At 67.7% G+C, this 113,482-nt stretch carries 108 protein-coding genes, 2 tRNA genes and 1 riboswitch (2 of these 111 running past the window's edge); of the genes, 65 read left to right on the top strand and 45 right to left on the bottom strand.

The features are described from left to right. Together QSK34_RS22995 and QSK34_RS23000 are read right to left on the bottom strand one after the other, a co-directional pair. A protein-coding gene (locus tag QSK34_RS22995; RefSeq protein WP_285586429.1) for a hypothetical protein crosses the window boundary here: on the bottom strand, positions 1–106 show its start. It extends 353 nt beyond the left edge of the window; the window shows 106 of its 459 coding nt (coding positions 1–106); its start codon is at positions 104–106; the stop codon falls past the left edge of the window. A gap of 72 nt (positions 107–178) precedes the next feature. Then, entirely contained in the window at positions 179–2,503 is a 2,325-nt protein-coding gene (locus QSK34_RS23000; protein ID WP_285586431.1) for a ThuA domain-containing protein, read from the bottom strand. A 244-nt stretch (positions 2,504–2,747) separates the two neighbouring features. On the opposite strand from QSK34_RS23000, the gene QSK34_RS23005 reads away from it, so the two are divergent. Next, positions 2,748–3,245: a C40 family peptidase gene (locus tag QSK34_RS23005; protein ID WP_285586434.1), complete on the top strand. Its 498-nt coding sequence runs from the start codon at positions 2,748–2,750 to the stop codon at positions 3,243–3,245. A gap of 19 nt (positions 3,246–3,264) precedes the next feature. On the opposite strand, the gene QSK34_RS23010 is transcribed toward QSK34_RS23005, so the two are convergent. Together QSK34_RS23010 and QSK34_RS23015 are read right to left on the bottom strand one after the other, a co-directional pair. After that, the gene (locus QSK34_RS23010) at positions 3,265–3,588 is read right to left on the bottom strand and encodes a rhodanese-like domain-containing protein (protein WP_030455212.1); all 324 of its coding nucleotides are present in this window, start codon (positions 3,586–3,588) and stop codon (positions 3,265–3,267) included. A 27-nt stretch (positions 3,589–3,615) separates the two neighbouring features. Further along, positions 3,616–4,494 (bottom strand): Fpg/Nei family DNA glycosylase, encoded by an 879-nt coding sequence (locus QSK34_RS23015; RefSeq protein WP_161479489.1) that lies wholly within the window; start codon positions 4,492–4,494, stop codon positions 3,616–3,618. 26 nt (positions 4,495–4,520) lie between these two features. Between QSK34_RS23015 and QSK34_RS23020 the strand changes: the two genes are divergently transcribed. Further along, a complete protein-coding gene (locus QSK34_RS23020; RefSeq protein ID WP_285586438.1) occupies positions 4,521–5,168 on the top strand; it encodes a GOLPH3/VPS74 family protein in 648 nt (215 codons plus the stop codon). Here QSK34_RS23020 and QSK34_RS23025 read toward each other — a convergent pair. Continuing rightward, positions 5,165–6,316, bottom strand: coding sequence for an LCP family protein (locus QSK34_RS23025; protein WP_285586439.1), 1,152 nt, complete (start codon positions 6,314–6,316; stop codon positions 5,165–5,167). The genes QSK34_RS23020 and QSK34_RS23025 overlap by 4 nt on opposite strands. 243 nt (positions 6,317–6,559) lie before the next feature. Between QSK34_RS23025 and QSK34_RS23030 the strand changes: the two genes are divergently transcribed. The 3 genes from QSK34_RS23030 to QSK34_RS23040 all read left to right on the top strand — a co-directional run bounded on the left by QSK34_RS23030 (position 6,560) and on the right by QSK34_RS23040 (position 9,545). After that, entirely contained in the window at positions 6,560–7,981 is a 1,422-nt protein-coding gene (locus QSK34_RS23030; protein WP_285586440.1) for a hemolysin family protein, read from the top strand. Next, the gene (locus QSK34_RS23035) at positions 7,978–8,976 is read left to right on the top strand and encodes a CNNM domain-containing protein (RefSeq protein WP_285586447.1); all 999 of its coding nucleotides are present in this window, start codon (positions 7,978–7,980) and stop codon (positions 8,974–8,976) included. The genes QSK34_RS23030 and QSK34_RS23035 overlap by 4 nt, the downstream gene beginning before the upstream one ends. A 197-nt stretch (positions 8,977–9,173) precedes the next feature. After that, entirely contained in the window at positions 9,174–9,545 is a 372-nt protein-coding gene (locus tag QSK34_RS23040; RefSeq protein ID WP_285586448.1) for a hypothetical protein, read from the top strand. Positions 9,546–9,849: 304 nt separating this feature from the next. Here the strand turns inward: QSK34_RS23040 and QSK34_RS23045 are convergent. Next, positions 9,850–9,932 (bottom strand) — tRNA-Leu (locus QSK34_RS23045). Between the two features lie 108 nt (positions 9,933–10,040). On the opposite strand from QSK34_RS23045, the gene QSK34_RS23050 reads away from it, so the two are divergent. The 7 genes from QSK34_RS23050 to pknB all read left to right on the top strand — a co-directional run bounded on the left by QSK34_RS23050 (position 10,041) and on the right by pknB (position 18,763). Then, a complete protein-coding gene (locus tag QSK34_RS23050) occupies positions 10,041–10,784 on the top strand; it encodes an FHA domain-containing protein (RefSeq protein ID WP_030455206.1) in 744 nt (247 codons plus the stop codon). A 17-nt stretch (positions 10,785–10,801) separates the two neighbouring features. Next, a complete protein-coding gene (locus QSK34_RS23055; RefSeq protein WP_285586451.1) occupies positions 10,802–11,275 on the top strand; it encodes an FHA domain-containing protein FhaB/FipA in 474 nt (157 codons plus the stop codon). Then, on the top strand, positions 11,272–12,615 hold the full coding sequence (locus QSK34_RS23060; protein ID WP_285586453.1) for a Stp1/IreP family PP2C-type Ser/Thr phosphatase: 1,344 nt from the start codon (positions 11,272–11,274) through the stop codon (positions 12,613–12,615). Before QSK34_RS23055 ends, QSK34_RS23060 begins: the two co-directional genes overlap by 4 nt. 35 nt (positions 12,616–12,650) lie before the next feature. Then, positions 12,651–14,000 carry an FtsW/RodA/SpoVE family cell cycle protein gene (locus QSK34_RS23065; protein ID WP_285586712.1) on the top strand — a complete coding sequence of 450 codons (1,350 nt, stop codon included), beginning with the start codon at positions 12,651–12,653 and terminating at the stop codon, positions 13,998–14,000. Continuing rightward, positions 13,997–15,460, top strand: coding sequence for a peptidoglycan D,D-transpeptidase FtsI family protein (locus QSK34_RS23070; RefSeq protein ID WP_285586455.1), 1,464 nt, complete (start codon positions 13,997–13,999; stop codon positions 15,458–15,460). The genes QSK34_RS23065 and QSK34_RS23070 overlap by 4 nt, the downstream gene beginning before the upstream one ends. Beyond that, complete coding sequence (locus QSK34_RS23075) at positions 15,457–16,800, top strand: serine/threonine-protein kinase (RefSeq protein ID WP_285586457.1); 1,344 nt, start codon at positions 15,457–15,459, stop codon at positions 16,798–16,800. The genes QSK34_RS23070 and QSK34_RS23075 overlap by 4 nt, the downstream gene beginning before the upstream one ends. Positions 16,801–16,864: 64 nt before the next feature. Continuing rightward, positions 16,865–18,763: a Stk1 family PASTA domain-containing Ser/Thr kinase gene (gene pknB / locus QSK34_RS23080; protein ID WP_285586463.1), complete on the top strand. Its 1,899-nt coding sequence runs from the start codon at positions 16,865–16,867 to the stop codon at positions 18,761–18,763. 75 nt (positions 18,764–18,838) lie between these two features. Here the strand turns inward: pknB and QSK34_RS23085 are convergent, their stop codons facing one another. The 3 genes from QSK34_RS23085 to QSK34_RS23095 form a co-directional block, all read right to left on the bottom strand. Then, positions 18,839–19,405 carry an anthranilate synthase component II gene (locus tag QSK34_RS23085; protein ID WP_502875538.1) on the bottom strand — a complete coding sequence of 189 codons (567 nt, stop codon included), beginning with the start codon at positions 19,403–19,405 and terminating at the stop codon, positions 18,839–18,841. Between the two features lie 4 nt (positions 19,406–19,409). Next, complete coding sequence (locus QSK34_RS23090) at positions 19,410–19,580, bottom strand: hypothetical protein (RefSeq protein WP_285586465.1); 171 nt, start codon at positions 19,578–19,580, stop codon at positions 19,410–19,412. Positions 19,581–19,814: 234 nt separating this feature from the next. Continuing rightward, the gene (locus QSK34_RS23095; protein ID WP_285586468.1) at positions 19,815–20,432 is read right to left on the bottom strand and encodes a class E sortase; all 618 of its coding nucleotides are present in this window, start codon (positions 20,430–20,432) and stop codon (positions 19,815–19,817) included. A 167-nt stretch (positions 20,433–20,599) separates the two neighbouring features. Between QSK34_RS23095 and QSK34_RS23100 the strand changes: the two genes are divergently transcribed. After that, entirely contained in the window at positions 20,600–20,848 is a 249-nt protein-coding gene (locus QSK34_RS23100; RefSeq protein WP_030455197.1) for a cell division protein CrgA, read from the top strand. A gap of 74 nt (positions 20,849–20,922) precedes the next feature. On the opposite strand, the gene QSK34_RS23105 is transcribed toward QSK34_RS23100, so the two are convergent. Next, positions 20,923–21,789 carry a rhomboid family intramembrane serine protease gene (locus tag QSK34_RS23105; protein WP_285586470.1) on the bottom strand — a complete coding sequence of 289 codons (867 nt, stop codon included), beginning with the start codon at positions 21,787–21,789 and terminating at the stop codon, positions 20,923–20,925. Positions 21,790–21,896: 107 nt separating this feature from the next. After that, complete coding sequence (locus tag QSK34_RS23110) at positions 21,897–22,427, bottom strand: peptidylprolyl isomerase (protein ID WP_161479479.1); 531 nt, start codon at positions 22,425–22,427, stop codon at positions 21,897–21,899. A gap of 144 nt (positions 22,428–22,571) precedes the next feature. Between QSK34_RS23110 and QSK34_RS23115 the strand changes: the two genes are divergently transcribed. Further along, a complete protein-coding gene (locus QSK34_RS23115; protein ID WP_161479478.1) occupies positions 22,572–23,138 on the top strand; it encodes a DUF5324 family protein in 567 nt (188 codons plus the stop codon). A gap of 84 nt (positions 23,139–23,222) precedes the next feature. Next, entirely contained in the window at positions 23,223–24,395 is a 1,173-nt protein-coding gene (locus QSK34_RS23120; RefSeq protein WP_285586472.1) for an AI-2E family transporter, read from the top strand. Here QSK34_RS23120 and QSK34_RS23125 read toward each other — a convergent pair. Then, positions 24,392–24,754 (bottom strand): hypothetical protein, encoded by a 363-nt coding sequence (locus QSK34_RS23125; RefSeq protein ID WP_285586474.1) that lies wholly within the window; start codon positions 24,752–24,754, stop codon positions 24,392–24,394. The genes QSK34_RS23120 and QSK34_RS23125 overlap by 4 nt on opposite strands. A gap of 85 nt (positions 24,755–24,839) precedes the next feature. Between QSK34_RS23125 and QSK34_RS23130 the strand changes: the two genes are divergently transcribed. Then, positions 24,840–25,784, top strand: a complete 945-nt coding sequence (locus QSK34_RS23130) for a GlxA family transcriptional regulator (RefSeq protein ID WP_285586476.1) — start codon at positions 24,840–24,842, stop codon at positions 25,782–25,784. On the opposite strand, the gene QSK34_RS23135 is transcribed toward QSK34_RS23130, so the two are convergent. Both QSK34_RS23135 and QSK34_RS23140 read right to left on the bottom strand, forming a co-directional pair. Next, the gene (locus QSK34_RS23135) at positions 25,781–26,608 is read right to left on the bottom strand and encodes a DUF72 domain-containing protein (RefSeq protein WP_285586478.1); all 828 of its coding nucleotides are present in this window, start codon (positions 26,606–26,608) and stop codon (positions 25,781–25,783) included. The two genes, QSK34_RS23130 and QSK34_RS23135, sit on opposite strands and share 4 nt — an antisense overlap. Positions 26,609–26,620: 12 nt before the next feature. Then, the gene (locus QSK34_RS23140; RefSeq protein ID WP_285586480.1) at positions 26,621–26,908 is read right to left on the bottom strand and encodes a hypothetical protein; all 288 of its coding nucleotides are present in this window, start codon (positions 26,906–26,908) and stop codon (positions 26,621–26,623) included. 151 nt (positions 26,909–27,059) lie between these two features. On the opposite strand from QSK34_RS23140, the gene QSK34_RS23145 reads away from it, so the two are divergent. Together QSK34_RS23145 and QSK34_RS23150 are read left to right on the top strand one after the other, a co-directional pair. Further along, positions 27,060–28,373, top strand: a complete 1,314-nt coding sequence (locus QSK34_RS23145; RefSeq protein ID WP_285586482.1) for an extracellular catalytic domain type 1 short-chain-length polyhydroxyalkanoate depolymerase — start codon at positions 27,060–27,062, stop codon at positions 28,371–28,373. Between the two features lie 56 nt (positions 28,374–28,429). Beyond that, entirely contained in the window at positions 28,430–28,915 is a 486-nt protein-coding gene (locus tag QSK34_RS23150) for a TspO/MBR family protein (RefSeq protein ID WP_285586484.1), read from the top strand. Here the strand turns inward: QSK34_RS23150 and QSK34_RS23155 are convergent. Beyond that, complete coding sequence (locus QSK34_RS23155) at positions 28,905–29,309, bottom strand: SgcJ/EcaC family oxidoreductase (protein ID WP_285586485.1); 405 nt, start codon at positions 29,307–29,309, stop codon at positions 28,905–28,907. The two genes, QSK34_RS23150 and QSK34_RS23155, sit on opposite strands and share 11 nt — an antisense overlap. A gap of 70 nt (positions 29,310–29,379) precedes the next feature. Between QSK34_RS23155 and QSK34_RS23160 the strand changes: the two genes are divergently transcribed. Together QSK34_RS23160 and QSK34_RS23165 are read left to right on the top strand one after the other, a co-directional pair. After that, positions 29,380–30,021 (top strand): response regulator, encoded by a 642-nt coding sequence (locus QSK34_RS23160; RefSeq protein ID WP_285586487.1) that lies wholly within the window; start codon positions 29,380–29,382, stop codon positions 30,019–30,021. Positions 30,022–30,072: 51 nt separating this feature from the next. Beyond that, a complete protein-coding gene (locus QSK34_RS23165) occupies positions 30,073–30,477 on the top strand; it encodes a pyridoxamine 5'-phosphate oxidase family protein (RefSeq protein ID WP_285586489.1) in 405 nt (134 codons plus the stop codon). Here QSK34_RS23165 and QSK34_RS23170 read toward each other — a convergent pair. The 3 genes from QSK34_RS23170 to QSK34_RS23180 all read right to left on the bottom strand — a co-directional run bounded on the left by QSK34_RS23170 (position 30,470) and on the right by QSK34_RS23180 (position 35,408). After that, on the bottom strand, positions 30,470–32,011 hold the full coding sequence (locus tag QSK34_RS23170; RefSeq protein ID WP_285586491.1) for a GAF domain-containing sensor histidine kinase: 1,542 nt from the start codon (positions 32,009–32,011) through the stop codon (positions 30,470–30,472). The two genes, QSK34_RS23165 and QSK34_RS23170, sit on opposite strands and share 8 nt — an antisense overlap. Before the next feature lie 122 nt (positions 32,012–32,133). Then, complete coding sequence (locus QSK34_RS23175) at positions 32,134–33,129, bottom strand: ribonucleotide-diphosphate reductase subunit beta (RefSeq protein ID WP_161479990.1); 996 nt, start codon at positions 33,127–33,129, stop codon at positions 32,134–32,136. Continuing rightward, on the bottom strand, positions 33,129–35,408 hold the full coding sequence (locus tag QSK34_RS23180; RefSeq protein WP_285586493.1) for a ribonucleoside-diphosphate reductase subunit alpha: 2,280 nt from the start codon (positions 35,406–35,408) through the stop codon (positions 33,129–33,131). Before QSK34_RS23180 ends, QSK34_RS23175 begins: the two co-directional genes overlap by 1 nt. Positions 35,409–35,482: 74 nt before the next feature. Beyond that, a riboswitch (cobalamin riboswitch) is annotated at positions 35,483–35,697 on the bottom strand. 90 nt (positions 35,698–35,787) lie between these two features. Here QSK34_RS23180 and QSK34_RS23185 point away from each other — a divergent pair. Together QSK34_RS23185 and QSK34_RS23190 are read left to right on the top strand one after the other, a co-directional pair. Next, a complete protein-coding gene (locus tag QSK34_RS23185; protein ID WP_285586495.1) occupies positions 35,788–36,561 on the top strand; it encodes an MBL fold metallo-hydrolase in 774 nt (257 codons plus the stop codon). A gap of 195 nt (positions 36,562–36,756) precedes the next feature. Continuing rightward, positions 36,757–39,204, top strand: coding sequence for a DUF8508 domain-containing protein (locus tag QSK34_RS23190; protein WP_285586497.1), 2,448 nt, complete (start codon positions 36,757–36,759; stop codon positions 39,202–39,204). A gap of 54 nt (positions 39,205–39,258) precedes the next feature. On the opposite strand, the gene QSK34_RS23195 is transcribed toward QSK34_RS23190, so the two are convergent. The 3 genes from QSK34_RS23195 to QSK34_RS23205 form a co-directional block, all read right to left on the bottom strand. Further along, positions 39,259–39,717 carry a protein-tyrosine phosphatase family protein gene (locus QSK34_RS23195; protein WP_285586499.1) on the bottom strand — a complete coding sequence of 153 codons (459 nt, stop codon included), beginning with the start codon at positions 39,715–39,717 and terminating at the stop codon, positions 39,259–39,261. A gap of 14 nt (positions 39,718–39,731) precedes the next feature. Beyond that, the gene (locus QSK34_RS23200) at positions 39,732–40,808 is read right to left on the bottom strand and encodes an aldo/keto reductase (RefSeq protein ID WP_285586500.1); all 1,077 of its coding nucleotides are present in this window, start codon (positions 40,806–40,808) and stop codon (positions 39,732–39,734) included. A gap of 90 nt (positions 40,809–40,898) precedes the next feature. Beyond that, positions 40,899–41,351, bottom strand: coding sequence for a nitroreductase family deazaflavin-dependent oxidoreductase (locus tag QSK34_RS23205; RefSeq protein ID WP_285586501.1), 453 nt, complete (start codon positions 41,349–41,351; stop codon positions 40,899–40,901). A gap of 72 nt (positions 41,352–41,423) precedes the next feature. On the opposite strand from QSK34_RS23205, the gene QSK34_RS23210 reads away from it, so the two are divergent. Continuing rightward, entirely contained in the window at positions 41,424–41,837 is a 414-nt protein-coding gene (locus tag QSK34_RS23210; protein ID WP_285586502.1) for a MarR family winged helix-turn-helix transcriptional regulator, read from the top strand. A 3-nt stretch (positions 41,838–41,840) separates the two neighbouring features. On the opposite strand, the gene QSK34_RS23215 is transcribed toward QSK34_RS23210, so the two are convergent. Genes QSK34_RS23215 through QSK34_RS23225 form a run of 3 tightly spaced genes read right to left on the bottom strand, consistent with a single transcriptional unit; the run spans position 41,841 to position 44,415 of the window. Then, the gene (locus QSK34_RS23215; RefSeq protein ID WP_285586504.1) at positions 41,841–42,368 is read right to left on the bottom strand and encodes a hypothetical protein; all 528 of its coding nucleotides are present in this window, start codon (positions 42,366–42,368) and stop codon (positions 41,841–41,843) included. Continuing rightward, positions 42,365–43,741 carry an ATP-binding protein gene (locus QSK34_RS23220; protein ID WP_285586506.1) on the bottom strand — a complete coding sequence of 459 codons (1,377 nt, stop codon included), beginning with the start codon at positions 43,739–43,741 and terminating at the stop codon, positions 42,365–42,367. Before QSK34_RS23220 ends, QSK34_RS23215 begins: the two co-directional genes overlap by 4 nt. Then, positions 43,738–44,415, bottom strand: coding sequence for a response regulator (locus QSK34_RS23225; RefSeq protein WP_161479458.1), 678 nt, complete (start codon positions 44,413–44,415; stop codon positions 43,738–43,740). The genes QSK34_RS23220 and QSK34_RS23225 overlap by 4 nt, the downstream gene beginning before the upstream one ends. 130 nt (positions 44,416–44,545) lie before the next feature. Between QSK34_RS23225 and QSK34_RS23230 the strand changes: the two genes are divergently transcribed. Both QSK34_RS23230 and QSK34_RS23235 read left to right on the top strand, forming a co-directional pair. Beyond that, a complete protein-coding gene (locus QSK34_RS23230) occupies positions 44,546–44,839 on the top strand; it encodes an LPXTG cell wall anchor domain-containing protein (RefSeq protein ID WP_285586509.1) in 294 nt (97 codons plus the stop codon). After that, positions 44,836–45,438: a class F sortase gene (locus tag QSK34_RS23235; protein WP_285586511.1), complete on the top strand. Its 603-nt coding sequence runs from the start codon at positions 44,836–44,838 to the stop codon at positions 45,436–45,438. The genes QSK34_RS23230 and QSK34_RS23235 overlap by 4 nt, the downstream gene beginning before the upstream one ends. A gap of 4 nt (positions 45,439–45,442) precedes the next feature. On the opposite strand, the gene QSK34_RS23240 is transcribed toward QSK34_RS23235, so the two are convergent. Continuing rightward, on the bottom strand, positions 45,443–45,772 hold the full coding sequence (locus QSK34_RS23240; protein WP_161479456.1) for an ArsR/SmtB family transcription factor: 330 nt from the start codon (positions 45,770–45,772) through the stop codon (positions 45,443–45,445). Further along, positions 45,765–47,408: an MFS transporter gene (locus QSK34_RS23245; RefSeq protein ID WP_285586516.1), complete on the bottom strand. Its 1,644-nt coding sequence runs from the start codon at positions 47,406–47,408 to the stop codon at positions 45,765–45,767. The genes QSK34_RS23240 and QSK34_RS23245 overlap by 8 nt, the downstream gene beginning before the upstream one ends. Positions 47,409–47,492: 84 nt before the next feature. Here QSK34_RS23245 and QSK34_RS23250 point away from each other — a divergent pair, with 84 nt between their 5' ends. After that, on the top strand, positions 47,493–48,047 hold the full coding sequence (locus QSK34_RS23250) for a CGNR zinc finger domain-containing protein (RefSeq protein WP_285586517.1): 555 nt from the start codon (positions 47,493–47,495) through the stop codon (positions 48,045–48,047). On the opposite strand, the gene QSK34_RS23255 is transcribed toward QSK34_RS23250, so the two are convergent. Further along, on the bottom strand, positions 48,013–48,966 hold the full coding sequence (locus QSK34_RS23255) for a helix-turn-helix transcriptional regulator (RefSeq protein ID WP_285586519.1): 954 nt from the start codon (positions 48,964–48,966) through the stop codon (positions 48,013–48,015). The genes QSK34_RS23250 and QSK34_RS23255 overlap by 35 nt on opposite strands. 61 nt (positions 48,967–49,027) lie before the next feature. Between QSK34_RS23255 and QSK34_RS23260 the strand changes: the two genes are divergently transcribed. Next, a complete protein-coding gene (locus QSK34_RS23260) occupies positions 49,028–49,531 on the top strand; it encodes a DinB family protein (RefSeq protein ID WP_285586521.1) in 504 nt (167 codons plus the stop codon). Here the strand turns inward: QSK34_RS23260 and QSK34_RS23265 are convergent. Beyond that, the gene (locus QSK34_RS23265) at positions 49,528–50,943 is read right to left on the bottom strand and encodes a cellulase family glycosylhydrolase (protein ID WP_353051415.1); all 1,416 of its coding nucleotides are present in this window, start codon (positions 50,941–50,943) and stop codon (positions 49,528–49,530) included. The two genes, QSK34_RS23260 and QSK34_RS23265, sit on opposite strands and share 4 nt — an antisense overlap. 294 nt (positions 50,944–51,237) lie before the next feature. On the opposite strand from QSK34_RS23265, the gene QSK34_RS23275 reads away from it, so the two are divergent. Both QSK34_RS23275 and QSK34_RS23280 read left to right on the top strand, forming a co-directional pair. After that, positions 51,238–51,819, top strand: a complete 582-nt coding sequence (locus QSK34_RS23275) for a hypothetical protein (RefSeq protein WP_285586524.1) — start codon at positions 51,238–51,240, stop codon at positions 51,817–51,819. Between the two features lie 37 nt (positions 51,820–51,856). Continuing rightward, a complete protein-coding gene (locus tag QSK34_RS23280; protein ID WP_285586526.1) occupies positions 51,857–52,624 on the top strand; it encodes a carbonic anhydrase in 768 nt (255 codons plus the stop codon). Here the strand turns inward: QSK34_RS23280 and QSK34_RS23285 are convergent. Beyond that, a complete protein-coding gene (locus QSK34_RS23285; RefSeq protein WP_285586528.1) occupies positions 52,617–55,205 on the bottom strand; it encodes a DUF6493 family protein in 2,589 nt (862 codons plus the stop codon). The two genes, QSK34_RS23280 and QSK34_RS23285, sit on opposite strands and share 8 nt — an antisense overlap. Positions 55,206–55,264: 59 nt before the next feature. Between QSK34_RS23285 and QSK34_RS23290 the strand changes: the two genes are divergently transcribed. Next, positions 55,265–55,825, top strand: coding sequence for a DUF1707 SHOCT-like domain-containing protein (locus QSK34_RS23290; protein ID WP_285586530.1), 561 nt, complete (start codon positions 55,265–55,267; stop codon positions 55,823–55,825). Here the strand turns inward: QSK34_RS23290 and QSK34_RS23295 are convergent. Further along, a complete protein-coding gene (locus QSK34_RS23295) occupies positions 55,803–56,228 on the bottom strand; it encodes a GNAT family N-acetyltransferase (protein ID WP_285586718.1) in 426 nt (141 codons plus the stop codon). The two genes, QSK34_RS23290 and QSK34_RS23295, sit on opposite strands and share 23 nt — an antisense overlap. 19 nt (positions 56,229–56,247) lie before the next feature. Then, on the bottom strand, positions 56,248–56,970 hold the full coding sequence (locus QSK34_RS23300; protein ID WP_285586532.1) for a TetR/AcrR family transcriptional regulator: 723 nt from the start codon (positions 56,968–56,970) through the stop codon (positions 56,248–56,250). A gap of 90 nt (positions 56,971–57,060) precedes the next feature. On the opposite strand from QSK34_RS23300, the gene QSK34_RS23305 reads away from it, so the two are divergent. From QSK34_RS23305 to QSK34_RS23355, 11 genes are all read left to right on the top strand, one after another. Then, positions 57,061–57,294: a hypothetical protein gene (locus tag QSK34_RS23305; RefSeq protein WP_285586535.1), complete on the top strand. Its 234-nt coding sequence runs from the start codon at positions 57,061–57,063 to the stop codon at positions 57,292–57,294. Positions 57,295–57,332: 38 nt separating this feature from the next. After that, the gene (locus QSK34_RS23310) at positions 57,333–57,617 is read left to right on the top strand and encodes an antibiotic biosynthesis monooxygenase family protein (RefSeq protein ID WP_285586537.1); all 285 of its coding nucleotides are present in this window, start codon (positions 57,333–57,335) and stop codon (positions 57,615–57,617) included. Positions 57,618–57,655: 38 nt separating this feature from the next. Continuing rightward, on the top strand, positions 57,656–58,015 hold the full coding sequence (locus QSK34_RS23315) for a DUF488 domain-containing protein (RefSeq protein ID WP_285586539.1): 360 nt from the start codon (positions 57,656–57,658) through the stop codon (positions 58,013–58,015). A gap of 109 nt (positions 58,016–58,124) precedes the next feature. After that, positions 58,125–58,928, top strand: a complete 804-nt coding sequence (locus tag QSK34_RS23320; protein WP_285586541.1) for a hypothetical protein — start codon at positions 58,125–58,127, stop codon at positions 58,926–58,928. Beyond that, a complete protein-coding gene (locus QSK34_RS23325; protein WP_161479445.1) occupies positions 58,925–59,302 on the top strand; it encodes a GntR family transcriptional regulator in 378 nt (125 codons plus the stop codon). Before QSK34_RS23320 ends, QSK34_RS23325 begins: the two co-directional genes overlap by 4 nt. A gap of 19 nt (positions 59,303–59,321) precedes the next feature. Then, positions 59,322–59,486 (top strand): hypothetical protein, encoded by a 165-nt coding sequence (locus tag QSK34_RS23330; RefSeq protein WP_285586543.1) that lies wholly within the window; start codon positions 59,322–59,324, stop codon positions 59,484–59,486. Between the two features lie 110 nt (positions 59,487–59,596). Continuing rightward, positions 59,597–60,976, top strand: a complete 1,380-nt coding sequence (locus tag QSK34_RS23335; RefSeq protein ID WP_285586546.1) for an Ig-like domain-containing protein — start codon at positions 59,597–59,599, stop codon at positions 60,974–60,976. Positions 60,977–61,081: 105 nt separating this feature from the next. Next, positions 61,082–61,441, top strand: coding sequence for a hypothetical protein (locus tag QSK34_RS23340; protein WP_285586548.1), 360 nt, complete (start codon positions 61,082–61,084; stop codon positions 61,439–61,441). Beyond that, positions 61,438–61,797 (top strand): MerR family DNA-binding transcriptional regulator, encoded by a 360-nt coding sequence (locus QSK34_RS23345; RefSeq protein ID WP_285586550.1) that lies wholly within the window; start codon positions 61,438–61,440, stop codon positions 61,795–61,797. The genes QSK34_RS23340 and QSK34_RS23345 overlap by 4 nt, the downstream gene beginning before the upstream one ends. Before the next feature lie 536 nt (positions 61,798–62,333). After that, on the top strand, positions 62,334–68,768 hold the full coding sequence (locus tag QSK34_RS23350; RefSeq protein ID WP_285586552.1) for an RHS repeat-associated core domain-containing protein: 6,435 nt from the start codon (positions 62,334–62,336) through the stop codon (positions 68,766–68,768). Positions 68,769–68,780: 12 nt separating this feature from the next. After that, a complete protein-coding gene (locus tag QSK34_RS23355; protein ID WP_285586555.1) occupies positions 68,781–69,146 on the top strand; it encodes a hypothetical protein in 366 nt (121 codons plus the stop codon). Positions 69,147–69,232: 86 nt separating this feature from the next. Here QSK34_RS23355 and QSK34_RS23360 read toward each other — a convergent pair whose 3' ends face one another. Continuing rightward, a complete protein-coding gene (locus QSK34_RS23360; protein ID WP_285586557.1) occupies positions 69,233–70,063 on the bottom strand; it encodes a helix-turn-helix transcriptional regulator in 831 nt (276 codons plus the stop codon). A gap of 127 nt (positions 70,064–70,190) precedes the next feature. Between QSK34_RS23360 and QSK34_RS23365 the strand changes: the two genes are divergently transcribed. Then, positions 70,191–71,045 carry an NAD-dependent epimerase/dehydratase family protein gene (locus QSK34_RS23365; protein WP_285586559.1) on the top strand — a complete coding sequence of 285 codons (855 nt, stop codon included), beginning with the start codon at positions 70,191–70,193 and terminating at the stop codon, positions 71,043–71,045. A gap of 328 nt (positions 71,046–71,373) precedes the next feature. On the opposite strand, the gene QSK34_RS23370 is transcribed toward QSK34_RS23365, so the two are convergent. Beyond that, positions 71,374–71,808 (bottom strand): Rrf2 family transcriptional regulator, encoded by a 435-nt coding sequence (locus QSK34_RS23370; RefSeq protein WP_285586561.1) that lies wholly within the window; start codon positions 71,806–71,808, stop codon positions 71,374–71,376. 71 nt (positions 71,809–71,879) lie between these two features. Here QSK34_RS23370 and QSK34_RS23375 point away from each other — a divergent pair, with 71 nt between their 5' ends. Together QSK34_RS23375 and QSK34_RS23380 are read left to right on the top strand one after the other, a co-directional pair. Then, positions 71,880–72,626, top strand: a complete 747-nt coding sequence (locus tag QSK34_RS23375; RefSeq protein ID WP_285586563.1) for an SDR family NAD(P)-dependent oxidoreductase — start codon at positions 71,880–71,882, stop codon at positions 72,624–72,626. A 140-nt stretch (positions 72,627–72,766) separates the two neighbouring features. Next, the gene (locus tag QSK34_RS23380; protein ID WP_285586564.1) at positions 72,767–72,967 is read left to right on the top strand and encodes a hypothetical protein; all 201 of its coding nucleotides are present in this window, start codon (positions 72,767–72,769) and stop codon (positions 72,965–72,967) included. Between the two features lie 215 nt (positions 72,968–73,182). On the opposite strand, the gene QSK34_RS23385 is transcribed toward QSK34_RS23380, so the two are convergent. Further along, positions 73,183–74,136 carry a GlxA family transcriptional regulator gene (locus tag QSK34_RS23385; RefSeq protein WP_285586567.1) on the bottom strand — a complete coding sequence of 318 codons (954 nt, stop codon included), beginning with the start codon at positions 74,134–74,136 and terminating at the stop codon, positions 73,183–73,185. A gap of 77 nt (positions 74,137–74,213) precedes the next feature. On the opposite strand from QSK34_RS23385, the gene QSK34_RS23390 reads away from it, so the two are divergent. From QSK34_RS23390 to QSK34_RS23430, 9 genes are all read left to right on the top strand, one after another. Continuing rightward, positions 74,214–75,146 carry an NADP-dependent oxidoreductase gene (locus QSK34_RS23390; protein ID WP_285586721.1) on the top strand — a complete coding sequence of 311 codons (933 nt, stop codon included), beginning with the start codon at positions 74,214–74,216 and terminating at the stop codon, positions 75,144–75,146. A gap of 763 nt (positions 75,147–75,909) precedes the next feature. Beyond that, positions 75,910–76,152 (top strand): hypothetical protein, encoded by a 243-nt coding sequence (locus QSK34_RS23395; protein WP_502875539.1) that lies wholly within the window; start codon positions 75,910–75,912, stop codon positions 76,150–76,152. Positions 76,153–76,251: 99 nt separating this feature from the next. After that, positions 76,252–78,252, top strand: a complete 2,001-nt coding sequence (locus QSK34_RS23400) for an N-6 DNA methylase (protein ID WP_285586569.1) — start codon at positions 76,252–76,254, stop codon at positions 78,250–78,252. Then, positions 78,249–80,285 carry a type I restriction-modification system subunit M gene (locus QSK34_RS23405; protein ID WP_285586571.1) on the top strand — a complete coding sequence of 679 codons (2,037 nt, stop codon included), beginning with the start codon at positions 78,249–78,251 and terminating at the stop codon, positions 80,283–80,285. Before QSK34_RS23400 ends, QSK34_RS23405 begins: the two co-directional genes overlap by 4 nt. Before the next feature lie 83 nt (positions 80,286–80,368). After that, positions 80,369–81,499, top strand: a complete 1,131-nt coding sequence (locus QSK34_RS23410; RefSeq protein WP_285586573.1) for a restriction endonuclease subunit S — start codon at positions 80,369–80,371, stop codon at positions 81,497–81,499. A 66-nt stretch (positions 81,500–81,565) separates the two neighbouring features. Continuing rightward, entirely contained in the window at positions 81,566–82,828 is a 1,263-nt protein-coding gene (locus QSK34_RS23415) for an AAA family ATPase (RefSeq protein WP_285586576.1), read from the top strand. Positions 82,829–82,872: 44 nt separating this feature from the next. Continuing rightward, positions 82,873–83,493, top strand: a complete 621-nt coding sequence (locus tag QSK34_RS23420) for a hypothetical protein (protein ID WP_285586578.1) — start codon at positions 82,873–82,875, stop codon at positions 83,491–83,493. 13 nt (positions 83,494–83,506) lie between these two features. Beyond that, positions 83,507–86,602, top strand: a complete 3,096-nt coding sequence (locus tag QSK34_RS23425) for a type I restriction endonuclease subunit R (RefSeq protein WP_285586580.1) — start codon at positions 83,507–83,509, stop codon at positions 86,600–86,602. A gap of 29 nt (positions 86,603–86,631) precedes the next feature. Beyond that, complete coding sequence (locus tag QSK34_RS23430; protein ID WP_285586582.1) at positions 86,632–88,167, top strand: serine/threonine-protein kinase; 1,536 nt, start codon at positions 86,632–86,634, stop codon at positions 88,165–88,167. Between the two features lie 790 nt (positions 88,168–88,957). On the opposite strand, the gene QSK34_RS23435 is transcribed toward QSK34_RS23430, so the two are convergent. The 4 genes from QSK34_RS23435 to QSK34_RS23450 all read right to left on the bottom strand — a co-directional run bounded on the left by QSK34_RS23435 (position 88,958) and on the right by QSK34_RS23450 (position 95,404). Continuing rightward, entirely contained in the window at positions 88,958–89,467 is a 510-nt protein-coding gene (locus QSK34_RS23435) for a hypothetical protein (RefSeq protein ID WP_285586584.1), read from the bottom strand. 950 nt (positions 89,468–90,417) lie between these two features. Then, on the bottom strand, positions 90,418–92,976 hold the full coding sequence (locus tag QSK34_RS23440; protein WP_285586586.1) for a tetratricopeptide repeat protein: 2,559 nt from the start codon (positions 92,974–92,976) through the stop codon (positions 90,418–90,420). A 226-nt stretch (positions 92,977–93,202) separates the two neighbouring features. Further along, entirely contained in the window at positions 93,203–93,604 is a 402-nt protein-coding gene (locus QSK34_RS23445) for a hypothetical protein (RefSeq protein ID WP_285586588.1), read from the bottom strand. Positions 93,605–94,354: 750 nt separating this feature from the next. Then, the gene (locus tag QSK34_RS23450) at positions 94,355–95,404 is read right to left on the bottom strand and encodes a hypothetical protein (protein WP_285586590.1); all 1,050 of its coding nucleotides are present in this window, start codon (positions 95,402–95,404) and stop codon (positions 94,355–94,357) included. 346 nt (positions 95,405–95,750) lie between these two features. Here QSK34_RS23450 and QSK34_RS23455 point away from each other — a divergent pair, with 346 nt between their 5' ends. Continuing rightward, a complete protein-coding gene (locus tag QSK34_RS23455) occupies positions 95,751–96,311 on the top strand; it encodes an NUDIX hydrolase (protein WP_285586592.1) in 561 nt (186 codons plus the stop codon). Here QSK34_RS23455 and QSK34_RS23460 read toward each other — a convergent pair. Then, complete coding sequence (locus QSK34_RS23460; RefSeq protein WP_285586595.1) at positions 96,292–97,512, bottom strand: NsdA family TPR-like regulatory protein; 1,221 nt, start codon at positions 97,510–97,512, stop codon at positions 96,292–96,294. The two genes, QSK34_RS23455 and QSK34_RS23460, sit on opposite strands and share 20 nt — an antisense overlap. Positions 97,513–97,613: 101 nt before the next feature. Here QSK34_RS23460 and QSK34_RS23465 point away from each other — a divergent pair, with 101 nt between their 5' ends. The 10 genes from QSK34_RS23465 to QSK34_RS23510 all read left to right on the top strand — a co-directional run bounded on the left by QSK34_RS23465 (position 97,614) and on the right by QSK34_RS23510 (position 104,843). Further along, positions 97,614–98,021 (top strand): hypothetical protein, encoded by a 408-nt coding sequence (locus QSK34_RS23465; protein ID WP_285586597.1) that lies wholly within the window; start codon positions 97,614–97,616, stop codon positions 98,019–98,021. Between the two features lie 380 nt (positions 98,022–98,401). Next, positions 98,402–99,118, top strand: a complete 717-nt coding sequence (locus tag QSK34_RS23470; protein ID WP_285586599.1) for a GntR family transcriptional regulator — start codon at positions 98,402–98,404, stop codon at positions 99,116–99,118. A gap of 111 nt (positions 99,119–99,229) precedes the next feature. Further along, a complete protein-coding gene (locus QSK34_RS23475; RefSeq protein ID WP_285586601.1) occupies positions 99,230–99,661 on the top strand; it encodes a plasmid replication, integration and excision activator in 432 nt (143 codons plus the stop codon). Beyond that, positions 99,658–99,966: a hypothetical protein gene (locus tag QSK34_RS23480; protein WP_285586603.1), complete on the top strand. Its 309-nt coding sequence runs from the start codon at positions 99,658–99,660 to the stop codon at positions 99,964–99,966. The genes QSK34_RS23475 and QSK34_RS23480 overlap by 4 nt, the downstream gene beginning before the upstream one ends. Before the next feature lie 98 nt (positions 99,967–100,064). Next, positions 100,065–101,522 carry an FtsK/SpoIIIE domain-containing protein gene (locus tag QSK34_RS23485; protein ID WP_502875541.1) on the top strand — a complete coding sequence of 486 codons (1,458 nt, stop codon included), beginning with the start codon at positions 100,065–100,067 and terminating at the stop codon, positions 101,520–101,522. Then, entirely contained in the window at positions 101,519–101,707 is a 189-nt protein-coding gene (locus QSK34_RS23490) for a hypothetical protein (RefSeq protein WP_285586606.1), read from the top strand. The genes QSK34_RS23485 and QSK34_RS23490 overlap by 4 nt, the downstream gene beginning before the upstream one ends. Further along, entirely contained in the window at positions 101,700–101,864 is a 165-nt protein-coding gene (locus QSK34_RS23495; protein WP_285586608.1) for a hypothetical protein, read from the top strand. The genes QSK34_RS23490 and QSK34_RS23495 overlap by 8 nt, the downstream gene beginning before the upstream one ends. Continuing rightward, positions 101,861–103,471 carry a replication initiator gene (locus tag QSK34_RS23500; RefSeq protein ID WP_285586610.1) on the top strand — a complete coding sequence of 537 codons (1,611 nt, stop codon included), beginning with the start codon at positions 101,861–101,863 and terminating at the stop codon, positions 103,469–103,471. The genes QSK34_RS23495 and QSK34_RS23500 overlap by 4 nt, the downstream gene beginning before the upstream one ends. Continuing rightward, the gene (locus tag QSK34_RS23505; protein WP_285586611.1) at positions 103,468–103,683 is read left to right on the top strand and encodes an excisionase family DNA-binding protein; all 216 of its coding nucleotides are present in this window, start codon (positions 103,468–103,470) and stop codon (positions 103,681–103,683) included. Before QSK34_RS23500 ends, QSK34_RS23505 begins: the two co-directional genes overlap by 4 nt. Next, positions 103,680–104,843 (top strand): tyrosine-type recombinase/integrase, encoded by a 1,164-nt coding sequence (locus tag QSK34_RS23510; RefSeq protein WP_285586613.1) that lies wholly within the window; start codon positions 103,680–103,682, stop codon positions 104,841–104,843. Before QSK34_RS23505 ends, QSK34_RS23510 begins: the two co-directional genes overlap by 4 nt. A gap of 54 nt (positions 104,844–104,897) precedes the next feature. Here QSK34_RS23510 and QSK34_RS23515 read toward each other — a convergent pair. From QSK34_RS23515 to QSK34_RS23535, 5 genes are all read right to left on the bottom strand, one after another. Beyond that, positions 104,898–104,970 (bottom strand) — tRNA-Ala (locus QSK34_RS23515). Between the two features lie 62 nt (positions 104,971–105,032). Beyond that, the gene (locus QSK34_RS23520; protein ID WP_285586615.1) at positions 105,033–105,725 is read right to left on the bottom strand and encodes an HAD-IA family hydrolase; all 693 of its coding nucleotides are present in this window, start codon (positions 105,723–105,725) and stop codon (positions 105,033–105,035) included. Positions 105,726–105,730: 5 nt separating this feature from the next. Then, complete coding sequence (locus QSK34_RS23525) at positions 105,731–105,850, bottom strand: DLW-39 family protein (RefSeq protein ID WP_212735470.1); 120 nt, start codon at positions 105,848–105,850, stop codon at positions 105,731–105,733. A gap of 1,016 nt (positions 105,851–106,866) precedes the next feature. Further along, the gene (locus tag QSK34_RS23530) at positions 106,867–107,241 is read right to left on the bottom strand and encodes an ATP-binding protein (RefSeq protein WP_285586618.1); all 375 of its coding nucleotides are present in this window, start codon (positions 107,239–107,241) and stop codon (positions 106,867–106,869) included. Positions 107,242–107,277: 36 nt separating this feature from the next. Continuing rightward, positions 107,278–107,790: a DUF305 domain-containing protein gene (locus QSK34_RS23535; protein ID WP_285586620.1), complete on the bottom strand. Its 513-nt coding sequence runs from the start codon at positions 107,788–107,790 to the stop codon at positions 107,278–107,280. Between the two features lie 93 nt (positions 107,791–107,883). Here QSK34_RS23535 and QSK34_RS23540 point away from each other — a divergent pair, with 93 nt between their 5' ends. Next, positions 107,884–112,275 carry a HAMP domain-containing protein gene (locus QSK34_RS23540; protein WP_502875542.1) on the top strand — a complete coding sequence of 1,464 codons (4,392 nt, stop codon included), beginning with the start codon at positions 107,884–107,886 and terminating at the stop codon, positions 112,273–112,275. Here the strand turns inward: QSK34_RS23540 and QSK34_RS23545 are convergent. After that, positions 112,272–113,482: the 3' portion of a sensor histidine kinase gene (locus tag QSK34_RS23545; RefSeq protein WP_285586624.1), read on the bottom strand. Its footprint extends 214 nt past the window's final position; the window shows 1,211 of its 1,425 coding nt (coding positions 215–1,425); the start codon falls outside the window, past its right edge — the gene reads right to left on this strand; it ends in the stop codon at positions 112,272–112,274. The two genes, QSK34_RS23540 and QSK34_RS23545, sit on opposite strands and share 4 nt — an antisense overlap.

Genomic DNA, 113,482 nt, shown 5'->3' on the forward strand with positions numbered 1-113,482 from the left:
GCGGGCCCGATTCACAAATGACCGCCCCCGGTGAGGATTCGGCCGGGGCGCCGCACGCGGCGCACAGGACGAGCGCGGCCACGGGCGCCATGAGACGGCGGAGCATCGGTTCACTCCATGCTTGGTGCGAGGCCGGTGGCCCGAGGAACTCGGGCCACCGGCGGTGAGACGGGACGGGTCAGTTGACCCGCAGGACCGCCGAACGCGAGACGATCGCGCCGGTCGGGTCCGAGGCGCGGACCCGGTACTCCGAGCCGGCCAGTTCCGGCGTCGCGGTCACGGCGATCGCGAACGAGGTCTGGCCGGGCACGTCGGCCCAGTCGGCCGCGCCCGGCGCCTTGACCTGCCACTGGTAGGCGACGTTCTGGCCTTCGGCGGGCGCGGCGAAGACCGCGTCGTCACCGGCCCGGTGGGTGGCCGGCACCGGCTCCGACTGGAACCGCAGGACGACGGCGTCGTCGGCGAGCACCTTCATCCACTCGGCGAGCTCCTTGGCCCGCTCGCGGATCGGGGTGTTGTCCGGGCCGGGCAGGTTGGCCTTGACCTCCCGGCGCACGACCTTGGCCTGCTCCATGGCCTTGACGTAGTCCTTGATCAGGTACGCGTTGTACGACGCGTCGATCGCGCCGTTCAGCGTGGCGGCCAGACCGGCGTCGACCGAACCGTCGGCCACGCCGGCGGCGACCAGCCCGCGCATCTCGAGGTGGGTGGAGCAGTTGCCGGAGGACTGCCCGGCGGCCCACTTGATGCCCTCCAGGATGTTCTTCTGGAAGATCGGGTCGGCGGTGTTCTGCCAGTTGTGCAGCAGCGCCTGGGTGAAGGAACGCCCGCCGTCGTAGTTGGTGCACCACGAGATCGGGTGGTCGGCGCCCTCGATTCGGCCGGCGCTGTTGCCGATGCCGTTCACGTAGGTCGACTCGGTCAGCGTCTGCAGGACGTGCACCTTCTCGCGGGGAAGGAAGCCCCGCCAGTTGTAGAGCTCGTCCATGACCGTCATCTTCTTGGCGAAGTGGCGGGTGGCCGGGTGGGTGTCGTCCTCGGTGACCAGTTCGCCGATGACGCAGCCGCCGCAGGTGTTCTGGATGCCGCCGGCGTTGGAGCCGTGGTTGTCGAACTCGCCGCCGACCAGGTTCTTGTACCAGTCCCAGTTGTGCATGGAGTCGGTGGCGCCGTGGATGGCCACGAAGCCGCCGCCGTTGCGGATGTAGGTCTGCAGCGCGGCCTGCTCGTCGACCGTGGCCCCGGGGGTCGTCGTCGAGGGCCGGTTGGTGACGAACACGTCGTTGCCGACGCTGGAGACGCCGACGAGGGCGTCGTACTGGGACAGGCGCTCGGCGCTCTCGAACGGGTTGCCCGCGACGGACACCTCGGGGCTGAGGTAGTCGTAGACGTCGACGTCGAAGGAGTTCTCCCGGCCGAGGTCCTGGATCATCGCCATCGTCAGCGGGATGTGCTCGTGCCGGAAGGCGCCCGGACGGTTGCCGAACAGCAGGATCTTGAACTTGGGCCGGTTGTTCCGCACGGCCTCGCCCGGGGCGCGGAACGGGTAACGTTCCATGCCCTTGCCCGCGCTCACCGCGATCCCGGTGACGACGTCGGGGTGGTCGACGCCCTGGAGCTCCTCGACGAGGTAGGCGGCGTCCTTGACCAGCGAGTCGCGCATGTAGCCCGCAGGGGTCACCTTCGCGGCCAGCGCGCCGAACTTGACCAGCGCCGCCTCGGCGTCGCCGCTCTCGGCCTCGGCGAGCAGCGCCAGCAGCCGGTCGCCGTTGGGCGCGGAGACCTTGCCGGCGGTCACGTACCGCTGGACCAGGGCGCGCAGGTCGGCGACCGAGGTGGTGATCTCGAAGGTCAGCGTGTACTTGGCGGCGTTGCCGGCGGAGTCGCCGATGTTGACGGCCCAGGTGTGCTCGCCGACCGAGAGGGTGGCCAGGTCGAGCGGCAGGGGGTAGGTCCAGACGCCGTCGATCCACATGTCCCGCACCGCCGCGCCGCCCGCGCCGGGGGTGGGGTCGGTACGGGTCGGGTTGATGGCGGCCGGCAGCGCGCTGTGCGCGACCTTGCCGTTGGGGATGCCGGGCCAGGCGGCGACCGGCGGCTTGGTGTCGATCCGCACCGTGATCGACCGCGAGGCCGAGGCGTTCCCGGCCGCGTCGACGGCGACGTAGCTCACGCTGCCGTTGCGGTCGCCGCTGATCACGTGGGTGGCCGTGCCGCGGTTTCCGTTCCGCACGGCCGGCACCTCGACGGTGCTGCCCGCGACGGTCACCCGGAAGAGGTTGACGGCGTCGTCGTCGGTCGCCGACAGGTTCAGCGTGACGTCGTTGCCGGTGAACCAGCCGCCGGGACCGGTGCTGGTGGAGGTCACGTAGGCGTTGTTGGCCACGCCGTTGTAGTTCGGGACGGGGTGCACGGGGGAGAGCGTGGCCACGTCCAGGACGGGCGGGGCTCCGCTCTCGGCGGCGAACGCCACTCCGGGCGTGCCGAGGAGCAAGGCGGGCACTGCGAGCAGGGCAGTGGTTAACGTTCGGGTGGTGGGACGGGGGCGAGAGGACGGCATGTGGCTCCTCTTTTCGGGTCGAACAGGAACTCCACCGCGCGTCTGAGCGCCGACCCAATGCCTAACGCGATGAATGTCCGAAGTGTGAGCTTCGTCGCACACATTTGTCAACGATCTTACGGACTTCTGATTTTCATCGACGAAACTTTCCGCCTAAAAGTTTCGTTCGATCCCTATCCTCGTATCGATGAAAATTTCCGTGATCATGGCACTCATCTTGGCCTTAGCGGTGGCGTCCACTCCCCGACCGGACGAACGGGCCCAGGTCCTCGCGTCGGCGTACGCCCTGGTCGGCCAGTACCCCTACTCGTGGGGCGGCGGCCACGCCGGGAGCGCCGGGCCCTCGCTGGGCACCTGCAAGGGCTACCGGGGCGACATCAAACCGTGCCCGGCCACGCGGACCACCGGCCTCGACTGCTCCGGGCTGACCCGCTGGGTCTACGAGATCGCCTACGGCCATGACGTGCTGGGCCCCGGCACCACCGACGACCACCTCCGCCGGCTACGCCCGGCCCCGGTCCCGGCCCCCGGCGACCTGGTCTTCTTCGGCACGGCCGAGCGCACCCACCACGTCGGCGTCTACATCGGCGACGGGAAGATGATCAACGCGTTCAAGACCGGCACCATCGTCCGCGTCGACCCCGTGACCGCGCTCGACGACCTGCTCGGCTACTACCGGATGTGACCCGCCTGCTCGTCAGGGGTCAGGCCACGTAGGGCGGCTGGCCGCTCTCGCTCTCCATCGGCAGCCCCGACGCCGCCCACGACTGCATCCCGCCGCCGACGTTGACGGCCTCCCAGCCCACGTGGTTCAGCCACGTCGCCGCCTGGGCCGACCGGCCGCCGACCCGGCAGATCACATAGACCGGCTGGCCCTGGGGCACCTCGCCCACCCGGTTCTGGAGCTGGCCGAGCGGGATGTGGGTCGCCGAGGGGGCGTGCCCGGCCCGCCACTCGTCGAGTTCACGCACGTCAAGCAGGTAGGCGCCATCAGGCACGCCGGTCGGTTGCACGTCCCGCAGAGTCATGCGCCCCAGTCTAGGGACAGGTGGTCCTCACTTGAGCAGTTTGCTCATCCGCCGGTCGGCCAGCGGTTTGCCGCCCGTCTGGCACGTCGGGCAGTACTGCAACGAGGAGTCGGCGAAGGAGACCTCCCGCACCGTGTCGCCGCACACCTCGCACTTCTCGCCGGTACGCCCGTGCACCCGCAGCCCGGACTTCTTCTCCGCCTTCAGGTCTTTGGCCGCGATGCCCCGGGCACGCTCAATCGCCTCTTTCAGGGTGACGACGATGGCGTCGTACAGGGAGGCGACCTGTTCGGGGGTCAGGGTCGAGGCCACCTTGAACGGGGACATCCTCGCCGCGTGGAGCACCTCGTCGGAGTAGGCGTTCCCGATGCCGGCGATGACCTTCTGGTCGCGCAGCAGGCCCTTGATCTGGGTGCGTTTGCCTTCGAGGATGGCCGCGAGGGTCTCGACGGTGAAGTCGGGGGTGAGCGGGTCGGGCCCGAGCGAGGCGATGCCCGGCACGTCGCCCGGTGAGGCCGCCACGTAGACGGCCAGACGTTTCTGGGTGCCCGCCTCGGTCAGCTCGAAGCCGGGGGCGACGCCGAGGGCGTCGGGCGCGAACCGGACCCGGAGCGCGAGCGGGCCCTTCCCCGGCCGCACAGGCTTGGCGCCCGAGAGGTCGTCGCGCCAGCGCAGCCAGCCGCCGCGCGCGAGATGGAAGATGAGGTGGATCCCGTCGCAGTCGAGATCGAGGAACTTCCCGTGGCGGGCGACCGTCGTCACGGTGAGGCCGCCCAATGCGGTGATCGGCGGCGAAACGGTCTTCAACGCCGAGAACGCCACCACGTCGACGGCCTGCACGACCTGGCCGACCGCACGCTCCCGCAGGAACTCGGCCAGCGACTCCACCTCGGGCAATTCAGGCATACTTCAGACTACGTAGGGACGGGCACATGACCAGCATCATCGCCGAAGACGTGCTGCTTCTCGGCTACGACGAGAAGAAGGGCAAGCCCACGATCGGCCCCATCGGGCTGAACGCCGGCCTGGCCGGCGCCCTCCTGGCCGAACTGGCGATCATGGGCCGGCTCTCCCTGGCCGACAAGAAGGTCGTCGTCACCGACCCGACCCCCGTCGGGGAGCCCGAGCTCGACGCCGCGCTGGCGCGGATCGCCGCCGAGGCCGAGGTCCGCAAGCCCGAGTGGTGGGTCGACAAGCTCGACGGCGCCAAGCTGCGCGAGCGGCTGCTCGTCCGGCTCGTCGAGGGCGGGGTGCTCTCGGAGGAGCGCGGCAAGATCCTCGGCCTGTTCAAAACCGTCAAGTACCCGGAACTCGACGGCAGCGTGGAGAGGGCCGTCCGGACGCGGGTGGAGAGCGTGCTCGACGGCGCCGAGCCCGACGAGCGGACCGCGGTGCTCATCGGGATCATGCACGCCACCAAGGCACTCGGCACGCTGTTCCCCGGCGCGGACGAGGCCCGGGTGAAGGAGATCACCCAGGGCGACTGGGCCGGGGAGGGCGTGAAGGAGGCCGTCAGGGCCGTGGAGGCGGCCGTGCTGATGATCCTCACCACGGCCGTCGTCGTCACGACCGTGACCTAACCCTTCTCGATCGCGCTCTTCGGCACCGGCTTGTCGGCCTCCAGCGCCTCGAACAGCTGGTTGGCCCTGGTCGTGTCCCACTTGACGACCGACTGCCCGTCGATGGTGGGCAGCGAGCCGATGGGGACCGCCGTCGTCACCGGGTTGTTCTTCATGGCCAGGCCCAGCGAGAGCAGGTTGAACGGGCCGGTGGAGGGGTCGACCGCGACCGACTCGGCGGCGCTGTTGGCCAGCGGGACGGCGGTGAACGGGTTGATCAGGGTGCCGGGGCTGGCGGCCTTCTTGACCACCGCGGAGAAGAACTCGCGCTGGCGCTGGGTGCGGTCGAAGTCGGGGATGGCGCCGGTCTTGCGGGTGCGGACGTAACCGAGGGCGGTGCCGCCGTCCATGATCTGGCAGCCCTTCTTGATGTTCAGGGCCGCCTTCGGGTCTTTGATCGCCTGCTTGGGGCAGATCTCGACGCCGCCGACCGCGTCGACGATGCCGACGAAGCCGCCGAAGCCGATCTCCATGTAGTGGTCGATCCGGATGCCGGTCACCTGCTCGACCGTCTGGGTCAGCAGCTTGGGGCCGCCGAAGGCGTAGGCCGCGTTGAGCTTGCCGTTGCCGTTGCCCGGGATCGGCACGTAGGAGTCACGCGGGAGGCTGACCAGCGTCGGCCGGCCGTCGCCGTCGGGGATGTGCAGCAACATCATCGTGTCGGTACGCCGCCCGACGGCGGAGCCGGTGCGGAGCTTCTTCCGCTCGGCCGCGGTCAGCCCGGCCCGGCTGTCGGAGCCGACCAGCAGCCAGTCCTGCCCCGGGGTCTCGGCCGGACGCCCGTCGTAGTCGGTGAAGGCGTCGACGTTGTTCATCTTCCCCTGGACGCTGAAGAACAGCGCCGTGACCCCGATCAGCACCAGCGACAGGAAGACCGCCACGCCGATGGCGATGTTGCGGCCGATGCGACGGGGCTTGCGCGGACCCTCTTGTGCCTTTGGCTCGTTCCCACCGCTGAACATCCGGACCGGCGAGGTGCCCTTCCGGGGCTTGCCGTAGACCTTGGAACGGCCCTTGGGCTCGGGTCCCTTGACTTCCGGCTCGCGAACCGGGTAGGCCGGGTCCAGCGGCCGCCGCACCATTCGCGTCGGCTCGTTGTCCTCAACCACGTTCCTCTACCCCCCGCTTGCCGACTTCTGACTCTGCCTTGACGGTACGCCGATACAGCCGTCCGGGGCGGGCCCGTTATCAAGGTTTTCCTATGGAAAAGTACACAGATCCGATCCGGGAAACATCATCGGCGGCTCGCCCGTTACGGTTGAAGCACCCCTAGTTGAAAGGACCGTCGTGTCCGTTTCGGACCCCTGGAGTACCGGCCCGTGCCTAGGCACGGGTCCACGTGAGGCGATGAGATGACCATCGTTCTCGGCCTCCTCGCCGTCCTGCTCCTCACCTTGGCGACCGGCTTCTTCGTCGCCCAGGAGTTCGCTTACGTCGCCGCCGACCGCGCGCTGCTGCGCCAGCAGGCCGACTCCAACCCCGCCGCCCGCCGGGCCCTCGACGTCACCGGCCGGCTCTCCTTCATGTTGTCGGGCGCCCAGCTCGGCATCACCGTCACCACCCTGCTGGTCGGCTTCCTCGCCGAACCGGCTATTTCGGTCTCCTTCCGCGGCCCGCTCGAAGACCTCGGGCTGCCGCCGGGGGCCGTGCCCGGGGTGAGTGTCGCGATCGGCGTCGCCATCGCCACGATCATCCAGATGATCCTGGGCGAGCTGGCGCCCAAGAACCTGGGCATCGCCCGGCCCGAGCCGGTCGCGATGTGGTTGTCTCGCCCGACCCTTCTGTACTTGAAGGTCTTCGGGCCGCTGATCCGGTTCTTCGACGGCTCGGCCACCCGGCTGGTCCGGCTGTTCGGCATCGAGCCCGTCGAGGAACTCGAACACGGCGCCACGCCCGAGGAGCTGCACCGCATCGTCGACGACTCCCGTGAGGCGGGCGATCTGCCGCCCCGGCTGGCCGACCTGCTGGAGCGCGCCCTCGACTTCGGCGACCGCACCGCGGAGGACGTCATGGTCCCCCGCCCCCGCGTGGTCTCCCTGCACGCCGACGCGCCGGTGTCGTCCCTGGTCGAGGCGGTACGCGATCACGGCCACTCCCGCTACCCCGTGCTCGGCAGCGACACCGACGACGTCGTGGGCGTCGTCGGCCTGCTCGACTACCTGGGCCGCGAGGGCGAGGCGACCATCGCCGGGATCATGCGCACCCCGCTGCTGGTCCCGGCCAGCCTGCCGGTGCCGGTCCTGCTCTCCCGCATGTCCGGCGGCACCTTCGCGTGCGTCATCGACGAGTACGGCGGCCTCGCGGGCGTCGTCACGATCGAGGACCTGGCCGAGGAACTCGTCGGCGAACTGGTCGACGAGAACGACCCCGAGCCCCTCGGCGTCACCGTCAACCCCGACGGCTCCTGGGACGTGCCCGGCACGCTGCGCATCGACGAGGTCGAGCGCGCCACCGGCGTCACCCTGCCAGAAGACGACGGCTACGAGACCGTCGGCGGCCTCGTGCTGGCCGAGCTGGGCCGCATGGCCGAGCCCGGCGACGCGGTGACCGTCGCGACCGTCGAGGAGCACGACCTGCTCGACGACGACGAGGAACCCCGCCACGCGCTGCTGACCGTGCTGGAGGTCCACCGCCGGGTGCCCCAGATGATCCGCCTCGCGATCGCGGTCCCGCCGGCCGCGGAGACCGTCGAGGAGCCCGCCCACGAGAACACCGGCCCGCAGGACTACGCCCCCGAGCTGTTCTCGGCCCTCTTCCAAGGGAGGCCGGTGTGAGCTCCACGATGGCGCTCCTGCTCGGCGTCGTACTGCTGGCGCTGAACGGGTTCTTCGTGGCCGCCGAGTTCGCGGTCATCTCGGCCCGCCGCCACCGCCTCGAAGAGGCGGCCACCGGTCCGTTCGCCCGGATCGCCGCCAGGGCCGCCCTGCGGGGCAGCCGCCAGCTCTCGCTCATGCTGGCCGGCGCCCAGCTCGGCATCACGCTCTGCTCGCTGGGCCTGGGCATGGTGACCGAACCGGCGCTGCACCACCTGCTCGAACCGCTTCTGGGCGGCCTTCCCGAGAGCGCGGGAACCGCGATCTCGTACGTGGTGGCGCTCGGCATCGTCACCTTCCTGCACATGGTGGTCGGTGAGATGGCGCCCAAGTCGCTGGCCCTGACCCACCCCGAGCCGGCCGCCCTGGCCCTGGCGCTGCCGTTCCGCGGCTTCGTCTGGCTGGCCCGCCCGCTGCTGGCCGGCCTCAACGGGCTGACCAACGGCCTGCTGCGCCTGTGCGGCGTACGCCCCCGCGACGAGCTCGCCACCGCCCGCACCCCTCACCAGCTCGCCGTGCTGGTGGCCGAGTCGGGCCGGATGGGCATGCTCGACCGCGACGAGCACGACCTGCTCACCCGGGCGCTGCGCGTGCAGAACCAGCCGGTCGAGCGGCTGATGACGCCGCTCGCCGACGCCGTCACGATCCCCGCCGACGCCCCGGCCGACCGGGTGCACAAGACGGCGGTGGCGGCCAACCGGCTGCGCATGCTGGTGACCTCTCCGGAGGGCGTCAAGGGCGTGCTGCACGTCCGCGACAGCCTGGTCCATCCCGAGATGACGCCTGGGGAACTGGCGACGCCCGTGCCAACGCTTCCGGCTTCCATGCCGATCCCAGACGCGGTGACCACTCTCCAGGAGGCCCGCGCACAGCTTGGGTTGGTAGTGGACGTACGCGGCGAGGTGGTCGGCGAGATCAGCGTCTCCTCATTGGTGGGACAACTGCTAACTGTCTGATTCAGTCACGAACCATGACCGACCGGTACTTACCGGTCGGTCATGGTCATTTAGAGGACAAAGCAACCGTTTCATGCCTTTCCAGACTGAGAGTAAAAACATACTGTCATCCCCGAAAGCGCTCCACATGATCAGGTCCACCGCACGCCGGAGGGCGACCCCCTCCCCGCCAGGTCCACCGATCCACTTGGAGAAGCATGCGAATCCGCAACACGCGCAAGTTCCCGGCCGCCGCAGCTGTCGCCCTCTTGCTGACCGCAGGACTCACGGGCACAGCCTCGGCGGCCCCGACACCGGAGCCCATGTCGGCAGCGCTCGGACCCTGCTGGACACCGAGCACCAGCCCTAACGACTGGGCTTTCGGGGCCCATCACGCGAACGACACGTGGTTCCGCAGCGGCCCGTACGCGAACTGCAGCGGCTACTACAAGCCCGGTCCCGGCTGGGTCGACTACGCCTGTCGGCACATCAACGATGTGGGCAACCTCTGGTACTACACCGACTGGGGCTGGGTGTACAGCGCCAATGTGACCTTCCCGTACGGCGCTCCGAGCAACTACTGCAGCTGATCTCTGTGCACGCCGAGCCCTGCCTCCGCTCATGCGGAGGCAGGGCTCCCGCATCTCAGGAGAAACTTCCGCCACATACCAAGGTTCGCATTCTGGACACTTACATCTCGCATTACGAGACTTCGGGCAAACTTTTTCCGCTGAACCCGGGTGCAAGCGGTTTGAAAGCCGCGCTTCGGAGAATATGGATCAACGCCGTTCAGACTACGGAGGATCCGCTGTGCCATCAGGGACGTTATGCCCCACAACGAAAAAACCCCGCCTCCGGAAGGTTGTCCTTCCGACCGGCGAGGTCGATTCTCTGTGGGCAAGGGGGGAGTTGAACCCCCACGTCCTTTCGGACACACGGACCTGAACCGTGCGCGTCTGCCATTCCGCCACTTGCCCCTTACGGGTGCGCCTCTTTTCGGCTGCCTGGAAAGGTTAGCACGGATCCGCCAGTGCCACTGAACCCGGATACGATCCGTGTAGACGATGGAGGAAGGGAGGTACCCGGTGGGAGTCCTTCAGCGCTTCGAGCGCAGGCTCGAAGGTTTGGTTGAGGGGGCCTTCGCACGTGCGTTCAAGTCCGACCTTCAACCCGTAGAGGTCGCCAGCGCGGTGCAGAGGGAGATGGACGACCGTGCCGCGATCGTCGCTCAGGGCAGAACGCTCGTGCCCAACGACTTCGTGGTGGAGCTGTCCACGACCGACAACGAGCGGCTCGAGGTCTATGCCGACAGCATCAGCCACGAGCTCGCCAACCTCGCTCGGGAATACGCCAAGGAGCAGGGCTACTCGTTCGTCGGACCCGTCCGGGTGCGCTTCGAGATCGCCGAAGACCTAGCGGTCGGACTGTTCCGGATCAGGTCCGGGGTCATCCGTGGCGCGACGGTCGAGCAAGACGAGATCAGACAACCGGTCAGCGACGTGCCCGCCGCTCGCAAGAGCAGCGCGTTCGGCGGCCGGCCCCGCCTGCTGGTGTCCACCCAGGACGACCCGCAGGGCCAGCGGTCCTACGAGCTGACCACACCGGTCACTCTGCTGGGCCGCGGGACCGATTGCGATCTACGGCTGGTGGATCCGGGCGTATCGCGGCATCATGCCGAGCTACGGGTCGAGGGTCAGCAGGTCGTTCTGGTTGATCTCGGTTCCACGAACGGCACCTTCGTCAACGGGCAGCCGGTCCGCAGGATCGAGATGCAAGACGGTACGAGGGTGACACTGGGGCGTACGACCCTGGTGTTCAGACGCGATTAAAGGTAGACAAACGGTCCATGTCCGAGCTCGCGCTGCTGCTGATCAGGCTCGCCTTCCTGGCGGTGCTCTGGTTCTTCGTCATTGCCGCGGTCGGCGTGATCCGGACAGACTTGTTCGGTCCGCGAACGGCACCTTCCGCCAATCCCCGGAAGTTGTCCACGAAACCGGCGAAGAATATTCCTGCCAAGCCCAAGAGGGGGGAGCCACGTCAGATGGTCGTCACAGGTGGCCCCCTGCAAGGGACCATCATCAACCTCACCGAACAGCCGATCACGATAGGCCGGGCCACTGACTCGACGCTCGTCCTCAGCGACGACTACGCGTCCAGCCGCCACGCCCAGCTCTTCCCCCAGGACGGCCAGTGGATCGTGGAAGACCTCGGCTCGACCAACGGAACCTACCTCGACCGTTCCAAAGTGACCCGCCCGACGCCGGTGCCTCTCGGGACTCCGATCCGCATCGGCAAGACCGTCATCGAATTGCGCAAATGACAACAGCACTCCGATACGCCGCCCGCTCGGACGTCGGCCTCCTCCGCGAAGGAAACGAGGACTCGGCGTACGCCAGCGGCCGCCTGCTCGCCGTCGCCGACGGCATGGGCGGGCACGCTCACGGTGAGGTGGCCTCCTCGGTCGCCATCGCCGCACTGTCGTCCCTCGACAGGGACGCCTACGGGAGTGACCTGGTCGGCACGATCGAGGCCGCGGTCCGCGACGCCAACCACCAGCTCCACATGATGGTGGCCCGCGATCCCAGCCTCAAGGGCATGGGGACCACGCTCACCGCCATGTTGTGGAACGGCACCCGGTTCGCGCTCGTCCACGTGGGCGACTCACGGGCCTACCTGTTGCGCAACGGTGAGCTCTACCAGATCACCCACGACCACACACTCGTGCAGTCGCTGGTGGACGACGGCCGCATCACGCAGGAAGAGGCCGCCAACCACCCGCAACGCTCGATCCTCCTGCGCGCCCTCGACGGCAGCGGCGAGGTCGACCCCGACCTGCAGGACCGGGAGGCCCAGATCGGCGACCGCTACCTGCTGTGCTCGGACGGCCTGTCCACCGTCGTCAGCGCCGAGACACTCCATCACACGCTCTCCACCATCGACGATCCCGACGACGTGGTACGCCAGCTCATCGACCTGGCCAATCGCGGCGGCGGACCTGACAACATCACCTGCGTGGTGGCCGACGTCATCGAGACCGACGACGTGCAGCCGCTCAGCCACGCGGCGGCGGTGGTCGGAGCGGCCGGTTCCGGACGCGTCCGTTCGGCGCCACCCGACAACCCGGCGGGCCGCGCCACGACGGTGACCGCGCCCCAGCCGGTCATGGTCGACCTCGATCTCGACGACCGACCGGCGCCGGAGGCCCTCGCGGCCTCCGGCCGCCGGGCCGCCCGCAAGCGGCGCACCTGGCCGGTGGCCACGACGTTACTGGTCGCCGTCGTCGGAGTCCTCGGAGCCGGGGGTTACTTCGGCTACCAGTGGACCCAGAACCAGTTCTACGTCGGCGCCGAGAACGACCGCCTGGTGGTGTTCCAGGGGGTCGACGCCGATCTGGGTTTCGTCTCGTTCAAGCACGTCGTGCACACCTCCGACCTGTCGGTCTCGGCTCTCCCGCAGGTGGAACAGGACAAGGTGCGCAGCGGGATCATGGTGAACGACGTCGACGCCGGCAAGGCGAAGATCGCCGCGCTCACCGGCGGCACCGAGAGCCCCACCCCCGACGCCTCCCCCAGCCCGGCCGGCGACCAGGCCAACCCCGGCGAGAACACCGGCGAGAACTCCAGCAACGCCCCGGCCGACACCTCGGAATCGCCGTCGTGACGACCGCACCCGTAGCGGAGGCCCCCGCCGTCCCCATGACCGCGAAGCGGCGGGGCGCGCAGCTCGTCATGCTCGCCTTCGCGATCGTCGTCGTGATGGGCGCCTACGCGAGCGTCGGCCTCGGCATCGACGGCCAGATCCCCTCAGGCACCTTCACCTACGGCCTCGGCCTGGCCGCGCTGATGTTCGCCGCCTACGGCGTGCTGGCGAAATGGGCCCCCTGGGCAGATCCCCTGCTGCTTCCACTGGTGACACTGGTCAACGGGCTCGGCCTGGTGATCATCTACCGGATCGAGCAGACCGGGCAGGGCGGCGCCTCGGCCACCAACCAGCTCATGTGGACCGCGCTCGGCGTGGTGATGTTCTCCGCGACCCTGATCGTGTTGAAGGACCACCGTGCCTTGCAGCGCCTCACGTACACGATGGGCTTCATCGGCCTAGGTCTGCTGGTCATGCCGCTGCTGCCGTTCGTCGGCCGCGAGATCAACGGCGCCCGCATCTGGATCGGCCTCGGCCCGTTCACCATCCAGCCGGCCGAGTTCTCCAAGCTGGCGCTGGTCATCTTCTTCGCCGGCTACCTCGTGGCCAAGCGCGACGTGCTGGCCCTGGCCGGCCGACGCCTGCTCTTCATCGACCTGCCCCGCGCCCGCGACCTCGGGCCCGTCCTGGTCACGTGGGGGCTCAGCCTCGGCGTGCTGATCCTCCAGAAGGACCTGGGCAGCTCGCTGCTGGTGTTCGGCACGTTCATCGTGATGCTTTACGTCGCGACCCAACGGACCTCCTGGGTGCTCATCGGCATCCTGCTGTTCATCGGCGGCGCCGTGCTGGCGGGGCAGCTCTTCGACCACGTACAGGCGCGGTTCGAGGTCTGGCTCCACCCCGAGCTGCCCGAGTTCTACGACCGTGAGCTGGGTGGCAGCTTCCAGCTCATGCAGGGCCTGTTCGCGTTCGGCTCCGGGGGCATCCTCGGCACCGGGCTCGGCGAGGGCTTTCCCGACCTGATCCCGCTGTCGTTCTCCGACTTCATCATGGCCGTCGTCGGCGAGGAGCTCGGCCTGACCGGGCTGATGGCGCTGCTGATGGTGTACGCCCTCATCGTCCAGCGCGGGCTGCGCACCGCCCTGGCGGCCCGGGACCCATTCTCGAAGCTGCTGGCGGGCGGGTTGTCGTTCATCCTCGCCTGGCAGGTCTTCATCATCGTCGGCGGCGTGACAAGGCTGATTCCCCTCACGGGTCTGGTCACCCCGTTCATGTCCGCCGGCGGTTCCGCCCTGCTGGCTAACTGGATCCTTATCGCCCTGCTGGTACGCATGTCGGACGCGGCTCGACGCCCGCCGCCCCAGGCCATCCAGAACGAAGGACTCACCCAGGTGTTCACGCGATGAACAGCACCCTCAAACGAGCGGCCGTCGCCTGCATGGTCATGTTCGGCCTGCTCATGATCAACGTGAACTACCTGAGCGCGGTGAAGGCCGGCGACTACAGCACCGACAACCGCAACACCCGCTCGTTCTACAAGCGCTACTCCGTCGACCGCGGCTGGATCACCGCCGACAACGGCAAGACCACCCTGGCGAAGACGGTCGACACCAAGGACGCCGAGTTCCGCTACGAGCGCGAATACCCCAACGGCCGCATGTACGCCCACGTCCTGGGCTTCTTCGCGCCCGAGAGCGCCCGCGGCATCGAGCTCAACGAGAACAAGCTCCTCGACGGCAGCGACCCCGACCTGGTGGTCGGCCGGCTGATCGACTTCGTCAGCAAGAAGCCGCCGAAGGGCGCCAGCGTCGACCTGACCCTGGTTCCGGCCGCCCAGAAAGTTGCCTACGACAAGCTGCGCGCCAGCGGCAAGCGCGGCGCCGTGGTGGCCCTCGACCCGAAGACCGGTGCCATCCAGGTGATGGTCTCGCTGCCGACCTACGACCCCAACGATCTGGCGATCCCCGACAGAGGCGATGTGGCCGAGGCCTACAACAAGCTGGCCGAGGACGACACCGACCCGCTGCTCAACCGGGTGACCGAGAAGACCTATCCGCCGGGCTCGACCTTCAAGGTCGTCACCGCGGCGGCGTTCCTGGAGGCCGACCGCAGCCGCGACCCCGAGACGACCGTCCCGGCGCCGCAGGTGCTCGACCTGCCCGACACCACCGCCGGTCTGCCCAACTACGGCGGCGCGGCCTGCGGCAGCGGCGAGGTGACGCTGCGGTTCGCGCTGGAGCGCTCGTGCAACACCCCGTTCGGCCAGATGGGCATGGACCTCGGCTGGGACAAGATGCGCGAGGAGTCGGCCAAGTTCGGCATCGGCGAGCCGATCCAGTTCGAGCTGCCGACCGCCGACACCACGATCGGCCCCGAAGAGGAGACGGCGGCGCTCGCGCAGCTCTCGATCGGCCAGCGCAACAACCAGCAGACCCCGCTGCAGATGGCGCAGATCGCCTCGGCGATCGCCAACAGCGGCGTGCTGATGAAGCCGACGCTGATCAACAAGATCACCGACCCGGGTGGCAGCGTCATCGAGGAGCTGAAGCCCGAGCAGCTCACCGAGGCCCTGAGCGGCGAGGTGGCCGACGAGCTCAAGCAGATGATGGTCTCGGTCATCACCAACGGCACCGGCACCGGCGCCCAGATCCCGAACGTGACCGTGGCCGGCAAGACCGGCACCGCCGAGGCGGGCGACGCACCGGCGCCGCACGCCTGGTTCATCGGCTTCGCCCCGGCGGAGAACCCCGAGACGGCGATCTGCGTCTTCATCGAGGCGGGCAGCGCCGGCAACGACGCCACCGGTGGTGGCACGGCGGCGCCGCTGGCGCGTGACGTCATGCAGGCGGTGCTCGAAGCGAAATGAGCCATGGCCTGCTCGGCAACCGTTACCGTCTGACCTCCCGGATCGCCATCGGCGGGATGGGCGAGGTCTGGCGCGCGACCGACGACCTGCTCCACCGGGAGGTCGCGGTCAAGCTGCTGCGCGCTCACGTGGCCGCCGATCCGGCGTTCCGCGACCGGTTCCGGACCGAGGCCCGCATCACCGCCGGGCTGGCCGACCCGGGCATCGCCCAGGTCTTCGACTACGGCGAGGAGAACGACCTCGCCTATCTGGTGATGGAGCTGGTGCCGGGAGAGCCGCTGTCGGCGATCCTGGCGCGCAACGGGAAGCTGAGCGCCGAGGTTACCCTCGACGTCGTCTCGCAGTCGTCGCGCGGCCTCCACGCCGCCCATCAGGCGGGCGTCATCCACCGCGACGTCAAGCCGGGCAACCTGCTGGTCACCCGCACCGGCCTGATCAAGATCACCGACTTCGGCATCGCCCGCGCGCTCGAGTCGGCTTCGGTCACGGCGACGGGAACGGTCCTCGGCACCGCCCAGTACGTCAGCCCCGAGCAGGCCTCGGGCCATCAGCTCACCCCCTCGACCGATCTCTACTCGCTGGGCGTGGTGGCCTACGAGTGCCTGACCGGCCGCCCGCCCTTCCTGGCCGAGACCCAGGTGGCCGTGGCGCTGCTCCACCTCAACGAGCAGCCGCCGCCGCTGCCGGCCGACGTGCCCGAGGCGGTGCGGGCGCTGGTGATGGCGCTGCTGTCCAAAGACCCCGCGCGGCGTCCCGGCAGCGCCCGGGAGCTGGGCGACCGGGCGATGGTGCTGCGCGACTCCCTGGCGGGGCCGCAGGAGGCCGCGCTGAGCACGCTCACCGGGCCGAGCGTGGTCATCACCAACCGGGTGGGCGCCCCGCCGTCGGGCGGGCCGCTGTCGACCAGGCCGCTGCCCCACAACGGGCGGCGGACGACCGCCCTCGTCGTCGCCGCCGTCGGCGCCGCTGCGGCGGCCGGATTCGGGGCGATTCAGTTCATACCGACTTCGAAGGAGCCGGAGACGGTGACCGGGACGTCGCCGGAAGATGGTGGTCAGGTGACGTTCGCACCGGTCGACCAGCCGAGGCGGACCACACTCACGCCCCTGGTGCCGGCCACGCGCCGGCCGCCCACGGTGCCGTCGGCCCGGCCTATTCCCACGCCGTCGGCTACCGTTGTCAAGACGGCGATCCCGAGCAAGAGCCCCGCGCCGTCGCCGACGACCACGACGACTCCCACCCCGACCCCGACGCCGAGTGAGACTCCGACGCCAAGTGAGACTCCAACGCCCATACCTTCCCCAAGCGCCACGGCGCTCCCGAACGAGGAGACGCCATGACGTATCGGGTCGATGATGGACGACGGCGGCACCCCACGATGAACGGCAAGGGACTGTGCAGGAAATGACTCAGCCACGGCTACTCGGCGGTCGATACGAACTCGACGGCGTCGTCGGGCGTGGCGGCATGGCCGAGGTCTATCGCGCCCGGGACATCCGGCTCGACCGTATCGTCGCGATCAAGACCCTCCGCTCCGACCTGGCCCGTGACCACACCTTCCAGGCCCGGTTCCGGCGCGAGGCACAGTCGGCGGCGTCGCTGAACCACCCGTCGATCATCGCGGTGTACGACACCGGCGAGGACATGATGGACGGCACCCCGGTGCCCTACATCGTCATGGAGTACGTCGACGGGCGGACCATCCGCGACCTGCTGCGCCAGGACCGCCGGCTGATGCCCGAGCGCGCCGCCGAACTCATCGACGGCATCCTGCGGGCCCTCGACTACAGCCACCGCGGCGGGATCGTCCACCGCGACATCAAGCCGGCCAACGTCATGCTGACCCGCAACGGCGAGGTCAAGGTGATGGACTTCGGCATCGCCCGCGCGATGGCCGACTCGGCCGCCACGATGACGCAGACCGCCCAGGTCATCGGCACCGCCCAGTACCTCTCGCCCGAACAGGCGCGCGGTGAGCGCGTCGACGCCCGCAGCGACATCTACTCGACCGGCTGCGTGCTCTACGAGCTGCTGACCGGCCAGCCCCCGTTCACCGGCGACTCCCCCGTGGCGATCGCCTACCAGCACGTCCGCGAAGACCCGATCCCGCCGTCGCGGATCGACCCGGAGATCCCCAAGTGGTGTGACGCCATCGTCCTCAAGGCGATGGCCAAAGACCCGGTGCAGCGCTACCAGAGCGCGGCCGAGATGCGGGCCGACCTCCAGCGCGCCGTGCAGGGCATGCCGATGGACCCGCAGACGATGGCCCTGGCCAACAACTACGGCCAGTACGCCGGCGCCGACCGCACCCGCACCATGACCAGCGCCCAGGGCGCCGTCCCGGCGCAGGGCACCCGCCACATCCCGGCCTACGACTACGCCGAGGAGGAGCGCACCAGCCGCAGCGACCGCCACCGGCAGAAGAGCAGCGCCGGGGCGACCGCCGCGAAGACGGCGGCGTGGATCCTCATCCCGCTGCTGATCATCGGTGCGTTCATCTGGGTCGGCCTCACCTTCCTCGCCCCCACCGACGGCGGCGAGAAGGTCGAGACCGTCCCGGTCCCCGTCGTGGAAGACCAGCCGAGGGCCGAGGCCGAGGCGGCGCTGACCAAGGCCGGGTTCAAGGTCACGGTCGAAGAGGAGTACAACGAGGACTACCGCAAGGGCCGGGCGATCGGCACCGACCCGGCGGCGGGCGAGGACATCCAGAAGGGCAGCGAGGTCAAGCTCCTCGTGTCCAAGGGCCTCGAGACCATCGCCGTGCCCAACGTCGTGGGCAAGACCCGTGAAGACGCCACCGCCGAACTGCAGGCCGCCGGGCTGAAGTTCACGGTCGAGTTCAAGGGCTCCGCGGGCAAGCAGGGCACGGTCACCGCGACCGACCCGCCCGCGGGTGAAGAGGTCAACAAGGGCAGCCGGGTCAAGCTGACCCTGCCGGTCGAGCTGATCGAGGTCCCGACCGTCACGACGCTGACGGTCGACGACGCGCGCCAGACGCTCGAAGAGGCGGGCTTCAACGTCAACATCTCGGAGCAGCCGAGCGACGTGGTCCCGCGCGGCATCGTCATCGACCAGACCCCCGCCGGCGGGTCGAAGCAGCAGCCGAAGCGCACGATCACGCTGGTCGTCTCCAGCGGCCCGTCGACCGACCCGCAGGTCCCGCCGACCACCGACCCGGGCGGCGAGTTCCCGAGCGAAGACCCCGGTGACGGCACCGAAGACCCGACCGACCCGACCGACCCCGGTGACGGCGTCGACGTCGACACGGGCGGCAACGGCGGGGCCGGCGAGTTCGGCCAGTAACGCAGAAAGGGTTTCCGCCACTCGGGGGCAATGGCGGAAACCCTCACTGTGACTTCGGTTACAGCCCCCGCCGTGTTACAGGTTTCTGAGCCAATTTCCGAGCAATTGTGAGCCATGCTCGGACAGGACCGACTCTGGGTGGAATTGCACCCCTTCCAAGGGCGCTGACCTGTGCCGCAGTCCCATGACCACCCCGTCCGGGGTGGTCGCGGTGACGGTCAGCTCCTCGGGCACACTCTCGGGCGTGACGGCCAGGGAGTGGTAACGCGTCATGGTCACCGGGCTCGGCAGCCCCTCGAAGAGTCCGCGGCCGTCGTGGGCGATCGGGCTGGTGCGCCCGTGGAGCAGTTCGGGGGCCCGCTTGACCTCGCCGCCGTAGGCGACGGCCAAGGCCTGATGTCCCAGGCAGACGCCCAGGTAGGGCACCCGCCGGGCGGCACACCAGTGGACCATCGGCACGCTGACCCCGGCGTCTTCCGGGGCCCCGGGTCCCGGGGAGACGAGCACCCCGTCGAACCCTTCGGCGTCGGCGACGCTCACCTCGTCGCGGGGGTGTACGTCGCAGTCGGCGCCGAGGACGCGCAGGTATTGGACGATGGTGTGCACGAAACTGTCATGGTTGTCGACGACCAGGATGCGCACCCACTCACCCTACGGTCACCTCGTCAAGGGCGACACGCGGCTCCAGCCAGGGGAACAGGCCGTACCAGAGGAAGAGCCCGGCCAGGCCGAGCAGCAGGAGCACGCCGACCAGCTTGGCGGCGAGGTTGCCGGGCAGGTGGCGCCAGAGGAAGGCGTACAAGGATCTCCTGTTCATCGGGCAGATTCCGGGCGCGAGGTGCGGCCTGCCTTCGGCGGGCCGCAGCTCCTGTCTATTGGGCAGATCCCGGGACGCGAGCCACGGCCCGCCTTCGGCAGGCCGCAGCTCCTGTCTATTGGGCAGATCCCGGGACGCGAGCCACGGCCCGCCTTCGGCAGGCCGCAGCTCCTGTCTATTGGGCAGATCCCGGGACGCGAGCCACGGCCCGCCTTCGGCGGACCGCAGCTCGCTTTAGATGACGTCGCGTTCCTCGGTCTTGGTCAGGGTGCCGAAGACGATGAGGCGTTGGCGGGCCGAGTATTCGGGGTGGCAGGTGGAGAGGGTGATCACGGCCTTGTCGGCCTTCTTGCCCGGGTGGCCGGGGACCGGTTCGATCACGTCCACCTCGGTGGGTTCGACGATCTTCGTGCCGGTGACCTCGTAGGTGTAGCGGGCTTCCCGGGAGTCGACCACGATCGGGTCGCCCTTCTTGAGCTCGTCGATCCGGTTGAACGGGGCGGCGTAGGTGGTGCGGTGGCCCGAGACGACGAAGTTGCCGACCTCGCCCGGCTGGGCCGAACCCGGATAGTGGCCGGGGCCCTGCCGCAGGTGTTCGTCCTCGACGCCCTCGACGATGGCGTACTTGTAACTTGCACCGAGGCGGGGGATCCGGAGGAGCGCGACGGCGCCGCCGAGTTCGACCTTTCCCAGGATCTTCTCCTCCGGTTCGGCCAGGAGCTGCCGCTGGAGGATGCGCTGGTGGCGTTCGGTGTAGGCGCTGGTGCCCCACAACAGATAGGCGCAGAAGAGCAGCAACACGACACCCAGGGTGATGCTGAGCTCACCGATGGTCCGCAGGATCGCCCTCACCGGGCCACCGTAGGAGCGGGGGTGCCCGAGATCCCCGATGTTGACCTATTGTTTGCGGGCGCCCGATGGAAAGGGGAATCGCCCTTCGGGGACGTCGGCGTCTATTCTTAGCGACTACGCTTACTGACAGACCCGCATCGAGCGCGGGTGACCATCAGGAGACTCCCGTGCCCAACTCGAAGGTTCGCAAGAAGGCCGTCTACACCCCGCCGCAGAAGACCACGACGGTCAAGGTGAGCCCCCGCTGGCTGGCGCCGGTCATGGTGGCGTCCTGGATTCTCGGCATCGGGTGGATCGCGGCCTACTACATCGTCGGCCGCACGGGTCCCGTGTTCGAGCCCCTCGGCAACTGGAACCTGGCGATCGGGTTCGCCCTGATCATCTTCGGTGTGGTGCTCTCCACCAAGTGGCGCTGACCGCGCTCACAACGACGGGCTGAGGCTTTCCACAGGTTTTTCCACAGCCTGGGGAAGCATCAGCCCGCGTTCGTTCACTGGGTGCCCATCTGCCGGTGCACCTCGGCGATGAGCGCGTAGGGATCGGCGAAATACACCGTCAGCACGAGCACGAGCAGCACGGCGGCCACGCCGGCCCACTGGATGAGCGCCCGGTTGCGTTCGGGCGCGTAGGCGAAGATGACGGCCACCAGCGCGCCCACGACCAGGCCGCCCAGATGGCCCTGCCAGCTGATCCCGGGGATCACGAAGGTCACGAAGACGTTGATCCCGATCAGCCAGACCACCCCGCGGGCGTCGTAGCCGAGGCGGCGGGCCATCACGAACAGCGCGCCGAACAGGCCGTAGATGGCGCCCGAGGCGCCGACCGCCGAGTAGGCGCTGAACAGGTAGACGGCGACTGAGCCGCCCAGCGCGGCGGTCAGATAGAGCGCCGCGAACCGCGCGTGGCCCAGGCGGCGTTCGAGTTCCGGCCCGATGGCCCACAACGCCCACATGTTGAACAGGATGTGGGTGATCGCGAAGGCCGAGGTGGGCCGGGAGTGCAGGAAGGCGCCGGTGAGCAACCGCCAGTATTCGCCCTGGAAGATGTGGAATGGCGAGGTGGCGAACTGGTTGACGAACTCGTTGCCCTGCACCAGCTCGGCCAGGTAGGCCACCACGTTGAGGCCCAGCAGCGCCCAGGTGACCCGGGGCACGGTGACGTGGCCGCCGCCGAACTGAGCCTTGGCCTGCCGGACGCCCTTGTTGCCCTCACGGACGCACTCGACGCACTGGAAGCCGACCGCCGCGTTCTGCATGCAGTCGGGGCAGATGGGCTTGTCGCACCGCTGGCAGCGGACGTAGGTCTCGCGCTCGGGGTGCCGGTAGCAGGTGGGCACCGCCGCCGAGCCCGGTTCCATCGAGGGAGGCTGGGTGGTCAATGGGGTCCTTCCGGAGGGGCCTTACCACAGCCTGCCATACGGAAACGGCGAAGGCGCCCACCGTGGGGCGCCTCCGCCGCGGGCGATCAGACCCGGTCGATGGTGACCGACTCCAGGACGACGTCCTTGATCGGCCGGTCGCGGCCGTCGGTCTCGGTGGTGGCGATCGCGTCGACCACCTCGGTGCCCTCGATGACCTCGCCGAAGATCGTGTGCCCCTGGTTGAGGTGGGGGGTCTTGGCGACGGTGATGAAGAACTGCGAACCGTTGGTGCCCTTGCCGAACCGCTTGCCCGCGTTGGCCATGGCCAGCAGGTAGGGGCGGTTGAACTGGTTCTCGGTGTGGATCTCGTCGTCGAAGTCGTAGCCGGGGCCGCCGATGCCCTGGCCCAGCGGGTCGCCGCCCTGGAGCATGAACCCGGCGATCACGCGGTGGAAGATCGTGCCGTCGTAGAGCTTGGCGTTGGTCTTCTGGCCCGTCTCGGGGTGGGTCCACTCCCGGGTGCCTTCGGCGAGCTCGACGAAGTTGCGCACGGTCTTCGGCGCCTGGTTCGGCCAGAGCTTGATTTTGATCGTGCCCCGGTTGGTGTTCAGGGTCGCGATGAGGTTCTCAGCCATGCGTGGCCGCCCCCTTTGTGTCACAGACTCGATGTTTTCCAAGGGCAAGGGTAGCGATCGTCCGGAGCGCCCCTGGTGATGATTGAGGGGCATTCGGGCGGGAAGGTGACGACTCGGGGCCCCAATTCGACAGGGGAGGTTGTCGTGTCCCGGACAATGAAGAAGAAGGCGCGCGCCGCGCTCGACTATCCAGAAACATGGGCGAGCCGGGCGAAACACTCGGCCTACCGCACGGCCAACAGGGTCGGCCCGATGGCCGGAATGGCCCGTGACAGCGCGATCGGCATGGCCGGAAACGCGCGCGACTACGCGGGCACCGCCCGTGAGGTCGCGACGAGCCGGCTCGAAGACGCCCGCTACTGGGCCGCGCCGCGGCTTGACCACGCGGCGGTGTCGTTCGAGGAGCACATCGCGCCCAGGGTGGCCGCGATGATGGCCGAGATGGCGCGGCGGATCGACCCGGCGCCGCCGATCGTCAAGCGGCGGACCCGGATGCCCATGATGGTGCTGATGGGCGGGCTGGCGATGGGCGCGATCGGCTTCGCGCTCTACAAGCGGAACGCCCGGCAGTGGGCGGACACCATGTCCGACACCAAGGACGCCGTGCGCGACAAGGTGGAGCACGTGCGACACCGCGCTCAGCAGACGGCTCACCAGGCGGGCGAGACGATGGAGCAGAAGGCCGACGAGATGCAGAACCGGATGTCCTGAGGCCCTGCTCGGAGGAGCCGGCGCCCATGATCGGGCGCCGGCTTCTTTGTGTATGGGGGCACGTTTGGGGCAGTCTTGGCTCTCGTGACGGACAAATCCGTTTCTTCCGGGCCCCCGCAGGTCGAGGTGCCCATCGCGCACGCTCCCATCGGCGCCGTGGCCGAACCGCCGCCTCCGCCCGAACCCGAGTCGACCGGCGAGCACAAGCTGCCGTTCGGCCGCCCCGGCAAGCCCATGGGCAACAGCCCGTTCATGTTCGGCCTCGTGGCCGCCCTTGGCGTGCTGACGGCCTGGTGGCTGGTGCAGATGGTGGCCGCCGCCGGGTCGGTCCTGGTGCTGATCGTGGTGTCGCTGTTCCTCGCGATCGGGCTCAACCCGGCCGTCGAGTGGCTGCACGGCCGGGGCATGGCCCGCATCTGGGCGATCACGATCGTCTTCGTCGGGGTGATCGCGTTCTTCGCGATCTTCGCGCTCTCGATCGTGCCCGCCCTCACCGAGCAGACGACCGGATTCATCCAGGACGTGCCGACACTCGTCCAGCAACTCCAGAACCATCCCCTGATCCGGTCACTCGACCAGGAGTACCAGGTTCTGGACAAGCTGACGCAGTACGTCACCAGCGGCGACCTGGCCAGCCAGCTCTTCGGCGGGTTGCTGGGCGTGGCCGGAGTGGTGATCAGCGCCGTGTTCAGCTTCCTGACGGTGCTGGTGCTGACGCTCTACTTCCTCGGGTCGCTGAACTCGATCAAGGAGTCGGGCTACCGGCTGGTGCCGCGCTCGCGGCGCGAGCGGGTGACCAAGCTCGTGGACGAGGTGATCAGGCAGATCGGCGGCTACGTCGGCGGCAACCTGATCATCTCCCTGATCGCCGGCGTGGTGACGTTCATCTTCCTGAGCATCGCCGGGGTCCCCTACGCCCTGGCGCTGGCGATCTTCGTGGCGATCACCGACCTGATCCCCATGGTCGGCGCGGTGATCGGGGCCGTGGTGGCCTCGCTGGTGGGGCTGCTGACCTCGCTGCCCGTCGGCATCGCGTGTGTGATCTTCTTCGTGATCTACCAGCAGATCGAGAACTACGTGATCTCGCCGAGGGTGTTCAAGTCGTCGGTCGACGTGCCGCCCATCGCGACGATCATCGGCGCGCTGCTGGGCGGTGCGCTGCTCGGCGTGGTGGGCGCCCTGCTGGGCATCCCGCTGGCCGCCGCGCTGCTGCTGATCCTGCGGGAGGTGGTCCTGCCCCGGCAGGAGAAGCTCTAGTGGTGGGCGTGGGCGTACTCCTCGCGGCGGAGCAGCATCACCGCGAGCATCAGTGGGAACATGATCACGTGGGTGACCATCATGAGGCCGTGGTCGTCGAGCACTCCGGCCCAGAACAGCGGGAACGCCACGAGCGCGGGCGCGTACATGGCGGCGCACATCTCCAGGGTGCGCGGCCATGAGTGCCCGCGCAGCAGCATGACGACGGCCATCCCGATCGACATGTTCGTCGCCATGACCAGGTAGCCGGCCTCGGGGCCGAGGTCCCAGCGGCTGGTGACCAGGCCGAGCAGGAACATCCCGGCGAACATCGCCAGGACCATCTCCAGGTAGTGCAGGGCGAATCGTCTCCAGTTCATGCGGTCGAGAATGGTCCGCGAGAAGGAGCCGAACCTACGCCCGAAGGGCAATGTGTCCGGAAATCTGGGCTCTTAGTCTGCTGTCATGCGGAGAGTCGTGGTCGTCGGGTATCCCGCCGCCGAATTACTGGACATCGCCTGCGTCACCACCTCACTGATCATGGCCAACATGTTCGGCGCCGCGCCTCCCTACGACGTCTCGTTCGCCACCCTCGGCGGCCGTCCGGTCGTCTGCGGCAGCGGCCTGACGCTGGCCGCGCAGACCTCGCTCGAACACGAGACCGGCCCGCTCGACACCCTGATCGTCGCCGGGGGGATCGGCTGCCAGGACGCCGCCGACAACCCCCTGCTGGTCGCCCACATCCGGCGGCTCGCCGCGATCACCCGCCGGGTCGCCTCGGTCTGCACGGGCGCGTCGGTCCTGGCCGAGACCGGCCTGCTCGACGGCCGCCGGGCCACCACCCACTGGCGGGACGCCCCCCGCCTGGCCGCCCGCCATCCAAAGATCACGGTCGACCCCGACCCCATCTTCATCCGCGAGGGCGCGGTCGCCACCTCGGCCGGGGTGACCGCCGCGCTCGACCTCACCCTGGCCTTCATCGAGGAGGACCACGGCGCCGAGGTGGCCCGGACGACCTCCCGGCACCTGGTGACCTACCTGCAGCGCCCCGGTAACCAGGCCCAGATGAGCATGTTCGTCAAACCCCCCGCCCCCGACGGCCCGCTGAGCACCCTCACCGCCTTCATCGGCGCCAACCTGTGCGACGACCTGTCGACGACCGCCCTGGCCCGCCGCGCGGGCACCAGCGAACGCCACCTGACCCGGCTGTTCGTGAAGCACCTGGGCTCGTCACCGGCCCGGTACGTCCGCGAGGCCCGGCTTGAGGCGGCGGCGCGGCTGCTGGAGAGGACCGATCTGACGATGGCGGTGATCGCCCAGCGGACCGGCTTCGGCCGGGCGGAGTCGTTGCGGCAGGCCTTCACCAGCCGCTTCGGCATCGCCCCGTCGGCGTTCCGGAAGAACCGTTAGAAGAGCGTCAGCGGCTCCACGTCGGGGGGCTCGGGCAGCGGGTCGAGTTCGGGGAGCCGGGCCCGGACCTCCTCGTGGAAGCGCCGGTTGAGGGTGAGCGCGTCGACGTTGTCGGGGGTGTGCACGAACACCGTCGGCGAGCGGCCCTCCTTCAGCCACTCGACAGTCTTCTCCACCCAGAAGGCCCAGCCCTCGACGGTCCGGTCGGGGTCGTCGCGGCCGATGTAGCGGATCAGCGGGTGGGCGGTGAGCGCGCGGTCCCTTCGGGGCATCCGCGGCTTCCTCGTCCAGGCGTCGCGTTCGGTGTCGGAGGTCGGGGGACGCTCGAACAGGACGGTCGTGTCGAAGGGCACCCATTCGGCGTCTCTGATGGCCAGGGCCCGCTCCAACGCCGTGATCGCCCGGTCGTCGTCGAAGAAGGCGCGGTGGCGGACCTCGACGGCGTATCTGTGCTCGCCGGGCAGGGTGCGGAGGAAGGCCGCCAGGGTGCCGACGTCGAGCGGGCCGAAGCCGCCGGGGAGCTGGATCCACAGGGCGTGGGTGCGGGGGCCCAGGGGTTCCATCGTGTGCAGGAAGGCCCGGAGTTCGTCGGCCGCGCCGGTCAGGTGGCGTTCGTGGGTGATGGTCTTGGGGAGCTTGATCAGGAAGCGGAAGTCGGGGTCGGTCTGGCGGGCCCACGACTCGACGGTCTCGCGCGACGGGACGGCGTAGAAGGTCGTGTTGCCCTCGACGGCGTTGCAGTAGGTCGCGTAGTCGGCCAGGCCCTGTGACGGCCACGACTTCTGGTTCCACATCGCACAGCCCACGTGAAGTCGACGTCGCATGGGGTCATGCAATCACCTGCGCCGTGGTGACGAAAACGGGGACGGCCAGGAACAGGCGGCCCTCCGGCGCTGGTCGTCGCGCCAGGCGATGATCTCCTCGCCCGCCTGCCCCTTGGCAAGGTTCAACACCGATCGTCCGGGCGCGGCAGGCGGGTTGTCGCTGCCGGACATCCGGGCGCTCTTCGCGGCGCCGCCCGACCGGAAGGCGATCATCAAACGGCACCGGGACGACCTCAAGCGCGGATCGCCGAGATCCAGGCCACGGTCGACTTCCTGGAGGGCGGCCAGCGCTGCACGCACGACGATTTCACCACCTGTCCGGCCTTCCGGAAGAACCTCTTTCCGAATGTTTCATGACCCCTCCCAGGTGGGCTTCTCTCCCTAATCCGGAACATTGCGGCCTGAAATATTTCGGATCACTCTCGGAATGTTTCGAACTCTCGGAGGAAGCATGAAACGACTCCTGGCCGCCCTCGTGATCCTCGCCGCGGGGCTGTTACCCCTGCGGCCCGCGCAGGCGGCGTCGCTCGTCGAGGTGACGGGTTTCGGCACCAACCCCACCAACCTGCGCATGCACCTGTACGTCCCCGACAACGTCGCCCCCCGCCCGGCGATCCTGGTGGCGGTGCACTACTGCACCGGGACAGGGCCCGCCTTCTACTCGGGCACGGAGTTCGCCTCCCTCGCCGACCGCTACGGGTTCATCGTGATCTACCCGTCGGCGACCCGCAGCGGCCAGTGTTTCGACGTCTACACCTCCGGCGCGCTCACCCACAACGGCAACAGCGACCCCGTCGGCATCGTCTCGATGGTCAACTACGTGAAGTCGCGCTACAACGCCGACCCCGACCGCGTCTTCGCCACCGGCGCGTCCTCGGGCGGCATGATGACCAACGTCCTGCTGGGCGACTACCCCGACGTGTTCCGGGCCGGGGCGGCGTTCATGGGGGTGCCGTTCGCCTGTTTCGCCACCACGGGCGGATCGACGTGGAACAGCCAGTGCGCCAACGGGCAGCTCATCAGGACCGCGCAGCAGTGGGGTGACCTGGTGCGCGGCGCCTACCCGGGCTACAGCGGGCCCCGGCCGCGGATGCAGATCTGGCACGGCACCGAGGACGCCACGCTGCGCTACCCGAACTTCCAGGAGCAGATCAAGCAGTGGACCAACGTCCACGGCCTGTCGCAGACCCCGACCTCCACCGACACCCCGCGCTCGGGCTGGACGCGGACCCGCTACGGCACCCAGGTCGAGGCGATCAGCCTCCAGGGCGTCGGCCACAACCTGCCGCTGTCGGGCCAGGCCGCGATGGCGATCAGCTTCTTCGGCCTCGACGGCACCCAGCCGTCACCGTCGCCTTCCCCGTCACCCTCTCCGTCGCCCTCTCCTTCCCCGTCGCCGTCCCCGTCCCCGTCGCCCTCGCCCTCTCCCTCGCCGAGCCCCAACAACGGGCCGTGCCGGGTGGCGTACACCGTCAATCCCTGGAACACCGGGCTGACGGCCAGTGTGACGATCACCAACACCGGGACCAGCCCGGTCAACTCGTGGAACCTTGCCTTCACGCTGCCCTCCGGGCAGACGGTGACCTCGGCGTGGAACTCCACGGTCTCGCCGGCCAGCGGGAACGTCACAGCGCGGAACCTGGCCTACAACGCGACGATCCCCGTGAACGGGACCCAGTCGTTCGGGTTCAACGCCAACCACAGCGGCAACACCGCGCGGCCCAGCGCGTTCACGCTGAACGGAACCGCCTGCACCGTCGTGTGACCCGCGAAACGGCCTGGCTCCGGCCGGGCCGTTTTACGGGACGTTACGGTGTCACCATGAGTGAACCCCCGCGTACCCACTGGCTCCGGCGCTGGCCGGGGCTGGTGCTCGCGCTGCTCGCCGTGCTCGCCACGGCGATCGACAACCGCGTGATCGCGCAGAACGCGCGGCCGGGGTTGGCGGAGGTCCAGCGTCCCCCCTTCGAGCTGCCCATCTGGCTGCACGGGCCGATGTTCGCCTTCCTCTCGCTCACCTTCGCCCTGATCGCCGGTCTGCTCTGGTACGAACAGGCCCGGCCGCTCGCCCTCTGGTGGTGGGTGGCCCAGTTGGTCGCCTACTTCCTGTGGGCGCCGCTCTCGCTCGGGCTCCGCCTTCACTACCTGGCCGCGATCGACGCGGCGATCTTCCTCGCGCTCCAGGTCGTCGGCTTCGTCGTCTTCTGGCGCGACAGCAGGATGGCGGCCCTGCTCCTGCTTCCGTTCATGGCCTGGACGGTCTATCTCACCGCGCTGAGCTACGAGTTCGGCCGGCTCAATACGTAGGGAGGACCTCGGTGTTCTGGCAGGCGGTCAGCAACCATCGGCCGTCCTCCCTGGTCATGACCCACATCGGCGAACCCGGGTTGCCCACGGGGTCGCCGTCGGGCGAGTGGTAGCGCTGCACCACCTTCACGGCGGCGACGTCCGGGCGGAGGAACAGCACGTGCTCGACCTCGAAGGTCACCGACAGGTCCTTCATCGCGCCCGGCAGCACCTTCCGGGTGAAGGCGGCGATCTCGTCGCGGCCGAACAGGCGGCGGCCGTGGCCGGTGGTCCAGATCGCGTCGTGGCGGAAGAGCGCCACGAACTCCTCGGTCAGTTCGTTCTGCTGGGCGTGCTCGACGGTCGCGACGACGGCCCTGATCTCCTCGGTGTCCATGAGCTGAGCGTGCTTCATCAAGTGAGCTTGAGGTCAAGGAGGGCTTAGGTCCCTTCCGCTGAGGACCTCCGGTATCTACATTCGTCCCATGATTCGTGTCTTCCTGCTCGACGACCACGAGGTCGTGCGGCGTGGAGTGGCGGCGCTGCTGGAGTCGGAGGACGACATCGAGGTCGTCGGCGAGGCCGGCACCGCCGCCGCGGCCGTCGCGCGCATCCCCGCCCTGCGGCCCGACGTGGCGATCCTGGACGTCCGGCTGCCCGACGGCGACGGCGTCAAGGTCTGCCGTGACGTGCGGAGCCAGGTGCCCGGTCTGGCCTGCCTGATGCTCACCTCCTACGCCGACGACGACGCCCTCTTCGAGGCCGTGATGGCCGGGGCGGCCGGTTACGTGCTGAAGCAGATCCACGGCTCCGACCTGGTGGGCGCGGTCCGCACCGTCGCCGCCGGGCAGTCGCTGCTCGACCCGCAGACCACCGCGTCGATGCTCCACCGGCTGCGCGACCAGGCGAGCCGCACCGACCCGCTGGGGGCGTTGTCGGAGCAGGAGCGCACGATCCTGGAGCTCATCGGCGAAGGGCTGACCAACCGGCAGATCGGAGAGCGCATGTATCTGGCGGAGAAGACCGTCAAGAACTACGTCTCCAACCTGCTGGCCAAGCTCAACATGCAGCGGCGCACCCAGGCGGCGGCGCTCGCGGCCCGCATGAGGGCAGATCGGCGCGATTAATAGGACTTAGGTCCCTAATCCCCTATATGCCGTTACCGGCAGACTCACGACATGAGAATCGACTCGGCCGGGCTCACGGTGTTGTCGCGGGAGGAGTGCCTGCGCCTGCTGGCCACCACGCCCATCGGGCGGCTCGTGTTCACCTATCGGGCGCTGCCCGCCGTCCAGCCGGTCAACTACGTCCTCGACGGGGAGACCGTCGTCATCAGGACCGCCATCGGTTCCCGCCTGGCCGCCGCGACCCGTGACGCCGTGGTGGCGTTCGAGATCGACGACGTCGACAGGGAGACCGGGTCGGGCTGGTCGGTGACCGTGCTCGGGCACGCCCGCGGGGTGACCGCGCCCGAGGAGGTCGCCCGGTTGTCGAGGTTGCCGCTGATGCCCTGGGCGCCCTCGGCGTTCGACCACTTCGTGACGCTCTCCACCGATGAGGTGTCGGGCCGCCGGATCAACTGACGGGCACGCTCCAGCGCAGGCGGGTGTGCCAGCCGTCGGCCGCGCCGATCGAGAACGAGCCGCCCAGCAGGACCGCCCTCTCCTCCAGGTTGCGCAGGCCGCTGCGGCGGCCCCCGTCGGTGACGCCGACGCCGTCGTCCTGGACGATCAGGGTCAGCACCCCGCCGGTCACCTCGGCCACCACTTCGGCGCGGGTGGCCTTCGCGTGGCGTACAAGATTGGAGAGGGCCTCGCGCAGGACGGCGAGCAGCTGTTCGGCGACCGCGTCGCCCACGGCGTTGTCGAGCCAGCCGTCCATCCGCAGGCCGGGCATGAAGCCCAGGTGGCCGCGGGCGCCCTCGACCAGTTCGACGATGTGGGAGCGGAGGCTCTGCTCGCCCATCACGGCCGGTGACTGGAGGGCGAAGATGGTGGAGCGGATCTGCCGGATCGTCTCGTCGAGCTCGTCGATCGTGTGCCTGACCCGGGTCGCCGCCTCGGGGTGTTCGACCAGTTTGACCGTGCTCATCAGCGTCATGGCGGTGGCGAACAGGCGCTGGATGACGACGTCGTGCAGGTCTTTGGCGATGCGGTGGCGGTCTTCCAGCAGGCCCAGGCGCTCGGCGTCCTCCCGGGCCTCGGCCAGTTCCAGCGCGATCGAGGCCTGGTCGGCGAAGGCGCTCAGCATGCGCAGCAGCGACGGCGTGAACGGCAGGCGGCCCGGCCGTTTGCCGAGCTGGAGCACCGCGCGCACCGAACCGACGCGGCCCAGCGGTATCGACGCCTGGTCGACGAGGTCGGCGAGGTCGCCGTCGACGATCTCGGTGCCGTTGCCGAAGCGCAGCACGGCGACGTCGGCGTCGGCCATCTCGCGGGCCCGGCCGACGACGTGGGTGAGCACCTCGTGTGGCCCGGCGCCCGACAGCAGGCTCGTGGTGACCTCGGACGACGCCTGCAGCCACATCTCTCGGCGGCGGGTTTCCTCGAACAGGCGGGCGTTCTCGATCGCGACGCCGGCGGCCGTGGCGAGCGCCGTGACGACCGCCTGGTCCTCCTCGTCGAACTCGGCGCCGCCGCGTTTCTCGGTCAGGTAGAGGTTGCCGAAGACCTCGTCGCGCACCCGCAGCGGCACGCCCAGGAAGCTGCCCATCGGCGGATGGCCGGGCGGGAAGCCGTAGGAGTCGGGGTGGTCGGAGATCCGCGCCAGCCGCAGCGGCTTCGGCTCCTTGATGAGCAGGCCGAGCAGCCCCAGGCCGTGGGGCCAGTGCTCGATGCGGGCGATCTCCTCCTCGCTCAGCCCGACCGGGATGAACTCCAGGAGGGTGGACTCCTCGCCCACCACGCCCAGCGCGCCGTAGGTGGCGTCGACCAGCCGGGCGGCGGTCTCCACGATCCGGCCCAGCACGGTCTCCAGCTGGAGGTCGCTCCCGATGAGGACCACGGCCTCCAGCAACGAGTGGACGCGGTCACGGGTGGCCAGCACGGCGTCGAGCCGGGTCTGCAGTTCGGCGAGCAGCTCATCCAGGCGCATGCTGGGCACGAGAGGGTGAGCCATGCCGACATTCTGCTCCTAACCGGCGGCGCGGGGCGACCTGCTGACGCGGGTCGGGCGGGTCCACCGGTGACCGTCTCGTCGAAGGGCGTGACGGTCACCGGGGCGCGGATGAGCGGGCGCGGCTAGAAGTCGGCGTCGAAGCTGACCGTGCCGGTGACGCCGACCTGGTAGGCCGAGACCTTGCGCTCGAAGAAGTTCGAGAGCTCCTGCACGTCCTGGAGCTCCATGAAGGCGAAGGGGTTCTTCGAGCCGTACAGGGGCGGGACGCCGAGCTGGGCCAGCCGGCGGTCGGCGACGTGCTCCAGGTAGAGGCGCATGTCGGCGATCGACATGCCCGGCACGCCCTGGCCGAGGAGGTCTTCGGCGAACTGGGCCTCGCAGTCGACCGCCTCGGCGAGCATGCGCCTGATCTCGGCGATCAGGTCGTCGTCGAACAGGTCGGGCTCCTCGGCGCGGGCCACCTCGACGACGTCGAACGCGAACGCCATGTGCATCGACTCGTCGCGGAACACCCAGTTCGTGCCCGAGGCCAGGCCGTTCAGCAGGCCTCGGGAGCGCAGGAAGTAGACGTACGCGAAGGCGCCGTAGAAGAACAGGCCCTCGATGCACGCGGCGAAGCAGATGAGGTTGAGCAGGAAGGCCCGCCGGTCGGCCTTGGTCTCCAGGCTCTTGAGGTCGCCCAGGGAATCGATCCAGCGGAAGCAGAACTCGGCCTTGCGGCTGATCGACGGGATGTTCTCGACGGCCGCGAAGGCCTCGAAGCGCTCCTGCTCGTCGGGCACGTAGGTGTCGAGCAGGTTCAGGTAGAACTGCACGTGCACGGCCTCCTCGAAGAGCTGCCGCGACAGGTAGAGGCGCGCTTCGGGGGCGTTGACGTGCTGGTAGAGGTTGAGCACCAGGTTGTTGGCGACGATCGTGTCACCCGTGGCGAAGAAGGCCACCAGCCGCGACACCAGGTGGCGTTCGGCGGGCGACAACCTCCCCAGGTCGGCGAGGTCGGAGTGGAGGTCGACCTCCTCGACGGTCCAGGTGTTCTTGATGGCGTCGCGGTAGCGCTCGAAGAACGCCGGGTAGCGCATCGGGCGCAGGGTCAGGCTCATGCCGGGGTCGAGCAGCATCACTGGCACGCCTCACAGGACTCGGGGTTCTCCAGGGAGCAGACCTCGGCGGCGGTCAGCACCGGCACGGTGGCCTGCTGGATGCGCGTCGCGGGGCGCGAGCGCAGGTAGTAGGTGGTCTTGAGGCCCGACTTCCAGGCGTAGAGGTACATCGACGAGAGCTTGTCGATGGTCGGGCTGGCCATGAACAGGTTGAGCGACTGGCTCTGGTCGATGTACGGGCCGCGCGCCGCCGCCATGTCGACCAGCGCCCGCTGGGGCAGTTCCCAGGCGGTCCGGAACAGGGTCCTGATCTCGCCGGGCAGTTCGGCGATGCCCTGGACCGAGCCCTCGGCCTGACGGATGGCCGTGCGGATCGGCTCCGTCCACAGGCCGCGCGCCTTGAGCTCGGCGACCAGCGCGTTGTTGATCTGGAGGAACTCTCCACTGAGCGTCTCGCGCTTGAAGAGATTCGACACCTGCGGCTCGACGCACTCGTAGCAGCCCGCGATCGAGGCGATGGTCGCGGTCGGGGCGATGGCGATCAGCAGGGAGTTGCGCAGCCCGTACTCGGCGATCTTCGCGCGGAGCGCGGTCCATTCGGGGCTGAGGCCGTGCAGGTCGGGCTGGAGCCTGCCGCGGGCGGCCCAGGTCTCCTGGTACGCCGGATGCGGACCGTGTTCGGCCGCGAGGTCGGCCGAGGTGTCCAGAGCGGTCAGGTAGATCTCCTCGGAGATCCGGGTGGAGAGCTCCTTCGCCTCAGGGGAGTCGAAGGGCAGCCGGAGCGCGAAGAAGACGTCCTGGAGCCCCATCAGCCCGAGGCCGACCGGACGCCAGCGGGGATTGCTCGCCGCGGCCTGCTTGGTCGGGTAGTAGTTGATGTCGATCACGCGGTCGAGGAAGACCACGGCCGTCTTGACGGTCCGGCGGAGCTTGGCCCAGTCGATGCCGCCGTCGGCCAGGTGGGCGGCCAGGTTGATCGAACCCAGGTTGCAGACCGCGGTCTCCTCGTCGTTCGACACCTCGATGATCTCGGTGCACAGGTTCGACAGGTGCACCACGTTGCCCGGCTCGGCGGCCTGGTTGCAGGTGCGGTTCGAGGTGTCCTTGAAGGTCATCCAGCCGTTGCCGGTCTGGGCCAGGGTGCGCATCATCTTGGCGTAGAGGTCGCGGGCGCGGATCTGGCGCACCTGACGGCCGTCCTGCTCCGCCTTGCGGTAGACCTCGTCGAAGGCCTCGCCCCACAGGTCGGGCAGCTCGGGCAGCTCGTTCGGGTCGAACAGCGACCACATCTGGTCGGCCTCGACGCGGCGCATGAACTCGTCGGGGATCCAGTTCGCCAGGTTGAGGTTGTGGGTGCGGCGGGCGTCCTCGCCGGTGTTGTCCCGCAGCTCCAGGAACTCCTCGACGTCGGGGTGCCAGGGCTCCAGGTAGACGCACGCGGCGCCCTTGCGGCGGCCGCCCTGGTTGACGGCGGCCACGGAGGCGTCGAGGGTGCGCAGGAACGGCACAATGCCGTTGGAGTGGCCGTTGGTGCCCTTGATCAGGGCCCCCCTCGACCGGACCCGCGACCAGGAGATGCCGATGCCGCCGGCGAACTTCGACAGGTGGGCGACCTGGGCGTACCGCTCGTAGATCGAGCCGAGCTCGTCGCGCGGGGAGTCGACCAGGTAGCACGACGACATCTGGGTGTGCCCGGTGCCGGAGTTGAACAGCGTCGGCGAGCTGGGCAGGTAGGACAGCGACGACATCAGGCGGTAGAGCTCGACCGCCTCCTCGGGCGTGCGCGCCAGCCCGCAGGCCACCCGGAGCAGCCAGAACTGCGGGGTCTCCACGGGGAGCCGGGTCTGGGGGTGGCGGAGCAGGTAGCGGTCGTACACGGTGCGCAGGCCGAAGTACTCGAACCGCCGGTCGTTGCCGGTGTCGATCGTGGCGTCGAGCAGGTCGGCGTGGTCGGCCACGAAGGCGGCGGTGGTGTCGCCGATCAGGCCGAGGGCGTGGCCCTCCTTGATCGACCGGCTGAACGTGTCGGCCTCGACCTCCTTGCGGATGTACGCCGCCAGCAGCCGCGCGGCCAGCCGGGAGTACTGCGGCTCCTCGCCGATCATCTCGGCGGCGGTCTGGATCGACAGACGGTCGAGTTCGGCGGTGGTGGCGCCGTCGTACAGGCCACTGATCGTCCTGGTGGCGACCCGCAGCGGCTCGACGTCGTCGAGCCCGCCGGAACAACTCTCCACCGCGGCCACGATCCTGGTCACGTCGACCGGTTCGAGCGAGCCGTCGCGCTTCTTGATGCGCATCCTCGTCCTCTCCTCGCGAACTCACCGAGGCGCGCGGGCACGAGGGCACCGGGCGGGGCCGTCCCACGCGGCCTCGGACCAAAACGCGATTGGCAGGTCTTCGGACTCGCGGGCGTGCTTCGTCGCGAAGCGCCTACCGGCCGTCGCTTCCCAGGCCTTCGGCAGCCCAGTGCTCGATTGACGGCTTTCGTTCCCACTCACCGCTGCGGGGCAGTCCCGGATTCCCACCGGGTTCCCTCTTACGGCGCCCCGGCTGGCGGGCGGGGCGAACCAACGCGTGAGACACCATATCTGGGATCGAGATCGGCTGTCACATCAACATGTGGTGTCCGGCACCCCCGGACGAATCCCCCTGGCGGAGTGTGCGCAGGATGGGGTGATGGAGCGGAAAACCTGCACCGTGCGACTGGTGGGCGGGCCCACGGCGCTGCTGGAGATCGGCGGCCTCCGGCTGCTCACCGATCCGGCCTTCGACGCGCCCGGACCGATCCCCAGCGGCACCCGGACGCTCATCAAGACCACCGGCCCGGCCGTCTCCCCGGAGGAACTGGGCGATCTCGACATCGTCCTGCTCTCCCACGATCAGCACGCCGACAACCTCGACCGCTCGGGCCGGGCCCTGCTCGACGAGGTGCCCGAGGTGCTGACCACGCCCGAGGCGGCCGAACGGCTCGGTGAGGACATCACCGGCCTGCGGCCCTGGGAACACCGGACCTTCGAGCGGCCCGACGGCGGCTCCCTCCGCATCACGTGGGTGCCCGGCCGCCACGGGCCACCCGGCACGGAAGATCTCACCGGCCCGGTGACGGGCTTCGTGCTGACCGCCTTCGATCTACCGGCGATCTACGTGAGCGGCGACAACGCCTCGCTTGAGGCGACCCGCGAGATCACCGAACGGCTCGGCCCGATGGACGCCGGCGTCTTCTTCGCCGGCGCGGCCCGGACCCCGCTGCTCGACGGCTTCCTGACCTTCACGGCCGAGGAGGTGGTGGAGGCGACGTTGATCACCGGCGCGGAGGTGGTGATCCCCGTCCACATGGAGGGCTGGCAGCACTTCACCGAGGGCCCGGCCGACCTGCTGGACGCCTTCGAGAAGTACGAACTCGCCGACCGGCTGCACCTCTTGGAGCCCGGAGAGTCGACCTCGTTCTAGCCGACTGGGATTGTCGGTGATCCGTCCACGAGTGTCGTCAGAAAGCCGTTTGTCCACGTCGCGGACCTGGGCGAAGTGAAACGTCACGGAAAGAAACGGCGAACTCCTCGGTAGTAGCAGAATGTGCCATTTCCAAGGCATATGCGGTGCCACCATGCTCTGTGGAGACCATCTCCCCCAAGGAGCAGAACACCTGTGGCTAATCCCAGAGCACGCCGCCTGATCGCTGCGGCAGGTCTGTCGTTAGCGGTCGCGGCCACCCTGACGACCGTCCCGGCTCCCGCGAGCGCCCTCTCGACCGACGTCGTCATCTCCGGCGTCTACGGCGGTGGCGGCAACTCGGGCGCGACCATCAAGAACGACTACATCGAGCTGGCGAACCTCACCGGCAGCCCGATCAACGTGTCCGGTTGGAGCGTTCAATACGCCTCGGCCGCAGGTGCCGTCTTCCAGATGACGAACCTGAGCGGAACGATCCCGGCCCACGGCAAGTACCTGGTCCAGCAGGCGCCCGGCGCCGGCGGCACGCTGAGCCTGCCGACCCCCGACGCCACCGGCTCGATCCCGATGTCGGCCACCTCGGGTGTCGTCGCGCTGGTCACCGCGCAGGTCCCGCTGGTCGGCTGCGGCACCTCCTGCGCGACCGCCCCGAACGTGAAGGACCTCGTCGGCTACGGCGCGACCGCCAACGTCGAGACCCTCGCGGCCCCCGGCCTGTCGAACACCACGGCCGCCGCCCGGTCCGGCGCTATGACCGACACCGACAACAACTCGGTCGACTTCACCGCCGGTGTGCCGAAGGCCACCAACTCGGCCGGCACCACGGTCACCGCGACCGACACGGGCGGCCCGACCGACCCTACGCCCGGCGCCGTGCGCATCCACGACATCCAGGGCAGCGGCCGGATCTCCCCGATCGTCGGCCAGAACGTCACCAACGTGCCCGGCATCGTCACCGCCGTCCGCACCACCGGCAGCTCGCGCGGCTACTGGATGCAGGACCCGTCGGTCGACGCCGACCCGCTGACCTCAGAGGGCATCTTCGTCTTCATGGGCACGACCTCGCCGACGGTCGTGCCCGGCGACTCGGTGCTGGCCTCCGGCCGCGTCACCGAGTATCGCCCCGCCACGGGTTCGCAGGCGCTGACCGAGCTCGGCGGCACCGTCAGCACCGTCAAGCTGTCGAGCGGAAACCCGCTGCCCGCGCCGGTGACCGTGGACCTGCCCCCGGCCTACACCAAGTCGGGCTCCCTTGAGGCCCAGCCGCTGGAGCCGTCGTCGTACGTGCTCGACTGGCTGGAGGTCCACGAGGGCATGCGCGCCACCGTCGCGGAGACCACCAAGCTGGTCAGCCCGGTCAACACCGAGTTCGGCGAGTTGTGGGTCACCTTCGACCCGGCGCACAACCCGACCCCGCGCGGCGGCCACATCTACCTCGACTACGCCGACAACAACGCGGGCCGGTTCTTCATCCAGTCGCTCGTCGGCGCCCCCGCGGCCAACGTCGGCTCGACGCTGGCCGCCGGCACCACCGGCGTCATCGACTACCAGAGCTTCGGCGGCTACGTCCTCCAGGCCACCCAGCTCGGCGCCATCACCGAGGGCGGCCTCAAGCGCCAGAAGGTGACCCCGGCGAAGAAGGCCGGCGACCTGTCGATCGCGACGTACAACGTCGAGAACCTGACCGTCGGCGACTCGGCGGCGAAGTACCAGCGCCTCGCCGAGGCCGTGGTCGTCAACCTCGGCACGCCGGACATCCTGGCCCTGGAGGAGATCCAGGACAACAACGGCACCGCCACCGGCACCGTGGCGGCCGACCAGACCGTGGCCAAGTTCATCGCGGCCATCGTCGCGGCCGGCGGCCCGACCTACGACTGGCGCTCGATCGACCCCAACGAGGGCACCGACGGCGGCGCCCCCGGCGGCAACATCCGCCAGGTCTTCCTGTTCAACCCGGCCCGGACCACCTTCGTGGACCGTCCGGGCGGCGACGCCGACACCGCCGTGACGGTGTTGCGCGAGCGTCCGACGAGCAACCAGGTCTACCTGTCGGCCAGCCCCGGCCGCATCAACCCGACGTCGTCGGCGTGGTCGTCCAGCCGCAAGCCGCTCGTGGGAGAGTTCCTGTACGACGGCAACAAGCAGCTCTTCGTCGTCGCCAACCACTTCAACAGCAAGGGTGGCGACCACCCCCACTCGGCCGCCGTCCAGCCGCCGAACCGCACCACCGAGGTCCAGCGCATCGCGCAGGCGACCGAGGTGCGCAACTTCATCGCCGACCTGAACGCCAAGAGCGGCGGCCAGGCCCGCGCGGTGGTCCTGGGCGACATCAACGACTACCAGTTCTCACCCGCCGTCTCGACCCTCACCGACAACGGCGCGCTCCTGAAGGCGCTGATCAACGACCTGCCCGCCGGTGAGCGGTACTCGTACATCTTCGACGGCAACTCGCAGGCGCTCGACCACATCCTGGTGACCCCGAACATCAAGGGTTACGCCTACGGCGTCGTGCACATCAACGCCGAGTTCTCCGACCAGGCCTCCGACCACGACCCGCAGATCCTGCGGATCCTGACGGGGTGCAACACGGAGCCGCTCCCCGAGCGGTGCCGCCCGGGCAGCCCGGTCGTGGACGTCGAGTAACACCTTTCGCAAATCAGAAGCGCCCGTCCTCTTCCCCGGGGGACGGGCGCTTTCTCATGTACCGGCGTTCAGGTATTCCACGAAATGCGGGTTGTGCAGGGCGAACGACGAGCGTTTTGTCCGCACCAGATTGATCGCCTCGTCCAGGCCGTGACCCAGCAGGAGCAGGGTCTGGGCCACGACCAGGCCCGAGCGGTTGTAGCCCGCCCTGCACCTGACCAGGACCTTCCGCCCCGACCGCACCGCCTCGGCGGCGAGGTCGGACATCGCGCGGACCTCGGCCATCTCGGCCGGGGTCAGTTGGCCGTCGGGGACGTGGCAGGCGTGGTGGACGGCCGAGGTTCCCGGGCCGTGGCCGTCGAGGCGGATCATGCTGATGACCACGTCGAACTCGTCGGCCACGATCACCGGGAGCAGGCCGCCGGAGTCGTTGCGGAAATGGCCGCCCATGAAAAGGCCGGGGATGATTTCGTGCCACGGCTGGTCGTCAAAGGGAACGAACCTGTATTCCATTCGCCCATTCTGCGTCAGTATCGCACCGAGCTCTGGAGCAGCGGCGGATAGACCGTCGACGATTCTCCGTCGACGGTCGTGCCGGCGAACTGCAGCATCGCGCGCACCTCTCCGTTGACCGCCGCCGGGTAGCCCAGTGTGGGGGCGGAGATCTCGTCCAGGGTGCGGAGCTGCTCCTCGGAAAGGGCCACCTCCACGAGGTTGTTCTCCAGGTGGTCGACCCGGCGGGCTCCCAGGATCGGCACCACCGTGCCGGGGCGGGCACGCAGCCACGCCAGGGCGACCGCCGCCGACGACGCGCCGGCCTCGTCGGCGATCGCGGCCACGGTGTCGATGACCCGGTACTCCTCCTCGGTCGGGCCGCCCACGTAGGCGGTCCGGGCCGAGTCGGCGACCTCGACGCCCCGGCGGTACTTGCCGGACAGGAAGCCGTTCTTCAGGGGGCTCCACGGGGTCAGGGCCAGGCCCTGGTCCAACGCGAGGGGCGCGATCTCGCCCTCGACCGTGCGGGCCAGCAGGGAGTATTCGACCTGGAGGGCGATCAGTGGGGTCCAGCCTCTCAGCAGGGCCGTCGTCTGGGCCTGGGCGACGACCCACGCGGGGGTGTTGGAGAAGCCGATGTAGCGGATCTTGCCGGCCCGCACCAGGTCGTCGAGGGTGCGCATCGTCTCCTCAAGGGGCGTGTTGCGGTCCCAGTTGTGCAGCCAGTAGAGGTCCAGGTAGTCGGTCTGGAGACGGCGCAGGGTCTCGTGGAGCTGGGCGATGATCGAGCCCCGGCCCGCGCCGCCGCCGTTGGGGTCGCCGGGGTGCATGTTGCCGAAGAACTTCGAGGCCACGACCGTGTGGCCGCGCAGGCCGGGCCGGGCGGCGAAGTAGTCGCCGAGGATCTTCTCCGAGTGGCCGTTGCTGTAGAAGTTGGCCGTGTCGACGAAGTTCCCGCCCCGGTCGAGGTACGTCGTGAGGATCTTCTCCGACTCCTCGACGTCGCATCCGGCCGAGCCGGGGTCGTCGCCGAAGGTCATCGCGCCGAGGGCGAACGGGCTGACCCGCAGGCCGGAGCGTCCGAGGGTCACATAGTGGTCGAGCGGCATGATCGTGTTCCTTTCTCGTCCCCTCCATCGAAGCGCTGAGCTGCGGCGACGGGTAGAAAGATCCGGTCGACCTCTTGCACGATCCTGCCGCTAACGGGACTTCAGGCGGATGATCGGCAGTTGCCGGTCGGTCTTCACCTGGTATTGGGCGAACCGGGGCGACCTGGCGACGATGTCCCGCCACGCCTGCTCGCGCTCGGCTCCGTGCAGTTGCTCGGCGGTGACGTCGTATGCCTTGCCGCCGACTTCGATGCGCACCTGGTCGGGGTGGGCCGCGAGGTTGTAGTACCAGGCGGGGTTCCCGGCCGCGCCGGCGGCTGAGGCGACGATCAGCCAGGTGCCGTCGGGGCCGGGGAACCAGCCGACGGGGTTCGTGCGCGGCTGGCCGGTCTTGCGGCCGACGGTGGTCAGGACCAGCGCGTCGAAGCCGCCGAAGCTGCCGCTTCTGCGGATGCGCCGGGCCATCAGCTTGTTGAACCAGAGGAAGAAACGTCCGCCGGGCTGGCGGCTGCCGCGGGTGCCGGCAGGAGTGTCGAAGGTCATGGCGTACCTCGATTGGTTAATGGCGCGTACTGTACGCGACGCTAACTATATGCACGATGTACCGTTACGTCCATGAACGACGTCGCCATCGGGCTGGTCCAGCTCTCGGGGCTGGTGCAGGGCCGGTACGCGCGTGTCTCCCAGCGTCACGATCTGACCCCCGTACAGGCCAAGTTGTTGTGCGTGCTGCTGGAAGGGCCTCGGGGGATGGCCGAGCTGGCCTCGGTCTTCGGCGTCGAGAAGGCGGCCCTGACCGGGCTGATGGACCGGGCCGAGAAGCGCGGGCTGGCGCGGCGCACCCCGGTGCCGGGCAACCGGCGGGCCGTCGCGGTGACGCTGACCGACGAGGGGCGCCGGGCGGCGACGGCCTTCTACGAGGAGATCCACGCCGAGCTGGAGGAGCTGGTCGCGACCCTGACGCCCGAAGGGCGCGGCCACTTCGAGCAGGCGATGGCCGAGATCATCCAGCGCTGCGGCGGCTGCTGACGCTCACTCCGCCGCGCGCGGGAACTCCGAGCAGCGGAACGACCCGAAGCTCTCCCGCCCACGCCGGACCACGACCGTCACCGCGTCGGCGTCGATGTTCGACCGAGCGGCCACCGCGGCGGCGGCCGTGCAGGTGAGCTGGCCCAGCCACAGCAGGCGGTCACGCTGGCCCGGGAAGGCCTCCCGGGGAGCCGGCACCGGCACGGCCGCCGAGGCGGGCGGCTCGACGGTGATCCGCACCTTGGCGTCGTCGGCGGTGACCGCGCCCAGGCCGCCGATCCAGTCGGCCAGGCCGGTGCCGAGGCCCAGACGGCGTTCGGGCTCGCTGGGGCCGTCGACGAGCAGGTTGAGCGTCTCCTTCAGCGACGGCCAGGGCATCGGCCGGGTGACCGCCTTCAGCCGCTGGCCCGACACGAAGTAGAGCCGCATGCTGGGCTGGAAGCCGCTCGCGGGTTCCCCGCCGTCCTGTACGCCCGTCGGGCTGATGCCACACCCCGCGACCAGGAGCAGCGCCGCCAGCAGATGTCTCATCGCGGCTCCCTGGGCAGCGTGAGCCGGAACAACGCGCCGCCCTCGGGGCGGTTGACCACCTCGATCGTGCCGCCGTGGAGGCGGGCGTTCTCCAGGGCGATGGCCAGGCCGAGGCCGCTGCCGTCCGACCGGGTGCGGGCGGCGTCGGCCTTGGAGAAGCGGTCGAAGACCCGCGGGAGCAGGTCGGGGTCGACGCCGGGGCCCATGTCGGCGACCTCGATGACCACGACGTCGTCGACGGGCCGCGACGTGACGGTCACCGGCTTCGCGCCGTGCCGCAACGCGTTGCCGACCAGGTTGGCCATGACGACGTCGAACCGGCGCGGGTCGAGCCGCACGCGCACCCCCGGCTCGATGTCCACCTCGACGTCCGAGGTCCATCCCCGGGTACGCAGACTCGCCGCCACCGCCTGCGCGACGTCCACGTCGTCGACCACGAGGCCGACGGCCCCCGCGTCGAAGCGGGAGATCTCCATGAGGTCCTCCACGAGCTTCACCAGCCGTCCGGCCTCCAGGTTCAGCAACCGGGCGGCCTCCGGCAGGTCGCCGTCGAGCCGGGCGGACTCCTCCTCGATCACCTCGGCCATGGCGAGGATCGAGGCCAAGGGGGTGCGCAGCTCGTGGGAGACGTCGGCGACGAACCGGCGGGCCATCGACACGTTGGTCTCCAGCGCCTCGGCGGTCGCGTTGAACGTCTTGACCAGCCGGGCCAGTTCGTCGCGGCCGGTGACCTTGAGCCGGGTGTCGAGCTCCCCGGCGCCCAGGCGGCGGGCGGCGCGGTCGAGATCGCGTACCGGCCTGAGCACCCCACCGGCGGCGACCAGCGCGAACAGCACGGCCAGCAGCAGCACGGGCAGCACGCCGTTGCGCGCGGCGGCGACCAGGGCCTCCTGGTCGGCGGCCTCGGGGTGCAGCGAGGAGACGAGGTAGACCTCGACGCCCGAAGGGGTGCCCTCGCGGCGCAGCAGCACCGGCGTGCCCACCACGAGGTAGGGGTCGCCGTCGCGCACCACCCGCTGGTAGACGAGGCGCCGCTCGGCCGCGACGCGCCGGCGCAGGTCGGGTGTCAGGGCCGCGGCCGCGTCGCCCGACACGACCAGGCCCGAGTCGCCGTAGACGGCCGCGCCGGTCGCGTCGAGGAAGGCGGGCGCGACGCCGTTGGCGAGTTGTTGCAGGGCGGCCCGGCCCGGCGGGTGCCGCATGTTCTCGGTGAGGGTCGAGACGCGCAGCCGGAACTCGTTGACGACCGACCATTCGGTCCGGGTCAGCATGAGGTCGCGGGCCTGCTTGTAGACCAGGCCGGCGGCGGTGAGCGCGCTCAAGCCCGCCAAGGCGACGAAGACCACGACCAGCCGGGCACGCAGCCCTCTCACAGCGGGCCGAACCTGTACCCGAAGCCGCGTGCGGTCTGGATGTACCGGGGCTGGGCGGGCACGTCCTCGATCTTGGTGCGGAGCCGCTGGACACACGCGTCGACCAGCCGCGAGTCACCCAGGAAGTCGAGGTCCCAGACCGATTCGAGGAGCTGCTGGCGGCTGAACACCTGCCCGGGAGACGCCGAGAGCTCCAGCAGCAGCCGCAGTTCCAGCGGGGGCAGCGTGACCGGGGTGCCGTTCTTGGCCACGGTCAGCGCGCCCCGGTCGATCACCAGGTCGCCGTGGGTCTCCTGTCCGGCGTCCAGGGGCGCGGCCCACCGCCGGAGCACGGCGCGGATGCGCGCCTCCAGCACGCGCGGCCGGACCGGCTTGACCACGTAGTCGTCGGCGCCCGCCTCCAGGCCGCTGACCACGTCGAGGTCGTCGCCCCGGGCGGTGAGCATGACGATCGGCAGGTGCCCGCCGGCCCTGATGCGGCGGCAGACCTCGAAGCCGTCGAGGCCGGGCAGCATCAGGTCGAGCACGACGATGTCCATCGCCGTCTCGCGCAGCCGCCGCAGGCCCTCCTCGCCGGTCCCGGCGGTGGCCACCTCGTGGCCGTGGCGGCTGAGCGACAGGCGCAGTCCTTCGCGGACGGACTGGTCGTCCTCGATGAGCATCACCCGGGCCACGCGAACCAGTATCCGGCTTGATCAGCGCATATCCGGCCGAAAGCGACGTTCATTACACGCTCATGACATTCCGCTCATGGCCAGCGGACATCGTGCTGCCAGGATCCCCGGTCGAGACCTAGGAGGATGTATGCGATTCACTCTGGCCGCCATCGGCCTCGTCGCGGGCACGCTCACCTTCGCCGCCCCGGCCGCCGCCGCGCCCTCGCCCGTGCCGTCCGAGGCGGCCCCGGCACCCGTGCCCTCCGCCCGGCAGCGGGCCGCGACCCCCGCGCCGGTGCCCGATCGCGGCAGCCGCCCGGTTCCCGACGGCGCGCCGCAGACCGGTGGCGGCGTGCCCGCCGCGCTTCCGCTGGGCGGGGTCCTTCTCGTGGCGGGGGCCGCGACGGGCTTCGTCGCCCTGCGGCGGCGTAGCGCGGCGTGACCCGCAGGGTCCTCGGCCTGGCGGCCGCCGCCCTCACCGCGACCGGGGCCCTGCTCGCGGGCGGCGCGCTCCTCCCCAGGGAGGCGCCGCCCGCGCCGCCGCCCGCCGAGGCCGTGACCGCGGTCCTGCCCGTCGTGCCCGCCGGGCGAGATCTGCCCAGGTCACGGCCGGTACGACTGGATGTCGGCCGCATCGGCGTCCACGTGGACCTGATGATGCTCGGCCTCAACCCCGACGGGACCGTGCAGGTCCCCGAGGAGCCCGAGGACGCGGGCTGGTACGCGCCCGGCTACGCCCCCGGGGAACCCGGTGGCGCGGTGATCCTCGGACACGTCGACGGCGAGGGCCGCCGCGGCGTCTTCCACGACCTCGGCCGGATGCGGCGCGGCGACACCATCGGCGTCACCCGCGCCGACGGGAGGACGGCCCGGTTCACGGTCACGTCGGTGGAACGGGTGGCCAAGAGCCGCTTCCCCGCCGAGCGGGTGTACGGCCCCCTCGACCACCCCGCCCTGAGACTGGTGACCTGCGGCGGGTCCTTCGACGCCGCGACGGGCCACTACCGCGACAACGTCATCGTCTACGCCGATCTGGCCTAGCGGGTCACTCCAGATGGGCCCGCAGGGCCGCCAGCGGGCCGTCCCAGTCGCGCGCCAGCACGGCCAGGAAACGTTGCGCCACCCGCATGGGCTCGGTCTCCACGCGGTAGCGCACCCGCCGCCGTTCACCCGGCTCGGCCACCACCAGACCCGCGTCGGCCAGGAGCGCGAGATGCTTGGCGATGCCCTGCCGGGTGATCGGCAACCGGCCGGCCAGGTCGGTCGCGGTGGCCGGCCCCCGCTCGGCCAGCGCGGCCAGGATCGCCCGCCGGTTCGGGTCGGCCAGGGCCGTGAAGACCGCCTCGGCGACCGTCTCGGGCGACTCGTCAGCCATTGACGTAGGCGACCAGCTCGTCGAGTTCGTGCTTCCAGCCCCGGGTGTTGCCGTCGTAGGCCTTGGCGTGCTCGTCGTCGTCGAGCTGGGCGAAGCCGGTCTCGACGACGGTCAGGCTGGTGCCCTCGGCGTCGGGCGAGAGGGTGAACTCGACGTAGGTCCGGCGCGGGTCGTTCTCGGGCAGGCCGTGGATGTGCCACGAGTAGGCGAAGACCGACTGCGGGTCGAGCCGTTCGACGCGCAGCTTGGCGGTGTCGCCGCTCTGCCAGCTCAGCTCGACCGTGCCGCCGACCTTCACCTCGCCCTCGGCGGCCTCGCCGAACCAGGTGCCGAGCCCTTCGGCGGTGGTGATGGCGGCCCAGACCTGCTCCTGCGGGCGGCCGATGTGGACGGTGCGTTCGATCCGATCGGGAAATGCCATCGGAACCCCTCCGTGTGTCGCAACCATTTGGTTGCCACTAATGTATGGCAACCGTCTGGTTGCGTCAAGCACGAAGGCGGCCAGCACCACGACGGAGATCACGGTCGCCCCCGCGAACACGGCCCGCACGCCCCAGACCTCGGCCGCGCCCCCGGCCAGGGCGGCACTGACCGGAATCACTCCCCAGCTGATCATCCGGGACGCCGCGTAGATGCGGCCGAGCAGCTCGGGCGGGGAGAGGTCCTGCCGGATCGTGGCGACGAGGATGCGCCAGACGCTCGACCCCGCGCCCGCCACGATCGCCCCCGCCGCCACCGCCCAGACCGGGGCGTCGAAGGCGACCGGCGCGACCAGCAGCACGGTGCCGACGGCGTCGGCGATCAGGAGCCGGGTCACGCCGAACCTCTTGCGGAGGGGTTCGACCACCGCCGAGGCGACCAGGCCGCCGACGGCCATGCCGGTGAGGATCAGCCCGTATTGGGCCGGGGTGAGGCCGAGGGGGCCGGGGGTGACGGCGTACACGACGAACAGGGCCGTCGAGACGGCCCACGGGATGTTCATCGCGGCCGTGAAGAGGGTGAGCGTGCGTACGACCGGCTGCCGCCACAGGTGCCGGAACCCGGCGACGACCTGGGTGTTCCCGCCGGTCGCCGGGCCGCGACGCAAAGCCAGCAGGGCGAGGCCGGCCACGGCCAGGGCGTAGAGGCCGGCGCTCAGCGCGGTCGCCAGCACCAGGCTGACAGCGGCCAGCAGGCCGGCGAGGGGCGGTCCGGCGAGTTGGTTGGTCAGGTTGACGGTCGCCTCGATGCGGGCGTTGGCCCGGTTGCGCCCACCGGGTTCGACGACCAGCGGGATCGTCGAGGTCAGCGCGGTGTCGACCAGCGTCTCGGCCGCGCCGAGCAGGATCGCGGCGGCGATCAGCCCCGTGAGGTTCAGCGTCCCGGTGAGGTAGGCGACGCTGACGCCCGCCAGCAGCAGCGCCCTGAGCAGGTTCACCCCGCCGAGCAGCAGCCGCCGGTCGACCCGGTCGACGATCCAGCCCGCGTGCAGCCCGAAGACCGGCCAGGCGAGGGTCAGCGCGGCCGTGACCGCCGCGACGCCGCCGGGTGAGGCGCCGACGCCGAGCGCCAGCAGCGGCAGGACGAACAGGGCGATGCCGTCGCCCAGGTTGGCCGCGCCGGTGCCGAACCACAGGGCGTTGAACGATCGACCCATCCGATTCTTACCTTTCAAAGGCATTTGATCGGTCATAGCGTGCGGGCCGACGCTCTTACCTGTCAATGGTGTTTTAATGGTGAGATGACGACGGTCGAGCTGGTGGGCAACGTGTTCTGCCTCGACTTCGCGAACACGGTCAACGCCCGCCCGGTGGCCCGTCGCGACTGGCTGAGCACGCCGGAAGAGGCCCGGACCTGGGCCGACGCGACCGGCCACCCGCTGGAGGAGATCGGCGACCTGGCCCCGGCCCGCGAGTTCCGCGAGACGGTGTTCCGGGCCTTCCAGCCCCTCACCCACGGGGCGGAGCCGCCGCAGAGCGATCTCGACCGGATCCTCGCGGTCTACGGCGAAGGCGTGACCCGGGCCCGGCTCGACCGGGACTTCCGGCTGGTGTGGGCGTCGCCGCGCACGGTCGAGGTCCTGACGTGGGAGGTCGCCGCCTCGGCGATGGAGCTGCTCACCCACGGGCCGCTCGACCGGCTCGGCGAGTGCCCGTCGTGCTGGTGGTTGTTCCTCGACGTCAGCAAGAACCGGCGGCGGCGCTGGTGCAGCATGACCACGTGCGGCAGCCGCGACAAGTCGCGGCGCTACTACGCGGGCGTCAGGCCCGCCGGAAGCGCGCCCCCCACTCCCTGAGCTGTTCGGCCAGCTCAGGAGGGCTCACGACCTGGAAGTCCGCCCCCACGACGCCGAGCGCCATCGTCGGCCAGTCGAGGGTGCTGCTCGTCATCGTCATCCGGCAACGCCGCTCGCCGACCGCCTCGACCGTGCACCACCGCCCGATCCGTTCCCGCACGGCCTCGGCCGGGGCCTCGATCAGCGCCTCCACCGCGTAGGGGGCGGGCTGGTTCTCCAGGCCCTCGTTGACGAAGGCGGCGGCGTCGGCGGCGGGCAGTTCCCTGGGGCGGAAGCGGGTGCCGGTCCTCTCCGGCGTCGTCATCCGGTCGACGCGGAAACTCCGCCAGTCGTGCCTGGTCAGGTCGTAGGCCACGAGATACCACCGGTAGCCGGTGCAGACGAGCCGGTGCGGCTCGGTCAGCCGTTCGGACTCCCGGCGGTCGGCCGCCGTGTAGGAGAAGCGGAGCTGTTCCTGGTCCCGGCAGACCAGCGCGACCAGCGTCAGCACGTCGGGGTCGATGCCCGCCCGGGGTGAGCCGCTCCAGCCGCTCGGCACGGTCATCGTGCGCAGCGCCTCGACCCGGTGCCGCAGCCGGGCCGGCATGACCTGGACGACCTTCGCGAGCACCCGTACCGACGACTCGGCGATGCCCTCGACGGCGCCCTGCGCGGCGGCCTGGAGGCCCACGGCCAGGGCGACCGCCTCCTCGTCGTCGATCACCAGCGGGGGCAGGGCCGCCCCGGCGGCCAGCTGGTAGCCGCCGTCGACCCCGCGTTGCGACTCGACGGGATAACCCAGCTCACGCAGCCGGTCGACGTCGCGGCGCAGCGTCCGGACCGACACCCCGAGCCGTTCGGCCAGTTCCCCGCCGAGCCAGTAGCGGCGGGTCTGGAGCAGGGAGAGCAGCCGCAGGGTCCGGTTGCTGGTGTTCGCCATGGTTCGATTCTGGCCGTCGCACAGGACAGGAAGTGGCCGCTATTGGCGACAAGCTGGATCCATGAGCGAACGAGACGACCTGATCGCGTCCCTGACCAAACATCGCGACTTCCTGCGCCACACCACCAAGGGCCTGACCGACGAGCAGGCGGGCCTGCGCACCACCGCGAGCGAGCTCTGCCTGGGCGGCCTGGTCAAGCACGTCACCTCGGCCGAGCGCGGCTGGGCCGAGTTCATCGTGCAGGGGCCCTCGGCGATGGGCGACTTCACCGCCATGACCGAGGAGGACTGGCAGCGCCGCGCCGACGAGTTCCGCATGCTGCCGGGTGACACCCTCGCCGGGGTCCTGGCCGAATACGAGAAGGTCGCCGGCGCGACCGACGAGTTGGTTAGGAACCTTCCCTCACTCGACGCGACCCAGCCGCTCCCGAAGGCCCCGTGGAACACGGAGGAGAGCTGGACGGCCCGGCGGGCGCTGCTGCACGTCATCGCCGAGACCGCCCAGCACGCGGGTCACGCGGACATCATCCGCGAGTCCCTCGACGGTCAGAAGACCATGGGTTAGAAGTCGTCGGCGGTGCGGATCCGGTCACGCACCCAGACACCCGCCTCCTTCAACCTGGTGGTGCCCGTGTACGGGCCGCTGGAGCAGGTCCCGGTGGTGAAGACGGCCCCCGTGCGGAAGTCGTCGGAGAAGTTCCAGTTGACCCAGCTGATCTTCTTCTGGGCCATCAGGTCGATGTACTGCTGGGCCCTGCTGAAGTTGTTCGGCCCGTCGCCGGAGGCCTCCTGGGTGCCGAACTCGGTCACGAACATCGGCAGCAGGTCGGCGGCCCGGGACAGGGCGTTGAGGTACTGGGTGCCGTGCGAGGCGGCGTAGAAGTGGAAGACGTACATCAGGTTGGTGCCGGTGACCGGGTTGGCGCGGATCGTGTCGGTCTGGTCGCCGGGGCCGGAGATGCCGAGCGACGACCAGGCCGGCGTGCCGATGAGGACGGGCGCGTCGGGGTCGTACTGGCGGATCGTCGGGACCAGCGAGTTGGCGTAGTTGCGGATGACCGACCACGTGACGCTGTCGCCGTTGGGCTCGTTGGCGATCTCGTACAGGACGTTCTTCTTGGCGTTGTGGCGCTGGGCGATCTCGGTGAAGAAGGTCCGGGCCCTGGTCAGGTTGTAGTTGGGGTCGCCGGGGGTGAGCATGTGCCAGTCGACGATGGCGTACATGCCGCGTGCGGTGGCCATCTCGATCAGGTTGTGGACCCGGTCGGTGTAGAGCCGCGGGTTGGTCTCGTAGCCGCCCTCCTGGATGTACATGGAGATGCGCAGGACGTCGGCCTTCCAGTCGGTGGCCAGGGCGTCGAGTGAGGCGGTGTTGAGGCACTGGTTGTACCACTGGATGCCGTGGCTGCTCATGCCCCTGAGCTGGATCTGCTTGCCGGCCTCGTTGCACAGCTTCACGCCGCAGACGCGGAGCTGGCCGTTGGCGGCCACGGGGGTGCCGCCGCCGGTCGACGACTCGGTGTAGACCTCGAACTCCCACAGGGAGTAGCCCCACTGGGTGGCGCGGGTGGTGCCGTACACGCGGATGTAGCGGCCGGTCCCGGAGACGGTGAGGTCGTCGGTGGCGCCGTTGCCCGTGGTCGTGGAGTAGATGCTCGACCATGTTCCGCCGTCAGGCGAAACCTCGATCCGGTACGCCGACGCGTAGGCCGTCTCCCAGGTCAGCTTGACGCGGGAGATCGGGTACGAGGCGCCGAGGTCGATCCTGATCCACTGCGGGTCGCTGCCCTCGGCCGACGCCCAGCGGGTGGCGGTGTTGCCGTCGACCGCCTTGCCCGCCTCCAGACCGGTGGCCTCGATGGACGACGCCGTGGCGGGCTTGCCGGCGGAGATGAGGACGGGGGCGGCGGCGGCCGGCGCACTGACCGTGGTCAAGCCGGTCAGTATGAGCAGGGCGACGAGCGTGCTACGTAACATAGGCGCTCCTTGGAGTAGTTAGGAAGGTTTCCTAATTTGACGTGGAGCGTAAAACAACGTCAACCATCACGCAAGCGCTTCAAATAGTTGATCATGCAACAGATCGCGCTCATCCGGTCGCAGTCCGCTTTCTGGCACGAACTGCTGCTTGTCCATGCCTACCGGGACACATGTTGGCAATCAGTGACAGAGATGATCACGGGAGATGTGTTCAGGTCCTGAATGCGGTAAATGTTCTGCATGAAAACGAGGCTGCTTCGCTTCTTAAGCGCTCCCCTCCTCGCCATCTCCCTCGTGCTTTCGGTCTTCGGCGCGCCGGCGCGTGCCGCGACCGACCTCGAACTCGCACAGGAGTGGCTGACCACTTGGAACACCTACAAGTTCACCCAGGTCGCCGACCCGCTGCCGGAAGGCAGGTCGCGCGCGTCGCAGAGCATCTCCATCGTGATCGACGCTCCGCGGAGCCAGGTCTTCTGGGCCTACTCGAACTTCAACAACCACATCGGCGCCAACCCGGTGCTGGAGCGGGTCGTCACCCATAGCGACACCACGAGCTACGGCGTCGAGTCCAGGCGGCTCACGGCCATCGAGGTCATCCCGATGGACCCGGCCCCGCTGACGCTGAACACCCACGCCTGCCAGAAGCTCTACCTGGCGGACTACTACTACACGGTCGACTCGTGGTCGACGGGCAACATCGTGACCCACCAGAAGATCACGTTCGAGAAGATCACCGGCAACAAGACCAAGGTGACCGAGAACCTGACCTTCGAGACCCCCACGGAGCTGATCGACCTCGCGCTGGTCTCCGGCGTGCAGGCCCACCAGGGCATCCAGACGGTTCTCAAGCAGCGCATCGAGAGCGGCGCCCTCTAAGTCGTTCCCCGGCGACCGCCACCTGGCAGCGGTCGCCGTGTCCGTTTTTCGGCCGACCTGGGTGGAGAAGATCCAGGTCATGGACGGTATGGGGCGAAGGACACTACTCGCGGGCGCCGCGTCTCTGGCGCTCGGCGGCTGCGCCGCGACCGAGACCACGCTCCGGGCCGTGCCCGTGGCGACCGAGTCCCAGGCCTACCCCGACACCCCGAAGGCCGCCTTCGACCGGCTGATGACGGGCAACCGGCGCTGGATCACCGGCGCGCTGCAACACCCCGACCGCGATCCCACCCGCAGCGAGCTGCTGGCGACCAAGCAGAAGCCCTATGGGGTGGTGTTGTCGTGCATCGACTCCCGGGTGCCTCCCGAACTCGTCTTCGACACCGGGCTCGGCGACCTGTTCGTGATGCGCACCGGCGGCCAGGCCATCGGGCCCGTGGTGACCGGCTCGGTCGAATACGGCCCCCTGACCGGCGGAACCCCGTTGATCGTGGTGCTGGGGCACCAGCGGTGCGGGGCGGTGGAGGCGGCGTACCAGGCGCTGAAGGACGGCAAGCCGCTGCCCGGCAACCTCCAGGCGATCGCCGAGGCGCTGCGGCCCGCCTACGAGCAGACCACACGTGAGGGCAGCGCCGACCCGATCGAGGCGATGACGAAACACCAGGTCACGCTGACCGCCGACGCGCTGCGCGGAAACGGCGGCCTGGAGCCGCTCGTGGGTGAGTCGAAGCTGGCGGTGGTCGCGGCCTACTACTCCCTGGACACGGGCCAGGTCGAGGTGCTCAACGGGGCGCCGGTCAGCTGATCGCGTCGAGGAGGACACGGGCTTCCAGCGTCACCCTGCTGCCGCCCTTGCGCGCGGCCGCCTCCGCGAGCCCGGGGATCTCGGTGCGGGCCCCGGCCATGAGGGCGGCCTTGACCGCGACCTTCAGCAGGTCGGCCAGGCCGGTCGGCGGGCGTTCTCCCTCTTTCGGGAGCAGGGCTGGAATCGCCTCGGCGAGCAGGGCCCAGGTTTCGCGGTGGGCTCCGGAGAAGGCGAGGTCCTCCAGGGCGGGGGTCACCCGGGCGAGTTTCACGGCGCCGGCCCTGACCAGTTCGGCCAGCGCCCAGCCGAAGTCGGCGGCGTCGAACTCTCCCCGTTTGGCGAGGATCTTCATCGCGTCGACGGCCGAGGCGCGCCCCTCGGTCCTGCGGTCGCCGAAGGCCGTCAGGATGGCGCTCGCCGTCACACGGCCCACCGGGCCGTCTCCCTGGACGAGTGTCGTCAACACGCCCACGCGGGTCCGGCTGGCCAGCACGACGCCCACGGCGAAGCACTCCAGGACGTGGGCGGCGATCACCTCCCGGTGCGACGGCATGATCGACGGCCACCACGTCATGTCGTCGGAGAGCCCGGCCCAGTACTCCTTCGGTGCGAGCGAGCACAGGCCTGCGATCGGTGCGGGCAGATCGGGCACAGCCGGCCTCATATGGGCGTGCATCGCGGGGATGCGCCGGTAGGTCTCGTAGCTCACGACGCGGATCACGGCGTCGATGCCGCATTCCATGATCGGGTCGGCCAGGCCGCCGTCTCGCAACCACGCGGCCAGCCGCCGGCCCGCCGGTGAGGTCAGCTTCCCGGCGCGGGCGACCACCTCGGGGTCGACGGAGCGGGGTAGCCGCAGGAGTGCCTGGTCGAAGTCGAGAGGGAGCGGTTCATGGTCGCCCAGGCGTTCGAGGCGGGTGACCAGCGTCGCGGCGTCGACCTGACCGGTGGGCGTGGTCGGGGTGGCCAGCAGCGCCGGAAGCGTCCGGCCGGACTCCAGCAGGGCGATGACCTCGCGCATCCGGTCGGGGAACACGTGGTCGAGCTCGGTGTGGTAGCGGCCGTTCTCGCGCAGGTATCCGGCGTTCTCCCGGGACGCCTCGACGCTCTGCTCCGGCGACACGACCGCGCTCACGCAGTGTCGCAGCAGGAAATAGGGATTGAAGACGGTGAAACTGCTCGGGAGGTTGAAGAGGCGGTCGCCGTATCCCTTGCAGTTCTCCAGCCACCAGGGCCGCAGGGCTTCGACGGTCGCGGCGCGGTCGCGGTGGGTCAGGTCGACGAGCGCGCCCATGACCTCCTCGACGTCCTGCGGCCGGAACGAAGGCGGAGAGTCGAGTGCGGCGATCAACTGGGCTGGCGAGACGATCGGCGGCGGCATCTCGGGCAGCGAGATCGTGATGTCCAGGGTGCCGGGCACCGGTGACTCCACCGGGAGCGGGGCGGCGACCTCGCCGTAGACGGCGGCGATCTGGGTGCGCAAATCCCACGGCAGGGCGCTCGCGGCCTCGCGGATCGTCTCCGACGTGGCCGGGGTTGACGCGTGGGGGGCCAGTTTGCGCGCGAGCCGTACCGCACGGGCGCGGAGCGTGTGGTCGTCGTGGCCGAAGACCAGTGCGAGCGCGGCGAGTGCTCCGTCGGCCCGTTCCGGGGTCGCCTCGGCGATCAACCGCAGGGCGGTCGTGACGTGTTTGCGCTCCGGCCGGAACGCGAGCGCGCCGACCGTCTCGGCGAACAGGTCGCAGGTCAGGCCCACGGTTTCGTCGTATCGGCGCAGTTCGTCGGCGGCCAGCACGGCCAGCGGGGCGGCGGCCACCGGCAGGGCCCGCGCCAGGTCGAGCACGAACACCTCGGCGGGGGTCGGCTGAAGCCGGTTCCACAGGCGGACGAACGGTTCGATGTCGCGGTCCTGCCCGTGGGTCAGGAAGCGGGCCGTGCAGCCGTCGATCAGGACCCGCCGCTCGATGCGGCCCCCGGACGCCAGGTCGGCCAGCACGTCGACGACCTGGGCCAGCGGCGCGGCGACGCCCTCGGCCTGGAAGAGCCGGGCGACCATGACGTCGAGGAGGGCGTCGTCGCCTGCGTGGAGCCTCCGGGGCAGGTGCCAGAGCCAGCCGACGACGAAGGCGTCGTTCTCGGGCGGTTCGATGCCGGTCTCGATCGCCAGTGTGGCGGCCAGGTCGAAGCCGGGGCGGCCGATCTGGGTCTGCCAGCTCCTGACCCGGCCCGCTCGCAGGCCGACGACCAGCCGGTATGCCAGGTCACGACGCCATTCCTCCTTGCGGTCGCGGAGGACGGCGAGGATGCGCGCGGCGTCGGCTTCCGGCTGCCCGGGTTCGCGTAACTCCCGGCGGTCGAGCCAGGCGGCGACCTGGGCTGCGCCGGAGAGGCAGGCCGCGCCGGCGAGCCGGAACGGGTGGGCGTTCTCGGCGATCGCCCAGCGGCCCTCCACACGCAGCCGCCCGGCCAGGTAGCCGGGCAACTCGGCGGCGACGGCCTTGCGGTCGGCCTCAGTGAGGTCCGCCGGGAACGGGCCGGGCCCGCCGAGTTCGATCCATTCCCGCACCCGCTGCCATGTCATGCGCCGCACGTTATAGATCACCACCGACAAACCACCCCAGGCGACCGTAAATTGACCCCATGGACCTAGAAGCCCGTGCCTCCGACCAGGACCGGGAGACGACCGTCGGCCGCCTCCAGCAGGCCTACGCCGACGGACGGCTGGCCGCCGACGAGATGGAACAGCGGGTCGAACGCGCCCTGACGGCCGTCTCGCAGGGCGACCTGGCCGCACTCCTGGCCGACCTGCCCGAACGGCCCGGCGAGGTGGTCACCGTCAGCACCAAGGCGGGCAAGATCCTTCGTACCGGGCAGTGGCGGGTGCCGAGGGTGCTGCGCATCGAGTCCGTCTACGGCAACCCGCACCTCGACCTGAGCGAAGCGGTGATCGACCACGCGGAGGTCACCTTCGACCTCAACCTGAAGTACGGCTCCGCCGAGATCCTCCTGCCGTCGGGCGCGACGGCCGACACCGACGGCGTGCACTGCGAGTGGGGCAGCGTGGTCTCCGACGTCCCGGGCGCGCCCCGGCCGGGGTTGCCGCATGTGCGGGTGATCGGCGAGGTGGGCTACGGGAGGGTGCGGGTGCGGTATCGGGGCGCTCGCCGGCGGCGGTGGTTCACGCGGGGCGGCGGGTCATGAACACGTCGACGTCGTCTTCGGCGTCGAGGGTGAATCCGTGACGTTCGTACAGGCGACGGGCCGGGCTGCCCCGGAGCACGTTCAGCCTGACCACCACGCCGTCGTGGTCACAACCCGCCAGCAGCCGGCCGAGCACGGCCGACCCGATGCCGCGCCCCTGGAGGCCGGGGTCGAGATAGAAATGTTCGAGCCACACCACGTCGCCGTCGGGCCGCAGGGCCACGCAGCCCGCGAAGGCGCCGCCCACCTCGATGGCCCAGGTGTGCGCGGGGGCGAAACCGTCGCGTAGGCGCTGCCGCACCCGCCGTTCGTCGTAACGGCCGAGCCGTTCGAGATCCGCCCGCAGCACGACCGCCCGCAGCTCGGCAACCGCGTCGACGTCGTCCGGCGAGGCCGCCCGCATCACCCACACGGACGTGAGGCTATCGGCCGGTCAGGATGCGGCCGAGGTGGTAGTCGAGGGTGCGCCGCACGTCGGCCCGGGTGCGACGCCCGTGGAGCAGGTCGAGACCCAGCCCGGACACGCCGCCGACCAGCAGGTCGGCCTCACGGGCCACGTCGATGGAAGGCCCCGGCCCGGCGGCCGTGATCAGGGCGGCGACCAGGTCTTCGAGCGGGTTGGCGTCGTGCAGGAAGACCTCGGCCAGGGCGGGATCGGTGAGGCTGCGCGCGTAGTAGGCGGCCATCACGCGCAGGCTCGCCTGGCGCTGGTCGTCGAGCGGCAGCAGCTCTTCGAGGGTCGCCCGCAGCAGCACACGCGGGTCGGCGGCGTCGCGCAGTGTGGTGATCCGCTCCCGCGCCCGGATCTCGTTCTCGCGGTGCAGCATCCGCAGCGCGGTCACCAGCAGGTCGTGTTTGTCGGCGAAGTGATACTGCACCACGCGGGGAGACACCCCCGCCTCGGCGGCGATCTCGCGCACGGTGGCCATCTGGAGCCCACGCTCGGCGGCGATGCGCCAGACCGCCTCGACGATCTGCCGCCGCCGCCCGGCCGGCTCGGGCTCGACCGCCGCCGGGACCGGCGGGTCGCGCCGCGACCGGTAGGCACGGGCCTGGCAGGCGCGGGAGCAGTAGACCGGCCGACGCCCCCGAGTCGGCGGCCGGATGGCGCCGCGACAGACCCGGCACGTTATTTCGTCACGCACCTGACCAGCCTAAATTGCGTGACGTATTCATTGGCACCCGGGATTTGCGGCTGCTGTCATTGATACGTCCGTACCGATGAGGAGGGGAATGTGAACGAGGCCTGGTATCGGCTGGCGATGCTGCTCACGCTCGCCGCGGGGGTTTGGGAGGGCCCGATCGCGATCATCTTCCGGGTGTTCACCGACAAGGACCCGAGCTGGCTCGTGGCGGCCAACTACCTGCCCGAGCCGTGGTGCTACGTCGCCGCCGTCGCGGCGGCGGTCGCCGCGTTCGTGCTGATCGCGATCCTGGACGTCCGACACAAGAGAGCAACTAGTCACTGATTTTGACTGTCATAATTAGTGACTATATGGTCGGACGCATGACGACAGTGGAAATCACCAGGTTCCGGGTCTCTCCCGAGCGCAGGGCCGACCTGCTGGCCACCCGCGCCGGGATGGTCACCGACTTCGAGGCCGACCGCGAGGGCTTCCTGGGCGCCAGGCTCATCGAGTTGCCCGGCGGCGAATGGCTCGACATCGTCGATTGGCGGTCTTCGGCCGACTTCGCGGCCTCCCGGGCCAAGGGCGGCAACCTCCCCGGCATCCAGGCCTTCTTCGCCGTGATCGACGAACTCCTCTCCTCGGAAGAGGGCACGCTGCACTAGGCGCGGCCGGAGGAGGGCACCGGCGTAACGTCGGATACATGAGCGAAGTGCGGGTACGCCGGGTCTACGAAGACCCGGCCGACGACGACGGCACCCGGGTGCTGGTCGACCGGCTCTGGCCTCGCGGGCTGGCCAAGGCCACTGCCGACCTCGACGAATGGTGCAAGGAGATCGCCCCCTCGGCGGAGCTGCGCACCTGGTATCACCACGATCCCGACCGGTTCGCGGAGTTCGGGCGCCGCTACCGGAACGAGCTGACCACGCCCGAACGGGCGGCGGCGGTGACGCATCTGCGGGAACTCGCCCACGACGGGGTGCTGACCCTGCTCACCGCCACGAAGCAGGCCGACATCAGCGAGGCGGCCGTGCTCGCCGGCCTGCTCAGGTCGTCGGGCTGACGCAGCCCGTCGTCGAGGGCTCGCCATCGCCGACCGTGTGCGGGACGTTGACTTTGTCGCAAGCTTTGACGCACCATGTTGGTACAAAGCTTGCGACAAAGGAGCCGTCATGACCCGTGAACCCTCACCGGACGCTCGTGCGGCCGAGCTGCGACAGGCGGGAGAGTGGCTGGCGAGCCGCGACCTGGGCGGCGTCCGGCCGACCCCGCTGCTCGCCGACCGGCTGGCCGCCCGGCAACGCGCCCGCCTCGCCGGTTCGGTCATCCTGGCCCTGCTCATCCTCGCGAGCGCCCTCGCCGCGACCGTCAACCGCTTCGGCCCCGACGACTTCCGCCCGATGGCGCTGCCGGCCCTGGCCGTGGTGGTGGCCGGGCTGCTGGTGGCGCAGTCGCTGCTCCACGGGTGGGTGCGCCGCGTCGACCGGCGGGCGGGCGCGACGTTGTCCCGCAGGGCCGCCCACCTGATCCAGCCCGGCTGGCGGACCGTGCTCGGCCGCCCCTACGCCGTCTTCTCCGGCGCCGTCTTCGCCGCTTCGGTGCTGCTGGCCGGCAGCGCCCTGGCCGTTCCCGACCGGACCGTGCGGGAACTGACCGTCGTCATGCTGATCGGCCTGGTGGGCGTGTACGCCATCACCGCCCTGCAACTGCGCCACCTGCTCCGCCACCCGGTCGTGGCCGAGGACGAAGACTCGCTGACCGCCGACGTCATCATGCGCGTGGAGGACGCCCGCGAGCTCACCACGCCGAGCGTGCAGTGGAGTCTGCCCATGGTGCTGCTGTTCGGCACCGCTCCCGGCTGGTGGAGCGCCGCCGCGCTGGCCTACGTGCTCGTCAGCCTGGCCGCCTTCGCCACACTCCAGACCAAGGCTCCGTCGAGCACGACGGTGGCGCGACAGGCCGTGACCGCTCGATGATCGTCATCGACTCCACCTCGCCGGTACCCCCCTTCGAACAACTGCGCGCCCAGCTCGCCCGGCAGATCCACGATCGCACCCTGCCCGTGGGCGCCCGCCTGCCGACGATCCGCCACCTCGCCGCCGACCTGGGCCTGGCCGTCAACACGGTCGGCCGGGCCTACCGGGAGCTGGAGGAGGCGGGCCTGATCGAGACCCGGGGCCGGGCCGGCTCGTTCGTGTCGTCCTCCGGCGAAGAGGGCCGGGAACGCGCCCGCCAGGCCGCCGCCGACTACGCGGCGGTGGTCACCAGTCTCGGCATCGACCCGGGTGAGGCGCTCCGGATCGTCCAAGCGGCTCTGCGGCCGGGCACGACCGCACCGACGTCGCCCTGATCAAAGCGGAGGGACCGACGTGTACGGCTGCGTGCTGATGGTGACCGCGCTCTGGAGTTACCGCTCCTTTCTCGGCGTCCAGAACCTCGGCCTGTCCGACGTGCCCTGGCCGGGCATGGCCCTGCTGCTCGCCGGAGCCGCGGTGGTGGCGGCCGCTGGCGTTCGGCGTGCCGACCAGACCTGATGACATGATCAACACGCGCCTCACCTAACGTGACTTCAAGATCGCGAGCTGTAACGTTCCCATCGAGTCGATCTAGGAGAACGGAGCTCGTCTTGACGCCACAACGGCGCATGTCCGCCATCGTCGCTACCCTGCTCGCCCTGGTGACCGCCGTGGCGGCCCAGGTCACGGTCGCAGGGACCGCAGAGGCGGCCCCTGCCACGCGGACCAAGGCGGCGTCCTGTGTACGGCAGGGCCAGGCGAACTACCCGGTGAACTACTACTGGAAGAACGTCATCGGCATGCGGCTCGGCAACGGCGACGTGGCGGTGACCACCACGCCGGCGCTGTGGGGCGGCCAGATCGCACCCGGCTCGACCTTCACCCTCCGCCTGGCCCACAGCACCGCCAAGTGGCCCCTGCTCGTGCAGAGCTACACCACCAGCTGGGACATCTCCACACTGCTGGCCAACGCCGACGTCGTGAGCCAGTCGGGCCCCGGCGCCATCAGCGGCAACACGCTTACGATCCCGTCGTGGGGCGTCAAGACCGACCCCGCGCCCAAGGTCATCACCTTCCGCGTCAGGCCCGGCACCACCGGACGCAGCATGACGATCCGCCCGAGCGGCATCAGCAGCATCGTCGCCTTCCCCGGCCAGCTCGGCGCCAACACCCCGGCTCCGCCGATCCAGATCGTCAACGGCGGCTCCATCTCGCCGACCACGGCCACCAACGACACCGCCACCACCCCGCAGGACCAGGCGGTCACCATCCCGGTCCTGGCCAACGACACCGGCGCCGGAGCCACGATCACCGGCGTGAGCACCCCCGCCCACGGCACCGCGACGATCACCGGCAGCACCATCGTCTACACCCCGCCGGCCGGCCGCAGCGGCACCGACACCTTCACCTACACGATCACCACCTCGTGCGGCACCAGCACCGCGACCGTCACCGTCGCCGTCACGTGCGTCACCAACCCGATCGGCCTGGCCAACAGCAGCTTTGAAGCCCCGTACGTCGCCACGGCCCGCTGGGACATCCCCGACGCGTCCACCAACCCCGCCGCCGGCTGGCACACCACCGCCACCGACCGCAAGCTGGAGATCTGGCGCAGCGGCTACCAGGGCGTCCCCGCAGCCGACGGCCAGCAGTTCGCCGAACTGAACGCCACCCAGGCCTCCACCCTCTACCAGGACGTGCCGACCGTCCCCGGGACCGTCATGAGCTGGTCGTTCTGGCACCGAGGCCGCGCGGGCACCGACGTGATGCAGGTCCTCATCGGCGCCCCCGGCGCGACCGTGGCCCAGACGCCCGACGGCGCGACCTCGCCGAACATCTCGACCGACAACACCGCTTGGCGCCAGTACACGGGGACCTACACGGTCCCGGCGGGCCAGACGACGACCCGCTTCTCGTTCCGGGCCGTTTCGTCGGCGGGCGGGGCGACGTCGGGCAACTTCCTGGACGGGATCGTCTTCCAGACGCCGCCCTGTACGCCGATGCAGTAGTCACCGAGAGCGGCCCGGGATCACCTGGGCCGCTCTTTTGGTGTACGACCTTCGGTCGAAGCAGGGGTTGCACCCGGTACCCAGGTACAGGCTTACCGTCGAGCCATGACAGAAGACGTCACCATTGACGAGGAGTGGGTGCCTTCGGCGTGCACTCTGCCCACCGCCGAGAGGCCCCTGCGACTGGCCGAGTTCGACGGGTTGTTCGCCGAGGCCGTTCAGTCGGTGACCCGCCCGGATGAGACCCGGCTACGGCTGGACCTCGTCTTCAGCCCGGAGAACGCCGCCCGAACCGCCGACCTGGCCGCCAGGGAGAACGGTTGCTGCTCCTTCTTCACCTTCACCCTGACCGTCGCCGGCGGACGCCTGGCCCTTGAGGTGGCCGTGCCTCCCGAGCAGGCCGAGGTTCTCGACGCACTCCAGACGCGCGCGGCGACGACCCTGGGTGCGAGGAACGGCCGATGACCCATCTGCGTAGCGGGCAGGTGGCGCAACAGGCCGGAGTCAATCCACAGACCTTGCGTTACTACGAGCGACGCGGCTTGATCGCCGAACCCCCACGCAGTCCCGGCGGGCACCGCGCCTACCCACCCGAGACCGTCGACCTGCTGATCGTGATCAAGGCCGCCCAACGGCTCGGATTCACGCGCATCGACGACCGCTTGGCAGAGACGAGTGGTCGGCCCAACGCCGACAAGTGGACTCCCGAAGGGCTCGCCACCGATCCCGGATGGATTGAGGTCCAGCATCTCTCCAGTCAGGCGCTCACCGAGATCGCAACGCTGGGCCTAACAACCATCCCCTCGCCAAGAGAGCTGTAGAAACATCTTCCTGGACCTAGCAGTGGACCGGCGGCTTCGCGCCCTGGTGGGGCGGCTGCGCCGGTCGGTGTACGGCCCGGGGCGCAGCTATTAGGGACGGGCGCCCACATCGCAAACCGTAGGTGTTCGGCACCCCCAAGTGGGACGTCAATGGCATCCGAGACGACCTGCGTGATTACCTCCTCGCCCACCGAACGATGAGGTGCTGGTCGCGACGACGCCGGTCTCGAGAAGGGCACCCGCTCTGCCGCCGTTCCGCGCCCAGCCGTGACGGGTCGGCCTCTCATTCGGCGCATTTCCGGAAATTCACTTACCGGCCAAAGAGATGCTGTGATCTATATCACAATATCTTGACTGACTGTCACACCGCTTCCGACTGGGCCGATCGCGCAGTGTCACAGGTCCACCGCGAATTTGCCGCTGTACCAGCATGCATCAAGGGCGCATGATCGCACTTGGCTGGCTTTATGTCAGATTTATGCTGTCGAGACTTACGTATGCGGAGCTGCGGAATGCGCGTCTTACGGTCATCGACGATGGCGTCAATACTCGTGCTGAGCGCATTTCTTACGAATGTCTTCGCGGACGCGAATCCCCCTGGGGCCAATGCATATGCGGCTTCGCGTGAATTGAGTGTGGCTCCGGATGAATCGATCGCAGCACGCGCCGTTCCCGTTCCGGGGATCGCGCCGGGTGCCGAGGACGCGCCGTTCACGGCCCGGCGGACTCCGGAGCTAGCCTGGCCGAAAGCCGCTCGCGCGGACATCACGGTTCCGTCGTCGGGAGAGCCGGTCGCCATCGCGAACCTGCCCGTCAAAATCGGTCCCGCCAGGTCGCCCGATCAAAGCCGGACGAAGGCGGCTTCCCCCCTAGGGATGCGATTAGAGACATTCGGCGACGACGTCGCTCGACGCGTCGGCGGAGTAGGCATGATGATCCGCCTGATCCGCACGGACGGAACCGACGAGCACGGAACCGTGACGGCAACGATCGATTACTCGTCGTTTCGTGGTGCGCGCAAGGGAGGGTTCGCCTCGCGGTTGCAGCTCGTCGAGGTCCCCCACTGCATGCTCGCGGTCCACCCGACCGAGGTGTGCAAGCACACGTATCGAAGAGACCGTCGTGCCGTCCCGGTCGAGAATGATTCCGCTGGGGGCACGCTGACGGCCCAACTCCAAGTGGCTCCCGCAACGAGCGACAGCGAAGCCACCGGGCTGTACGCGGTCGCGTCCGCCGCCGCCGCGACGGACGGAGGTTCGTCCGGCAACTTCCAGGCCACCGATCTCAAGCCATCGGGGACGTGGCAGGTGGGACTGTCCGGAGGCGCGTTCTCCTACTCCTATCCAATCGCCGTGCCACCCGGTCCTGGAGGTAGCGGCCCGGAGCTGGCGCTGGAATACAATTCGGCCTCGGTCGACGGCCTGACCGGAGGCACCAACAACCAGGCTTCGGTCGTAGGCATGGGCTGGGACCTGAATGTTGGTTTCATCGAGCAAAGTTTCCACCCCTGCGGGTCCGCTGCGGAAATGTGCTGGGACGCCGTTCCTGGAGACAAGACCACTCCACAGCTGACACTTTCCGTCGATGGACGGTCCTCTCCGATCGTCAAGGACTCGGTGACGGGATCGTGGAAGACGGCCGAGGACTATGGCTGGAAGATCGAATCTCTGCCTACCTCCACCTCAGGCTCGACAGCGGGCAAACCCTACTGGCAAATCACCACACAGGAAGGCACCGTCTACCGGTTCGGTTACCACCGCGCGTCCAGCCTGCAACAGCCGTACCAAGCGGAGAACATCGGGGAACCTTGCCACAGCGGATACCCCACTCCGGCGACGCTGTGTGTCGGACCCTACCGGTGGATGCTTGACCGGGAGGTCGACAGAAACGGCAACGTGATCGACTACGCATGGCAACGGGTCTCGCGTACGTACTGCTCAGACGCGCTGCCGTGGTCATCGTGTGGGGCATCCTACGACTCCGACGCCTATCTCACTCAGATCACCTACGGCCACAATCTGAACGTGGCCGGGTCGGCACCGACCGCGCGGGTCATCTTAACGACAGTCGGCCGCAGCCTCGGCGGGCGTGCTGACTTCCCTGAGGAAGAGGACTGCCCGCCCACCCAGTACTGCATCATCCACCCGATGTACTACAAGACCAGCCGCCTGTCCGCGATCACGACACAGACGTGGAGCCCTGGCGCTGCTCAGTGGGAGGATCTCCTACGGTTCGAGTTGACGCAGCGATGGGTCGACACTCCCGCCGATCCGTTCGGTGAGCATCCGATCCTTTGGCTGGACGCCATCCGTCCCATCGGGATGGCGGGTACCAGTCCCGACATCGTCCAGCCCAAGGTCCGCTTCGATGCCGTCCTCTTGGACAACCTGTACGTCGCTTCCGACCCGATGCAACCGGAGTACCTGTTCCCCAGGATGTCGGCCGTGGAGAACGGGCTGGGTGGGCGGACGGAGGTCACCTACGGACAACCTTCCGGCTGTTCCCTGTCCACGGAGTCATCTGCGACCTCTCGTCAGAACAACACGAAAGACTGCTACTGGACCTTCGTTCGGTACTGGGTCGACGCGGCCTCCCAGGGACACACCGAGGGAGACGTGTGGAACAAGTGGCTGGTCACCAAAGTGGTCGAACGCGATCTGGTCGGCGGCTCGCCCGACATGCAGACGAGGTACGAGTACCTCGGTGGAGCGGGATGGGCGCGACCAGGGGTCTACCAGGTATTGGGCGGCGCATACCCCGGTGTCTACGAATGGACCGACTTCCGCGGCTATCCGACCGTTCGCACGCTCAAGGGCGCCGGCGTCGATCCGTCCCAGTTCACCGTCTCCACGACGTCGTTCTTCCGCGGCATGTACGACGACCTGCTCAACAACGGCACGGCGCGGGGAACCACGGTCAGCGACTTCGACGGGAACAGTTACGCCGACAAGCGGGAGTTGACGGGACGTACCCTGCAAGATCAGTCCCAGCGTGTGACAGGCATGAGCACACCCGTGCCCGCCTGCCAGTACCCGGCTTGGCGATCCGGAGTCACCTACCAGGCGGGGGCCCGCGTCACGAACGGTGGTCACCACTGGCAGGCGATCGTCAGCAACTCCAGCTTCGGCGGTTTTCCCTCCGGCTACTGGACGGACCTGGGGGCCTGTCCGATGACGGCGTCGATACCAAATGCGTTCGGTGAGGAGACTTCTGTCCGATACGAATACCAGATCGTCCCCACCGGAAACGGCCCCGGGTTCGCCGACCCTCACATCGTCAATCAGACCAAGCAGGTCGCCCGGGAGAAGATCTCCACCGGCTGGCGCTACAGCGAGGTGTCCACCACCTACGACACCGCGGGCCTCCCCATCAAGGTGAACGACTACGGCGAACGAGGCATCGCCGACGACAACACCTGCACGAGCACGACGTACGCCCGCAACACCTCCAGCGCCTGGCTGGTCTCATTCATCGGCCAGGAGGAACGTCGATCGGGCGATGACTGCGCCGCCGGCACCCTTCTGGACCGGACCGTCACGCTCTACGACGGCGCGACGACCGAGGCGGCGAACGTCCCCACCATCGGCAACCCGACCGAGAAGCGCAGTTTCTCCTCCGACACCACCTACGTCACGACGAAATCGACTTTCGACGCCTACGGTAGAACCACATCGGCCACCGATCCGCTTGGCCACACCTCGTCGACCATTTATGCGCCGCCGACGGGCATGCCCCTGGACGGGATCGTCACGACGAACCCCCTTGGCCACTCGGTGACCTCGCGTCCGGCTCCTTGGGGAAGCATGGTCGCCATTGAGGACGCCGACGGTCGCGAAGCGATGATCGACTATGACGCGCTCGGCCGCACAGTCGCCTACTGGACGCCCTCGCAGCCGAAGTCGTCCGGGACGCCGTTGATCTCGGTCACCTATGCCATCCCTTCCAACCCCCAAGGGCAGGTGACCGGGCCACCACTGACGACCACCTCACGTCTGATCGGCCTGTCTGGCGGCACTCCCGTGTACGCCAAAACTTACAAATACGACGATGGACTGGGCCGCGACCGCGAGACGCAGGTTCCTTCCCCTGCCGGCGGCCGTGTCGTGACGGTCTCCACATACGACCAGCGCGGGCTGACAGTGGTACGGGGACGATCGATCTACAACTCCGCCCTTCCAGGGAGCGGCCTGCTCAACCCAGCGGCCGCGTCGATCCCACAATGGGCAAAGACCGTGTACGACGGCCTTGAACGAGTGGTCGTCAGCGCCGACATGTCGCAGAACGTGGAACTCCGCAGAACCACCTCAAGCTATTTCGGCGACCGGGTCGAGGTGGTGCCTCCAGTCGGCGGAAAGACAGTTACGCGCAGCGATGTGGCGGACCGCGTGACGAAAATTGAGGAATGGCGTGACGCGACCTCGCATTCCGACACCACGTACGAATACGACGTGGCCGGTCGGCTCACCCAGCAGGTCGATGGGAAGGGCAACGTCAGGACGTTCACCTATGACCTGTTGGGCCGGCGCCTCGGTGGTCACGATCCCGACACCGGCGACGCGCAGCAGGGGTACGACGCGGCCGGCAGAATGACATGGTCCATCGACGGAGCCGGTGTCAAGACGTCGTATACCTACGACGAGCTGAACAGAAAGACTGCGGTCTGGGCTGGCGAACCGGGTGACGGCGAGAAGTTGGCCGAGTGGGTGTACGACACCCTGTCCAAAGGCAAATTGACGAGCAGCACTCGATTCGCCGACGGAAACGCGTACGTCGACACGGTCACCGGATACGACACCGATGGCCGTGTTACCGGCTCGCGATTGACGATCCCCTCGGCCGAGGGTCCACTCGCGGGCGACTACGCGTTCTCTGTGGCGTACACCCCCGCGGGAGGCATCGCGCAATACGGCATGCCCGCCGCGGGCGGCCTTTCCGCAGAGACGCTGACGTCGACTTACACGGCGCTCGGACTACCGGACAAGCTTGAATCGAATGCGTATGGCAACACCGCCTATGTGAGCTCGACGGCCTATTCCGCGACCGGTCGGCCGACGGCCCGTACATTCGGAACGAACGGCAAGCTGCGGCGCACCTTTACGTGGGACACCGCGACCGGATGGCTGAGCCGGCTGGTGACTGAGAGCAACGCCCAGTCGGCCAGCCCGGTGCTCGTCCAGGACGATCGCTTCTCCTACACCCCCACGGGGGAGATCACCCGCGTGCTCGACGCAATGTCGGCGCAAGGCACGAGCCCCGGACAATCGGAATGTTTCCAGTATGACTCTCGGCATCGCCTGAGCAGCGCATTCACGACCACGGGAGCGGACTGCACCGCCGCACCCGACCAACTGGGCATCGACCCGTACAGCCAGACCTACACCTACGACGCGGTCGGGAACATCGAGAGCCGGACGACGAACGGGCAGACAGAGACCTACGCGTATCCCGCTGCGGGAACGACCTCCGTCCGGCCCAACGCGGTGTCCTCTGTGGCACGCCCGAGCGGCACGGATACCTACCAGTACGACGCGGCCGGTCGGATGATCTCACGCACGGTCGAGAACACAACCTCGGCCTTCGAGTGGAACGAACTCGGTGAACTCACCAAGACGACGGTGGGCACCGATGAAACGGAGATGGTGTACGACGCCGAGGGTGAACGGCTGATCCGCCGCGACCCTGATGGTACGTCCACCCTTTATCTGGGCGCGATGGAGATCAAGACGTCTGCCGGACAGCTCAGCGCCACGCGCTACTACACATCGGCGGATGGAACGCTCGTAGCCATGCGCAGCTCCGCGACCGGGGCCGGAGGAGGCCTCAGATGGTTGGCCGCAGGCCTGCACGGTTCGATGCAGGTGGCCGTCGACGACGCGACAGGCGCTGTAGCACGGGAAAGATACCTGCCCTTCGGCGCGCGTCGGGGCCAAGACGATCTCCCCTTCACCGAGAAAGGATTCCTCGGGAAGACGGAGGACCCGTCCGCCGACCTCGTCTATCTGTCGGCACGATATTACGATCCACAACTCGGGAAATTCTTATCACCGGACCCTCTGCTCGATCTGAATGTTCCCGAACTAGCCAACGCATACAGTTACGCAGGCAACAACCCGATCGGCCTGTCCGATCCGACCGGCCTTTCGGTCTGCAGCTCAGAATTGCTTGACAAGTACCAGTACAAGAAGTGCGTCGATTACGAACGCAACCAGGAGAAAGCCTGCGCGAAGAATGCCAAGTCGCAGGCATGCAAGGACTGGGAACAGATCAAGGACACTCTCGACTATGTCAACAGTCTCCTGTGCATCTGCGTCATGGGCGACCCGGACAGCTTGAAGAAGATTCTCGGCGAAGACCTCTACAATCAACTCGGCGCCGCCGCTGGGGACTTTTTGTTCGCGCTCATGGCGACGGTTTTCGAGGATGCGATAGCCTGTGTATCAGGCGATCTGGGCTCATGCGCAACATTCGCGATAGGATTCGTGCCCGGAGCCAAGATCGGGCAGCTCGCAGCGAAATTTGGCATCAAGAGCGCGGCCATCAAGAAGATGGCCAACCGACTTGCCGGCAAAGTAGGCTTCGCTCGTGGCCTATGTTTCGGTGGAGGCACGGGCGCTGGGTGCAAAGGCCACTTTCTGCTGGGTCTCGACAATGGGGTCTCCGGCGGGCTGGAACAATACGCGAAGAAACTCGGGCTGCGGAGTTTCATGCACCTGAGTCGCGCCGAAGCGGCCGAAGCCTTCGAGGCGGCGGTCAGAAGCGGTGCGAAGTTCACATTCAATCTCGATGGATTCGTACCGCCAGGAAAGAATATGAAGGAATATCTCGAGTCTGCCATGGACGGGGCGCTCGACTACGGTCCACGGCAAGGGAACATGACCAACTGGGAGCTGGCCATCTTGCAGAAATATGGGCAGCTCGGTAAGGTGCGATTCATGCTCAACGGCAAGGTCATCAAGAACCCGTTCGCTTGACATGGGGCTCGCATGGATCTTCTTGCGGCGTACCCAGACCGGCAATTCCGTCTCTGGGCTTATGTTCCGACTCATTCCAAGCTATTGCTGCGAAGCGGAGACGAGACGCCAGACGGAATTCGAATCGATATCGCATTCCTGAGCGTGCGCTGGATCGAGTTGCCGCTGATTATGCAGGGATTGCTCATCTCTCGCCTCCCATCCAGGACCGAGGGGGTCGCCTCGGGCGCCCCTCCAGAGCTGAACAAGGCGGAGCAGTGGTTCCTCGTCAAAGGTGACAATTATCGCGGGTCCCTCGTGGCGCAGAGCTTTGAGATAGACGAAAGGCGGGGCGCGCGGTTTCGAGATATCGACAAATGGGGGATCTGCGAGTGGTGAGATCGGCGATCTCGCAATGACCCATTAATGGCCCGATGCTCGGTCTCGCCGATCTACAGCGGACTTCAATATCAGGCCGGCCACAGTTAGGAGCGGGAGGCCAGGTCCTGGAGGCCGACGACCCGCAGCAGTTCGAGCCGCTGGTAGGTCTCGGTGCCCGGCCGCGCCGAGTGCACGATGAGTTGCTGGCTGTGGCCGTCGCTGACCAGCACCTCGCAGTCGAGGTCGAGGACACCGACCACGGGGTGCAGGAAACGCTTCGGCGACGGGCGGCGCACCACGACGTCATGCGACTCCCAGAGTTCCTCGAACTCAGGTGAGGCGGCGCGGAGTTCGGCCACGAGGGCGGCGGGGCCCGGGTCGTGAGGGCGTGCCGCGGTGACCGCACGCAGGCTCGCCACGTGCGCGCGGGCATGCTCCTCGTGGTTCTCGGGTGGGGTCAGGTCCCGTGCGCCCGGCACCGTGAACCAGCGGCGGATCATGTTCGTCCCCACATGGTCGCCGGTCACGGCCACTGACATGGTGTTCTGCGCGAGCATCTGGCCCCAGTCGGTCAGTACCGACGCCGGGATGTCGTGCAGCCGATCGAGGATCAGCAGCAGCCCCGGGCGGACGTGGTCTGAGGAGCCGCCGGGGCGGGGCGGCTCCTGGCCCGCCAGGTGGAACAGGTGGTCGCGCTCCACGTCCGTGAGCCGCAGGGCGCGGGCGAGAGCGGTGAGCATCTGCCGCGACGGGTGAGAACCGCGGCGCTGTTCCAGCCGCGTGTAGTAGTCCGTGGACATCCCGGTGAGCTGCGCCACCTCCTCGCGGCGCAGGCCCGGGGTGCGGCGCCGCGGACCCGTGCTCAGGCCCACGTCGGAGGGCGCCAGGCGGATGCGGGCGCGGCGCAGGAAGTCGGCGAGCTCAATACGGTCCACTGTTCGAGGATGCCCTGCTCACGGGCGTGTATCCAGGGTGCGCCGGTCCCTGGATGCCCACGTCTCTCCCGCCGCTCCCCGTCCTTCCGCACGCTTCGAAGGTGGCTACGACGACGAGGAGGCGGCCATGCTGATTTTGGTGACAGGAGCGACGGGCCAGGTCGGGCGGCGGTTCGTGCCGCGGCTGTTGCAGAACGCGGCGCCCGGCGACGAGGTACGGGTCCTGGTCCGGGACGCGGCGCGCGGCGAGCGGTTCGCGCAACTCGGCGCCCAAGTGCTGGTCGGCGATCTCCGGGACGCGGAGGCGCTCGGCAAAGCGACGGCCGGCGTGGACGCGGTGGTGAACGTCGCCGCCGCGTTCCGCGGGGTGCCGGATGAGGAGGCGTGGTCGGTCAACCGGGACGCGGCCATCGAACTCGGCCGGGCCGCGGCGGCTTCAGGCGTGCGACGGTTCGTGCAGGTCAGCACCGGTCTCGTGTACGGCTCGGGGCGAGGCAGGGCGCTGGTCGAGAGCGACGAGACGGTGCCGGGCGATCATCTGTGGGGCGCCTACCCCGAGTCCAAGTGGGAGGCCGAGCGTGCGCTCAGCGCGTTGGACGGCCTCGATGACCTCCGCATAGCACGGTTGCCGTTCGTGTACGGCGACGGCGACCCGCATCTGGCCGATGTGATGAAGTGGGCGCCGAACTGGCCCGCCATGCAGCGCCTGCACATGGGCCACCACCTGGATGTGGCGCAGGGCCTGCGCCGCCTGCTGTACGCACCCGGGGCACACGGCGTCTACAACATCGCCGACGACGCCCCGGTCACCACGGTCGACCTCTTCCAGTTCCATGGGCTGCCGGTGCCGCAGGACGCCTACGACAGGGACGTCCCGGATCCTTGGCACAGCGTGATGTCGACGACGCGCATCCGCCACGAACTGGGCTACCGCCCTCTGATCCCCTCGGTATGGACGGCGCGGGACGCGGGAGTGCTGTAACCGGCTGCAAAACGGGCACGGACACCGAAGCCCAGGCAGAGAATTGCCTCTGACCTGGGCTTTTGAATTGGTGGAGCCTGGGAGATTCGAACTCCTGACATTCTGCTCGCAAATGGGAGCCAGCCGACACGTCGGGAACTACGGCGCAGGCCAGAGCTCTGCTCGTGGGCGATGGCGCCCATCGTCAAGCGCTAGGGGACGAGATCGGTGCAGGCCATCAGGTCGGGATCGTGACGGTGAAGCCCTGCTCATGCAGGAAGAGCAGGAACAGATCGGTGGCGACCTCGGGCTGGTGACCTTCCCAGCCAGCGGTACTTGAAGGTGTGAATCATCCCGTGTGGCGGTCATTTATGTCATTCAGCAGATCCGCGATCGTCGTGGCCGCGAGTTGCGCCCGGAGGCGGTCTTCAACCTCGGCGTACACCCCGTCGAGCGCCGGCCGGATGCCCGCCCCCACCGGGCAGCAGGGGTTCGGCGGGGTGGCGTGCATCGCGAACAGCGGGCCGTCCTCCACCGCGCGGTAGACGTCGAGCAGCGTCACCTCGCCCGGCTCCCGAGTCAGCCGCCAGCCTGCGCCCGCCCCGCGCCTCGACTCCACCAGCCCGGCGGCGCGCAGTTCGCCCAAGCAGCGGCGGATCACGACGGGATTGGTCTGGACGCTTCCCGCGATGCGGTCGGAGGTCGCGACCTGCCCGTTCAGTTGGTCCATGGCCATCCAGGTCAGGATGTGGGTGGCGATCGTCAGCCGGCTGTTCGCACTCATTTGACCCCATTGTAACAGTCGTGGTTACATCGCAGTCGTAACAAGTTCTGTTACGACTGAGGAGTAAGATCATGAGTACGTTCGACGGAAAGGTGGCCGTGGTCACCGGCGGCACCACCGGCATCGGCCTTGCCGCCGCCCGGCGGCTCGCCGCCGACGGCGCGCGGGTCTACGTCGTGGGCCGCCGCGAGGCCGAGCTCAAGAAGGCCGTGGACGAGATCGGCGACCGCGCGGTCGGAGTCCGCGGCGACGTGTCCGATCTCGGCGACCTCGACCGGCTCTACGCCACGGTCGCCACGGAGGGCGGCATCGACGTGCTGTTCGTCAACGCCGGGGGCGGTGAGTTCACCCGCCTCGAAGACGTCACCGAGAAGCACTTCGACCAGACCTTCGACACCAACGTGAAGGGCACGCTCTTCACCGTCCAGAAGGCTCTGCCGCATCTCCGCGAAGGCGCCTCGGTGATCCTCACCGGCTCCACCGCGGCCGATTCCGGGGCCGAGGCCTTCGGGGTGTACGCCGCTTCCAAGGCCGCCATCCGCTCCTTCGCCCGCACCTGGGCCAACGAGCTCAGGGGCCGTGGCATCCGGGTCAACGCCCTCATCCCCGGCCCGGTCGAGACCCCCGGCATCGACGGCCTCGCGGCCGACGCGGACGGCGCGCGGGAGCTGAAGGGCGTTCTGGCCGGGCAGGTCCCGCTCGGACGGATGGGCCGCCCCGAGGAGATCGCGGCGGCAGTCGCCTTCCTGGCGTCCGACCAGAGCAGTTTCGTCACAGGTTCCGAGCTGTACGTAGACGGCGGCCTCAACCAGATATGACCAGCGTGGTGGCCGCTCAGCGATCAGCTTGTCGAAGGAACACGTCTGCCCGCAGAAAGTCTTGGTCATGGAAAGTCGCCTCTGACCTGCGGTGGAGCCTAGGGAATTCGCCCCGCCCCTCGGGCGGAGCGGGCGAGGTCGTGGTCCAGGTCGGCTCCGCCGAGGTACTGCTCGAATGGAAGGACGGCGTGATCTCCGACGTCCGTGCCATCGACGAGAGCGTCCCCATCAACGAGATGCAGACCATGGAACAGGAGACCGGCGCCATCGTGTGCTACCGCTGCGCGGTCGACACCGAGACCGGCGCCTGGTGGTGCTGGCAGGTGGTCTGCGGCACCTGACCGGACCATACTTAGCGAACTGGCCGGGCGACCGGATCGGCTCGGCGACGGGCCCAACGACGGGCTGGTGTGGATAACACTGCGTCGCCCGTATCGGCCGCTGACCCATCACGCTGCTCGCGCGGCGCTGATGCGCGCCAACCACATTCTGGGCGCCGACTGCAGCCTGCACGATCTGCGACATACGGCAACAATGCGAAGTCGAAGAACCGGGTCTAGCCGCGGAACGTGTGCCGGTAGGCCGTGGGGGACACGCCGATCACGGTGGTCAGGTGCTTGCGCATGGACGCACCGGTCCCGAAACCGGCCTGCTCGGCGACGCGGTCGACGGGGAGGTCGGTGGTCTCGAGCAGATGGCGTGCGCGTTCGACACGCTGCTGGATCAGCCACCTGCCGGGAGTCATCCCGACCTCGTCGCGGAAGCGCCGGGTGAAGGTGCGGACACTCATCCGCGCCCGTCCTGCCATCTCGGTGAGCGGGATGGGCCGGTGGAGTCGCTCCAGCGCCCAGACGCGGGTGTCGGAGGTGGTGGCCGCCGACGGTTCGGGCACCGGACGCTCGATGAACTGCGCCTGGCCGCCGTCCCGCCACGGCGGCACGACGCAGAGCCGGGCGACCCGGTTGGCCACCTCGCTGCCGTGGTCGCGACGTACCAGATAGAGGCACAGGTCGACGCCGGACGCGACTCCGGCCGCGGTGAGCACCTCACCGTCGTCGACGAACAGCACGTCGGAGTTGACCTTGACGCTGGGGAACATCCGCTGGAAATGCTCCGCCTCGGTCCAGTGGGTCGTCGCCGGCCGCCCGTCGAGCAGGCCGGCGGCGGCCAGGACATAGGAGGCGGTGCAGATCGACACGATGCGGGTGCCCGGCCGGAGATGCTCGAATATCCCGATGACCTCGTCGGAAAGCCGAGCTCTGTCGTCGAGGGGGCCGCAGGAGAACGGGGGGATGACGAGCGTGTCCGCCGTCGCGAGGATCTCGCTGTCGTTCTCGACCGTGACACTGAAATCGGCGGAGGTCCTGACTGGTCCCCCGTCGACGCTGCAGGTGAGCACTTCGTACAGCGGCTCCTCATCGGGGCCGGCGGCGGTGCCGAAGATCCTCACGGGAATGCTGAGCTCGAAGGGGTAGACCCCGTCGAGCGCCAGGACGACGACGCGATGCATGGCCAGATCCTTGCAAATATTGGCAGTCGGGCCAATCGCCGGGGCGTCTCGACCTTGGCAGCCTGGGGCACATGAGAATGCGCGCGATCGGCCAGGACTCCCTCGGCGGCCCGGAAGTGTTGAAGATCGTCGAGGTGGCCCGGCCGGAGCCGGGCCCCGGTGAGGTGCTCGTCCGGGTACACGCCACGTCGGTCAACCCGACCGATTTCTGGCACCGGGTGACCGGCGGGCTGGCGGGAGGGCCGATCCGGCTCGGGTGGGACGTCTCCGGCGTGATCGAGGAGGTCGGGTTGGGCGTGACCCTGTTCGAGCCCGGGGACGAGGTGTTCGGCATGCCGTTGCAGCCACGGCCCGCCGGCACCTACGCGGAATACGTGGTCACCCCCGCGCGGCACCTGGTGCGCAAGCCGGCTTCGCTGTCCCACGTCCAGGCCGCCGCGTTGCCGTTGGTCGCGCTCACCGGATGGCAGGCGCTGGTCGACACCGCCCGCGTGCGCCCCGGGCATCGTGTGCTGGTGCACGCCGCGGCGGGCGGGGTCGGCCACGTCACGGTGCAGATCGCCAAGGCGCTCGGCGCCTACGTCATCGGCACCGCCAGCGGCCCCAAGCACGATTTCGTGCGGGGCCTCGGCGCCGACGAGGTCATCGACCACACTCGCACCGACTTCTCCTCGGCGGCCGGTGACGTCGACATCGTGGTCGACACCATCGGCGGAGAATACGGCCCGCGCTCTCTCCGGATCCTGCGCGAAGGAGGCCTGGTCGTCTCGCTCGCATCTCCGGACGAGGCAGGGCTGTCGGTCCACGCGCGCGCTCTCGGGTTCCGCTCCACCTTCATGATCGTCGAGGCCGACCAGGCGGGGATGCGGGAGATCGCCGCTCTGGTGGACTCCGGTCGGCTGACGCCCGAGATCCACACGGTCCTCCCGCTGGAGCAGGCCGCCAGGGCCCACGAGATCGGCGAGACCGGCCGGACGACCGGCAAGATCGTCCTCACGGTCGCCGACTGACCTCGCCGAACAGGCTGGCGATGAGCAGCCGTCGTGATGCCTTGCTGCGCAAGGCCATCCCCACCGGCCCTCAAGCGGCGACACAGCTGTTGATCAGGCAGCCAAAGAGTCGGGTGACTGGCTATGCGAAGCCGTAAGAGAAAAGGGACCTTTGACGAGCGAAGCGAGGCCCTGCCAGGGAGCGCAGCGACCCGGAGCGACAGCGACGCCAGGACGCCAGGACGCGATAGCGGCCAGGGGGAGCGCGAGGGGGCGACAGCCCCTTCGCATCGGGGGGTTCGGGGGTCGTCCCCCCGTAGAAGACCGAGAAGGACTTGTGAAAGCCGCCCCGAAAGGGCGTCAACCACAAGTCATTAGAAGGTGGAGCCTAGGAGATTCGAACTCCTGACATCCTGCTTGCAAAGACGCATGCCGATCTTGCTCGATCTGCCGAGACGCAGCTCACGGCGCTGATCGCGTTCCCCGTGACTCCCCGCTCTCCCCCCTCGTTTACCGCCCCATCGGGCACGCAATGGGCACGGCTGGCAGACTCACCGCGTGATCACTGATGGGGATCAGTGCAACATTTCCGATGCGTGGGAGATTCGCGCGTGAACCACAGCGCCTGGAAGCCGTTCCTGGGGCGCTGGAGCGAGGAACGGCAGATCGCCATGGGGCGTAGTGCGCCCAGTATGAGGCGCCGCGCAGTGCCGACGGTAAGCGCCGGCAGCCACGCATCGGCCCGTTTCAGACAGAGAAGGAGTGCAAGGCCACGCTTCGCGAGGTGCTCGGCCAGGTGGACTGCGGCGAGCACGCCGACGACCGGAACCTGCAGGTTGGCTACTACCTCATCCACTGCATCGCCGACCGCGAGACCGTCGAGGACGATCTGGCGAAGAGCCTTGTCGAAAGCTACCGCAAGGCCATCGAGCTGTACTTCAAGCCGGGCCTCGGCCACCTGCGCTTGGTCGACCTGCGCGACGAGCACATTCGTGAGCTGTACGCGGCGATGCGGAAGTTGCACTGAATCAGGTGTTGATTGAATCGACCACGGTTTTGACTGACGTTGCCATGCGGATTGCATTTGAAGTACGGTCCCATCGGCAGCAAATTTGGAGGAGTCCGAGTGGACAAGGACGTCCAGTTGACCGCGGCCGATATAGCCCGGCTAGGGGATGTCGGCCGCGCGGCAGTCAGCAACTGGCGTCGTCGGCACGAAGATTTTCCACAGCCCATCGGAGGAACCTCGACCAGCCCCACCTTCTCGTTCAACCAGGTGAAGGAGTGGCTGAGGGCCCACGCGGAGGAAAAACCGCTGCCGACGCGGGAATGGCTCTGGCAGGAACTCAGAGCAGGCACGCCTAAGAGTGAGCTCGCCAGCCTCATCGCAGAGCTCGGCGCGTTCCTCCTTAAGTTCGACCGAGACGACGAGTGGCGCGCCCATTTCGTCAAGGCAGACCCTGAAGCCACTGTCGACCTCCTCTGGAGCCAACCCTCACTCGCAGCCCGAATGCCCCTGCTGAGCCAACTGGTCGACATCGCTGTCGAAAGCGGAGCCAGGGAGACCTTCGGCTTCCTGTGCACGCGCTACTTCGAAATGCAGCGCATCTACGTCACACCTGCACCGATCGCGGCGTTCATGGCGTCTCTCATCGATCCATACGCCAGATCTGTTCTCGATCCGGCTTGCGGAGCAGGTTCCCTCCTCCGAGCAGCGCATGAACGGCTCGGAGGCCAGCTGTTCGGCCAGGATCTGGACGAGGCCACGGCCCGTCTGACCGCCGTGTCTCTCGCGTTCGACGTTGACGAGACCGACATTCGTCCTGGTGATGCGCTCAGGACCGATGCCTTTCCCGGAACGCTCGTGGATGCCGTTGTCTGCAACCCTCCCTTCAACGACCGCAACTGGGGCTACGAAGAGCTCGCCGCCGATGCGCGGTGGGAGTACGGTCTGCCGCCCAAGACAGAGCCTGAACTCGCCTGGGGCCAGCACGCCCTGGCCCACCTGACACCAGGAGGCTCCGCCGTACTGCTCATGCCTCCCGCCGCCGCAGGCCGCAGATCCGGCCGGCGGATCCGGGCACAGCTCCTACGCCGTGGCGCACTGCGAGCGGTGATCGCCCTCCCGGTGGGAAGCGTTCCGAACATGTCAGTCGGGCTCACGGTGTGGGTACTGTGCCGCCCAACCGGCACTCAGTCTCCAGGACATGTCCTGATGGTTGACACCTCGGCCAGAGCCGACGAGTGGGGTCAGGTCGCTCTTGCCGCGTGGGATCGGTTCACTCGAGGCGATCACACCGACGAGCCCGGTGTCAGCCGCGTCGTGCCCGTTATCGACATGCTCGACGACGACGTGGATCTCCTTCCGGGCCGCTACCTGCCGTCATCGCTCCTCGACATGTCACCGGAACGAATCGTGCGCAGCCGAGATCGGCTGGACAACATGCTCGCCGCCACTCTCACACTGCTTCCGCGTGTCGAGGTCGCGCCTGCGGCTCAACTCCGCCCGCTCATCTCGCTGTCGGAGCTCGAACGCCGAGGTCTGCTCACCATTCACCAACAGGCGACTCCACGCGCCGGCGAAGTTTCCGAGGTGTCAGGTGAGTTCTCCGTCCTCACCGCTGAAGACGTCATTCGACACGAGATTGCCACTGGCCAGAGCTCGGAGATCTCTCTACGGAAAAACATTCGCACACGCAGGGGCGACGTAGTCGTGCCCCTGATCGTCCGGAAACCGGTCGCCAGAGTGATCACCGATGAGGACGCCGTCATCGGCCTCAATCTCTCCCTGCTACGGCCCGACCCGGAACATCTGGATCCCGATTTCCTGGCCGGATTCCTGACCGGACGGGCCAATCTGCGCCATTACGTGTCCATGTCCTCGGCGCATCGAGTAGATGTACGACGTGCCGAGGTCCCCTTGCTGCCCATCGATCAGCAACGCGCGTACGGCAGGGCGTTCCGCCATCTGTGGACGTTCGCCGGATCGCTCAGGCAGCTCACGGAGCTCGGCGGCGACCTCGTCCAGGACACTCTGGACGGTCTGACCCAAGGGATTGTCCTGCTCTCACCGGACGACCCCAGCTGGAAAGAACCCATCACGCTCGACCCGGAAGGAACTCGGTGAGCAACCACCAGAAGTACGCGGACTTCATCTGGTCGGTGGCCGATCTGCTGCGCGGCGACTACCGCCAGTCGGAGTACGGGAAGGTCATTCTGCCGTTCACCGTTCTGCGGCGGCTGGACTGCGTGCTGGAAGCCACCAAGGGCGCGGTGCTGGCCGAGCACGAAACGTTGAAGGCGAAGAACCTGCCCGCGGGGGCCGTCGAGCGGATGCTCAAGAACGCCTCCCGGCAGAGCTTCTACAACACCAGCCCGCTCGACTTCGCGAAGCTGCTCAGCGACTCCGACAATGTAGCCGCGAACCTGCGCGCCTACATCGGGGGCTTCTCCTCCGGCGCGGTCGAGGTCGTCGACAAATACCGCTTCGACGAGCAGATCACCCGCCTTGACGAGGCCGGTCTGCTCTACCTGGTGACCTCCAAGTTCGCCGGCATCGACCTGCATCCGGACGTGGTCACCAACCACCAGATGGGCTACATCTTCGAGGAGCTCATCCGGAAATTCTCCGAGATCTCCAACGAAACGGCTGGTGAGCACTTCACCCCTCGTGAGGTCATCCGGCTCATGGTCAACCTGCTGATGGCCCCCGACGACCAGGACGTGATGACTCCGGGCATCGTCCGGACCGTGTTCGACCCGGCCTGTGGCACCGGCGGCATGCTCACAGCGGCCGAGGAGTACATCACCCGCTACAACTCCAAGGCCACGGTGAAGGTCTTCGGCCAGGAGCTCAACCCCGAGTCATGGGCGATCTGCCGCTCGGACATGATGCTCAAGGGCCAGGACCCGGCCAACATCGCCTTCGGCAACTCCTTCACCTTCGACGGGCATGAGGGTCGCATCGGCGAGAAGGGCTTCGACTACCTGCTCGCCAATCCTCCATTCGGCGTGGAGTGGAAGAAGGTCCAGAGCGAGATCGAGGACGAGGCCAAAAACCGCGGCTGGAGGGGCCGATTCGGCGCGGGAACGCCTCGGGTCAACGACGGGTCGTTCCTCTTCCTCCAGCACATGATCTCGAAAATGAAGCCGGTCGAGCACGGCGGCTCCCGCATCGCGATCGTCTTCAACGGCTCCCCGCTGTTCACCGGTGCCGCCGAGTCGGGCGAGTCGAACATCCGCAGATGGATCTTGGAGAACGACTGGCTGGAGGCGATCGTCGCCCTGCCCGACCAGCTTTTCTACAACACCGGCATCTCGACATACTTCTGGATCCTGTCCAACCGCAAGGCCGAGGGCCTGCGTGACAAGGTGATCCTGCTCGACGCTCGCGGCTCCTGGACCAAGATGCGCAAGTCCCTCGGCGACAAGCGCAAGCTCATCCCCGAGAACCAGATTGAGGAACTGACCCAGCTCTACAAGGACGCTCTGGCGATCTCCGCAGACGAATCGCACGAGCACCACGCCAAGGTGAAGATCTTCCCCCGGCACGCCTTCGGCTACCAGCGCATCACCGTCGAACGCGAGCTCCGCCAGCTTTTCGCGGTCACCGACGAGACGGCCGACGAACTGGCCGAGGCGAAAGCGGTACAGAAATACGAGGACCGCGCGGCCCTGCTCGACGCGGTCAAAGCCCTTTCCGGTACGACTTGCGCCACCAAGCGGGAGATGGAATCCATCCTGGTGGCCCACTTCAAGAAGCACGGCCTCGGCGCGCACGGCAAACTGGCGGCCCCTGTGTTGAAGGCGGTCTGGGCGGCGGTGTCCTACAGCGATCCCGAGGGCGAACTCCAAACCGACTATAAAGGCAATCCCCTCCCCGACCCTGACCTCCGCGACAACGAGAATGTTCCCCTTACCTCGATGAACTCGACTCCGGCCGAGCGAGTAGCAGAAATCGAGGACTACATGAAGCGTGAGGTCCTACCCCACGTTCCCGATGCCTGGGTCGACTACACCAAAACCAAAATCGGCTTCGAGATCCCCTTCACCCGCCATTTCTACATCTACACGCCTCCCCGACCCCTCGAACAAATAGACACCGAACTCAAGTCCCTGGAGGCAGAGATCCAGAAACTCCTCTCCGAGGTGACTAAATGACATGGCGGCGCATGGCGCTCCGCGGCGCCGCCGAAATCGCGTTGGGACGACAACGAGCACCGCAGCACGCCGAGGGCCCCCACATGCTCGCCTACCTCCGCGCGGCGAATGTCAAAGACGGGGCACTAGCCCTCGGCGACGTGATGTCGATGAACTTCACCCCCAAGGAACAACGGATCTTCTCCCTGACACGCGGGGATGTTCTCGTCACGGAAGGCAGCGGCAGCCTGAAATCCGTAGGTGCGACGGCGGTGTGGGGCGGAGAACTCGACGGAACGATCTGTTTTCAGAACACACTGCTCAGACTCCGCCCACGAGCTGGTGTCGACGGACGATTCCTTGGCTGGTGGGCGAGGTCGGCCTTCGGATCCGGACTCTTCGCAGCCATCGCAACAGGCGCGAACATTTACCACGTAAGTGCCGAACGAGTTCGCGCCCTGCCAATTGATCTACCCTCGTTGGAGGAGCAGCGGCGCATCGCCGACTTCCTCGATGCCGAGGTGGGTAAGATCAATGATCTAACGAATAAGAAACTTCGCCTCCTATCGGTTCTAGAGGAAAGAGTCGATAGTCGGATTCTGCAGCTCGTAGGCGCAAGCAAGTTGGCCAACCCGGGACTGGGGACCCGAGCGCTGCCGATACGACGAGTCTTGGCAAAGGTTGTCCGGCCAGCCGTCGAGGGCGCTGAGATAATTACCGCTTTCAGAGATGGTCAAGTCACAGCCCGGTCCTTGCGACGGGCAGACGGCTATACCCTCTCAGCGTCAGCAGAAGCGCAGGGGCAAAATGTCGGAGTCGACGATGTGGTCGTTCACGGACTAGACGGCTTCGCGGGTGCAATCGGAACCGCCGAAACATCGGGTAACTGCAGTCCCGTCTACCATGTGTGTGTTCCGATCAACGATGGAGACTCTTTGTTTTATGGAAGGCTTCTCCGAGTCCTAGCCGTCTCCGGATATCTAGGACTCTTCGCGATCAGCACCCGAGAACGAGCAGTCGACTTCCGAAACTGGGACCTCTTCGGGCGAATTCCAGTCCCCGACATTCCACTCAATGAACAGAGGGAGATCGGGGATCTAATCAAGGCGATCCGACCGTTGCGCACTCAAATCGATCGCTCGAATACCCTCGCCAGTGAGCGGCGGCAGTCGCTGATCACGGTGGCGGTCACTGGGCAAATCGATGTGACAACGGCTCGCGGGGCCGGGGTATGAGGTTCACGGGGCACGTTCCATGTCGTCGGGCGGGAGCCGTACTCCGTGGAAGGAGTGGTGAGCAGGATGGCGGGACAGCGGCTTTCTGAGCTTCGGGTGGAGAACTTCCGCAGCCTGCGCGAGGTCGCCTTGCCGCTCGGGCCGGTCAATGTGCTCGTCGGGCCCAACGGCGCGGGCAAGACGAACGTGCTGGAGGTGTTCCGGTTCCTAGCCGACGTCGTTCGTACCGATCTTGGGCCGGCGTTGGAGCGGCGTGGCGGATTCGGTCGCCTCGCGTTCCGTGGTGGCGCCGCGCAGCCCGCGTACATCCAGATCGGGATCACCGGTTCCTGGTCGCCTCAGCAGAGCACGCGCCCCGACGAGTACACCCTCCGCATCGCTGGCTCCCCTCTCGCCCGGGAAGAGATCTTCCGTTCAGGCGCGTATCCGCACCGGCTACGAACGATCACTGTCCTGGGTGAGACCGCCCGAGCCAAGGTCGTCGACGAACCGTACGATCCCTCTGCGGAGACGCCGACCAGGCACATCGGTCTGGAGGACCACGGCGATGGGGCGGACTCCCTCAGTGTCGGTCGCGGCGACGAGGTCGAGGAGATCGGGATCCAGCCGTTGAGCAGTGGGTTGTCCACGCTGCCGCGGCTGTCCTCAAAGGGGTTCAGCATGGAGCCCATGCGGGTGGCGGCCCTGCTCGGCTCGTTCCGGATCTTCGACGTGGATGTCGCGCGCGCCTGCCTGCCATCGCGTGTGGCTCCCGGATATGAACCCATATTGGCCGATGCCTCAAACCTGGCGGGCTTTCTGCTGAGGCTGCGCGATACCGACTCCGACGCCTGGGAACGGCTTCAGGCGGATGCGGTGGAGGTCCTGCCGCAGCTTGAGTCACTCGACTTCGACTACCCGTCCGGTGGAGCCCACTCGGTCGTGGTCGTGCTCAGGGAACGGGGTTTGCGGGAGACCACCCCCCTCCTGGACGCCTCGTTCGGAACGATCCGGTTGCTCGGGCTGCTGGCCATGCTCTACGACCCCGACCCCCCTGCGCTGACCTGTGTGGAAGAGATCGACCATGGGCTGCACCCTCAGGCGCTGGAACTGCTGATGGAGCGGATCCGGGAGGCGAGTGAGAAGACCCAGTTCATCATCGCCACCCACTCGCCCGCCTTGGCCGACCGGCTCAAGCCTGAGGAGATCGTCATCTGCGAGCGTGGCGACGACGGTTCCTCGCTCATCCCTGCGGTCTCCACGGCCAAGGTGGAGGAGATCGTGCGGGCCAGCGAAGGGCTTCCGCTCGGAGAACTGTGGTTCTCCGGCGTGCTGGGCGGTGATCTGTGAGCCGACGCGGAGGCACCCGCGTCCAGCCCACGAAGAAACCGATCGTGGTCGTGGCGGGAGAGGACAGGAACGACCGTCTCGCCCTCCGGGTGCTCCTGGAGGAGTTCTGCCCCGAGATGCGCGGCAGGATTGTGGAGATCAGCGACAAGATACGGCTGCACCAGGCGACCGGCGCCACTCTCGCAGCTCGCGCCGAAGCCCTGGCGGGCAAGGTACGGGCGCGAGCCGCACGGGACGATACCTCGGTGGCGTGCGTGTTCGTTCACGAGGACCTGGACAGGACCGACAGCGACGTTTACCCGGTCGTTCGCGAGCGGGTGGAGATGGCGTTGGAGTCGGCTCTCGGTACGGCGCACTACGCGCTCGCCGTGTCGGAGATCGAAGCTTGGTTGCTGCTCTTTCCTGATGCGCTGTCCGCTGTTGCCGCGTCCTGGACCGTCCCTGCCAAGTACAGGGGCAAGGACACCGGGCGGCTGCTTGACCCCAAGAAGCTCCTCAAAAACGAAGTCAGTGGAAGCAGCCGTCGATATCGCGAGTCCGATGCTCCGGATGTCCTCGATCAGGCGGCGAAGTTAGGCCTGCTTTCCAGACCGGCGGGTCGCAATCGATCGTTCGCCCAGGTGCGTGCCGACGCGATGCGGTGCTGCGCGGAACACCTGAAGTAGAGGGAGTGTGATCATGTCCCCCGTGCATCACGAGCAGAGCTTCGAAGGCGTCATCGAATCGGTGCTACTGGATTCTGGCTGGTTGAAGGGCGCTCAGCAGTTCTACGACCATGACCTCGGGCTCAACACCCAGGAGGTCTTCGAGTTCGTCCGCGCCACTCAGCTCACGGCGTGGGAAAGCCTCGTGATCAAGCGCGGTGGCGACGAGGCCGACGCTCTGCGGCTCCTGGTCAAGGAGGTCGCCGGGTGGGTCGATCGGGAGGGTGTCCTTGAGGTGCTGCGACATCCGACCGTGAAGATTCTCGGGATCACGTTCCGGATGGCCTACTTCCGCCCCGCGCACACGATCGCCGCCGATGCGCTGGAGCCGTACAGCAAGAACATCCTCAGTGTGGCCCGGCAGTTCCGCTACTCGAAGAAGACCGGCGACGAACTGGACCTGGCGTTGTTCGTCAACGGGATCCCGGTGGCGACGGCCGAGTTGAAGAACACACTGACCGGCTCGACCGTCGAGGATGCCAAGCGGCAGTACCGCGAAGATCGCGATCCGAAGGAGCTGCTGTTCGCCAAGCGTGCGCTGGTCCACTTCGCCGTCGACCAGGAGCTGGTGTTCGCCACGACCCGGCTGGCCGGGGAGAAGACCCGGTTCCTGCCGTTCAACATGGGCGATGTCGGGGCGGGAAACGCGGGCGGTGCGGGCAACCCGGCCAACCCGGTCGGTTACAAGACGGCCTATCTGTGGGAGCGGATCTGGCATCCGGACACCTGGATGGATCTGATCAAGAGGTTCCTGCACGTCGAGGACGACGATGTGAAGAAAGGCCGGGGGCGCAAGCCGTATCCGGGGAAGGCCCACAAGCTGCCGCTGATCTTCCCGAGGTTTCACCAGTGGCATGCCGTACAGACGCTGACCGGGCATGCGGCCCGGAACGGAGCCGGGCACAACTACCTGGTGCAGCACTCTGCCGGGTCGGGCAAGTCGAACACGATCGCCTGGCTCGCCCACGCATTGTCCAACCTGCACACTCCCGCGAACGCCATGGAGATCGACGAGAGCGCGCTGGCCAAGGGAATCGGGCCCAACCAGCCGGTCTTCGACAAGGTCATCGTGATCACTGACCGGGTGGTGCTGGACCGTCAGCTTCAGGAGACGATCTACCAGTTCGAGCACACGCCGGGTGTGGTCAAGCGGATCGACCAGTCTTCCGACCAGCTCGCCGACGCGCTGCAGGGTGAGACGGCGCGGATCATCATCACGACGCTGCAGAAGTTCCCGTACGTCCTGAAGAAGGTCGAGGGCCTTCGCGGCAAGCGGTTCGCGGTGATCGTGGATGAGGCGCACTCGTCGCAGTCGGGCGAGGGTGCGGCCGACCTGAAGCGGGTGCTGCTGTCGCTGGGCAGCGACGACATCGACGAAGACGGTGACCTGCTCACCGCCAGCGCGCTTGCCCGGGGACGCCACGAGACGCTGTCGTACTTCGCCTTCACCGCGACGCCCAAGAGCAAGACGCTCAATCTGTTCGGCGAGCCTGGAGAGGACGGCAAGCCGCGGCCGTTCCACGTCTACTCGATGCGGCAGGCGATCGAGGAGGGGTTCATCCTCGATGTGCTGAAGAACTACGTCACCTACAAGACGTACTGGCGCCTGGTCAGTGAGGAGCCTGAGGACCGCGAGGTCGAGAAGCGCAAGGGGCAGGCGATGCTGGCGCTGGCCGCCGAGCTGAACCCGGTGAGCATGGAGCAGCGGGCGAAGATCATCGTGGAACACTTCCGTCGGCACACCTCACACCGCATGGGTGGCCGAGCCAAGGCGATGGTGGTCACGCGCTCCCGTAAGCATGCCGTGCTGCTCGGCGAGGCGATCCGCCGCCATGTGGAAGTGAACGACTACACCGACTGTGGAACGCTGATCGCGTTCTCCCAAACACTGGAGATCGACGGGCGCGAGATCACCGAGGCCAAACTGAACGGCTTCGGCGAGAAGGAGTTGCCCGACCGGTTCGGTTACTGCCGAGCCGACGACGCGAACGCCGGGGAGAAGCCGGAATATCGGATCCTGGTGGTGGCCGACAAGTACCAGACAGGGTTCGACCAGCCACTGCTGACCACGATGTACGTGGACAAGCCGCTGGCGGGCGTGGCCGCGGTGCAGACGCTCTCGCGGCTGAACCGTACCCACCGGCTGAAGTCGCAGGGCGACATCTTCGTGCTCGACCTAGCCAATCAGGCCGAGGACATCCAGACCGCCTTCCAGCCCTACTTCGAGTCCACCGCGACCGAGCAGATCGACCCCAATCTGCTCTACGTGCGGGCGCAGGCCGTACACGGTTATGCACTGCTGGTCGAGTCGGAAATGCAGGCTCTCACCGACGCCTACCTGCAGGCGGAGCGGATCTCAAAGACGCAGCGCGAGCTGGAGAAGGCACACGCGGCCATCTACCGGTTCACCGAGCCGGCCGTGCAGCGGTTCACCGAGCTCCTGGAGAACGATCGGGACACGGCCGAAGAGTTCCGCGGCGAACTGCGTGGATACGTGCGGCTGTACGGATTCCTCTCGCAAATCGTCCCGTACGTCGATCCCAGTCTAGAGCGGCTGTACATTTTCAGCCGGTTCCTGCTGAACCGGCTGCCCCGCCGGGAAGATCCGGCGGTGGACATCGGCGAGGTGGACCTGACCCATCTGCGCATCGAGAAGACCGGCGAGCACGACATCAGCCTGTCCGCTGAGGGTGAGGTGACGCTGCCCGCGCCGACCGGCGGCGGGGGTGCGGCGTCAGACCCGGAGATGATGTCGCTGCGCGATCTGATCTCTGAGATGAACGACAAGTACGGCCTGGGGTTGTCAGAGTCCGATCAGCTCTGGGTGGAGCAGCAGTTCGAGGAGGCCATAGGCAACGGCGATCTGCAGATCGCGGCGATGGTCAACGACGAGGCCAACTTCGGCGAGGTCTTCGCCGACCACCTGGAGAAGGTCATCGTCGACCGGCACACGGGCAACACCAACCTGATGCAGCGTTTCTTCGACGAGACGTTGTTCCGCAGCAGGATCACCGACCTCGGACGAAAGCAGGTCTACAAGATGATCCGGGAGAGCAACGGTCTGGAGTGATCCATGAGGCATAGGTCACACTTGTGATCGTGGATGTTGGAACGGTCGTAGCGGACCGGTATGAGCTGGTCGAGTTACTCGGCGAAGGCGGCTTTGGCGTCGTCTGGAAGGGGTTCGACCAGCGACTGGACCGGCACGTAGCGGTCAAGTTCATCAAGCCCGAGGTGTTCCCCGAAGCCGACCGGCGCGCCGAGGCGCTCAAGCGGTTCGAGCGGGAGGCCAGGAGCACGGCCAAGCTCCGGCACCCGGGAGTTCCGATCATCCACGACATAGGGCCCCACCAGGGGCGGCTGTACCTCGTCATGGAGTACGTCCCCGGTACGGTTCTCGACCAGCTGATCAAGCGGTTCCATCCGCTGCCGGCGTCCTGGGTGGCGGCGATCGCCGCCCAAGTCTGTGCCGTGCTGGCGGTCGCCCACACCGAGTCGCTCATCCACCGGGACCTGAAGCCGAATAACCTCATCGTCAGCTTCGACGGCACCGTGAAGGTGCTCGACTTCGGCGTGGTGGCGGTGCTCAGCTCGGCCGACATCACCCAGATCACCCAGGCCGGAGAGGGCGTCGGCACCGAGGTCTACATGTCTCCAGAGCTGGTCACCACAGGCAGGGCCAGCACTCGAAGTGACCTGTACGCCCTGGGATGCGTGATCCACGAGATGTTGGCCGGATCGCGGGTGTTCCAGGCGGACTTCAAACTGGCTGAGGTGAGCCGTCACTGCACCGAGGCGCCGACACCGCTGCGGCAACTCCGTTCGGACGTACCGGAGGAGATCGAGCTGTTGGTCCTGCAGCTACTGGCGAAGAATCCCGACGAGCGTCCAGCTGACGCCTGGGAGGTCTACAAGCGGCTGGACCCCTTCGTGGGCGCTCTGCCACCGCTACCAGGAGCAACCAGGGCCGCGCCGGCTCCCGACCCGATGCGCATGTACGCGACCGTGGTCGAGCGCATCGCCGCAAGCGCTCTCATCGGTCCTCAGGTTCCCGCACAGCGCCCGATGCCCGTGGCCAGGTTGTCCATGGACGAGCTCGCGGAAGCGAGAAACCGGGCGGAGGAGTTGGCTGTGGCCGGCCGGTTCAGTCAGGCGATCGAGCTCTTGGAGCATGCCTTGGCCGGGACCGACTCTGGCCAGCCGGTTATTTTCGCTATCCGGATGGACCTGGCCAACTCGCGCTTCGCGGCTCGCGACTTTGAGCAAGCGGCGACCGACTTCGCGGAGCTGCTACCGGAGCTGACGCAAATGCTGGGCTCAGATCATCGGGTGGTGCTGGAGTGCCGTTTCAACCACGCGCTGTGTTTCGTTGCGATGGGCGAGAACCAGAAAGCCATCGCTCAGATGGCCTTGCTGATGGACGACATGCTTCCGGCCATCGGCAATCGCGAGCCGTTGTCGATGGAACTGCGTCGAGAGCTGGCCGAAATCTTGGTGCAGACAGGCGATCACCGTCGAGCACAGCCAGTGTTGACTGCATTGGTGCTCGACACTGAGGCCGTTTGGGGCTTGGCCCACCCAGAATCCCAACACATTCGACGGCTTCTGGAGCACGTCAACCGAGCGCTCGGCTGAGCCAAATCCGACGGGCAATGGCCAGGCCGTGCGTTATAGGCGCCACGCAGAGCACATCGGCCTGCTCGTACGTCGACCTCGACAGCGGCGTGATCAAGGCGTGAGATGCAAATTCAGCGACAGGAACGGTCAGCTCAAAATGACCCGGCCCGTCGATGCTCTCTGGAGCCGGCCGTGAGGTCCAAGCGGCTAGCGAACACGAACATCGCCTACCGTGATGCTCATGCCGCTCGTCGGGCGTCCTTCCCTGGTGGACCATACGACCTCGGGGACCCGTTCTGGCAAGAGGTTCGCACCCCCATGGGTCTGGTGTAGAGCGCCGTAGGCGCCCGTCCATGAGCGGCGGCCAGATCGGCGACCGCTTCCGGGGCGTCCTGGTTTTCGGCAGTCACCCCGAAGATGCGTTGCAACAGCTTGCGGCCCCACTTCACGATCGCATCGGCGGCGTCTTGGTTGGCCCGGGCCAGGACCGCGCCCCGTACGCGCTGATCGCCGCCGTCACGTACGGCGACACCTCCTGGGCCAACTGCACCAGTTCCCCACCCATACGCGTTCAGCCTCTCCCAGGCGAAAGGACGACCCCCGGGATCAGCGCCCCACAGCGCCCTCATCGCGATCGACTCTAATCGCCAACTCCACCTAAGACACGCGAAGCGCCAACGTCGATCTACCATCCGTGAGCCGGTGGCAAGGCCCGACGAAGGATGGCTGCGGCAGCCGATCGCCCCAGCCCATCAACTGGCAGTACCGAAGTCCGCGATCGTCACGGCCGCAACCACAACGCCACCCACTAGCAATGCGTGCCCCAGATCGCACCACACCCCTGCCTCAGCCCGGTTGAACGTCCCGTCCATCCCTGCCAACGCCCCCCACAGATCCTCGACGGTGTCAGGGTCAGCGAACCGAACCAGGTAGTGCCCCGCCATCGAGCCAAGTGATGCCGATTCAGCGCGAGGTAAGGCAACTCCGGGTCCGGATGGTCATGCTCAGGGAGCAGTCTCGCCGCCTGGTCCAATGCGTTCCGACAGGTGACCTTGTCGCCAACGACCGATGCGGCTTCGGCCTCGGCCGCCGACAGCCACGCTCGCAGCAGGGCGGGTATCTGTCCGCGGTGAGTCCGGTGAACGTGCCGGATCATCTCGACCGCCTCGGCAGATCGTCCGATCTCGATCAGCGTGTACGCCTGCTCACCCGACACATGCGCGAGAACAGCCGGCCATTCGGCTTCCTGAGCCGCCGACTTGGCGTGCTCGTCGTGACCCCAAGCGTCGTTGACCGCTCTGGTGTCGATGGCTGCCATCCGGCAAGGGAACTCGCCTCGGCCAGCACCTCGGCGAGCTCGGCCCGCACCCCAGGCCGTACGGCGTGATGGTGCGCCCGGTCGATCTGTGAGATGTGTGCCCGCATCTTGTCGGCGATTGGAATGGCACTCATCCTGCAGTCGAGCATCCCCAGGTTGTTCGTGCCGGTCGGAAGGATCACGGCCATGGTCAAGTCGATGACACTGGCCGCGTCGAACCTGGCCATCGGGCGTCGGCCTACTCGTCGTTTAGCTAATGGTCAGCCCTGAAAGTCGGAGAGCCAAAGACCTGGCGAAGCCGTAAAGAAAAAGTGGCTTTGACGAGCGAAGCGAGCAGCAGCCCGAGCGAAGCGAGGCCTTGCCAGGGAGCGCGAGGGGCGGAGCCCTTCGCCAGGGAGCGCAGCGACTCCGGAGCGAATGCGACGACGGGGACGCGACAGCGGACCAAGGGGAGCGCGAGGGGGCGAAAGCCCCTTCGCATCGGGGGGTTCGGGGGGTCGTCCCCCCGTAGAAGACCGAGAAGGACTTGTGAAAGCCGCCCCGAAGGGGCGTCAACCACAAGTCATTCGAAGGTGGAGCCTAGGAGATTCGAACTCCTGACATCCTGCTTGCAAATAGCTCTGTCGATCTTGATTGATCTGCAAAGATGCAGATCAGAGGCATGATTGCGTTCCCTCTGAGCTACCTCGATTCCCCGTGATTCCCCATGCAATCGGGCACGCAACGGGCACGCCGATGATCTTTTCTTCGAACAGCGCACATGGTCCGAACTTCAGCGCGTAGGTCGCCCCCTACACTGCCCCGCCCTCCTCAACGCTGCCGCCCCAGGACAGAGCTCTGAGCTAATGCGAATCACGAATACTGTGGTCGCGCATGCGAGATACCTCGACGATTCGCGGTTTACTATACTGGAGCGATTTTAACCGACTGGGGTCGAACATATTGTTTGGTTACTGCATCCCGCCGTGACAACGTTTGTTCTTCTTTCCCGAACCACAGGAGCATGGAAGGTTGCTTACTTGATCCCCAAAATTTGCTCTCACGGACTTCTTTCGAACAACCTTGAGCAAAAATTCTACCGCCTTGGTACGCGAGTGATCGGCCCCCAAAGCGGTCTCATTGATTCTCAAGGCTCGTTCTAACAGGGGGATTGCCTGGGCGAATCGTCCGAGATCGCTCAGGCTGACGGCGAGGGTGCGCAAATGGGATGTGACTTGGGGGTGGTGGGGGCCATGGGCGCACTCGGCTGTAGCCAGGGCGCGTTCGAATATGGGGATCGCTTGGGCATGCTGTCCCAGATCACGGAAGCAGCCACCGAGGTCGCCCAGCAAGACGGCGACTGTGGGGTGGACGGAGCCATATGCGGCCTCGGTGAGAGCCAGGGCACGTTCAAGCAGAGGGACAGCCTCATCTGCTTTTCCTAGATCAATCAAGCTACCGGCGAGATTGCCTAACTTGATGGCGATGGCCGGGTGGTGGAGGCCGTAAGCGGCCTCGGTGATGGCTAGTGCGCGTCGTTCTAGGGGGATCGCCTCGGCTGCCCGTCCCAAATCGCGAAGACTGCCGGCTACATTGCCTAGGTGGGTAGCGACTAATGGGTGGTGAGGGCCATGAGCGGCCTCAGCAATAGCCAAGGCGCGTTCGAACAAAGGGTCAGCTTCGGAGGGCCGTCCCAAGGTTCGAAAGCTGCCGGCGAGGTGGCTTAGTCGGGTGGCGACGGCGGGGTGGTCGGGACCATAGGCGGCCTCGGTGACCGCTAAGGCGCGTTGTTCCAACGGGATCGCGTCGGCTGCTCGGCCCGATTCGCGAAGGCTGGCAGCGAGGCTGCCCAGGTGGGTGGCGACGATTGGATGGTCGAGGCCATAAACAGCCTCGGCAATAGCCAAAGCGCGTTCGAACAAGGGCAGGGCCTCGGCTGCTCGACCCAAATCGTTGAGGCTGTGAGCAAGGTTGCCCAGCAAGATCGCTACCGATTTCTGGTCAGGACTACTTTCACTCTCGACGATGGCGAGGGCGCGTTGTTCCAACGGGATCGCCTCAGATGATCGTCCTAAGTCGCGGAGGCAGGCAGCGAGGCTGCCCAGGTATGTGGCGACAGTTGGATGGTCGAGGCCATGAGCAGCCTCGGCAATAGCCAGAGCTCGTTCGATCAAAGGCAGGGCCTCGGCTGCTCGACCCAATTCGCAATTGTTGACGGCGAGATTCGTCAGATGAATGGCGACTGCGGGGTGGTCGGGACCGAAGGCCGCCTCAGCGATGGCTAGACTCCAAACAGCAAGGTCATGAGCCCGCTGATATTGGCCCTGTGTAGAGAGAAAAATTTTCGTGTGATTAAGTAGAATTGCAAGATCGGCCGGTTCGTCCCCTTGATGATGACAAGAGGCCATCGCATCTATGTGGGGCAGAAGGTGGCGCCATAGTGGCCAGCCACTCATGTTGGACCTTGGATCGGGCGGGATTACGCGCAGCAATGCCGAGAGGGCCGCTCGACGGGCCAAAACTTGGCGGGGGTCGTCGTGGTTGAGGCCGTAGCGGATCACCGACTGAAACAGCCGATGCAGGCTGATCGTTTCTGCCTCGTCCACGCCTGATCGGGTGATCATGCTGTAGGAGGCAAGAACCGCAAGCTCCTCTTCCCACCGTGTTTGATCGCTTGACTGCTGCGGGGGTGTCTGCTCCTGTCCGGTCGTGTGGGTGATCAGGGCGCGGGGGATGTCATCAGGGGCCATGCAGGCCAGGACCCTCAGCAGGTCTTCACATTGAGTGCCTGAACGTTGATCATGTTCACACAGGGCTGTGAGATGGTAGCTCCACAACCGGGCGATGATCCTCTCAGCGTCCCCGCCTTGCGGATATCGGGCGTGGGCCCAGCCTGGGTCGCGGCCTATCTCCCGCAGATAGCGTTCAGGGCTGCACCGCTGCTGCCGCATGTAGGCCGCTGCCTGTTCCAGCGCCAGCGGCAAGAACCCCAGTTCCCGGGCAATCTCCGCCAGCACCCCGGTCTGATCGGCACCAGACGTCGGAGACAGCCCAATGATCGACTGGAGAAGTGCCAGCGCAGGCTGTTTGTCTAGCACGTGTAGGGCCAGGGGCGTGAGTCCGGGCCAGATGACATCGCGGCGGGTCGTGATCACCAGATGTCCGCCGGAGAGTCGGCCCAGGCTGGCGCGGATGTGTGCGGGGTCCTCGACGTTGTCCAGTACGACCAGCCAGCCTGGATGGCCCTGTAGCCAGTCCAGCGCCCAATCGGCGGCCATGGCCGCATCGCCGATCAGCCCGACCGGCGGGTGAAGTGCCGCAGCCAGAGCCGCCAAGCCCAACTCAAGGTTCTGCGGCGAATCGGCGGTGATCCACCACGCCACGGGATACTCCCACCGAAAGGTCTGCGCGTACTGGCGGACCAGCTCGGATTTACCCACCCCGGCCAGACCGTGGACCACCTGACGGACCACCACCGGCACATCGCTGATCAGTCGGCGCAGCCGTGCAACCTCCTGGTCACGGCCCACGAAATGCTCAGCGCGAGGAGCCTCCAACCGATGCACTGGAGTACCGGGTTCCACCTGCACTTGCCAGGCGGCCAGCAGCGTACCCGGCTCCAAACGAGTCGCGTGGACTGGCGAGTGGTCCCCAGTGGTCACCGGAGCATTAATGTCCGCTCCGGCCACAACCGCTCTGGGGCCTGAAACCGAGATAGATGATGGTTCGGCGCCGGGTGGAGGTGGTGCGGGCACGTCAAACCTCGCTGGTAGGTGGCCCGCTGATGGGAGAGTTGTCGCCCGTACTGACCGGCCCGGTGATGTCCCGGCCGGCGGCCACCGCCCGTTCCCCGGACACAGTGACCGTCGCCGGCCCGGTCACGGCCTGGGCTTGAGTGAGCATCGCCTGCACCTCGGCGGCCAACTGGGGGTCAGCCCGCAACAGCTTGCCGATCTGGACCCGCAGCACGGCTTGCAGATCGGGATCGTCCGGAGCGGCGGTCAGCTCAGCGATCGCCTCGGGAACGTCCTGCTCCTTCTCACGCACGCCGAAGATGCGTTGCAGCAGCCTGCGGCCCCATCCCACGGTCGCATCGGCGGCGTCTTCATTGGCCCTGGCCAGGACCGCACCCCCGTAAGCGCTGATCGCCGCCGTCACGTACGGCGACACCTCTTGGGCAAGTTGCACAAGGTCCCCACCCATACACGTTCAGCCTCTCCCGGCGAAACGCCGACCCCCGTAAACCGGCGCCCCGGCGGCACCCTCGTCGGGGTCGACTCTAACCGCCAATCCCGCCCAATACGCGTCGAAGCGTCAACGCTGATCAACCATGCGTAGCCCGTTGGCAAGGCCCGACGAAGGAGGGTCGCGGCAGCCGATCGCCCCAGCCATGATTCGGCAGAACCGAAGTCAGCGATCGTCACGGCCCCAACCACAGGCAACACAGGACCCGAGACAGCAAAGGACCTTCCGCAGCAGAGACGGACTGTATAGACCAGGTAGGCGGTGTGCTGCTGGCGTCGGCGAGATCGTTCGGCAACAGCCGCGGGGAAGGTCGGTGGACGGCCCGAGCCGCTGTCGGCCGGGACCGGCGCCCACGCCGCACGCCCGGGCGGCGGGCGGCAGAGGGCCGTTTACGGCGGCGCGGCGCGCCGCCGTCTTGATCTACACAAGAACAATTCGGCAATCACCTAGGCGCCCGCTCACTGGAGGGAAGATCGGAAGCGACATCAGCTACAGGGTTGATGCATTCAGTTGAGCGCTTCTCTTCTTGGCTCACCACGCCTCTAAGCTGGTGCCATGCCTGGATAATCTCGCTTGTCTTGATCAGAATATCCCGAATCTGAGAGAGCAGAAGAGTTGCGAGACTAGCGGTCCCAATAACGGCGAGTGTTACTGCATCCCAGCTCATTTGGATCGCCGACTGACCAATGAAGACTGAGTGCTCGCTTTCTCATCTTTGCGTAGGGCTGGATAGACACGATCCACCCACGATGGTTCCGCCCCAGCTTCTAGGAACTGCTCTCTATCTTGGACCTCATAGGCTGGCCCTAAGGTTCGGAACCGCAGCTGAAGTCGACCCGGAATTGAGCTATCCCTGTTAGTCAGATAGTAGTAGCAGGCCTTCATATGATACGGGCTACTCGACCATGGAGCTTTGCATTCGCAAGTATATTTCTCAACTTTTAGGTCAATGCCCCATTTTGCATCCATGAGGAGTGACAGAAACTTGCCGTGATCATTCCCGATTCCGTAATAGGAATCGAGCTCAAAAACCCAATCTCCATCACTTTTCCATGAGCTAGTGGTATAAGCAGTACTAGCTGTGTGCCACAGCGCAACTCGTCGAAGCAGTCCCGACCCCAGCCAGGAGATAACCGTTCCGTAATTGACGATTTTACGGTAAGCATTCTCATGGTCAATTTCATGCCGCGACTGTTTATCTAGGTGCCATAGCGGCACAAGTCCAGCCTCGCGGTAGTTATCTTTTAGTTCTGACAGAATTTCATGCCAGCGAGTGCCCTTTACGCCTCGGAGGATTACTTCTCCACCTCTTTCGAGGTGCGTGAGACTTAGGTCGCGGCCACTCATGCCAGAGACCCGTAGTCCGATAACGCCATTTACTTGGATCTCTGGCTCGGCATATGGCAGGACTAGCTGCGCCGCATGAAGATTCATCTCGAATGGCTGCCCATACGACTGTGTCGCACCATCCAGAATTATTATGATGCGATTCTTGAATGGCAGAACACTCGCGATACCGAGTGGATGCGCCCAGTATTCCCTACCGCCTCCGAGGCTCAGCATCACTTGGGATTCGAGTGCCGCCTGCCGATCAGTGGCCGCAGGAATTAGCTCGGCAGAGGAGAGTAATTGCTCCTGTGCATGCTGGGCTGATTCGCCAGTGAAGGTTTTCCGAATCCGAGCTCGCTGGGCGATACGTCCTTTAGCGGGCATGATAAATCCGTTCCCGGAAATTCCTGCCCCTGAATGACCGACAACCGATCTAGGCGCCAGCGAGGCGCATGAAGAGATCTTTTGGAAGGTGGAGCGAGGGCTTCTTCGTCCCCGGGTGACGCCTGAATTGGGGCAGAGACGTCAGGACAGGCCGCCTTCCGGCCACTTGTATTTTGTGGTCAATGGAACCTCTCGCGCAAGGGCTATTCAAAAACTCGCAAATCCAGCTGCTGCAAGCCAGCGGCTCAAGCGTCTTACCAGCGCATCCCCATGTAGCAGCCAGCTGAAGAGAGGGTGGTTGTTCTGAGGCATGCGCAATCACTGCCCGTACCGGTAACGTCGCTGTGTGGCTTCATATGACGAGCGGTCGCGGTGGGTCGTTCACGGGGAACGACTGGTCTACGACAACGAGTGGATCAGGCTGGGCTTGGTCGACGTCGAGATCCCGGACGGTGAGCGCTTCGAACACCACGCCGTCCACTTGAACCGGGCAGCCATCGCCGTCGTCCTGAACGACGAAGACCACGTCCTGCTGATGTGGCGGCACCGCTTCCTGTTCGACCGCTGGGGCTGGGAACTCCCCGGCGGCCTGGTGGAGGTCGGCGAAGACCCGATGACCACGGCTGCCCGCGAGGTCGAAGAAGAGACCGGCTACCGCCCCACGTCGATAGAGCCGCTGGTCACCTACCAGCCCATGGCCGGCATGGTCGACTCCGAACACCTGCTCTTCCTGGCCCGAGGTGCCGAATACGTCGGCTCCCCAACCGGCGAGGTAGAGGCCGACCTGATCGAGTGGATCCCCATCAGCGACATCCAAGGCATGATCGCCCGTGGCGACATCTGGACCTCGGGAACGCTGATCGGCCTGTACGCCGCCCTCGCCAAGATCAGTTCAGCGACCGATTGAGCAGCCGCGCCAACTCATCCACCCGCCGTCGCTGACGACGTGACCCGGTCATCGTCGCCAGTTGCTGCGCTCTCTGGATATGAGGCAACGCCGCATCCGGATCGCCGCCCGCCAGCAACGCATGCCCGAGATCGCACCGCACCCCGGCCTCAGCCCGGTTGAACGTCCCGTCCATCCCCGCCAACGCCCCACGTAGATCCTCGACGGTGTCAGGATCGGCGAACCGAACCAGGCAGTTTCCCCGCCATCGAGCCAAGTGATGCCGGTTGAGCGCCAGGTAAGGCAACTCCGGGTCCGGCCAATCGTCCTCGGGAAGCAGTCGCGCGGCCTGGTCCAGCGCGTTACGACAGGTGACCTCGTCACCAAGAACCGATGCGGCTTCAGCCTCGGCCGCCGACAGCCACGCTCGCAACAGGGCGGGTATCTGTCCGCGGTGGGTCTGGTGAACGTACCGGATCAGCTCGACCGCCTCGGCCGGTCGCCCGATCTCGATCAGCGTGTACGCCTGCTCACCCGACACATGCGCGAGAACAGCCGGCCTTTCGGCTTCCTGGGCCGCTGACTTGGCACGCTCGTAGTGATCCCAAGCGTCGTTGACCGCCCCGGTGTCGATGGCCTGCCATCCGGCAAGCGAACTCGCCTCGGCCAGCACCTCGGCGAGCTCGGCTCGTACCCCAGGCCGTACCGCGTGATGGTGCGCCCTGTTGATCTGCGCGATGTGCGCCCGCATCTTGTCGGCGATCGGACCGGCTCCCATTCGCCGGTCGAGCATCCGCAGGTTGTTCGTATCCGTCGAGAGGATCATGACCATGGTCGAGTCGATAACACTGGCCGCGTCGAGCCGCGCCGCCAGGTCGTCGGCCTGCTCCTGGTGCTCGTCGTCATCCGCCCGCGCGGAGGCGGCCGGACCGAGAGGAGCCAGCCCAAGCAGCACACGCGCGTGATCAGGCAGGCCAAGCCCGTTGGCGATCCGCTCGAACACGACAAGGTCACTGACCTGCCGCTGCCCCCGGCTGATCTGGCTGATGCGCCCCTGCGGGATGCCGGTCGCGACGCTGAGCCGTACCTGGCTCGCTCCCGTGTACTTGGTGGCGAGTTTGAATAACCCCGCTATGTCGCGATTCCTGAGTATTGTGGCGGTTGATTCTTGATCCCAGACATTGCCTGGAATCACAATTGGAGAGAATCCTTCGCCGTTCATTGCCACCACCTCGCAGACACACCGGGGGATGAACTCTATATCTCCTCGTGGAATATCCCCAGGGAATAGGTTGAGAATGCTCCCCTGGCGACGATTGCCGCATGACAAAGCCAGAGAAGTGCACGGCATGCGACGGCCGGGGCTGGAAGATCGTCACTCTCCGGGGCGCGGTCACCGCAACCGCGATCGGCCAGGGAAACAGCTCTCGCGAGGATTGCCTGTGCTGCGACGGCCCTCCCTCACCGGTCGAGATGTTCGAATGGGAGACCTTCAAGACCCTCGGCAGCACCAACGAGCCCGGCGCCTGCGGGACGACGTCCGGGCAGGCCAGCACTATGGACGCGCTGCGCACTGCCCTCCGCAAGATGAATTCGACGGACGCCTGGGGACAGATCACGCTCCGCGTCCACGACTTCAACGTTCTCCCCGACAACTGGTCGCGGAATCTGATCTTCACGGCCACCGTCGATAGCGCCGGAACGGTTCATTTCGAACGGGTAGGGCTTTGAAAGCCCCGTTCTGTTTGCCCAGATGCCCGGCGCTTCACCCCGCTGTAGCTCTGATGCCCCAGCGGTTGCGATGGCATTCGGCACTGCGTTTTCTCCGGATACGGGTGATCGCTTGGACCTGCTCTGATCACTTCCCCATATCCTATGAATTGTGTGAATCGGCGGGACTACTCTTTATCCGCCGTACGATCACAACCAAAAGCAGGCCTTCGGTAAGTTGTAGCGACGCCTGGCTGAGGCATGAGGCGCAGCAGATCTGGCAGGACTTACTGACCGGCAAGGTGAGATGAACGTCGGCGAATATCTGCTGTCCTGACAGGCGCGTACATAGTCGCTAGTCTGCTTGTGCAGACGAGTGGAAGACCGATCGGGTGATAACGATGGGCAAAGAGTTCCAGCCGCCAAAGTACGCCCAGGTCATGACGGCGATCCAAGAGCGGATCGAGTCGGGCGTGTACGGGCCGGGCGAAACCCTGCCCTCGGAAACCGAGCTGGTCCGTGAGCTCGGTGTGGGTCGCACGACAGTGGTCCGAGCCCTTCAGACTCTCGCCATGCAAGGGTGGATCACCCGCGAACACGGCCGAGGTTCGTTCGTGAAGGGCCGCCCCCAGTCGCCGGCCGACCAAGTGCGCCCCGGCCTGACGGTCGCCGACGAGATCGAAGCCGCCGCTGCAGACATCAACGTGCAGCGCCTCGCCGCTTCTCGCCCTGTCGCCCGACTCCTGGGGATCGCTGAGCGAACTCCCGTCGTCGCCCGTCGCCGGATCATGATGCAGGGTGATCGCCCCTCGTCGCTTCAGACCATGTGGTTCCCACTTGAACTCGCGCTCGGCACCGACCTGGAGCGGGTCGACCCCCTGCGTATGGGGGTACGTCAGCACCTCCAGGCGATCAAGCGCGTCCGAGTCGACCATGTCGTCGAGCGTCTGGCCGCCCGAAAGCCGTCCAAGGAGGAGTCGGAACTCCTCGAAACGACCGCGCCCGTGCTCGCAGTGCTCGCATCAGTTCACGATCCGTCAGGCACTCCGCTCTTCGCCATGAGCGTCGTTCTCCCTGGTGACCTGCACGAGCTACAGGACGTCTACCAGGTCGACTAGGACTTATCGGGACGTTCTTCTTTTCAACTTGTGCGGACGAGTTCTCCGACTTAATCTCAACTCAGTCGGACGAGTGGACAAGCGAACGTCCGTCAGAGTGGAGACAAGCACATGGCTCTCAAGGGTCCGATCTCGGTCACCTTCGCGCAGGTCTTCCCGCACGGCTGCTACGTCGTCGGCGAGGTCGAGCCGGTCAAGGACTTCGACGCCTCGACCAACGGCCGGTTCGTCCAGACCCGCGACAAGCAGAGCGGCGAACTGGTCTGGCAGGTCCCGGTGCTGGACGCCGACCCCGAGGTCAAGCCCGCGCAGAAGACGGTGTCCGTCAAGATCCTCGCCCCGGTCCAGCCGGTTCCCCCGGCGCCCATGCCGGGCCTGCCGATCACGCCGGTCGAGTTCGACGGCATCGCGGTCACGCCGTACGTGAACGGCTCGGGCCGGCTGGCCTGGTCGATCAAGGTCCGCGAGATGCACACGCCGCGCCCCATGGGGGCGTCGGGCGCTGGCAAGTCGGCCGCCAACGGCAAGGAGAACGCGGCATGAGTGACAGCTACGGCTACATCACCATCGCCGTCGACACCACGGGTGTCTCCCAGATCAGCGCCTCACTGCACGGGGCCGAAGACGCCAGGGTTCATCACCTCCGCCACGGCGAGAGCGGCCCGGGTCACGTGGCGATCAGCCAGCACTCCGCCCGGGTGACCTTCGGCGTGGGTCTTGGCCCGATCACCGCTGAGGATCGCGACCACGCGCGGCGTCTGGCTGAGGTCTTCGCCTCTTGGGCGGCTGCGGTCGACGCCTGCTACACCGCTCAGCCCGCCACGGACGAGAGCGACCAGGCGGCCTGACACGCCCGCTCATGAAGGTGGGGCGGCTGGAGCTTGGACCCTCCGGCCGCCCCGGTTCTCCCAGCCCACTGCATATGTTCCGAGAGGACTTCAACCTAGTGTTTCGCAAGCTTCCGGGGGATGAGGCGCGCAACCTCGTCACCACCACCCCGGACACGAAGATCGTGTTCAAGCCGGTCGTGGTCAGCACTCCGGCCTTCCTCACCATCGGCCTGTGGATCATCCGACTCATCGCCGGTCTGGTCCGGCTGATCTGGCGACACCCGATCGCCGTCACCCTGGTCGGCGGCCTGGCCGCGCTCGCGATCCTGGTCGACTGGCGGGGCAGTGTCTTCCTGGTCGGCCTGGCGCTGCCCGTTCTCGCCAGTTGGGCGGTAATCCACCGGCCGTCGTTCTCCTCGTGGATTGCCTGGCCGCTGCTGGCCTCCTGGCGACGGTTCTGGATCTACCGGCGGCACTGGCAACCCGTCATGGTCGTCTCCGGCCTCGGCCGTCACCTGCACGGCCGCGACTACCTGCCCCGCCTAGTCAACGTGGCCTGCACTCCGTGGGCTGACCTGGTCGTCGTCCGCATGCTCAAGGGCCAGTGCCTGGAGGACTGGACCAAGCGCGCCGACCACCTGGCCCAAGGCTTCGGCGCGACAGGTTGCCGCGTCACCCTGCATGCTCCCGGTGTCGTGCTGCTGGTGCTGCCCCGGCGCGATCCTCTGGCCGACCCGATCCCGGCGCTTCCGCTTCGTGGCCACGCCGACGAACCACCGGTGGAGGTCGAGCCGGTGGAGGTCGGTGAACAGGAGGATGGCCAGCCGTACCGGCTGAAGGTCCATGGGACTCACGTCCTGATCGCCGGGGCGACCGGGGCCGGCAAGGGCTCGTGGATCTGGTCGATCATCCGGGCTCTGCTTCCCGCGATGGCGGCCGGGTTGGTTCAGGTGTGGGCGCTGGATCCCAAGCGGATGGAGCTGTCTCTCGGCAAGCCTCTGTTCGACGGCCGGTACGCGGCCACCCCGGAGGAGTGCGCCGACCTGCTGGAGACGGCTGTAGCTCAGATGCAGCAACGCGCCGACAAGTACGCGGGCGTCCGCCGCAGCCACACCGCAACGCCGGATGAGCCCTTCGTCCTGGTGGTCGTCGACGAAGTGGCGTTCCTGACCGCCTACCAGTCCGACAAGCACCTCAAGCAGCGCATCACCGCTGCTCTGGCCACGCTGACCACTCAGGGCCGCGCGGTCGGGTTCGGCGTCCTGGCCGCGCTTCAGGACCCGCGCAAAGAGGTCATGAACATCCGCAACCTGTTCCCCGACAAGATCGCGCTCAGGCTCGATGAGTCCGAGCAGGTCGACATGGTTCTTGGCGACGGCGCACGTGATCGGGGCGCCCTGGCCGACCTCATCTCACCCAACCCGGCCCAGGGCGCGGGCATCGGCTACGCCCGCCTCGAAACCAGCCCCGACCCGATCCGGGTCCGCGCCACCTACGTCTCTGACGACGACATCGCGGCCATGGTCGCCTTCCACGAGTCTGCCCGATGCGCGCTTGAGAGCGGTGTGGCGTGAGGCTCACCCTGACCGGCACCCGTACCGAGATCACCCGCGTCCCCGAACAGCTCGTCTTCGCCCGCCTTACCCCGTCCGGGCTGGTCCGCTTCCTGCGCCTGGCCGATGTCCAGATCACCACCCAGCCCTATACGGGTCTCGTCCGGCTGACCGCTGACCTCGTGGAAGGAGACGCCAATGGCTGAACTGGCCTACACGCTCGACGACCTCACATGCGCCTCCTGCGGCACCACCGACAGCCTGTGGATCTACCCCGTCCGCGCCCTGGTCGAGTGCCGCGAGTGCGGCACCAAAGCCGCCATGATCCCCGACCAGGCTGACGAGTTCGAGGGTGAGCGTTGACCGACCTGACCGATCGGCACACCCCGCGCGCCATCAAGCAGGCCATGCCCCTGGCGCATGAGGTGGTCGAAGCTCTCGCCATCGACAACGGCGTCTGCATCCGCCCGGTGGGACTGCGCCGCATGGATCTGAAGACCGGGATCAGCGACATCATCAACGCGCCGTGCGGCTCCACGATGGAGGCCAAGTGCCCGCCGTGTGCCAAGCGGAACCGCGCTCTCCGGATGGCCCAGTGCCGTGAGGGCTGGCATCTGACCGCCGAACCGGCCATCACCCGGGACGAACCGAACGACTATCAACGGCACCTGGTCGAGTGGCGCGCCGACGCCCAGGCCCTCCGCGACCAACTCGAATCCGCGGGGCTCCCCACCGACGACTATGACCAGGCCATCGCCAAACTCGACGCCGAGATCAACGCCGCCGGGGTGCGCGGGAACGTCCTTGGCCGGACCGCTTCCAAGCGCTCCCGCTCGACCCGGCGGCGGCAGGACGCGCCCGACCTTCCCAAGCGGGCCATGACAGCAACCACGCTGGGCCGCACCTACACCGGCACGGACGGGCGCACCTACCGGCCCTCGATGTTCATCACACTCACCCTCGACACCTACGGCCGGGTCAACGGCGGCGTCGCGGTCGACCCGGCCACCTACGACTACGTGAAGGCGGCACGGGACGCGCTGCACTTCTCCAAGCTGATCGACCGCTTCGTGCAGAACCTTCGCAGGGTGGCGGGCTATGACGTCCAATACTTCGCGTCGGTGGAGATGCAAAAGCGCCTGGCGCCGCACCTGCACATGGCCATGCGCGGCAGCATGTCCCGCGCTGACATCCGCGCCGTAGCTGCGGCCACCTACCACCAGGTCTGGTGGCCTTCCTGCGAAACGGTCCGCTTCGAGGGCGGCCACCTGCCGGTGTGGGATGAAAAGGCCGGCTACCTCGACCCGGACAGCGGCGAGATCCTCCCCACCTGGGATGAGGCCCTCGACCAGCTCGACGCCGACCCCGACGCCCAGCCACTCCACGTCGTCCGCTTCGGCGCACAGGTCGACGCACAGGGCATCCTGTCGGGCACTCCGGATGCAGACCAGGCCATCCGCTACGTCTCCAAATACCTGACCAAGTCACTCGGTCAGGCCGCCGACTCCCAAGCCGCCCGGGACCACGCGGACCGGCTTCTTGAGGTGCTGCGCTACGAACCGTGCACGCCGACCTGCCCGAACTGGCTGCGCTACGGGGTGCAGCCCAAGAACGCCAAGCCGGGCATGATCCCCGGGCGGTGCAGGGCCAAGGCTCACAAGCCCGAACATCTCGGCTACGGCGGACGCCGCGTGCTCGTCTCTCGCAAGTGGTCCAACAAGACCCTGACCGAACACAAGGCCGACCGCCGGACCTGGGTCCTGGAAGCACTCGGCATCACCGACGAACCCGCTGACGTAGGCCGTTACGTCTGGTCACCCGTAAAGGCCGGAGACCCCGACCTACCTCCGATCCGGGTCCGGCTGCTGCGCTCCATCCGCGAACGCCTCCGCTGGCGCGCTCACCTGAACCAACTTCAAGCCGCAGCGGATGGCCAAGATCTTTCGACAGGCGAGAGGAGCGCGGCATGACGATCACCGCCGGTCGCCTCCTGACCGTAGAAGAGACGGCAGACCGCCTGAACACAAGCGTCCGGTTCGCCCGCCGACTGATCGAAGAGCGCCGCATCACGTTCGTCCATGTCGGCCGCCACGTCCGCATCCCCGAAGCCGCGCTTGAGGCCTATATCTCCGCTGGCGTCGTCTTGGCGGTCGTGCCCCGTTCCCGAAAGGCCACGCAATGAGCAAGAACAAGAAGACCTCAAAGCGCCGGTTCGGACGAGTTCGGCAACTGCCGTCGGGCCGCTGGCAGGCTCGCTACTCCGGTCCGGACGGTGTCGACAGACCGGCCCCGGAGACCTTCGCGACCAAGACGGACGCGGACATCTGGCTCACGAAGAAAGAGGCGGAGATCCTCAACGACGACTGGATTGATCCAGACGCCGGGAAGATCCTCCTCAGCAAGTACGGCCGCGACTGGATCGACGAGCGCCCGAACCTACGCCCCCGGACGGTAGAGCTCTACGGCTACCTGTTCCGCAACCACCTCGTGCCGACCTTCGGCGAACGAGCCATCGCCGAAATCAAGGATCCTCAGGTCCGGCGCTGGCGCAAGACCCTCTTGGACGCGGGCGTAAGCGCGGTGACCGTCGCCAAGGCGTACCGGCTCCTCAAGGCCATCATGACCACGGCGGTCGACGACCTGCTGATCAAGCGCAACCCGTGCCGAATCAAGGGCGCGGGACAAGAGAAGTCCCCAGAGCGCCCGATCCTCTCGGTCGCCCAGGTCTTCCGCCTGGCCGACGTCGTCGAAGGCCGCTATCGGGCGCTGATCCTGATGGCGACTTTCGCCGGCCTCCGCTGGGGCGAACTCGCGGGCCTCCAGCGTCAGGACATCGACATGGAGACCGGCGTAGTCCGCGTCAGGCGTCAGCTCATCACGGTCACCGGACAGGGCTTGGTCTACACCGACCCAAAGTCGGAAGCAGGCAAGCGCATGGTAGCCATGCCGGGCTTGATCCTCGACGACATCCGCGACCACCTGAAGGACTTCACGTTGGAGGCAGACGACGCCCTGGTGTTCATTGGCCCGGACAACGGCCCGCTTCGCAACGTCAACTTCAACCGCCGCGTCTGGTCCAAGGCCCTGGCTGACGCAGAGCTCCCGAAGATCCACTTCCACGACCTCCGCCACACCGGCAACACCCTCGCCGCCAACGCCGGAGCCTCAACCCGCGACCTCATGAAGCGGATGGGCCACAGCAGCTCCCGCGCCGCCCTCATCTACCAGCACTCCACCGACGAGCGACAGCGCGAGATAGCCGACAAGCTCGACGACCTAGCCCGACGGGCACAAGAAAAGCCATCGGGCACGCAACGGGCACGGAAGAAAAACCAGCCCTGAGAAACACTGAAGCCCAGGCAGAGGAATGGCCTCTGACCTGGGCTTTAACGTGGGTGGAGCCTAGGAGATTCGAACTCCTGACATCCTGCTTGCAAAGCAGGCGCTCTGCCAGCTGAGCTAAGGCCCCGATCGCGCCCGCACCGAGCAGACGTCGCTACACCGTAGCAAGGATCTCAACGTGCCCGCCACTCACCGGACGGCGGCCACGTCGCTCCCCATCACCACGGCCGGGAAATCGGCAATCGACTCCAGTATGTGGGTCGCCCCGCCGGCGGTCAGCCGATCACGGCTGTGCACGCCCGTCAGCACTCCGGCCACCACGGAGGCCCCCGCGCGCCGTGCGGAGAGCATGTCGCTCTCGGTGTCGCCGGCGACGGCGACGTCGCGGACGTCCTCGATTCCCAGCTTCATGACCGCTGTGAGGATCATGTCGGGGTAGGGCCGCCCGCGTCCGCAGTCTTCCGGCGAAAGCGCCAGGTCGACGCGGTCGTACCAGCCGAGGGCGCCCAGGACGCGGCCCATCGTGCCCCGGGAGAACCCGGTCACCAGAGCGATCTTGATCCCGGCCCCGCGCAGCTTCTCGAGCGCCTCGACGGTCCCGGGGAGCGGCGTGACGCCGGCACGCTCGATGGACCCCTCGTAGGAGCGCTCGAAGGTCAGGTTGGCGGCCTGAGCCTGCGCCTCGTTGTCGGGGAAGATCCCCCGGAATACGTCGATCTTGGGGCAGCCCCGGGACCGGTGCACCTGCACCATCGCGCGTGCGTACGCGCTGGTCCCGGGGACGATGCCCTGCGTCGCGATCGACTCGGCGAACGCCCGTTCGACCAGGGCGACGTCGCCGATCGTGGTGCCCGCCAGGTCGAGGCAGGCCAACTTGATCACGAAGATCAGTTCTCGCTGCCGGTCGCCTCGGTCCAGAGGTCGAGCTCGGCCCGATCGGCCTGGACCTTACGCCAGAACAGCAGGCCAACGACGGCAACGATGGCAAGAAGGAGCAGCTTCTTCATAGTGATGACCCCATTTCCCGGGTGAGACAAACGCCCGGTTCCGCCCCCGGGCCGCGCGCCGAATACAACACTTTATCCCCCCGACGATTTCAGCCGCGAAAGCCGTACCGAGGAGGGCTCTGCTATCAGCGAAAGAGACGAGACCCCAGGTGAGCCACGAGCTTAGCCCCGCACGAACCCCTGCGTCAGCCGCACTCCGCCCCCTCCGGAGGCCCCGCGAACCCCGCCGATGCCGGTCCCACACTCCCACAGTCGACCACCCGATCGACACCGAACCGGCCCTTCCGGGACATCCGACAGACGACCACGCCCCGGTACGAGAACCACAGCGCCGGCGGCAACTCCGAGTGACTCCTCAACCAGACGCGAACCGGGGCACGACCTCGACCAGTCGCCGCCACAGGTCTCCGACCCCGGCATGCCGCAGGTCCAGCGACCAACCTCCTGACCTGCGGAGGTTCCCGCGATGACACCAGGCCTTATCGGCTCTTGTGCTGCCGGGACTTTCGACGCAGCCATCACGCTCAGAGGGAACTGAGGCACAAACGTCGCTTCCTCTGACTTAGAGGTACAGACGTCGCTTCCTCTGGCTTGCCGACAGAAAACGTCTACCGGCGGCAACCCTGGCTACGAATTCCACCCACAGAAACAACGCGAGACACACGCATCAGCTCCGCGGACTCAGGCACAATCCCGGCCGATCTCGCATGACGCCGGATGCTCCCCAGCATGCGCTGATCGTCGAACCAGCACAGCCGCATCCCAGCCTGCAATGACACGCCCGTGCTACAGGCGACAGCCTCAATAGAGGCTGGACCGCCGCATATCAATCACCGCCGCAGCCTCAGGCCCATACATACGGGCCGCCGGGGCGCGATAGGACACCTCAGTCGGCGAAAACCGCGCGCAGATCCGAGGCGGCGCAGATCCGAGGCGACGCAGCTCTCTCAGCCCAACCGCCCGAGCAAGCCTCATCCCTTCAGGCGAAGCCCGCGCCATGATCCCGCCGAGCACTCTCAGCCCCGCGACAACCCCACCGTCAGCCGGACCGTCGTCCCCTCAGGCGCCGTGCTCACCACGATCGTCGTCAGCCGGTGCATCAGCCACAACCCCCGCCCGCCCGTAGGCGTCCGCGACGGCCCGCTCGCGATCCCCGGCCCTCCGTCCGACACCTCGCACAACACCCGGTCGCCCTCGCGCCACAACCGCAGCACCCGCGGTGACTGCGCATAGCGCAACGCGTTGGTCACCGCCTCGTGGACGGCCAGGACGAAGTCGTCGAGCCCCACCCCCGACAGCCCCGCCGCCCCGGCGCACTCGGTCACGTCGCGGCGCACCGCCGGCACGGCCAACTGGTCGAGGTCAAGGGAAAGGAGGAGGTCGTTGGCCACTGGCATCGCCTCCCCGGATTTCGACTACCGCCCAGCCTAGGCCAGTTGACTCCCGATCTCCGCGAGCATCTCCTCTTGATCATTGACCAATCTCCGGGCCAGGTCGGCCGTCGGTGAGTGGTCGCCGACCGCGAGCACGATCCGGCCGATCGTCATGCCGGCTTCCAGGTGCCGGGACATGAGGCCGTACCAGGTGTTGTCGAAGGCCTGGCCGGTGAGGCCCTGGAGTTTCGCGAACTCCGCGTCGGTGACGTTGCCGGGGCCGATGGGCCGGGCGCCGCCGGGAGGTTCGGGGATCTCCCAGGTGGAGAGCCAGCTTGCCATCATCTGCAGGTCCGCCGGTCCCTGCGCCCTGATCTCGGCCGAGGCCGTCTTGATCCAGTCGCTGTACGCCCGTCCTTTGGCCATCTCCGCCAGCTGGAGGGTCTGCCGGTGGTGGGGGATCATCTCCAGGGAGAACCGCACGTCGGGATCCGCCGGATCCGTACCGGAACAGGCGACGACCAGCAGCAGTACGAGACCGGTCGCCAATAGCCGAATCGCGCTCATCAGCGGGAGGTACGTGTGGTGACCCGGCCAGGTTCAGGTTCTACGGTGGAAAGGCCAAACGATGGCCAGGAATATGGAGCGGGTGTGGACACGATCAAGCGTGAACGGGAACTCGATCTCCGCCAGTTGCTCGCCGGTCTGACGGCGGTCCGTGACGGCGACTTCGGCACCCGGCTCCCCACCGACGACGGCGACGGCCTGCTGAAGGAGATCGCGACCGTCTTCAACGGCATGGTCGACCAGCTCTCCCTGTTCACCAGCGAGGTCACCCGCGTCGCCCGAGAGGTCGGCACCGAGGGCCAGCTGGGTGGTCAGGCCGACGTGCCGGGCGTCTCGGGCACCTGGAAGGACCTCACCGATTCGGTGAACGCCATGGCCGGCAACCTGACCGACCAGGTGCGCGACATCGCCCAGGTGGCCACGGCGGTGGCGAAGGGCGACCTGTCCAGGAAGATCACGGTGGACGTCCGGGGCGAGATCCTGGAGCTGAAGAACACCCTCAACACGATGGTGGACCAACTTTCCAGCTTCGCCGACGAGGTCACCCGAGTCGCCCGAGAGGTCGGCACCGACGGCCGGTTGGGCGGCCAGGCCGACGTGAAGGGCGTGTCCGGCACCTGGCGCGACCTCACCGACTCGGTCAACTTCATGGCCGGCAACCTCACCGACCAGGTGCGTTCGATCGCCCAGGTCACCACGGCCGTGGCGAAGGGCGACCTGTCGCAGAAGATCACCGTCGACGCCCGGGGCGAGATCCTCGAACTGAAGAACACCATCAACACGATGGTCGACCAGCTCAGTTCGTTCGCCGACGAGGTGACGCGCGTCGCCCGCGAGGTCGGCACCGACGGCCGGCTGGGCGGCCAGGCCGACGTGAAAGGCGTCTCCGGAACCTGGCGCGACCTCACCGACTCGGTCAACTACATGGCCGGCAATCTCACCGACCAGGTCCGCAACATCTCCCAGGTGGCCACGGCGGTCGCCCGGGGCGACCTCAGCCAGAAGATCACCGTCTCCGCGCGCGGCGAGATCCTCGAACTCAAGAACACCCTGAACACGATGGTCGACCAGCTTTCCAGCTTCGCCGACGAGGTCACCCGCGTCGCCCGCGAGGTCGGCACCGAAGGGCGGCTGGGCGGCCAGGCCGACGTGAAGGGCGTGTCCGGCACCTGGAAGGCCCTCACCGAGTCGGTCAACGTCATGGCCGACAACCTGACCGCCCAGGTCCGCTCCATCGCCGAGGTCACCACGGCGGTCGCCAAGGGCGACCTGACCCAGAAGATCCGCGTGGACGCCCGCGGCGAGATCATGGAGCTCAAGGAGACCATCAACACGATGGTCGACCAGCTCAGCGCCTTCGCCGACGAGGTCACCCGCGTCGCCCGCGAGGTCGGCACCGAGGGGAACCTGGGCGGGCAGGCCACCGTGCGGGGCGTGTCGGGCACCTGGAAGGACCTGACCGACAACGTCAACGTGATGGCGTCCAACCTCACCAGCCAGGTGCGGTCGATCGCGCAGGTCGCCACGGCGGTCGCCCGGGGCGACCTGAGCCAGAAGATCACCATCGAGGCCCGGGGCGAGGTGGAGGCGCTGGCCGCGACCCTGAACCGGATGGTCGACACGCTCAGCGCCTTCGCCGACGAGGTCACCCGCGTCGCCCGCGAGGTGGGCACCGAGGGCCAGCTCGGCGGTCAGGCCCGCGTGCCCAACGTGGCCGGCACCTGGAAGGACCTCACCGACAACGTCAACTCGATGGCCAACAACCTCACCAACCAGGTGCGGAACATCGCCCAGGTCACCACGGCGGTGGCGCAGGGCGACCTGACCAGGAAGATCGACGTCGACGCGCGCGGCGAGATCCTCGAACTGAAGACCACCATCAACACGATGGTCGACCAGCTCTCCAGCTTCGCCGCCGAGGTCACCCGCGTCGCCCGCGAGGTCGGTTCGGAAGGCCGCCTCGGCGGCCAAGCCGAGGTCGAGGGCGTCTCGGGCACGTGGAAGCGCCTCACCGAGAACGTCAACGAGCTGGCCGGGAACCTGACCCGGCAGGTGCGCGCCATCGCCGAGGTGACCAGCGCCGTGACCTCGGGCGACCTGACCAGGTCGATCACCGTGGACGCCTCCGGCGAGGTCGCCGAGCTCAAGGACAACATCAACTCGATGGTGAAGTCGCTCCGCGAGACGACACTCGCCAACAAGCAGCAGGACTGGCTGAAGACCAACCTGGCCGCCATCTCGGGCCTGACCCAGGGCCACCGCGACCTCGCGGTGGTGGCCGAGCTGGTCATGAACGAACTGGCCCCGCTGGTCAACGCCCAGTACGGCACCTTCCTCCTGGTCGAGGAGACCGGCACCCTCCAGGTGGTCGGCAGTTACGGCCACCGCGACCACGACCGCCGCTTCGAGTTCGGCGAGTCCCTCGTCGGCCAGGCCGCCGTGGCCAGGCAGCCGATCCTGGTCGAGGACATCGCCCCCGGCTACCTGACGATCTCCTCCAGCCTCGGCGCGGCCGGCCCGGTCCACCTGATCGTGTTGCCGATCGTGGTCGAAGACCAGGTCCTGGGCGTGATCGAGCTGGCCAGCCTCAACCGCTTCACCGCGATCCACCGCACGTTCCTGAGCCAGCTCGTCGAGACGATCGGCGTGAACGTCAACACGATCGTCGCCAACGCCCGGACCGACACCCTGCTGGTCGAGTCGCAGCGCCTGGCCACCGAGCTCCAGGTCCGGCAGGAGGAGCTCCAGCGCTCCAACGCCGAACTGGAGGAGAAAGCCGAGCTGCTGGCCCAGCAGAACCGCGACATCGAGACGAAGAACAGCGAGATCGAGCAGGCCCGCCAGGAGCTCGAAGACCGTGCCCAGCAGCTCGCGCTGGCGTCCAAGTACAAGAGCGAGTTCCTCGCCAACATGAGCCACGAGCTGCGCACACCCCTGAACTCGCTGCTCATCCTGGCCCAGTTGCTCGCGCAGAACCCGGCCCGCAACCTCACCGCCAAGCAGGTCGAGTACGCCAACGTCATCCACTCGGCCGGCACCGACCTGCTCCAGCTCATCAACGACATCCTCGACCTGTCGAAGATCGAGGCCGGGAAGATGAACATCACGCTGGAGTCCATGCCGCTGCGGCAGCTGCTCGACTACGTCGAGGCGACCTTCCGGCCGCTGACCACGGAGAAGGGCCTGCGCTTCGACGTGGTCGTGGGGCCCGACGTGCCGGGCCACCTGCTCATGGACGAGCAGCGGCTCCGGCAGGTGCTCAGGAACCTGCTGTCGAACGCGATCAAGTTCACCGAGCGCGGTTCGGTGGAGCTGCGGATCGAGCACGCCCCCGACGACATGCTGGCCTTCCACGTCGTCGACACCGGCATCGGCATCGCCGAGGGCAACCTGTCGCAGATCTTCGACGCCTTCCAGCAGGCCGACGGCACCACGAGCCGCCGCTACGGCGGCACCGGGCTGGGCCTGTCGATCAGCCGCGAGATCGCGGCGCTGCTCGACGGCGAGATCAGGGCGGTCAGCAAGCTCGGCGAAGGGTCGACGTTCAGCCTGTTCATCCCGCTGACCGAGGCGATGCCGATGAGCCAGCCGCCGCGCCTCGACCCGCCGCGGCGGATCACGCAGATCCCGCTGACCCGCGAGGGCCGCCACCTGCTGGTGGTCGAGTCACGCCCGAACGGCCTGCTGGCCCAGCTCGCCGAGTCGGTCGTCGCCGACCTGGGCGAGTCGCACGGCCCGGTCTGGGTGTCGACGGCCAACGACCCCGACACGGCGATGACCGCGCTCATGCAGGGCGGCTACCAGTGCATCGTCCTCGACCTCGGCATGCCGCAGGACGCCGCCGCCGAGTTCCTGCGCCGCCTCGACGAACACCACGCCCTGCGGGAGCTCCCGATCCTGGCCCACCACACCCGCACCCTGACCCGGCCGCAGGAGAACCTCCTCCAGGGCCGGTCGCAGACCCAGCCGCTGGAGCGCCTGCCCAGCCTCGACGAGCTGCGCGAACGCATCACACTTCACCTGACCGCCCAGGACCCGGGGGCGGTGCTGCCGCTCGTGGAGGCGAGCCCCGACGAGCGTCCACAGGCTGTGGAAAACGTCGACACCGGCCTGATCGGCCGGAAGGTCCTGGTGGTGGACGACGACGTCCGCAACGTCTTCGCGCTGACCAACATCCTGGAACTGCACGGAATGCAGGTCTTGTACGCCGAGAACGGCCGCAAGGGCATCGAGGTGCTGGCCCGCCACGAAGACGTCGACCTCGTCCTGATGGACATCATGATGCCCGAGATGGACGGCTACGCCGCCACGGCCGCCATCCGCAAGATGCCCCGCTTCGCCAACCTGCCGATCATCGCCGTCACCGCCAAGGCCATGCACGGCGACCGCGAGAAGACCCTGTCGGCGGGCGCCAGCGACTACGTCACCAAGCCCGTCGACGCCGAGGAGCTCATCACCCGCATGCAGCAGTGGCTGGAGTACTAGGGAAGGGTCATCCGGAACAGCGCGCCGCGCGGGCTGTCCTCGATCGTCAGCGTGCCGCCGTGGGCGGCGACGATCTCCCGCGCGATGGCGAGCCCGAGCCCGGCCCCGCCGGCGTCGCGGTCGCGAGCCTCGTCGAGCCGGGTGAACCGGTGGAAGACGGTCTCCCGGTGCTCCTCGGGGATGCCCGGCCCGTCGTCGAGCACTTCGAGGACGGGGCCGGGCGCGACGCGTACCGACACACTCGACGAGCGGTGCCGCACGGCGTTGGCGATCAGGTTCGTGATCACCCGGGTGAGCTGGGAGGGGGAGCCCTGCACCACCACGCCGGGTGCGACGTCCAGGTCAATCGGCACGGGGGAACGCAGCGCCTCCTCCGTCGCGAGTTGCCCCAGGTCGACCTCCTGGAGGCGCAGCGGTTCCCCGGCGTCGAGCCGCGCCAGCACCAGCAGGTCGGCGGCGAGCGACTGGAGCCGGGTGACGTCGGTCAGCGACTCCTTGGCCAGCGCGGGCGCGTCGCGCTCGCCGATCTCCAGCCGGGTGCGCAGGGTGGCGATCGGGCTGCGCAGCTCGTGCGCGGCGTCGGCGACGAACCGTTTGTGCAGGCCGACGGCGGTCTCCAGGCGGTCGAGGGTGCCGTTGACGGTCGTGGCCAGGGCGGCGATCTCGTCACGGGCCTTCGGCTCGGGCACCCGCTGGTGCAGGTCGCGGGCGGTGATGTCGGCCAGCTTCGCGCGGATCGCCGCCACCGGCGCGAGCGCCCGGCCGACCGAGAACCACGTCAGCGCGGCCACCATGGCCAGCAGCAGCGGAATCCCGACGGCGAGCACCCAGGTCAGCGTCTCCAGCGCCACCTGCGTCGGCCCCAACGACGCCCGCACCGAGACCGCGGTCGTCGCGTCGAGCGCCCGGGTGGCGGTGACGTACCCGTCGCCGGCGGCCACGGTCCCCACGGGCAGCGCCGGGTCGAAGTGCCCGACGATCACGTTCGGATCGGTGATCGCGATCGTGCCCCCGGTCGGCGGCGCCTCGGCCGCGTTGACCGGCTGCCCAGCCCCGGTCACCCCGGTCGAGCCGGCGGCCGGCGCACCGGCCGCACCGGCCGGCTCCCCCGGCCCGGTGATCACCAGCGTGCCGGCGGAGGGGTCGGTTCTGACGCCGGTGACGGGCGCGGCCTCCTCGTCCACCACGAGCGGCCCGAGCGGCCGGG

This window comes from Herbidospora sp. NBRC 101105, from assembly GCF_030269205.1.
GTDB classification, from domain to species: domain Bacteria; phylum Actinomycetota; class Actinomycetes; order Streptosporangiales; family Streptosporangiaceae; genus Herbidospora; species Herbidospora solisilvae.

Coding starts and splice junctions, on each gene's coding strand:
- QSK34_RS23005 (WP_285586434.1), top strand. CDS start 2,748: ATGAAAATTTCCGTGATCATGGCACTCATCTTGGCCTTAGCGGTGGCG.
- QSK34_RS23010 (WP_030455212.1), bottom strand. CDS start 3,588: ATGACTCTGCGGGACGTGCAACCGACCGGCGTGCCTGATGGCGCCTAC.
- QSK34_RS23015 (WP_161479489.1), bottom strand. CDS start 4,494: ATGCCTGAATTGCCCGAGGTGGAGTCGCTGGCCGAGTTCCTGCGGGAG.
- QSK34_RS23020 (WP_285586438.1), top strand. CDS start 4,521: ATGACCAGCATCATCGCCGAAGACGTGCTGCTTCTCGGCTACGACGAG.
- QSK34_RS23030 (WP_285586440.1), top strand. CDS start 6,560: ATGACCATCGTTCTCGGCCTCCTCGCCGTCCTGCTCCTCACCTTGGCG.
- QSK34_RS23040 (WP_285586448.1), top strand. CDS start 9,174: ATGCGAATCCGCAACACGCGCAAGTTCCCGGCCGCCGCAGCTGTCGCC.
- QSK34_RS23055 (WP_285586451.1), top strand. CDS start 10,802: ATGTCCGAGCTCGCGCTGCTGCTGATCAGGCTCGCCTTCCTGGCGGTG.
- QSK34_RS23060 (WP_285586453.1), top strand. CDS start 11,272: ATGACAACAGCACTCCGATACGCCGCCCGCTCGGACGTCGGCCTCCTC.
- QSK34_RS23065 (WP_285586712.1), top strand. CDS start 12,651: ATGACCGCGAAGCGGCGGGGCGCGCAGCTCGTCATGCTCGCCTTCGCG.
- QSK34_RS23070 (WP_285586455.1), top strand. CDS start 13,997: ATGAACAGCACCCTCAAACGAGCGGCCGTCGCCTGCATGGTCATGTTC.
- QSK34_RS23075 (WP_285586457.1), top strand. CDS start 15,457: ATGAGCCATGGCCTGCTCGGCAACCGTTACCGTCTGACCTCCCGGATC.
- pknB (WP_285586463.1), top strand. CDS start 16,865: ATGACTCAGCCACGGCTACTCGGCGGTCGATACGAACTCGACGGCGTC.
- QSK34_RS23090 (WP_285586465.1), bottom strand. CDS start 19,580: ATGAACAGGAGATCCTTGTACGCCTTCCTCTGGCGCCACCTGCCCGGC.
- QSK34_RS23105 (WP_285586470.1), bottom strand. CDS start 21,789: ATGGAACCGGGCTCGGCGGCGGTGCCCACCTGCTACCGGCACCCCGAG.
- QSK34_RS23110 (WP_161479479.1), bottom strand. CDS start 22,427: ATGGCTGAGAACCTCATCGCGACCCTGAACACCAACCGGGGCACGATC.
- QSK34_RS23125 (WP_285586474.1), bottom strand. CDS start 24,754: ATGAACTGGAGACGATTCGCCCTGCACTACCTGGAGATGGTCCTGGCG.
- QSK34_RS23130 (WP_285586476.1), top strand. CDS start 24,840: ATGCGGAGAGTCGTGGTCGTCGGGTATCCCGCCGCCGAATTACTGGAC.
- QSK34_RS23135 (WP_285586478.1), bottom strand. CDS start 26,608: ATGCGACGTCGACTTCACGTGGGCTGTGCGATGTGGAACCAGAAGTCG.
- QSK34_RS23145 (WP_285586482.1), top strand. CDS start 27,060: ATGAAACGACTCCTGGCCGCCCTCGTGATCCTCGCCGCGGGGCTGTTA.
- QSK34_RS23150 (WP_285586484.1), top strand. CDS start 28,430: ATGAGTGAACCCCCGCGTACCCACTGGCTCCGGCGCTGGCCGGGGCTG.
- QSK34_RS23155 (WP_285586485.1), bottom strand. CDS start 29,309: ATGAAGCACGCTCAGCTCATGGACACCGAGGAGATCAGGGCCGTCGTC.
- QSK34_RS23160 (WP_285586487.1), top strand. CDS start 29,380: ATGATTCGTGTCTTCCTGCTCGACGACCACGAGGTCGTGCGGCGTGGA.
- QSK34_RS23165 (WP_285586489.1), top strand. CDS start 30,073: ATGAGAATCGACTCGGCCGGGCTCACGGTGTTGTCGCGGGAGGAGTGC.
- QSK34_RS23170 (WP_285586491.1), bottom strand. CDS start 32,011: ATGGCTCACCCTCTCGTGCCCAGCATGCGCCTGGATGAGCTGCTCGCC.
- QSK34_RS23175 (WP_161479990.1), bottom strand. CDS start 33,129: ATGCTGCTCGACCCCGGCATGAGCCTGACCCTGCGCCCGATGCGCTAC.
- QSK34_RS23180 (WP_285586493.1), bottom strand. CDS start 35,408: ATGCGCATCAAGAAGCGCGACGGCTCGCTCGAACCGGTCGACGTGACC.
- QSK34_RS23185 (WP_285586495.1), top strand. CDS start 35,788: ATGGAGCGGAAAACCTGCACCGTGCGACTGGTGGGCGGGCCCACGGCG.
- QSK34_RS23195 (WP_285586499.1), bottom strand. CDS start 39,717: ATGGAATACAGGTTCGTTCCCTTTGACGACCAGCCGTGGCACGAAATC.
- QSK34_RS23200 (WP_285586500.1), bottom strand. CDS start 40,808: ATGCCGCTCGACCACTATGTGACCCTCGGACGCTCCGGCCTGCGGGTC.
- QSK34_RS23205 (WP_285586501.1), bottom strand. CDS start 41,351: ATGACCTTCGACACTCCTGCCGGCACCCGCGGCAGCCGCCAGCCCGGC.
- QSK34_RS23210 (WP_285586502.1), top strand. CDS start 41,424: ATGAACGACGTCGCCATCGGGCTGGTCCAGCTCTCGGGGCTGGTGCAG.
- QSK34_RS23215 (WP_285586504.1), bottom strand. CDS start 42,368: ATGAGACATCTGCTGGCGGCGCTGCTCCTGGTCGCGGGGTGTGGCATC.
- QSK34_RS23230 (WP_285586509.1), top strand. CDS start 44,546: ATGCGATTCACTCTGGCCGCCATCGGCCTCGTCGCGGGCACGCTCACC.
- QSK34_RS23240 (WP_161479456.1), bottom strand. CDS start 45,772: ATGGCTGACGAGTCGCCCGAGACGGTCGCCGAGGCGGTCTTCACGGCC.
- QSK34_RS23245 (WP_285586516.1), bottom strand. CDS start 47,408: ATGGGTCGATCGTTCAACGCCCTGTGGTTCGGCACCGGCGCGGCCAAC.
- QSK34_RS23250 (WP_285586517.1), top strand. CDS start 47,493: ATGACGACGGTCGAGCTGGTGGGCAACGTGTTCTGCCTCGACTTCGCG.
- QSK34_RS23255 (WP_285586519.1), bottom strand. CDS start 48,966: ATGGCGAACACCAGCAACCGGACCCTGCGGCTGCTCTCCCTGCTCCAG.
- QSK34_RS23260 (WP_285586521.1), top strand. CDS start 49,028: ATGAGCGAACGAGACGACCTGATCGCGTCCCTGACCAAACATCGCGAC.
- QSK34_RS23265 (WP_353051415.1), bottom strand. CDS start 50,943: ATGTTACGTAGCACGCTCGTCGCCCTGCTCATACTGACCGGCTTGACC.
- QSK34_RS23285 (WP_285586528.1), bottom strand. CDS start 55,205: ATGACATGGCAGCGGGTGCGGGAATGGATCGAACTCGGCGGGCCCGGC.
- QSK34_RS23290 (WP_285586530.1), top strand. CDS start 55,265: ATGGACCTAGAAGCCCGTGCCTCCGACCAGGACCGGGAGACGACCGTC.
- QSK34_RS23295 (WP_285586718.1), bottom strand. CDS start 56,228: ATGCGGGCGGCCTCGCCGGACGACGTCGACGCGGTTGCCGAGCTGCGG.
- QSK34_RS23310 (WP_285586537.1), top strand. CDS start 57,333: ATGACGACAGTGGAAATCACCAGGTTCCGGGTCTCTCCCGAGCGCAGG.
- QSK34_RS23315 (WP_285586539.1), top strand. CDS start 57,656: ATGAGCGAAGTGCGGGTACGCCGGGTCTACGAAGACCCGGCCGACGAC.
- QSK34_RS23320 (WP_285586541.1), top strand. CDS start 58,125: ATGACCCGTGAACCCTCACCGGACGCTCGTGCGGCCGAGCTGCGACAG.
- QSK34_RS23325 (WP_161479445.1), top strand. CDS start 58,925: ATGATCGTCATCGACTCCACCTCGCCGGTACCCCCCTTCGAACAACTG.
- QSK34_RS23335 (WP_285586546.1), top strand. CDS start 59,597: ATGTCCGCCATCGTCGCTACCCTGCTCGCCCTGGTGACCGCCGTGGCG.
- QSK34_RS23340 (WP_285586548.1), top strand. CDS start 61,082: ATGACAGAAGACGTCACCATTGACGAGGAGTGGGTGCCTTCGGCGTGC.
- QSK34_RS23345 (WP_285586550.1), top strand. CDS start 61,438: ATGACCCATCTGCGTAGCGGGCAGGTGGCGCAACAGGCCGGAGTCAAT.
- QSK34_RS23350 (WP_285586552.1), top strand. CDS start 62,334: ATGGCGTCAATACTCGTGCTGAGCGCATTTCTTACGAATGTCTTCGCG.
- QSK34_RS23355 (WP_285586555.1), top strand. CDS start 68,781: ATGGATCTTCTTGCGGCGTACCCAGACCGGCAATTCCGTCTCTGGGCT.
- QSK34_RS23365 (WP_285586559.1), top strand. CDS start 70,191: ATGCTGATTTTGGTGACAGGAGCGACGGGCCAGGTCGGGCGGCGGTTC.
- QSK34_RS23370 (WP_285586561.1), bottom strand. CDS start 71,808: ATGAGTGCGAACAGCCGGCTGACGATCGCCACCCACATCCTGACCTGG.
- QSK34_RS23375 (WP_285586563.1), top strand. CDS start 71,880: ATGAGTACGTTCGACGGAAAGGTGGCCGTGGTCACCGGCGGCACCACC.
- QSK34_RS23385 (WP_285586567.1), bottom strand. CDS start 74,136: ATGCATCGCGTCGTCGTCCTGGCGCTCGACGGGGTCTACCCCTTCGAG.
- QSK34_RS23390 (WP_285586721.1), top strand. CDS start 74,214: ATGCGCGCGATCGGCCAGGACTCCCTCGGCGGCCCGGAAGTGTTGAAG.
- QSK34_RS23410 (WP_285586573.1), top strand. CDS start 80,369: ATGCTCGCCTACCTCCGCGCGGCGAATGTCAAAGACGGGGCACTAGCC.
- QSK34_RS23415 (WP_285586576.1), top strand. CDS start 81,566: ATGGCGGGACAGCGGCTTTCTGAGCTTCGGGTGGAGAACTTCCGCAGC.
- QSK34_RS23425 (WP_285586580.1), top strand. CDS start 83,507: ATGTCCCCCGTGCATCACGAGCAGAGCTTCGAAGGCGTCATCGAATCG.
- QSK34_RS23435 (WP_285586584.1), bottom strand. CDS start 89,467: ATGGCAGCCATCGACACCAGAGCGGTCAACGACGCTTGGGGTCACGAC.
- QSK34_RS23450 (WP_285586590.1), bottom strand. CDS start 95,404: ATGCCCGCTAAAGGACGTATCGCCCAGCGAGCTCGGATTCGGAAAACC.
- QSK34_RS23460 (WP_285586595.1), bottom strand. CDS start 97,512: ATGAACGGCGAAGGATTCTCTCCAATTGTGATTCCAGGCAATGTCTGG.
- QSK34_RS23465 (WP_285586597.1), top strand. CDS start 97,614: ATGACAAAGCCAGAGAAGTGCACGGCATGCGACGGCCGGGGCTGGAAG.
- QSK34_RS23470 (WP_285586599.1), top strand. CDS start 98,402: ATGGGCAAAGAGTTCCAGCCGCCAAAGTACGCCCAGGTCATGACGGCG.
- QSK34_RS23475 (WP_285586601.1), top strand. CDS start 99,230: ATGGCTCTCAAGGGTCCGATCTCGGTCACCTTCGCGCAGGTCTTCCCG.
- QSK34_RS23480 (WP_285586603.1), top strand. CDS start 99,658: ATGAGTGACAGCTACGGCTACATCACCATCGCCGTCGACACCACGGGT.
- QSK34_RS23495 (WP_285586608.1), top strand. CDS start 101,700: ATGGCTGAACTGGCCTACACGCTCGACGACCTCACATGCGCCTCCTGC.
- QSK34_RS23505 (WP_285586611.1), top strand. CDS start 103,468: ATGACGATCACCGCCGGTCGCCTCCTGACCGTAGAAGAGACGGCAGAC.
- QSK34_RS23510 (WP_285586613.1), top strand. CDS start 103,680: ATGAGCAAGAACAAGAAGACCTCAAAGCGCCGGTTCGGACGAGTTCGG.
- QSK34_RS23525 (WP_212735470.1), bottom strand. CDS start 105,850: ATGAAGAAGCTGCTCCTTCTTGCCATCGTTGCCGTCGTTGGCCTGCTG.
- QSK34_RS23535 (WP_285586620.1), bottom strand. CDS start 107,790: ATGAGCGCGATTCGGCTATTGGCGACCGGTCTCGTACTGCTGCTGGTC.